Annotated in this window: 108 protein-coding genes and 9 pseudogenes (2 of these 117 only partly in view); 73 read left to right on the forward strand and 44 right to left on the reverse strand. The window is 70.5% G+C overall.

The window, feature by feature from the left end; genetic code table 11:
• Positions 1–153 carry the 5' portion of an aldo/keto reductase gene (locus tag OHB41_RS35700; RefSeq protein ID WP_266702966.1) on the reverse strand. 876 nt of this gene lie to the left of the window's left edge, so 153 of the gene's 1029 nt are visible here — the first part of the coding sequence; the start codon lies at positions 151–153; its stop codon lies beyond the left edge, outside the window.
• Positions 154–309: 156 nt separating this feature from the next.
• Between OHB41_RS35700 and OHB41_RS35705 the strand changes: the two genes are divergently transcribed.
• Together OHB41_RS35705 and OHB41_RS35710 are read left to right on the forward strand one after the other, a co-directional pair.
• A complete protein-coding gene (locus OHB41_RS35705; protein ID WP_266702968.1) occupies positions 310–1029 on the forward strand; it encodes a response regulator in 720 nt (239 codons plus the stop codon).
• Positions 1026–2198, forward strand: coding sequence for a cytochrome P450 family protein (locus OHB41_RS35710; RefSeq protein ID WP_266702970.1), 1173 nt, complete (start codon positions 1026–1028; stop codon positions 2196–2198). Before OHB41_RS35705 ends, OHB41_RS35710 begins: the two co-directional genes overlap by 4 nt.
• A gap of 88 nt (positions 2199–2286) precedes the next feature.
• Here OHB41_RS35710 and OHB41_RS35715 read toward each other — a convergent pair whose 3' ends face one another.
• Positions 2287–3297 (reverse strand): Gfo/Idh/MocA family protein, encoded by a 1011-nt coding sequence (locus OHB41_RS35715; protein ID WP_266702972.1) that lies wholly within the window; start codon positions 3295–3297, stop codon positions 2287–2289.
• 128 nt (positions 3298–3425) lie between these two features.
• Between OHB41_RS35715 and OHB41_RS35720 the strand changes: the two genes are divergently transcribed.
• From OHB41_RS35720 to OHB41_RS35760, 9 genes are all read left to right on the forward strand, one after another.
• On the forward strand, positions 3426–4163 hold the full coding sequence (locus OHB41_RS35720) for a GntR family transcriptional regulator (RefSeq protein WP_266706386.1): 738 nt from the start codon (positions 3426–3428) through the stop codon (positions 4161–4163).
• Between the two features lie 263 nt (positions 4164–4426).
• The gene (locus tag OHB41_RS35725) at positions 4427–5422 is read left to right on the forward strand and encodes a sugar ABC transporter substrate-binding protein (RefSeq protein WP_266702974.1); all 996 of its coding nucleotides are present in this window, start codon (positions 4427–4429) and stop codon (positions 5420–5422) included.
• A 140-nt stretch (positions 5423–5562) separates the two neighbouring features.
• On the forward strand, positions 5563–6567 hold the full coding sequence (locus OHB41_RS35730; protein WP_266702976.1) for a sugar ABC transporter substrate-binding protein: 1005 nt from the start codon (positions 5563–5565) through the stop codon (positions 6565–6567).
• A complete protein-coding gene (locus tag OHB41_RS35735) occupies positions 6564–7631 on the forward strand; it encodes an ABC transporter permease (protein ID WP_266702978.1) in 1068 nt (355 codons plus the stop codon). The genes OHB41_RS35730 and OHB41_RS35735 overlap by 4 nt, the downstream gene beginning before the upstream one ends.
• Entirely contained in the window at positions 7628–8446 is an 819-nt protein-coding gene (locus tag OHB41_RS35740) for an ATP-binding cassette domain-containing protein (RefSeq protein ID WP_266702980.1), read from the forward strand. Before OHB41_RS35735 ends, OHB41_RS35740 begins: the two co-directional genes overlap by 4 nt.
• Before the next feature lie 501 nt (positions 8447–8947).
• Positions 8948–10093, forward strand: a complete 1146-nt coding sequence (locus tag OHB41_RS35745) for an ROK family glucokinase (protein ID WP_266702982.1) — start codon at positions 8948–8950, stop codon at positions 10091–10093.
• Positions 10090–10671 (forward strand): sugar kinase, encoded by a 582-nt coding sequence (locus OHB41_RS35750; RefSeq protein ID WP_266702984.1) that lies wholly within the window; start codon positions 10090–10092, stop codon positions 10669–10671. The genes OHB41_RS35745 and OHB41_RS35750 overlap by 4 nt, the downstream gene beginning before the upstream one ends.
• Positions 10672–10768: 97 nt before the next feature.
• Positions 10769–13708, forward strand: coding sequence for an SCO1167/SCO6262 family helicase (locus tag OHB41_RS35755; RefSeq protein WP_266702986.1), 2940 nt, complete (start codon positions 10769–10771; stop codon positions 13706–13708).
• A 716-nt stretch (positions 13709–14424) separates the two neighbouring features.
• A complete protein-coding gene (locus OHB41_RS35760; RefSeq protein WP_526025001.1) occupies positions 14425–16377 on the forward strand; it encodes an SWIM zinc finger family protein in 1953 nt (650 codons plus the stop codon).
• Between the two features lie 83 nt (positions 16378–16460).
• Here OHB41_RS35760 and OHB41_RS35765 read toward each other — a convergent pair whose 3' ends face one another.
• Positions 16461–17348 (reverse strand): LysR family transcriptional regulator, encoded by an 888-nt coding sequence (locus OHB41_RS35765; protein WP_266702989.1) that lies wholly within the window; start codon positions 17346–17348, stop codon positions 16461–16463.
• An 83-nt stretch (positions 17349–17431) separates the two neighbouring features.
• Between OHB41_RS35765 and OHB41_RS35770 the strand changes: the two genes are divergently transcribed.
• From OHB41_RS35770 to OHB41_RS35795, 6 genes are all read left to right on the forward strand, one after another.
• On the forward strand, positions 17432–18637 hold the full coding sequence (locus OHB41_RS35770; protein ID WP_266702991.1) for a thiolase family protein: 1206 nt from the start codon (positions 17432–17434) through the stop codon (positions 18635–18637).
• The gene (locus OHB41_RS35775; RefSeq protein ID WP_266702993.1) at positions 18634–19302 is read left to right on the forward strand and encodes a 3-oxoacid CoA-transferase subunit A; all 669 of its coding nucleotides are present in this window, start codon (positions 18634–18636) and stop codon (positions 19300–19302) included. The genes OHB41_RS35770 and OHB41_RS35775 overlap by 4 nt, the downstream gene beginning before the upstream one ends.
• Complete coding sequence (locus tag OHB41_RS35780) at positions 19299–19973, forward strand: 3-oxoacid CoA-transferase subunit B (protein ID WP_266702995.1); 675 nt, start codon at positions 19299–19301, stop codon at positions 19971–19973. The genes OHB41_RS35775 and OHB41_RS35780 overlap by 4 nt, the downstream gene beginning before the upstream one ends.
• Before the next feature lie 390 nt (positions 19974–20363).
• Positions 20364–22157 carry an FAD-dependent oxidoreductase gene (locus OHB41_RS35785; protein ID WP_266702997.1) on the forward strand — a complete coding sequence of 598 codons (1794 nt, stop codon included), beginning with the start codon at positions 20364–20366 and terminating at the stop codon, positions 22155–22157.
• 6 nt (positions 22158–22163) lie between these two features.
• Positions 22164–23219 carry a maleylacetate reductase gene (locus OHB41_RS35790; protein ID WP_266702999.1) on the forward strand — a complete coding sequence of 352 codons (1056 nt, stop codon included), beginning with the start codon at positions 22164–22166 and terminating at the stop codon, positions 23217–23219.
• Positions 23216–24127 carry a hydroxyquinol 1,2-dioxygenase gene (locus tag OHB41_RS35795; protein ID WP_266703002.1) on the forward strand — a complete coding sequence of 304 codons (912 nt, stop codon included), beginning with the start codon at positions 23216–23218 and terminating at the stop codon, positions 24125–24127. The genes OHB41_RS35790 and OHB41_RS35795 overlap by 4 nt, the downstream gene beginning before the upstream one ends.
• Before the next feature lie 71 nt (positions 24128–24198).
• Here OHB41_RS35795 and OHB41_RS35800 read toward each other — a convergent pair whose 3' ends face one another.
• From OHB41_RS35800 to OHB41_RS52080, 3 genes are all read right to left on the reverse strand, one after another.
• Positions 24199–25140 carry a helix-turn-helix domain-containing protein gene (locus tag OHB41_RS35800; RefSeq protein ID WP_266703004.1) on the reverse strand — a complete coding sequence of 314 codons (942 nt, stop codon included), beginning with the start codon at positions 25138–25140 and terminating at the stop codon, positions 24199–24201.
• A gap of 213 nt (positions 25141–25353) precedes the next feature.
• A complete protein-coding gene (locus OHB41_RS35805) occupies positions 25354–26445 on the reverse strand; it encodes an alkene reductase (RefSeq protein ID WP_266703006.1) in 1092 nt (363 codons plus the stop codon).
• Between the two features lie 80 nt (positions 26446–26525).
• Positions 26526–27341, reverse strand: coding sequence for a winged helix-turn-helix transcriptional regulator (locus OHB41_RS52080; protein ID WP_323138420.1), 816 nt, complete (start codon positions 27339–27341; stop codon positions 26526–26528).
• A 317-nt stretch (positions 27342–27658) separates the two neighbouring features.
• Here OHB41_RS52080 and OHB41_RS35815 point away from each other — a divergent pair, with 317 nt between their 5' ends.
• Complete coding sequence (locus tag OHB41_RS35815; protein WP_266703008.1) at positions 27659–29056, forward strand: MFS transporter; 1398 nt, start codon at positions 27659–27661, stop codon at positions 29054–29056.
• Between the two features lie 88 nt (positions 29057–29144).
• Entirely contained in the window at positions 29145–30092 is a 948-nt protein-coding gene (locus tag OHB41_RS35820) for an ornithine cyclodeaminase family protein (RefSeq protein ID WP_266703010.1), read from the forward strand.
• Positions 30093–30227: 135 nt separating this feature from the next.
• Here the strand turns inward: OHB41_RS35820 and OHB41_RS35825 are convergent, their stop codons facing one another.
• A complete protein-coding gene (locus tag OHB41_RS35825) occupies positions 30228–30746 on the reverse strand; it encodes a MarR family winged helix-turn-helix transcriptional regulator (protein WP_266703012.1) in 519 nt (172 codons plus the stop codon).
• A gap of 28 nt (positions 30747–30774) precedes the next feature.
• Here OHB41_RS35825 and OHB41_RS35830 point away from each other — a divergent pair.
• Both OHB41_RS35830 and OHB41_RS35835 read left to right on the forward strand, forming a co-directional pair.
• Positions 30775–31293: pseudogene (locus OHB41_RS35830) on the forward strand (YceI family protein); the annotation flags it as partial.
• Positions 31294–31413: 120 nt separating this feature from the next.
• Positions 31414–31977, forward strand: a complete 564-nt coding sequence (locus tag OHB41_RS35835) for an NADPH-dependent FMN reductase (protein WP_266706390.1) — start codon at positions 31414–31416, stop codon at positions 31975–31977.
• A gap of 249 nt (positions 31978–32226) precedes the next feature.
• Here OHB41_RS35835 and OHB41_RS35840 read toward each other — a convergent pair whose 3' ends face one another.
• Both OHB41_RS35840 and OHB41_RS35845 read right to left on the reverse strand, forming a co-directional pair.
• A complete protein-coding gene (locus OHB41_RS35840; protein ID WP_266703014.1) occupies positions 32227–32871 on the reverse strand; it encodes a dihydrofolate reductase family protein in 645 nt (214 codons plus the stop codon).
• Positions 32872–33126: 255 nt separating this feature from the next.
• Entirely contained in the window at positions 33127–34461 is a 1335-nt protein-coding gene (locus OHB41_RS35845; RefSeq protein ID WP_266703016.1) for an ice-binding family protein, read from the reverse strand.
• Positions 34462–35189: 728 nt separating this feature from the next.
• Between OHB41_RS35845 and OHB41_RS35850 the strand changes: the two genes are divergently transcribed.
• On the forward strand, positions 35190–35462 hold the full coding sequence (locus tag OHB41_RS35850; RefSeq protein WP_266703018.1) for a DUF6343 family protein: 273 nt from the start codon (positions 35190–35192) through the stop codon (positions 35460–35462).
• A 191-nt stretch (positions 35463–35653) separates the two neighbouring features.
• On the opposite strand, the gene OHB41_RS35855 is transcribed toward OHB41_RS35850, so the two are convergent.
• The 6 genes from OHB41_RS35855 to OHB41_RS35880 all read right to left on the reverse strand — a co-directional run bounded on the left by OHB41_RS35855 (position 35654) and on the right by OHB41_RS35880 (position 39254).
• Complete coding sequence (locus tag OHB41_RS35855; protein ID WP_266703020.1) at positions 35654–36139, reverse strand: SPW repeat protein; 486 nt, start codon at positions 36137–36139, stop codon at positions 35654–35656.
• A 598-nt stretch (positions 36140–36737) separates the two neighbouring features.
• A complete protein-coding gene (locus OHB41_RS35860) occupies positions 36738–37343 on the reverse strand; it encodes an alkaline shock response membrane anchor protein AmaP (RefSeq protein ID WP_266703022.1) in 606 nt (201 codons plus the stop codon).
• An 18-nt stretch (positions 37344–37361) separates the two neighbouring features.
• Positions 37362–38012: a DUF6286 domain-containing protein gene (locus OHB41_RS35865; protein WP_266703024.1), complete on the reverse strand. Its 651-nt coding sequence runs from the start codon at positions 38010–38012 to the stop codon at positions 37362–37364.
• Between the two features lie 91 nt (positions 38013–38103).
• Complete coding sequence (locus tag OHB41_RS35870; RefSeq protein WP_266703026.1) at positions 38104–38517, reverse strand: Asp23/Gls24 family envelope stress response protein; 414 nt, start codon at positions 38515–38517, stop codon at positions 38104–38106.
• Positions 38514–38681 carry a hypothetical protein gene (locus tag OHB41_RS35875; protein WP_266703028.1) on the reverse strand — a complete coding sequence of 56 codons (168 nt, stop codon included), beginning with the start codon at positions 38679–38681 and terminating at the stop codon, positions 38514–38516. Before OHB41_RS35875 ends, OHB41_RS35870 begins: the two co-directional genes overlap by 4 nt.
• A gap of 87 nt (positions 38682–38768) precedes the next feature.
• A complete protein-coding gene (locus OHB41_RS35880; RefSeq protein WP_266703030.1) occupies positions 38769–39254 on the reverse strand; it encodes an Asp23/Gls24 family envelope stress response protein in 486 nt (161 codons plus the stop codon).
• A gap of 230 nt (positions 39255–39484) precedes the next feature.
• On the opposite strand from OHB41_RS35880, the gene OHB41_RS35885 reads away from it, so the two are divergent.
• The 12 genes from OHB41_RS35885 (at position 39485) to gvpK (ending at position 46309) form a co-directional block, all read left to right on the forward strand.
• Positions 39485–40027, forward strand: a complete 543-nt coding sequence (locus OHB41_RS35885; RefSeq protein ID WP_266706392.1) for an RNA polymerase sigma factor — start codon at positions 39485–39487, stop codon at positions 40025–40027.
• A 41-nt stretch (positions 40028–40068) separates the two neighbouring features.
• Positions 40069–40599: an Asp23/Gls24 family envelope stress response protein gene (locus tag OHB41_RS35890; RefSeq protein WP_266703032.1), complete on the forward strand. Its 531-nt coding sequence runs from the start codon at positions 40069–40071 to the stop codon at positions 40597–40599.
• Between the two features lie 132 nt (positions 40600–40731).
• Positions 40732–41052 carry a gas vesicle protein GvpO gene (gene gvpO, locus OHB41_RS35895; protein ID WP_266703034.1) on the forward strand — a complete coding sequence of 107 codons (321 nt, stop codon included), beginning with the start codon at positions 40732–40734 and terminating at the stop codon, positions 41050–41052.
• A gap of 32 nt (positions 41053–41084) precedes the next feature.
• Positions 41085–41549, forward strand: coding sequence for a gas vesicle protein GvpJ (gvpJ, locus tag OHB41_RS35900; RefSeq protein ID WP_266703036.1), 465 nt, complete (start codon positions 41085–41087; stop codon positions 41547–41549).
• 3 nt (positions 41550–41552) lie between these two features.
• Positions 41553–42302, forward strand: coding sequence for a GvpL/GvpF family gas vesicle protein (locus OHB41_RS35905; RefSeq protein WP_266703038.1), 750 nt, complete (start codon positions 41553–41555; stop codon positions 42300–42302).
• A gap of 1 nt (position 42303) precedes the next feature.
• Entirely contained in the window at positions 42304–42573 is a 270-nt protein-coding gene (locus OHB41_RS35910) for a gas vesicle protein GvpG (RefSeq protein ID WP_266703040.1), read from the forward strand.
• Positions 42566–43486 (forward strand): histone protein, encoded by a 921-nt coding sequence (locus tag OHB41_RS35915; RefSeq protein WP_266703042.1) that lies wholly within the window; start codon positions 42566–42568, stop codon positions 43484–43486. The genes OHB41_RS35910 and OHB41_RS35915 overlap by 8 nt, the downstream gene beginning before the upstream one ends.
• 6 nt (positions 43487–43492) lie before the next feature.
• A complete protein-coding gene (locus tag OHB41_RS35920) occupies positions 43493–44581 on the forward strand; it encodes an SRPBCC family protein (protein WP_266703044.1) in 1089 nt (362 codons plus the stop codon).
• The gene (gene gvpJ / locus OHB41_RS35925) at positions 44574–44909 is read left to right on the forward strand and encodes a gas vesicle protein (protein ID WP_266703046.1); all 336 of its coding nucleotides are present in this window, start codon (positions 44574–44576) and stop codon (positions 44907–44909) included. Before OHB41_RS35920 ends, gvpJ (OHB41_RS35925) begins: the two co-directional genes overlap by 8 nt.
• Before the next feature lie 90 nt (positions 44910–44999).
• Positions 45000–45803 (forward strand): GvpL/GvpF family gas vesicle protein, encoded by an 804-nt coding sequence (locus OHB41_RS35930; RefSeq protein WP_266703048.1) that lies wholly within the window; start codon positions 45000–45002, stop codon positions 45801–45803.
• A 3-nt stretch (positions 45804–45806) separates the two neighbouring features.
• Positions 45807–46034 carry a gas vesicle protein gene (gene gvpJ / locus OHB41_RS35935; RefSeq protein ID WP_266703050.1) on the forward strand — a complete coding sequence of 76 codons (228 nt, stop codon included), beginning with the start codon at positions 45807–45809 and terminating at the stop codon, positions 46032–46034.
• Positions 46031–46309 carry a gas vesicle protein K gene (gene gvpK / locus OHB41_RS35940; protein ID WP_266703052.1) on the forward strand — a complete coding sequence of 93 codons (279 nt, stop codon included), beginning with the start codon at positions 46031–46033 and terminating at the stop codon, positions 46307–46309. Before gvpJ (OHB41_RS35935) ends, gvpK begins: the two co-directional genes overlap by 4 nt.
• 167 nt (positions 46310–46476) lie before the next feature.
• Here the strand turns inward: gvpK and OHB41_RS35945 are convergent, their stop codons facing one another.
• Positions 46477–46650: a hypothetical protein gene (locus OHB41_RS35945; RefSeq protein ID WP_266703054.1), complete on the reverse strand. Its 174-nt coding sequence runs from the start codon at positions 46648–46650 to the stop codon at positions 46477–46479.
• A gap of 158 nt (positions 46651–46808) precedes the next feature.
• Here OHB41_RS35945 and OHB41_RS35950 point away from each other — a divergent pair.
• Positions 46809–47078: pseudogene (locus OHB41_RS35950) on the forward strand (catalase HPII); the annotation flags it as partial.
• 420 nt (positions 47079–47498) lie between these two features.
• Here the strand turns inward: OHB41_RS35950 and OHB41_RS35955 are convergent.
• A complete protein-coding gene (locus OHB41_RS35955; protein WP_266703056.1) occupies positions 47499–47933 on the reverse strand; it encodes an SRPBCC family protein in 435 nt (144 codons plus the stop codon).
• A gap of 637 nt (positions 47934–48570) precedes the next feature.
• Here OHB41_RS35955 and OHB41_RS35960 point away from each other — a divergent pair.
• Entirely contained in the window at positions 48571–50067 is a 1497-nt protein-coding gene (locus tag OHB41_RS35960; protein WP_266703058.1) for an IMP dehydrogenase, read from the forward strand.
• Between the two features lie 184 nt (positions 50068–50251).
• On the opposite strand, the gene arsB is transcribed toward OHB41_RS35960, so the two are convergent.
• Together arsB and OHB41_RS35970 are read right to left on the reverse strand one after the other, a co-directional pair.
• Entirely contained in the window at positions 50252–51361 is a 1110-nt protein-coding gene (gene arsB / locus OHB41_RS35965) for an ACR3 family arsenite efflux transporter (RefSeq protein ID WP_266703060.1), read from the reverse strand.
• Positions 51358–51666 carry an ArsR/SmtB family transcription factor gene (locus OHB41_RS35970; RefSeq protein ID WP_266703062.1) on the reverse strand — a complete coding sequence of 103 codons (309 nt, stop codon included), beginning with the start codon at positions 51664–51666 and terminating at the stop codon, positions 51358–51360. Before OHB41_RS35970 ends, arsB begins: the two co-directional genes overlap by 4 nt.
• A 126-nt stretch (positions 51667–51792) precedes the next feature.
• Between OHB41_RS35970 and OHB41_RS35975 the strand changes: the two genes are divergently transcribed.
• Positions 51793–52212 carry an arsenate reductase ArsC gene (locus OHB41_RS35975; RefSeq protein ID WP_266703064.1) on the forward strand — a complete coding sequence of 140 codons (420 nt, stop codon included), beginning with the start codon at positions 51793–51795 and terminating at the stop codon, positions 52210–52212.
• 67 nt (positions 52213–52279) lie between these two features.
• Here OHB41_RS35975 and ku read toward each other — a convergent pair whose 3' ends face one another.
• The 4 genes and pseudogenes from ku to OHB41_RS35995 form a co-directional block, all read right to left on the reverse strand.
• Positions 52280–53206 carry a non-homologous end joining protein Ku gene (ku, locus tag OHB41_RS35980; protein WP_266703066.1) on the reverse strand — a complete coding sequence of 309 codons (927 nt, stop codon included), beginning with the start codon at positions 53204–53206 and terminating at the stop codon, positions 52280–52282.
• A 51-nt stretch (positions 53207–53257) separates the two neighbouring features.
• Positions 53258–53452, reverse strand: a complete 195-nt coding sequence (locus tag OHB41_RS35985) for a hypothetical protein (RefSeq protein WP_266703068.1) — start codon at positions 53450–53452, stop codon at positions 53258–53260.
• A gap of 133 nt (positions 53453–53585) precedes the next feature.
• A pseudogene (locus OHB41_RS35990) lies at positions 53586–54262 on the reverse strand (alcohol dehydrogenase catalytic domain-containing protein).
• Between the two features lie 52 nt (positions 54263–54314).
• Positions 54315–55292: an aldo/keto reductase gene (locus tag OHB41_RS35995; protein ID WP_266703070.1), complete on the reverse strand. Its 978-nt coding sequence runs from the start codon at positions 55290–55292 to the stop codon at positions 54315–54317.
• 210 nt (positions 55293–55502) lie between these two features.
• Here OHB41_RS35995 and OHB41_RS36000 point away from each other — a divergent pair, with 210 nt between their 5' ends.
• Positions 55503–56420, forward strand: a complete 918-nt coding sequence (locus tag OHB41_RS36000; protein ID WP_266703072.1) for a helix-turn-helix transcriptional regulator — start codon at positions 55503–55505, stop codon at positions 56418–56420.
• Between the two features lie 756 nt (positions 56421–57176).
• Positions 57177–58142, forward strand: coding sequence for a YihY/virulence factor BrkB family protein (locus tag OHB41_RS36005; RefSeq protein WP_266703074.1), 966 nt, complete (start codon positions 57177–57179; stop codon positions 58140–58142).
• Positions 58143–58252: 110 nt separating this feature from the next.
• Here OHB41_RS36005 and OHB41_RS36010 read toward each other — a convergent pair whose 3' ends face one another.
• A complete protein-coding gene (locus OHB41_RS36010; protein WP_266703076.1) occupies positions 58253–58420 on the reverse strand; it encodes a hypothetical protein in 168 nt (55 codons plus the stop codon).
• Positions 58421–58900: 480 nt separating this feature from the next.
• Here OHB41_RS36010 and OHB41_RS36015 point away from each other — a divergent pair, with 480 nt between their 5' ends.
• Together OHB41_RS36015 and OHB41_RS36020 are read left to right on the forward strand one after the other, a co-directional pair.
• The gene (locus OHB41_RS36015; RefSeq protein ID WP_266706394.1) at positions 58901–59362 is read left to right on the forward strand and encodes a GNAT family N-acetyltransferase; all 462 of its coding nucleotides are present in this window, start codon (positions 58901–58903) and stop codon (positions 59360–59362) included.
• Between the two features lie 229 nt (positions 59363–59591).
• Positions 59592–59750, forward strand: coding sequence for a CsbD family protein (locus tag OHB41_RS36020; RefSeq protein ID WP_248002250.1), 159 nt, complete (start codon positions 59592–59594; stop codon positions 59748–59750).
• A gap of 199 nt (positions 59751–59949) precedes the next feature.
• Here the strand turns inward: OHB41_RS36020 and OHB41_RS36025 are convergent, their stop codons facing one another.
• The 4 genes and pseudogenes from OHB41_RS36025 to OHB41_RS36045 form a co-directional block, all read right to left on the reverse strand.
• Positions 59950–60303: a PRC-barrel domain-containing protein gene (locus OHB41_RS36025; protein WP_266703080.1), complete on the reverse strand. Its 354-nt coding sequence runs from the start codon at positions 60301–60303 to the stop codon at positions 59950–59952.
• Between the two features lie 411 nt (positions 60304–60714).
• Positions 60715–61309, reverse strand: a pseudogene (locus OHB41_RS52685) (transposase); the annotation flags it as partial.
• Between the two features lie 90 nt (positions 61310–61399).
• Positions 61400–62092, reverse strand: a complete 693-nt coding sequence (locus OHB41_RS36040; protein ID WP_266703082.1) for an SDR family NAD(P)-dependent oxidoreductase — start codon at positions 62090–62092, stop codon at positions 61400–61402.
• A gap of 152 nt (positions 62093–62244) precedes the next feature.
• Complete coding sequence (locus tag OHB41_RS36045; RefSeq protein ID WP_266703084.1) at positions 62245–63078, reverse strand: helix-turn-helix domain-containing protein; 834 nt, start codon at positions 63076–63078, stop codon at positions 62245–62247.
• Positions 63079–63490: 412 nt separating this feature from the next.
• Between OHB41_RS36045 and OHB41_RS36050 the strand changes: the two are divergent.
• Positions 63491–63751 (forward strand): annotated as a pseudogene (locus OHB41_RS36050) (IS1380 family transposase); the annotation flags it as partial.
• A gap of 37 nt (positions 63752–63788) precedes the next feature.
• On the opposite strand, the pseudogene OHB41_RS36055 reads toward OHB41_RS36050, so the two are convergent.
• Positions 63789–64310 (reverse strand): annotated as a pseudogene (locus OHB41_RS36055) (alpha/beta fold hydrolase); the annotation flags it as partial.
• 156 nt (positions 64311–64466) lie between these two features.
• Here OHB41_RS36055 and OHB41_RS36060 point away from each other — a divergent pair.
• Positions 64467–64877, forward strand: a complete 411-nt coding sequence (locus OHB41_RS36060) for a winged helix-turn-helix transcriptional regulator (RefSeq protein ID WP_266703086.1) — start codon at positions 64467–64469, stop codon at positions 64875–64877.
• Between the two features lie 21 nt (positions 64878–64898).
• On the opposite strand, the pseudogene OHB41_RS36065 reads toward OHB41_RS36060, so the two are convergent.
• Positions 64899–65218: pseudogene (locus tag OHB41_RS36065) on the reverse strand (P-loop NTPase family protein); the annotation flags it as partial.
• Positions 65219–65446: 228 nt separating this feature from the next.
• Here OHB41_RS36065 and OHB41_RS36070 point away from each other — a divergent pair.
• The 13 genes from OHB41_RS36070 to OHB41_RS36130 all read left to right on the forward strand — a co-directional run bounded on the left by OHB41_RS36070 (position 65447) and on the right by OHB41_RS36130 (position 76479).
• On the forward strand, positions 65447–66640 hold the full coding sequence (locus OHB41_RS36070; RefSeq protein WP_266703088.1) for an alcohol dehydrogenase catalytic domain-containing protein: 1194 nt from the start codon (positions 65447–65449) through the stop codon (positions 66638–66640).
• Between the two features lie 294 nt (positions 66641–66934).
• A complete protein-coding gene (locus tag OHB41_RS36075; protein WP_266703090.1) occupies positions 66935–67270 on the forward strand; it encodes a helix-turn-helix transcriptional regulator in 336 nt (111 codons plus the stop codon).
• Between the two features lie 110 nt (positions 67271–67380).
• Complete coding sequence (locus OHB41_RS36080; RefSeq protein ID WP_266703092.1) at positions 67381–67557, forward strand: CsbD family protein; 177 nt, start codon at positions 67381–67383, stop codon at positions 67555–67557.
• Between the two features lie 288 nt (positions 67558–67845).
• Entirely contained in the window at positions 67846–68091 is a 246-nt protein-coding gene (locus OHB41_RS36085) for a DUF5133 domain-containing protein (protein WP_266703094.1), read from the forward strand.
• Positions 68092–68891: 800 nt separating this feature from the next.
• Positions 68892–69080 carry a DUF6381 family protein gene (locus OHB41_RS36090; protein WP_266703096.1) on the forward strand — a complete coding sequence of 63 codons (189 nt, stop codon included), beginning with the start codon at positions 68892–68894 and terminating at the stop codon, positions 69078–69080.
• Between the two features lie 605 nt (positions 69081–69685).
• Positions 69686–70984 (forward strand): bifunctional 3-oxoadipate enol-lactonase/4-carboxymuconolactone decarboxylase PcaDC, encoded by a 1299-nt coding sequence (pcaDC, locus tag OHB41_RS36095; RefSeq protein WP_266703098.1) that lies wholly within the window; start codon positions 69686–69688, stop codon positions 70982–70984.
• A gap of 67 nt (positions 70985–71051) precedes the next feature.
• Entirely contained in the window at positions 71052–71687 is a 636-nt protein-coding gene (locus OHB41_RS36100) for an MBL fold metallo-hydrolase (RefSeq protein WP_266703100.1), read from the forward strand.
• Positions 71688–71757: 70 nt separating this feature from the next.
• Positions 71758–72537 carry an exodeoxyribonuclease III gene (locus OHB41_RS36105; RefSeq protein ID WP_266703102.1) on the forward strand — a complete coding sequence of 260 codons (780 nt, stop codon included), beginning with the start codon at positions 71758–71760 and terminating at the stop codon, positions 72535–72537.
• A 74-nt stretch (positions 72538–72611) separates the two neighbouring features.
• Positions 72612–73052: a DUF6278 family protein gene (locus tag OHB41_RS36110; RefSeq protein ID WP_266703104.1), complete on the forward strand. Its 441-nt coding sequence runs from the start codon at positions 72612–72614 to the stop codon at positions 73050–73052.
• A gap of 158 nt (positions 73053–73210) precedes the next feature.
• On the forward strand, positions 73211–73954 hold the full coding sequence (locus OHB41_RS36115) for an amino acid ABC transporter ATP-binding protein (RefSeq protein ID WP_266703106.1): 744 nt from the start codon (positions 73211–73213) through the stop codon (positions 73952–73954).
• 16 nt (positions 73955–73970) lie between these two features.
• On the forward strand, positions 73971–74888 hold the full coding sequence (locus OHB41_RS36120; RefSeq protein ID WP_266703108.1) for a glutamate ABC transporter substrate-binding protein: 918 nt from the start codon (positions 73971–73973) through the stop codon (positions 74886–74888).
• Between the two features lie 11 nt (positions 74889–74899).
• The gene (locus OHB41_RS36125) at positions 74900–75544 is read left to right on the forward strand and encodes an amino acid ABC transporter permease (protein ID WP_266703110.1); all 645 of its coding nucleotides are present in this window, start codon (positions 74900–74902) and stop codon (positions 75542–75544) included.
• 113 nt (positions 75545–75657) lie between these two features.
• Positions 75658–76479, forward strand: a complete 822-nt coding sequence (locus tag OHB41_RS36130) for an amino acid ABC transporter permease (RefSeq protein ID WP_266706396.1) — start codon at positions 75658–75660, stop codon at positions 76477–76479.
• Positions 76480–76527: 48 nt separating this feature from the next.
• Here OHB41_RS36130 and OHB41_RS36135 read toward each other — a convergent pair whose 3' ends face one another.
• Both OHB41_RS36135 and OHB41_RS36140 read right to left on the reverse strand, forming a co-directional pair.
• Positions 76528–78096, reverse strand: a complete 1569-nt coding sequence (locus tag OHB41_RS36135; RefSeq protein ID WP_266703112.1) for a CocE/NonD family hydrolase — start codon at positions 78094–78096, stop codon at positions 76528–76530.
• A 116-nt stretch (positions 78097–78212) separates the two neighbouring features.
• On the reverse strand, positions 78213–78989 hold the full coding sequence (locus tag OHB41_RS36140; protein ID WP_266703115.1) for a hypothetical protein: 777 nt from the start codon (positions 78987–78989) through the stop codon (positions 78213–78215).
• A 104-nt stretch (positions 78990–79093) separates the two neighbouring features.
• On the opposite strand from OHB41_RS36140, the gene ggt reads away from it, so the two are divergent.
• Positions 79094–80914, forward strand: a complete 1821-nt coding sequence (gene ggt, locus OHB41_RS36145; protein ID WP_266703117.1) for a gamma-glutamyltransferase — start codon at positions 79094–79096, stop codon at positions 80912–80914.
• Between the two features lie 269 nt (positions 80915–81183).
• On the opposite strand, the gene map is transcribed toward ggt, so the two are convergent.
• A complete protein-coding gene (map, locus tag OHB41_RS36150) occupies positions 81184–81951 on the reverse strand; it encodes a type I methionyl aminopeptidase (protein WP_266703119.1) in 768 nt (255 codons plus the stop codon).
• Between the two features lie 32 nt (positions 81952–81983).
• On the opposite strand from map, the gene OHB41_RS36155 reads away from it, so the two are divergent.
• The 9 genes from OHB41_RS36155 to OHB41_RS36195 all read left to right on the forward strand — a co-directional run bounded on the left by OHB41_RS36155 (position 81984) and on the right by OHB41_RS36195 (position 93448).
• A complete protein-coding gene (locus tag OHB41_RS36155; RefSeq protein WP_266703121.1) occupies positions 81984–82256 on the forward strand; it encodes a helix-turn-helix domain-containing protein in 273 nt (90 codons plus the stop codon).
• Between the two features lie 56 nt (positions 82257–82312).
• Positions 82313–84268: a hypothetical protein gene (locus OHB41_RS36160; protein ID WP_266703123.1), complete on the forward strand. Its 1956-nt coding sequence runs from the start codon at positions 82313–82315 to the stop codon at positions 84266–84268.
• A gap of 180 nt (positions 84269–84448) precedes the next feature.
• Positions 84449–85291 (forward strand): nitrilase-related carbon-nitrogen hydrolase, encoded by an 843-nt coding sequence (locus tag OHB41_RS36165; RefSeq protein ID WP_266703125.1) that lies wholly within the window; start codon positions 84449–84451, stop codon positions 85289–85291.
• A complete protein-coding gene (locus tag OHB41_RS36170) occupies positions 85288–86571 on the forward strand; it encodes an aspartate aminotransferase family protein (RefSeq protein WP_266703127.1) in 1284 nt (427 codons plus the stop codon). Before OHB41_RS36165 ends, OHB41_RS36170 begins: the two co-directional genes overlap by 4 nt.
• 26 nt (positions 86572–86597) lie before the next feature.
• On the forward strand, positions 86598–88157 hold the full coding sequence (locus tag OHB41_RS36175) for a PucR family transcriptional regulator (RefSeq protein ID WP_266703129.1): 1560 nt from the start codon (positions 86598–86600) through the stop codon (positions 88155–88157).
• 145 nt (positions 88158–88302) lie between these two features.
• Entirely contained in the window at positions 88303–89145 is an 843-nt protein-coding gene (locus OHB41_RS36180) for a nitrilase-related carbon-nitrogen hydrolase (protein WP_266703131.1), read from the forward strand.
• Positions 89146–89293: 148 nt separating this feature from the next.
• Positions 89294–90694 carry a dihydropyrimidinase gene (gene hydA / locus OHB41_RS36185; protein WP_266703133.1) on the forward strand — a complete coding sequence of 467 codons (1401 nt, stop codon included), beginning with the start codon at positions 89294–89296 and terminating at the stop codon, positions 90692–90694.
• Positions 90695–90712: 18 nt separating this feature from the next.
• Positions 90713–91735, forward strand: coding sequence for a TIGR03842 family LLM class F420-dependent oxidoreductase (locus tag OHB41_RS36190; protein ID WP_266703135.1), 1023 nt, complete (start codon positions 90713–90715; stop codon positions 91733–91735).
• Between the two features lie 186 nt (positions 91736–91921).
• Positions 91922–93448, forward strand: coding sequence for an NCS1 family nucleobase:cation symporter-1 (locus tag OHB41_RS36195; RefSeq protein WP_266703137.1), 1527 nt, complete (start codon positions 91922–91924; stop codon positions 93446–93448).
• 25 nt (positions 93449–93473) lie between these two features.
• On the opposite strand, the gene OHB41_RS36200 is transcribed toward OHB41_RS36195, so the two are convergent.
• The 3 genes from OHB41_RS36200 to OHB41_RS36210 all read right to left on the reverse strand — a co-directional run bounded on the left by OHB41_RS36200 (position 93474) and on the right by OHB41_RS36210 (position 96122).
• Positions 93474–94145: a hypothetical protein gene (locus OHB41_RS36200; RefSeq protein WP_266703139.1), complete on the reverse strand. Its 672-nt coding sequence runs from the start codon at positions 94143–94145 to the stop codon at positions 93474–93476.
• Positions 94146–94266: 121 nt separating this feature from the next.
• A complete protein-coding gene (locus OHB41_RS36205) occupies positions 94267–95100 on the reverse strand; it encodes a class I SAM-dependent methyltransferase (protein ID WP_266703141.1) in 834 nt (277 codons plus the stop codon).
• Positions 95097–96122, reverse strand: coding sequence for an alkylhydroperoxidase AhpD-related protein (locus OHB41_RS36210; protein ID WP_266703143.1), 1026 nt, complete (start codon positions 96120–96122; stop codon positions 95097–95099). Before OHB41_RS36210 ends, OHB41_RS36205 begins: the two co-directional genes overlap by 4 nt.
• 215 nt (positions 96123–96337) lie before the next feature.
• Here OHB41_RS36210 and OHB41_RS36215 point away from each other — a divergent pair, with 215 nt between their 5' ends.
• Genes OHB41_RS36215 through OHB41_RS36225 form a run of 3 tightly spaced genes read left to right on the forward strand, consistent with a single transcriptional unit; the run spans position 96338 to position 98713 of the window.
• A complete protein-coding gene (locus OHB41_RS36215) occupies positions 96338–97450 on the forward strand; it encodes a sensor histidine kinase (RefSeq protein ID WP_266703145.1) in 1113 nt (370 codons plus the stop codon).
• Positions 97447–98127: a response regulator gene (locus tag OHB41_RS36220; RefSeq protein ID WP_266703147.1), complete on the forward strand. Its 681-nt coding sequence runs from the start codon at positions 97447–97449 to the stop codon at positions 98125–98127. The genes OHB41_RS36215 and OHB41_RS36220 overlap by 4 nt, the downstream gene beginning before the upstream one ends.
• A 7-nt stretch (positions 98128–98134) precedes the next feature.
• Complete coding sequence (locus OHB41_RS36225) at positions 98135–98713, forward strand: DUF4232 domain-containing protein (protein WP_266703149.1); 579 nt, start codon at positions 98135–98137, stop codon at positions 98711–98713.
• 257 nt (positions 98714–98970) lie between these two features.
• Here OHB41_RS36225 and lplAB read toward each other — a convergent pair whose 3' ends face one another.
• The 7 genes and pseudogenes from lplAB to OHB41_RS36260 form a co-directional block, all read right to left on the reverse strand.
• Entirely contained in the window at positions 98971–100035 is a 1065-nt protein-coding gene (gene lplAB, locus OHB41_RS36230) for a lipoate-protein ligase LplAB (protein ID WP_266703151.1), read from the reverse strand.
• Positions 100036–100447: 412 nt separating this feature from the next.
• Positions 100448–100597 carry an Hsp20/alpha crystallin family protein gene (locus OHB41_RS36235; protein ID WP_266703153.1) on the reverse strand — a complete coding sequence of 50 codons (150 nt, stop codon included), beginning with the start codon at positions 100595–100597 and terminating at the stop codon, positions 100448–100450.
• A gap of 154 nt (positions 100598–100751) precedes the next feature.
• On the reverse strand, positions 100752–102566 hold the full coding sequence (locus OHB41_RS36240; RefSeq protein ID WP_266703155.1) for an FAD-dependent oxidoreductase: 1815 nt from the start codon (positions 102564–102566) through the stop codon (positions 100752–100754).
• Positions 102566–102829: a UBP-type zinc finger domain-containing protein gene (locus OHB41_RS36245; RefSeq protein ID WP_266703157.1), complete on the reverse strand. Its 264-nt coding sequence runs from the start codon at positions 102827–102829 to the stop codon at positions 102566–102568. The genes OHB41_RS36240 and OHB41_RS36245 overlap by 1 nt, the downstream gene beginning before the upstream one ends.
• Positions 102830–102834: 5 nt before the next feature.
• Complete coding sequence (gene trxA / locus OHB41_RS36250) at positions 102835–103281, reverse strand: thioredoxin (RefSeq protein ID WP_266703159.1); 447 nt, start codon at positions 103279–103281, stop codon at positions 102835–102837.
• On the reverse strand, positions 103278–105920 hold the full coding sequence (gene clpB, locus OHB41_RS36255; protein WP_266703161.1) for an ATP-dependent chaperone ClpB: 2643 nt from the start codon (positions 105918–105920) through the stop codon (positions 103278–103280). Before clpB ends, trxA begins: the two co-directional genes overlap by 4 nt.
• Positions 105911–106074: pseudogene (locus OHB41_RS36260) on the reverse strand (chaperone modulator CbpM); the annotation flags it as partial. The pseudogene OHB41_RS36260 and the gene clpB, both read right to left, overlap by 10 nt.
• Before the next feature lie 235 nt (positions 106075–106309).
• Here OHB41_RS36260 and OHB41_RS52690 point away from each other — a divergent pair.
• A pseudogene (locus tag OHB41_RS52690) lies at positions 106310–107537 on the forward strand (transcriptional regulator); the annotation flags it as partial.
• Positions 107538–107727: 190 nt separating this feature from the next.
• On the opposite strand, the gene OHB41_RS36270 reads toward OHB41_RS52690, so the two are convergent.
• The gene (locus OHB41_RS36270; RefSeq protein ID WP_266703165.1) at positions 107728–108618 is read right to left on the reverse strand and encodes a LysR family transcriptional regulator; all 891 of its coding nucleotides are present in this window, start codon (positions 108616–108618) and stop codon (positions 107728–107730) included.
• Between the two features lie 45 nt (positions 108619–108663).
• Between OHB41_RS36270 and OHB41_RS36275 the strand changes: the two genes are divergently transcribed.
• The 3 genes from OHB41_RS36275 to uvrA all read left to right on the forward strand — a co-directional run.
• Positions 108664–110082, forward strand: a complete 1419-nt coding sequence (locus OHB41_RS36275) for an MFS transporter (protein WP_266703167.1) — start codon at positions 108664–108666, stop codon at positions 110080–110082.
• 102 nt (positions 110083–110184) lie between these two features.
• Positions 110185–111030 (forward strand): aldo/keto reductase, encoded by an 846-nt coding sequence (locus OHB41_RS36280; protein WP_266703169.1) that lies wholly within the window; start codon positions 110185–110187, stop codon positions 111028–111030.
• A gap of 418 nt (positions 111031–111448) precedes the next feature.
• On the forward strand, positions 111449–112375 hold the 5' portion of the coding sequence (gene uvrA, locus OHB41_RS36285; protein WP_266703171.1) for an excinuclease ABC subunit UvrA. It continues 1542 nt past the right edge of the window; 927 of the gene's 2469 nt are visible here — the first part of the coding sequence; it begins with the start codon at positions 111449–111451; the stop codon falls past the right edge of the window.

The following is a 112375-nucleotide window of genomic DNA, read 5'->3' on the forward strand; positions in this document are numbered from 1 at the left end:
GACCACGTTGCCGCCGGCCTCCGCGTAGGCGTCGAGGATCCGCGCGCACTCCTCCTTCGGCGCGCCCACCCCGTCCTGCTCCCCGAACGTCATCGCACCGAGGAACAGTTCGGAGACACGAAGGCCGGTCCGACCCAAGAGCCGATAGCGCACTGGGAAACTCCTCCGGAGGTCTGCTGTCACAACGTCACACGGTCGGCCGGCGTGGTGCGCCGGCTCCCGGTCAACCGACCGTAGTCGCCGGACGCGGGCCGGGGGGCGGAATCGTCACGCCGGACGCGCCGCGGCGGAATCACTACGGTAGGCGGCATGAAGGCGATCCGACTGCTTCTGGTCGACGACGATCCGCTGGTGAGGGCCGGCCTGTCCTTCATGATGGGCGGCGCCGACGACATCGAGATCGTCGGTGAGGCCGCCGACGGCAGCGAGGTCGAGGCGCTCGTCGACCGCACCCGCCCGGACGTCGTCCTGATGGACATCCGGATGCCGACGGTCGACGGCCTCGCGGCCACCGAGCGGCTGCGCGGCCGTCGGGACGCCCCGCAGGTCGTGGTCCTCACCACCTTCCACGCCGACGAGCAGGTACTGCGGGCGCTGCGCGCGGGCGCCGCCGGGTTCGTCCTCAAGGACACCCCGCCCGCCGACATCGTCGACGCGGTCCGCCGGGTCGCGGCCGGCGACCCGGTGCTGTCACCCACCGTCACCCGCCGGCTGATGGAGCAGGCGGCCGGCGGCCCCGCCGACACCCGCCGCAGCACCGCCCGCGACCGGATCGCCGTCCTCAACGACCGCGAACGCGAGGTCGCCGTCGCCGTCGGCCGCGGCGCCTCCAACGCGGCGATCGCCACCGAGCTCTACATGAGCGTGGCGACCGTCAAGACCCATGTCTCCCGCATCCTCGCCAAGCTCGGACTCAACAACCGTGTCCAGATCGCCCTGCTGGCGTACGACGCCGGGCTTCTGGAGGAGGACGGGCACCGAGCGCGGACCCCGCGCGTTGTCCAGGGCAACGGGAGGGCGGAGCCATGATCGACCTGGGTGAGTACGGCACGCGGTTCATGAAGGACCCCTATCCGGTGTACGCGGAGCTGCGCGAGCGGGGCCCCGTCCACTGGGTGCGCATGCCGGCCCCCGGCGCGTACGAGTGCTGGCTCGTCGTCGGGTACGACGAGGCGCGGGCCGCCCTCGCCGACCCGAGACTGTCCAAGGACAGCACCAAGACGGGGCTGACCTCCCTCGAGGACGAGCTGATGGGCCGCCATGTGCTCGTCACCGACCCGCCCGAGCACACCCGGCTGCGCTCACTCGTCGCCGGCGCGTTCACCATGCGCCGGGTGGCGGCGCTGCGGCCCCGTGTCCAGCGGATCACCGACGACCTGCTGGACGCGATGCTCCCCGCGGGGCGCGCCGACCTCGTGGACTCCTTCGCCTATCCGCTGCCGATCACCGTCATCTGCGAGCTGTTGGGGGTGCCCGACATCGACCGGGCCGCGTTCCGCAGGATGTCGAACGAGATCGTGACCCCGACGGACGGCGTCGGCGAGTTCGCCGCCGTGAAGGAACTGGCCGGGTATCTGGACGAGTTGATCGAGGACAAACGCTGCACGGCCCCGGCCGGCGATCTGCTCGGCGACCTCATCCGCACCAGGGCCGAGGACGGCGACCGGCTCTCCCGCGGCGAGCTGCGCGGGATGGCGTTCATCCTGCTGGTCGCGGGCCATGAGACGACGGTCAACCTGATCACGAACGGGGTGCACACGCTGCTCGCCCACCCGGGCCAACTCGCCGCGCTGCGCTCCGACATGACCCTGCTGGACGGGGCGGTGGAGGAGGTGCTGCGCTTCGAGGGACCGGTCGAGACGGCGACCTACCGCTACGCGGCGGAGCCGATGGAGATCGGCGGCCGGGCCATCGCGGTGGGTGACCCGGTGATGATCGGACTCGACGCCGCCAACCGCGACGGGGCGCACTGCCCCGACCCGCACCGCTTCGACATCCGCCGCGCCCCGCGCGGCCATCTCGCCTTCGGGCACGGCGTCCACTACTGCCTGGGCGCGCCGCTGGCCCGGCTGGAGGCGCGGGTCGCGCTGCGCTCGCTGGTCGAGCGCTGCCCGGACCTCGCTCTCGACGGACCCCCGGGCGAGCCGCTGCCCGGGATGCTGATGCGCGGCGTACGCAGTCTGCCGGTGCGTTGGTGAGGGCTCCGGTCGTCCCGGTGCGGCCCGGACCGGGAGCCGCACCGCACGCGCCGGGCTCGGCGCACCCCGGATTCAGCGCACCCGGGGCTCAGTCCCGTCCGGCGGGGATCTCCGCCAGCCGCACCGGGCGGCGCTCCAGCCGCGACAGTTCGCAGGCCTCCGCGATCCGCAGCGCGTGCAGGGCCTCGCGCCCGTCGCACGGGTTGGCGCGTTCACCGCGGACGACCTCGACGAACGCGGCGAGCTCGGCCTCGTACGCGGGGCCGAAGCGTTCCAGGAAGCCGGTCCACGGCTTGTCGGCGGGCGGTGGCCCGGCCGGTTCGGTGGAGGCGATCGGCGTGCGGTCGTCCAGGCCGACGCCGATCTGGTCCAGGTCACCGGCCAGTTCCATGCGGACGTCGTAGCCCGCGCCGTTCATCCGGGTCGCGGTCGCCGTGGCGAGGGTGCCGTCGTCGAGGGTGAGGACGGCCGCGGCGGTGTCGATGTCCCGCGCCTCGCGGAACATCGCGGGACCGGCGTCGGAACCCATCGCGTACACCTCGACGACCTCGTGGCCCGTCACCCAGCGCAGCATGTCGAAGTCGTGGACCAGACAGTCCCGGTAGAGCCCGCCCGACAGCGGCAGATAGGCGGCCGGCGGCGGCGACTGGTCGGACGTCATCGCCCGGACGGTGTGCAGTCGTCCGAGCCGCCCCGACCGCACGGCCTCGCGCGCGGCCGTGTACCCCGCGTCGAAGCGGCGCTGGAAGCCCAGTTGCAGGACCGTTCCGGCCGCCTCGACCTCGGCGAGCGCGGCCAGTGTGCCCGGCAGGTCGAGGGCGATGGGCTTCTCGCAGAACACCGGGAGTCCGGAGCGCGCCGCCCGGCCGATCAGTTCCGCGTGGGCGGAGGTGGCCGCGGTGATGACCACGGCGTCCACGCCCCAGGTGAAGATCTCGTCCACGGTGGGTGCCGCGGTGGCGCCGAGACGGTCCGCGAGCTCATGGGCGCGCGCGGGGTCCGCGTCCGTGACGATGAGGGAGCCGACTTCGCGGTGGCGGTCAAGAGCGGTCGCGTGAAATGTGCCGATACGACCCGTTCCGATAAGTCCGATGCGCATGGGAACAAACTGAGGGCCCACCAGGCACTGTGTCAATGGTTTGTCCGGACAATCGAACTTCACAACTTCCCGTCAACATCTCCCGGAGCTACGCTCGGCGCGTGCCGAAACCAGATGTGGATCCGACCGTGTCGCTCCAGCTCAGCGTCGACCGCAGCAGTCCGGTCCCGCTGTACTTCCAGTTGTCCCAGCAGCTGGAGGCCGCGATCGAGCACGGAACCCTGACCCCGGGCAGCCTCCTCGGCAACGAGATCGAGCTCGCCGGACGACTCGGCCTGTCCCGGCCGACCGTCCGTCAGGCCATTCAGTCCCTTGTCGACAAGGGACTGCTGGTGCGGCGCAGAGGCGTCGGCACCCAGGTCGTGCACAGTCAGGTCAAGCGGCCGCTGGAGCTCAGCAGCCTGTACGACGACCTGGAGGCGGCCGGGCAGCGCCCCGCGACCCGGGTGCTCGTCAATACCGTCGTGCCGGCGTCCGCCGAGGTCGCGGCCGCGCTGGGCGTGGCCGAGGGCAGCGACGTCCACCGGGTGGAACGCCTCCGTCTCGCCCACGGGGAGCCGATGGCGTACCTCTGCAACTACCTGCCGCCCGCCCTGCTGGAGTTGGACAGCGCCCGGATGGAGGCCACCGGGCTGTACCGGCTGATGCGTGCCGCGGGCATCACCCTGCACAGCGCCCGTCAGTCCGTCGGTGCCCGCGCGGCCACCGAGGAGGAGGGCGAGCGGCTCGGCGAGCCCGCCGGGGCGCCGCTGCTCACCATGCAGCGCACCACCTTCGACGACACCGGGCGCGCCGTGGAGTTCGGCACCCACACATACCGTGCCTCCCGCTACTCCTTCGAGTTCCAGCTCCTCGTACGCCCGTGAATCCGCTTATACCGGTGAATCCGTGTACGGCGGTGAATTGTCGTACGGCCGTGAATCCCCGTGCCGATGTGAATGTTTGGATCTTCATGGGGCGGTGAATTCCACTCGTGATCGGAAAGTGCCTGGTGGGGGAGTGAACCGTCGGGGCGTGGCCGAATCTCAATCGTAAGAATGTTCTGACAAACCCATTGACTGGTGTGCGGACCCGGAGCTAGAACTCCCCTCAGCCGCGAAGGAGCGGCGGGAGAGAGGGTGGTCCCACCATGCGTACAGCCCGAACAGCAGCAGCGGTGATAGCTGTGATCGCGCTCGCGGCCGGGTGCAGCAGCTCCGGCGGCAAGGACTCGGAGGACAAGGCGAGCGGCAGCGGGAGCGGCGGCGGCAAGGCCGCCGGTACACCCCGTCTGAAGATCGCGATGGTGACGCACTCCGGCGAGGGCGACACCTTCTGGGACATCGTCCAGAGCGGCGCCAAGGCGGCGGCCGGCAAGGACAACGTCGACTTCCTGTACTCGAACGACAAGGAAGCCAACGGGCAGGCCCAGCTCGTCCAGGCCGCGATCGACAAGAAGGTCGACGGAATCGTCGTCACCCTGGCCAAGCCCGAGGCGATGAAGGACGTACTCGCCAAGGCCGAGGCGGCAGGCATCCCGGTCGTCACGATCAACTCCGGCGCCGAGTTCTCCAAGCAGTTCGGGGCGCTCGCGCACTTCGGCCAGGACGAGTCGGTCGCCGGTGAGGCCATTGGTGACGAACTCAACAAACGCGGTCTCAAGAAGGCCGTCTGTGTCATCCACGAGCAGGGCAACGTCTCCCTGGAGCAGCGCTGCGCCGGCGTGAAGAAGACCTTCGACGGCTCGGTCGAGAATCTCAACGTCGACGGGACCAACGCCCCCGCCAGCCAGTCCTCCATCGAGGCGAAGCTGCAGGCGACCAAGGGCATCGACGCCGTCATCACGCTGGGCGCCCCGATCGCCGCCGTCGCGGTGAAGGCCAAGGCGGACGCGGGCAGCAAGGCCGAGATCGACACCTTCGACCTGAACGCCGAAGTGGTCAAGCGGCTCAAGGCCAAGGAGGTCGGCTTCGCCGTCGACCAGCAGCCCTACCTCCAGGGCTACGAGGCCATCGACATGCTGTGGCTCTACAAGAACAACGGCGACGTGCTCGGCGGCGGCAAGACGGTCCTCACCGGCCCGGCCATCGTCACCGAGAAGGACGCGCCGCAGCTCGAGAAGTACACCGCGCGCGGGACCCGCTGATGGAGTGCATGCTCCCCGTGTTCGATACTTGGGCGTTTGGGGCCGGCGAGAGGCCGGCCCCCGGGGCCTACGGAACGGCCCGCCGGGCCGCTCCGCGGGCCCCGGCGCACCAAGGAGCACAGCAAGAAGGGCACGGCCTCGTGGCACGGACTCGGACCTGGGTAAGCATCGCGCTCGCAGGGGCGCTGGGAGCGTCCCTCGCGGGATGCAGCAGCACCGGCGGGAAGCGGGCCGAGGATGCCCGCAAGGCGGCGTCCGCCCAGGGCAGGGCCGCGGTGAACACGCCCAGGTGGACCTTCGCGATGGTCACCCATTCGGGCGATGGCGACACGTTCTGGGACATCGTGCAGAGCGGCGCCAAGCAGGCAGCCGTCAAGGACAACATCAACTTCCTGTACTCGCACAACGCCGAGGCGCAGCAGCAGGCGCAGCTCGTCGACGCCGCTGTGGACAAGGGGGTCGACGGCATCATCGTCACGCTGGCCAAGCCGGACGCGATGAAGGCGGCCGTGGCGCGCGCGGAGAAGGCCGGGATCCCCGTGATCACGGTGAACTCCGGCTCCGGGCAGTCCAAGGCGTTCGGCGCGCTCACCCACATCGGCCAGGACGAGACCATCGCCGGCGAGGCGGTCGGCGACGAGCTGAACAAGCGGGGCCGCAAGAAGGCCCTGTGCATCCTGCACGAGCAGGGCAACGTCGGTCACGAGCAGCGCTGCGCCGGCGTCAAGAAGACCTTTCACGGCACCGTGCAGAACCTCTACGTCCAGGGCACCAGCATGCCGGACGTGCAGTCCTCCATCGGTGCCAAGCTCCAGGCGGACAAGTCCATCGATTCGGTCGTCACGCTCGGTGCCCCCTACGCGGACACCGCGGTCAAGGCCAGGAAGGACGCCGGCAGCGACGCCGAGGTGGACACCTTCGACCTGAACGCGAAGGTGGCCGCGGAGCTCAAGGACGGCACGCTCGGCTTCGCCGTCGACCAGCAGCCGTACCTCCAGGGATACGAGGCCGTGGACCTGCTCTGGCTCTACAAGTACAACGCCGATGTCCTCGGCGGCGGCAAGCCGGTACTCACCGGACCGCAGATCATCACCAAGGATCAGGCCGCCGCGCTGGAGGAGTACACGAAGCGGGGGACCCGATGACCGCGACCGCACCTGCACCCGCACCCGCGCCGTCGCCCGGCACCAAGGTCGACGAGCGCCTCGTGAAGACCTCGCCGCTGCGCAAGCTCATGGGCCGGCCGGAGCTCGGCTCCGTGGTCGGCGCGATCGCGGTCTTCCTCTTCTTCGCGATCTTCGCGGACAGCTTCGTACGGGCCGCCAGCCTGAGCACGGTCCTGTACGCCTCGTCGACCATCGGCATCATGGCCGTACCGGTCGCGCTGCTGATGATCGGCGGCGAGTTCGACCTCTCCGCGGGCGTCATGGTGACCAGCTCCGCGCTGATCTCCTCGATGCTCAGCTACCAGATGACGGCGAACGTCTGGGTCGGCGTCCTCGTCTCGCTGGTCGTCACGCTCGGCATCGGCGTCTTCAACGGCGTCATGCTGACCCGCACCGACCCGCCCAGCTTCATCATCACGCTCGGCACCTTCCTGATGCTGACCGGTATGAACCTCGGCTTCACCAAGCTGATCAGCGGCACGGTCTCCACCAAGTCGATCGCCGACATGCAGGGCTTCTCCTCGGCCAAGGACGTCTTCGCCTCGACGATCACGATCGGCGGCGTCGACTTCAAGATCACCATCCTGTGGTGGCTGGCCCTGGTCGTCGTGGCCACCTGGATCCTGCTGCGCACCCGCGTCGGCAACTGGATCTACGCCGTCGGCGGCGGCGAGATGGCCGCCCGCGCGGTCGGCGTACCGGTCAACAAGACCAAGATCGGCCTCTACATGGGCGTCGCCTTCGGCGCCTGGATCTCCGGTCAGCACCTGCTGTTCTCGTTCGACGTCGTGCAGTCCGGTGAGGGCGTCGGCAACGAGCTGATCTACATCATCGCGGCGGTCATCGGCGGCTGTCTGATCACCGGCGGCTACGGCTCCGCGGTCGGCGCGGCGGTCGGCGCGCTGATCTTCGGCATGGTGAGCAAGGGCATCGTGTTCGCCGAATGGAACCCGGACTGGTTCAAGTTCTTCCTCGGAGTGATGCTGCTCCTGGCGACCCTGCTCAACCACTGGGTCCGCAAGCGCGCGGAGGTGACGAAATGACGACGGACGCGGAGAAGACGGAAGCGGCCTCCACGGAGGGCACGGCACTCGTCGAGCTCGACGACGTCAGTAAGTACTACGGCAACATCCGCGCCCTCGAAGGAGTCTCGCTGGTGGTGCACGCGGGAGAGATCTCCTGCGTGCTCGGCGACAACGGCGCGGGCAAGTCCACACTGATCAAGATCATCGCGGGGCTGCACCAGCACGACGCGGGCACGCTGCGCATCGAGGGCGAGGAGACCCGGCTGTCGTCCCCGCGCGAGGCGCTGGACCGCGGGATCGCCACGGTCTACCAGGATCTCGCCGTCGTCCCGCTCATGCCGGTGTGGCGGAACTTCTTCCTCGGCTCCGAGCCGTCGAAGGGCACGGGACCCTTCAAGCGCATGGACGTCGAGTTCATGCGCAGGACCACCCACGCGGAGCTGCTGCGCATGGGCATCGACCTGCGCGACGTGGACCAGCCCATCGGCACGCTGTCCGGTGGTGAGCGCCAGTGCGTGGCGATCGCCCGCGCCGTGTACTTCGGCGCCAAGGTCCTCGTCCTGGACGAGCCCACCGCCGCGCTCGGCGTGAAGCAGTCCGGCGTCGTCCTCAAGTACGTCGCCGCCGCCCGGGACGCCGGACTGGGCGTCGTCCTGATCACCCACAACCCGCACCACGCCTACCTGGTGGGCAACCGCTTCGTCCTCCTCAAGCGCGGCACCATGTTCGGCAGCCACACCCGCGAGGAGATCACCCTCGACGAGCTCACCCGCCAGATGGCGGGCGGCAGCGAGCTCGACGACCTCCGCCACGAACTGGAACGCACGACGTAGCCGACACGTCAGCTCCCCTCGCCCCCGGCCCGGCCCAGTGACAAGGGGCGGGGGCGAGGGGAGGCGCCCCTTCTCGGACGGGGCCGGCGGGTCCTTCCTCGGGCGGGCGTGGCAACTACGACGGGGCCGGCGGGTCCTTCCTCGGGGGCGCGGGGAACTGCGCGACAGGCCACATCGGGCCGGCGCTGGGGGACGGCCCGCGGTTTTCGTCGGGCGGGCGTGGCATCTACGACGGGGCTGGCCCGTCCCTCCTCGGGGGCGCGGGGAACTGCGCGACAAGCCACATCGGGCCGGCGCTCGGGGGACGGCCCGCGGTTGTTCGTCGAGCGCCGCCGCCCACCCCACCGCCCCGGCCGGGCCCGCGGGGAACCGCGCGACAAGCCACAACGCGCCCCCGCCTCACAGACCGCCACCGAGGGTAACCGCACGCAACAGCCACCCCCCGCTCCCCACGCCTCCCCGGCGAAGCAAAGCACGGCGGCGTGAGGCAGAATCGGCCCGATGAGCACCTACCGCGACCTCGCACACCGCGGCTCCGCGCGGGCCACCGTCCTGCGGACCGTCGGGACGCGCGAGCGCCGTTCCCACCTGACGGCGCCCCGCGTCCCCACCGTCGGTATCGACATCGGCGGTACGAAGGTGATGGCGGGCGTCGTCGACGCCGACGGCAACATCCTGGAGAAGCTCCGCGCCGAGACGCCGGACAAGTCCAAGAGCCCGAAGGTCGTCGAGGACACCATCGTGGAACTGGTCCTGGACCTCTCCGACCGGCACGACGTGCACGCGGTCGGCATCGGCGCGGCAGGCTGGGTCGACGCGGAGCGCAACCGCATCCTCTTCGCCCCCCACCTGTCCTGGCGCAACGAACCCCTGCGCGACCGCCTCGCCGGCCGCCTCGCCGTACCGGTCCTCGTCGACAACGACGCCAACACCGCCGCCTGGGCGGAATGGCGCTTCGGCGCGGGCCGCGGCGAGGACAACCTCGTCATGATCACACTCGGCACCGGCATCGGCGGCGCGCTCCTCGAGGACGGCCAGGTCAAGCGCGGCAGGTTCGGCGTCGCGGGAGAGTTCGGCCACATGCAGGTGGTCCCCGGCGGCCACCGCTGCGCGTGCGGCAACCGCGGCTGCTGGGAGCAGTACAGCTCCGGCAACGCGCTGGTCCGCGAGGCCCGCGAACTCGCCGCCGCGGACTCCCCGGTCGCGTACGGGATCATCGAGCACGTCAAGGGCAACATCGCCGACATCACCGGCCCGATGATCACCGAGCTGGCCCGTGAGGGCGACGCCATGTGCATCGAGCTGCTCCAGGACATCGGCCAGTGGCTCGGCGTCGGCATCGCCAACCTGGCGGCCGCCCTCGACCCCTCCTGCTTCGTCATCGGCGGCGGCGTCAGCGCGGCCGACGACCTCCTGATCGGCCCGGCCCGCGACGCCTTCCGCCGCCACCTGACCGGCCGCGGCTACCGCCCCGAGGCACGCATCGCCCGCGCCCAGCTCGGCCCCGAGGCCGGCATGGTCGGCGCCGCCGACCTCGCACGCCTCGTCGCCCGCCGCTTCCGCCGCGCCAAGCGCCGCCGCGTGGAGCGCTACGAGCGGTACGAGCGCTACACCGAGTCCCGTCGCACGACCCAGGGCACGCCGTGACCGCCTCGCTGCCGCGCCAGGCGTCACCGCCGGACGAGCCGCGGCGGCCGCCGGAGGACCCGCGCCGCAAGTTCCGCCGCCGGGCCCTGACCCTGCTGATCATCGTGCTGCTCATCGGTGTCCCGGCCGGGTACCTGGTGATCTCCGCCAACCAGAGCCGCGACAGCGGCAAGCAGAAGGAGGACAAGTACTCGGCGACCGGTCTCACGGCAGGCTGGCCGTCGAAGGTCCAGCGCCGTCTCTACCAGGTGGAGATCCCGCACCCGGCCGCCAAGGTCGCGTTCTACGAGACGAACAACTGGAAGACCAGCCGCCTCTACGCGCAGTTCCAGCTCACCAACGCGGGCCTGGACACCTTCCTCGCCAGCCTGGGAGCCGACCGGCAGGCGCTGACGAAGGACGACATCGCCATCAGCGCCCGCGACCAGAAGGTCACCGGCTGGAAGTTCTCGGTCCCCGGTCAGTGGTGGGGGCTCACCCGCAAGCAGAAGGACCCGGCGCCCACGCAGGACGTCGTGGTCAACCTGACCAATCCGACGTACCCCATGGTGTACGTCGTCTCGCGCACGGTCCCGTGACGAGCTGGTCCCGGCCTTCACCGGGACCCGTTGTCAGACCCCGCCCGTAGAGTCGAAGACAACTGATTCGACCGAGGGGCGGGAGGTGACCGGACGTATGGGCGAGGGAGTCCCGAGGACCGACATGACCGTGCCGGTGCGGCTCGCCGCCGTGTTCCTGCCCGCACCCCTGCCGCGTGACGGACGGATCGCTTTCTGGGACCCGGACGGCGGGTCCCTGCCCGCCCTGGACGGCGGACCGCAGGCCTCCGCGGACAGGGGACCGTCGGCTTCCCTGGACAGGGGATCGCCCGCCTCCCCGGACACGACGGGAGCCCCGGCCTCCGCGGCCGGCCCCGCGAGTGAGCCGCCGCACGACCCGACCCGGCTCACGGTGGTACGACCGCATGGTTCCGGGGTCCGCCGGAGCACCGTCCCCGCGCTCACCCTGCCGATCGCCGACGCCCTCCCGCTGCTCGCCGGAGCCCGCCGCGACCGCGCCGCCCACCCCGCCACGGCCTGCTGGGGCGCGGCGACCCTGCACGCGCTGCGCCTCGTCGCGCGGGGCCGGCTGCTGCCCGGGCTGACACCGGAGGGCCTCGACGCCTGGCGCGCGGGCCCCCTCGACCCGGACGACATCGCCCACCTCCGCGCGGTGGCCGCAGCGCTCCCGTACGAGGGGCACGCCGCCCCCCTCCCCGGCAAGGGCCCCCTGCGGCTGCCCGAACCGGAAGCGCTGATCCGCGCCTTCCTGGACGCGGTCGCCGACACCCTGCCCCGTACCCCCGCGGCCCCCCACACCTCGGGGAAGCCCTTCGCGGCCCGCGAACCGCAGCGGCTGCCCGCCGCCCACGACTGGGCCGCAGAGGTCGCCGCGGGCATGGACGCGGGCGTACGGATCTCGCTCCGCCTTGACCTGTCCGCGTACCAGCTCTTCGACGACGGCGGGGGAGCGCGCCGCGCGGGCGCCGCCGTCGTCCAGGTGCACAGCCTCGCCGACCCCACGCTCGTCGTCGACGCCGCGGCGCTGTGGGCGGGAGAGGCCGACGCGGCCTTCGGCCCCCGCGCCCGGGTGGACGCGGCACTCGCCGTACGCCGCGCGGCCCGCGTCTGGCCACCCCTGGACCGCCTCTCCGAACAGGACGTGCCCGACGTCCTCGCGCTCTTCGAGGAGGAGCTGTCCGACCTGCTCGGCGTCGCGGCGACCCGCCTCGGCGCGGCCGGCGTCGCCGTGCACTGGCCCCGGGACCTCGCCCACGACCTGAGCGCGGCCGCGGTGGTGCGCTCCGCCCCCGGGTCGGCCACGGACGGCACGGGGTTCTTCGAGAGCGAGGAACTCCTTCAGTTCCGCTGGCAGTTGGCGCTCGGCGGGGATCCGCTCACCGAGGCCGAGATGGACGCGCTCGCCGAGGCCCACCGTCCGGTCGTCCGGCTGCGCGACCAGTGGGTGCTGGTCGACCCGGCCCTCGTACGGAAGGCCCGCAAGCGCGAACTGGGCCTGCTGGACCCGGTCGACGCGCTCTCCGTGGCGCTGGCCGGCACCGCGGAGGTCGACGGCGAGACGGTCGAGGCCGTACCGGTCGGCGCGCTCGCCGTGCTGCGCGACCGCCTGACGGCCGGCATCACCCCCGTGGAGCCGCCACCGGGTCTCCGGGCGCGCCTGCGGGACTACCAGCTCAGAGGCCTGGCCTGGCTGGATCTCATGACCTCGCTCGGCCTCGGCGGCTGCCTCGCCGACGACATGGGGCTGGGCAAGACCATCACCGTCATCGCCCTGCACCTGCGCCGGGCCCACGCCGAACCGACCCTGGTCGTCTGCCCGGCCTCCCTGCTGGGCAACTGGCAGCGGGAGATCACCCGCTTCGCCCCGGGCGTCCCCGTCCGCCGCTTCCACGGACCCGACCGCACCCTCGACGGCCTCGACGGAGGCTTCGTCCTCACCACCTACGGCACGATGCGCTCGGCCGCGCCCCGGCTCGCCCAGCAGGCCTGGGGCATGGTCGTCGCGGACGAGGCGCAGCACGTCAAGAACCCCTACTCGGCGACGGCGAAGGCCCTGCGGACCATCCCGTCCCCCGCGCGGGTCGCCCTGACCGGCACCCCCGTGGAGAACAACCTCTCCGAGCTGTGGGCCCTCCTGGACTGGACGACCCCCGGCCTGCTCGGCCCCCTGAAGTCCTTCCGCGCCCGGCACGCACGCGCGGTGGAGAACGGCGAGGACGAGGAGGCGGTGGTCCGCCTGGCCCGGCTGATCCGCCCCTTCCTGCTCCGCCGCAAGAAGTCCGACCCCGGGATCGTCCCCGAGCTCCCGCCCAAGACGGAGACGGACCATCCGGTGCCGCTGACCCGTGAACAGGCCTCCCTCTACGAGGCGGTGGTCCGTGAGTCGTTGCTCGCGATCGAGACCGCCGAGGGCATCGCCCGGCGCGGCCTCGTCCTCAAGCTGCTGACCTCCCTCAAGCAGGTGTGCAATCATCCGGCGCTGTTCCTGAAGGAGGACGCGCAGACCGCCGCCCACGGGCCCGCCGCCCGCTCCGGGAAGCTGGCCCTGCTCGACGAGCTCCTGGACACCCTGCTCGCGGAGGACGGCTCGGCACTCGTCTTCACCCAGTACGTGGGGATGGCCCGTCTGATCACCGCCCACCTCGCCGCACGCGCCGTCCCGGTGGAACTCCTGCACGGCGGCACCCCGGTTGCCGAACGCGAACGCATGGTGGACCGCTTCCAGAGCGGCGAGACCCCGGTCCTGGTGCTGTCCCTCAAGGCCGCAGGCACCGGTCTGAACCTCACCCGGGCCGGTCATGTCGTCCACTTCGACCGCTGGTGGAACCCCGCGGTCGAGGAGCAGGCGACCGACCGCGCGTACCGCATCGGCCAGACCCAGCCCGTCCAGGTCCACCGCCTCATCACCGAGGGCACGGTGGAGGACCGCATCGCCGAGATGCTCGAAGCGAAGCGGGCGCTGGCCGACGCGATCCTCGGCTCCGGAGAGGCCTCCCTGACCGAGCTGACCGACCGCGAGCTGTCGGACCTGGTCTCACTCCGGAGGTCCGAGTGAGCGCTTCCACGGACGAGGGGCGACCGGAGCCGGGAGGACCGGACGATCGGCTCCGGCAGACCGGGGCCCCGGACGACACGGGCGCGGTGAGCGCACCGGCCGGCCCTGACGGACCGGCGGGATCCACCGGATCCACCGGATCCACGGGATCGGCGGGACCGGCGGAGCCTGAGACGCCGAGCGGATCGGCGGGACCGGCGGGGCCTGAGACGCCGGGCGGATCGGCGGGACAGGCGGGACCGGCGGAGCCTGAGACGCCGGGCGGACCGGCGGGACCGGCGGGACCGGCGGGACCGGCGGGGCCTGAGACGCCGGGCGGATCGGCGGGACAGGCCGAGACCGCGGGAGCGGACGGACCGGGAGAAGCCCGCGCCGGAGGATCCTCACGCCCCGCGATCGAAGGCGCGCGCCCCGCCGACGCGGCCCGCCGTGCCCTGCGGGCCGCGCGGGAGCGCGAAGGACGGGGCGCGGCGGCCGGGGACGAGCCGGGCCCGCCGACCGAGGCGACTGCGGTCACCCCGGTCACTCCGACCGGCCGACCGGGCGACGCGGCCCGTCAGGCGCTGCGCCGCGCCGCCGCCAGGGGCAGCGTCCCTGGTGCCGGTGCCGGTGCCGGTGCCGGTGCCGGTGCCGGTGAAGCGTCGGCTGCCGAGGGCACTTCCGGGCCGACCCCGGAGCCCGCGGCGGCGGAGCCCACGTCCGGTGAACAATTTGCGGTGCGTGGGTCCACCGCCACGGACGCGACCGGACCGGACGGCCGGATCGGTACGGCCCCGGGCGGCACGCGTCCCGGTGATGCCGCCCGCCAGGCCCTGCGCGCCGCACGCGGCGAAGCACGGCAGGCGCGGACGGAGGCCGAGGGCGAGGCGGCCAAGGCCCGACGCCGGTTCGCCGACCGCACACCGCCGACCGGTTCTCCGGCCCGGCGGACCCCGCCTGCCCACGACCCGGGAGCGCGGACCCGGGACGTACGGGACCTCCTCGCCGGAGCCTTCGAGCTGCCCGACACCGATCCCCGACCCCGTACGACGCGACCGCCGAGCCGCGACGCCACGCAGCTGCCCGGCGTGCCTTCCGCCGCGCGTCCGGAGACGCCCGACGCAGGGACGCGAAACCGCCGGCCCGCGCCCTCGGCAGCCCCTCGGGAGGACATCGCGGGGGTCGAGCCCGCGGGGCCTGCCGAGCCCGCCGAGGACACGGAGGCCGCCGAGAACACGGAGGCCGCCGGGTCGACCGCCCCGGCCACGGAGACCGGTGGGACGACCGCGGAGAGCACACGGCCCACCCGGGCGATCCGGGCGACTTCCCGGAATGCGCGGGCCTTCGCGACGACGGAGCCCCCCGAGGGCGATTCCGCCGTGCCGGGGGAGCGGAGCGCCCCCGGCACGGGCCGGCTGCCGCGGTCCATGGGGTCCCCTGGGCGGGACGGGGAGCTGCGCCGTACGTTCCCCACCCTCCCGGCACGTACGCCGGACGATGAGGCGTTCGCGCGGACGTGGTGGGGCAATGCCTGGGTGAGCGCCCTGGAGGATGGCGCGCTCGACGCGGCTCGGCTGGCGCGGGGGCGGGCCTACGCGGACAAGGGGCGGGTCGACGCCATCACGGTCACCCCGGGGCTGGTGCTGGCGTACGTGCACGGGAGCCGTCCGCGGCCCTACCGCGTGCAGGTGACCCTGCGGACGCTGGACGACGGGGACTGGGACCGCTTCCTCGACGCGGCCGCCGAGCGGCCCGGCCACATCGCGGCGCTGCTCGACAAGGAGATGCCCCGCTCCCTCGCCGACTGCGGGATCGACCTGCTTCCCGGCCCCGGCGACCTCGCACCGCACTGCAGCTGCCCCGACTCCGGCCACCCCTGCAAACACGCGGCGGCGCTCTGCTACGAGACGGCACGTCTGCTGGACGAGGACCCGTTCGTCCTGCTTCTGCTGCGCGGCCGGGGCGAGCGTGAGCTGCTCGACGGACTCTCCCGCCGCAACGCGGCCCGTGCGGCCCGCGCCGCCCAGGAGCAGGAGCCTGCGTCCCTCCCCGGCGTACGAGCCCGGGACGCCCTCGCCCGCCGGAGCCTGCCGCCCCTTCCGGCCCCCCTCCCCGCGCCCGCGCACCCCGAGCAGCCGCCGACCTACCCGGGTGCACCGGGCGGTCCGGACCCGTTCGCGCTGGACCAGTTGGCCACGGACGCGGCGGCCCGCGCACACGCGCTGCTGACCGCGGGCCGTGACCCGGTTGCGGAGCTGACCCTCTGGCAGGACGCGGTTCGGCTCGCCGCCGCCCGCCCCGGTTCCGGACTCACCGCGGCCACGCGCGCCCTCTACTCCTCGCTCGCCTCGGCCGCCGGCCGCACCCCGGCCGACCTGGCGCGTGCGGTCGCCGCCTGGCGCCAGGGCGGACTCGAGGGGCTGAGCGTCCTCGAGGAGCCGTGGGACCCGCCCGCGGGCCGCTTCGACCGAGCCCGCCCGCTCCTGCTCGCCGCCGACCTCCCCGCCTTCCGCCCCTGGCGCAACCACCTCACGCACCCCCGCGGCCACGCCCAACTGCGCCTGGGCCACGACGGTCTCTGGTATGCGTACGAATCGGAGCCCGGTCAGGACGACTGGTGGCCGCGCGGCACCCCCGACCTCGACCCCGTCGGCGCCCTCACGGGCCTCGGCGCACCCGGGGAGTTCTGACGCGAACCCGCGCGAGGCCGTCTCCCAGGCGGCGGCCTCGCGGGTGGAGCACTCACGCCGGAGTGGGGCGTGCTCGTCGCGACTCAGGTCCGCACGCACTGTTCGATGATCGAGGCGACGTGCTGTACCGCGGGTGGGTTGCGGTGTGCCCGGCGGGCCAGGACGAGGTCGATGGTCTCCGTCTCGGCGAGCGGCACGTAGGTCACGCCGTCGAGCCGCAGGCTCCGCACCGACTGCGGCACGAGCGCGACGCCGTGCCCCGCGGCCACGAGGACGACGAGGGTCGCGGTCTCGCCGACCTCGATGAGGGACGAGGGCTGGAAACCGGCCCGGGCGCAGGCTGACAGGACGCGGTCGTACATGGCGGACCGCGGCTGCGAGGGGTGGACGACGAAGGGCTCGTCGGCCAGCGCGCTCAGCGCGATGCGCTGGTCGGCCGCGAGCGGATGGTGGGCCGGCAGCACGGCCATCAGGGGTTCGGTGCGCAGTGGCGTGATGCGCACCCCTTCGGCCCCGGCCGCGCCCGCACGGGACACGGCGAGATCGTAGACGCCGGTGAGCAGGCCGTCCACGAGCTCCGGGGTGATCAGTTCACCGCGCAGGTCAAGGGTGAGGCGAGGCAGCTCGGACCGTACGGTGCGGGCGACACGGGGCAGGACGTCGTAGGTGGCGGTTCCGATGAACCCGACGGAGACGCGGCCGGCGTGGCCGGTGGCGAGCTCCGCCATGTGGACGCGTGCGCGTTCGGCCTCGGTGACCAGCGTGCGGGCGTACGGGGTCAGGTGACGGCCCGCCTCGGTGAGTTCCACGTGCCGGGTCGAGCGGTGGAAGAGGGCGATGCCGAGCTCGCGTTCCAGCGCCTTGATCTGCTGGGAGAGGGCCGGCTGGGCGACGTGCAGGCGGGCCGCCGCGCGCCCGAAGTGGCACTCCTCCGCGAGAGTGAGGAAATAGCGGGCCTGACGCAGTTCCATGGACCCCAGCTTATAAGGCCACCTTATTAATCGCTCGATACTGTGTCTTGGACGCGATGAAGCGGGCGACCTACCGTGAAGACGTGACCGACAGTTATGTGTACGCAGCGGCAAGGACACCCTTCGGACGGTTCTCCGGCGCCCTCGCCGGCATCCGGCCCGACGATCTCGCGGCGCTCGCCGTGAACGGCGTCCTGGCCAAGGTGCCGGGGCTCGATCCGAGCGCTATCGACGACGTGGTCTGGGGAAACGCCAACGGCGCCGGCGAGGACAACCGCAACGTCGGCCGGATGGCCGTGCTCCTGGCCGGGCTGCCCACCTCGGTGCCCGCCACGACCGTCAACCGGCTGTGCGGCTCCTCCCTGGACGCGGCGATCATCGCCTCCCGGGCCATCGAGACCGGTGACGCCGACATCGTGCTCACCGGCGGCGTGGAATCGATGACCCGGGCTCCGTGGGTGCTGCCCAAGCCCGAGCGCGGCTATCCCGTCGGCGACGTGACCGCCGTGTCCACGGCGGTCGGCTGGCGGCTGGTCAACGAGCGCATGCCGAAGGAGTGGACGGTCTCCCTGGGCGAGGCCAACGAGCAGTTGGCCGACCGTTTCCACGTCCCGCGGCAGCGGCAGGACGAGTTCGCCGTCCGCTCCCACAACCTCGCCGACGCCGCCTGGGAGGCAGGCTTCTACGACGACCTGGTGACGCCGGTCGCGACCGACGGCAAAGGCGGCACGCTCGCCCGCGACGAGGGCATCAGGCCCGGGTCCACGATCGACAAGCTGGCCGCTCTCAGGCCGGCCTTCCGCCCCGACGGGGTGATCACGGCGGGCAACTCCTCGCCGCTGAACGACGGCGCCTCCGCCGTGCTGCTCGGGTCAGGGGCCGCCGCCCCACGTATCGGTGCCGATCCGCTGGCCCGCATAGCCGGGCGCGGAGTGTTCGCACTGGATCCGCAGATGTTCGGCTTCGCGCCGGTGGAGGCGGCGAACCGGGCCCTGAAGAGCGCGGGCATCACCTGGTCCGACGTGTCCGCGGTCGAACTCAACGAGGCGTTCGCGGTGCAGGCGGTGGCCTGCGTGGACGCCTGGAAGATCGACCCCGCGATCGTCAACGCCAAGGGCGGGGCCATCGCCCTCGGCCACCCGCTGGGCGCTTCCGGCGGCAGGCTCCTGGGCACGCTCGCCCACCGGCTGAAGGAGTCCGGCGGGAGATGGGGCGTCGCGGCGATCTGCATCGGCGTGGGCCAGGCGCTCACCGTCGTCCTGGAGAACGTCACGGAGACCGGCCGATGACCATGCGGGTGTGTGACCACGCCGACGAGGCCGTCGCCGGGATCGAGGACGGCTCGACGGTGCTCGTCGGCGGCTTCGGGATGGCCGGAATGCCGGTCGATCTGATCGACGCGCTCATCCGCCAGGGCGCGAAGGACCTGACGGTCGTCTCCAACAACGCCGGCAACGGCGACACGGGGCTGGCCGCGCTGCTGGCGAAGGGACGGGTCCGTAAAGTCGTCTGTTCCTTCCCCCGACAGTCCGACTCGTACGTCTTCGACGGCCTCTACCGGGCCGGCAAGCTGGAGCTGGAAGTGGTGCCGCAGGGCAACCTCGCGGAGCGGATCAGGGCGGCCGGTGCGGGTATCGGCGCCTTCTTCTGCCCCACCGGTGCCGGGACCCTGCTGGCCGAGGGCAAGGAGACCCGCGTCATCGACGGCCGTACCTACGTCCTGGAGTACCCGATCAAGGGCGACGTCGCGTTGATCGGCGCCCACCGGGCCGATCGCATGGGCAACCTCGTCTACCGCAAGACCGCCCGCAACTTCGGGCCCGTCATGGCCACCGCCGCGACCACCGTGGTCGCACAGGTCCGCGAGATCGTCGACACCGGCATGATCGACCCCGAGACCGTGGTGACGCCGAGCATCTATGTCGACCGCGTGGTGCAGGAGGCGACCGCATGAACCCGATCCGACGCACGACGGACAGTGAGCGCGGCCCGCTGGACAAGTCCGAGATCGCCGCCCTGGTGGCCCGCGACATTCCCCACGGCTCGTTCGTCAATCTCGGCATCGGCCAGCCGACACTCGTGGCCGACCACCTGCCGGCCGACTCCGGTGTGGTGCTCCACACCGAGAACGGCATGCTCAACATGGGTCCCGCCGCCCAGGGCGAGGAGATCGACCACGACCTCACCAACGCCGGCAAGGTTCCCGTGACCGAACCGCCCGGAGCGGCCTACTTCCACCACGCGGACTCCTTCGCCATGATGCGCGGCGGACACCTGGACATCTGTGTCCTGGGCGCCTTCCAGGTCTCCGCGGCCGGAGACCTCGCCAACTGGCACACCGGCGCGCCCGACGCCATCCCCGCCGTCGGCGGAGCCATGGACCTGGCGATCGGTGCCAAGAAGGTCTTCGTCATGATGACGCTGTTCACGAAGAGCGGCGCCAGCAAGCTGGTTCCCCGGTGCACCTACCCGCTGACCGGGCTGGGCTGCGTCGACCGCGTCTACACCGACCTCGCGGTCTTCGACATCACCCCGGCGGGCGTCGCGGTGCGCGAGACCTTCGGCATCACCGTCGACGACCTCGCGGGCCGCCTCGAACTGCCGCTCCTGCCCGCCGCGGCCTGACGCCCACTCAAAATCCGTACGACGCCCGGCTTCCGGGTCGGATCCGGCTGCCCCGGCGGTCCTGGCCGGCCGGTGATCCGAGCCGGAGAACACCGTCTCCGCCGGCCCCCACCGCAAGGCCGTGTTCGGGGGCGGCGGGGCGGACAGGGACCTCTCCGACACGGACCCGACACGGACCCGACGGACTCGGCGCGGACCCGACACCGACCGGAACGGACCCGACACCGACCGGCGCGGACCCGGCGCGCCCGCGGCCCGCCGGTCCTTCCCGAATCCGCCACTCCTTGGCATTCCCGCCGACATCGCCGCACGCCATTCCGTGCCCGCCCGCCCGGTCCCACACTGACGTCTCCGGCAGTGCCGCCGGATTCACGAAAGGCCATCACGAACATGCCGGAATTCAACGACGGGACCCCAGAGACCGAACTGCCCTCCGACTCCATCGTGACCACAGAGGTCGTCGTCGTAGGCTCCGGGCCGGCGGGCGCCTCCGCCGCACTGCTGCTGTCGACACTGGGCGTCGACACCATCATGATCACCAAGTACCGGTGGACCGCGAACACGCCCCGCGCGCACATCACCAACCAGCGCGCCATGGAGGTCTTCCGCGACCTCGGCATCGAGTCCCAGGTCCTCGCGGACGCGACCGAGCACGGCCTCGTCGGGGACACCGTGTTCTGCACGAGCATCACCGGAGAGGAGATCGGCCGCATCCACACCTGGGGGACCCGCCCCGACCGTGAGGCCGACTACCGGCTCGCTTCCCCCTGCCTGACCGTGGACATCCCCCAGACCTACCTGGAACCGATCCTGGTACGGAACGCGACACAGCGCGGTGCCCACACACGGTTCTCCACCGAGTACCTCTCCCACACCCAGGACGCCGACGGCGTCACCGTCGAGGTTCTCGACCGTCTGACCGGCGCGCGGTACAGCATTCGCGCCAAGTACCTGATCGGCGCCGACGGCGCCCGCTCGAAGGTGGCCGCCGACATCGGTCTGCCGTTCGAGGGCGCGATGGACATCGCCGGATCGATGAACATCACCTTCAAGGCGGACATCTCCCGGTACGTCTCGCACCGGCCCTCCGTCCTGTACTGGGTCGTACAGCCGGGTTCCGACGTGGGCGGCATCGGCGCGGGCCTGGTTCGCATGATCCGCCCCTGGAACGAGTGGCTGATCGTGTGGGGCTACGACATCGCCGACGAGCCCCCCGTCGTCGACGAGCGGGCGGCGATCCAGATCGTACGGAATCTCCTCGGCATGCCGGACCTGGACGTCGAGATCACGGGCACCAGCCTCTGGGGCAACAACGAGATGTACGCGACCCGCCTGCACCTCGGCCGGGTGTTCTGCGCCGGCGACGCCGTGCACCGGCACCCGCCGAGCAACGGCCTGGGCTCCAACACCTCGGTCCAGGACGCCTACAACCTCGCCTGGAAGCTGGCCGCCGTGCTCAGAGGCCAGGCCGCTCCGGCGCTGCTGGACACCTACACCGACGAACGCGCCCCCGTCGCGGAACGCATCGTGAAGCGGGCCAACCGGTCCGGCCGGGAGTTCGTGGACATCTTCCGGTCCCTCGGCGTCCTCGACGCGCGGACCGAGGCGGAAATGACCGCCGCGATCGAGGAACGCAAGGACAACACCCCCGCCGGCGCCGCCAAACGGGCCGCGCTCGTACGAGCCATGGACCTGAAGAACTACGAGTTCAACGCGCACGGCGTCGAACTGGGCCAGTTCTACGCCTCCTCGGCCGTCCTGTCCGACGGGTCCGCTCGCCCCGCCCCCACCCGGGACACCGACCTCTACTACGAGATGTCCACGGTTCCCGGCTCCCATCTGCCGCACGCCTGGGTCGGCGACAGCAGCCGCCGCCTCGCGCTGATGGACCTGGCCCCCTACACCCGGTGGACACTGCTCACCGGCATCGCCGGCGAGGCGTGGTCACAGGCGGGCGAGAAGATAGCCCAGGAACTCGGCGTCCCGCTCGAGACCGTCGTCATCGGGCCGGGCCGTGAGGTCACCGACCTGTACTACGACTGGGCGAAGCTGCGCGAGGTCGAGGAGAGCGGAGTGCTGCTGGTGCGCCCGGACAAGCACATCGCGTGGCGCGCCACGACCCTGCCCGAAAACCCCGAGGACCAACTGCGACAGGTCCTGCTCTCGATCCTGGGAAGGGACTGAGCCACGATGCGTTTCCACCACGACACCCTGCCGCAGAGGGTGCACTTCGCCTCCGGCGAGGCGGCGGAGAGCCTCACGGACGAGATCGCCTCCCTCGGCGCCCGCCGCGTGATGGTGATCGCCGGCGCGGGTGAGCGCGAGATCGCCGAGCGCGTCACGGGCGGCCTGCCCGTCGTCCACCGGCACGACGACGTCGTGATGCACGTCCCCGTCGAGGTCGCCGAACGAGCCCGCGAGGCAGCCGCCGCGCACGACGCCGACGTCCTGGTCAGCATCGGCGGAGGCTCGACCACCGGTCTGGCCAAAGCGGTCGCGCTCACCACCGGGCTGCCGATCGTCGCCGTTCCCACCACCTACGCCGGTTCCGAGGCCACCCCCGTCTGGGGACTGACCGAGGGCTCCGCCAAGACCACCGGCACCGACCACAAGGTCCTGCCGCGTGCGATCGTCTACGACGCCACGCTGACGCTGACCCTGCCCGCCGGCCTGAGCGCCGCCTCCGGCCTCAACGCCGTGGCGCACTGCGTCGACTCCCTGTGGGCCCCTCGCACCGACCCCGTCAACCAGACCCTCGCCGCCGAGGGGGTCCGGGCGCTCCGCACCGGACTGCCCATGGTCGTCAAGGAACCCGACGCACTGCCCGGCCGTGAGCAGGCGCTCTACGGCGCCTACCTGTCGGCCCTGGCCTTCGCGTCCGCCGGATCAGGGCTCCACCACAAGATCTGCCACGTACTGGGAGGCATGTTCAACCTCCCGCACGCCGCCACCCACGCCGTCGTCCTCCCGTACGTCCTCGCCTTCAACGGGGCCGCGGCCCCCGAAGCCGAGACACGCCTCGCCGCGGCCTTCGGCACACCCACCGCCCGGGAGGGGCTCGCCCGGCTGCGCGACCAGCTCGACGCACCGCGCTCGCTGCGCGACCTCGGCATGCCGTCCGGCGGCATCGCCTCAGCGGCCGAGGCCGTGGTCGCCGCCGCCCCGGCCGGCAACCCGAGCCCGGTCACCCTGCCGGCGATCACCGACCTGCTCCGTACGGCCTGGGAAGGAGCCGAACCGCGATGACCCACACCCCCGACACCACCGAAGACGTACCCGACGACAAGCAGCAGGGCATCGAAGCGGAGGTCACACGCCGAGTCCTGGAGTCCTTCGCCGACTGCACCGACCCACGACTGCGTCAGGTGCTGGAGTCCCTCGTCCAGCACCTGCACGCCTTCGTCCGGGACGTCCGGCTCACCGAGAGGGAATGGGACCTGGGCATCGACTTCCTCACCCGCACCGGCCACATCACCGACGACCGGCGCCAGGAGTTCATCCTCCTGTCGGACGTCCTCGGTGTCTCGATGCAGACCGTCGCCGTCAACAACGAGGCGTACGGCGAGGCCACGGAAGCCACCGTGTTCGGGCCGTTCTTCGTCGAGGACAGCCCCGAGATCGAGCCGGGGGGCGACATGTCCTTCGGCGCGGGTGGTGAACCGTGCTGGGTCGAGGGCACCGTGACCGACACCGCGGGCGCACCGGTCCCCGGAGCACGCGTCGAGGTGTGGGAGGCCGACGAGGACGGCTTCTACGACACCCAGTACGACGACGACCGCACCGCCGCGCGAGCCCACCTGTTCACCGACTCCGACGGGCGCTACCGCTTCTGGGGCCTGACCCCCACCCCGTACGCCATCCCCCACGACGGCCCGGTGGGGCAGCTCCTGGCAGCGACCGGCCGGTCACCCATGCGTGCCTCGCACCTCCACTTCATGGTCAGTGCCCCCGCTCAGCGCACCCTCGTCACCCACATCTTCGTCCGCGGCGACGAACTCCTCGACAGCGACGCCGTCTTCGGTGTGAAGGAGTCCCTCGTCAAGGACTTCCACACGCAGGAACCGGGCAGTCCGACACCCGACGGACGTGACCTCGGGGACCGGGTCTGGTCCCGTGTGCGGTTCGACATCGTGCTCGCCCCCGACGGCACCTGACCGTCCCGGACGGCCCGGGGCGGACCGCTCCGACCGGTCGCCGGCACTCCTTGCCGGCGGCCCGGTCGCGTTCATCCCCCGACGCGTCCGCCACGCAGGACATCAGCGGCCCCCACGCCGTGTCGCTCCTTGAACCGGTGCGAGAAATAGGAGGCCGACCCGAACCCACAGGCCGCTCCCGCCTCGGCGACGCTCCCGGTCCATCCCGCGGCGAGCATCGAGCGGGCGCGGTCGAGACGGCGGCCGAGGAGGTACTGCGGAAGGCTTTCACCGCCGTGGGCGAACACACGTGACAGATGCCGCTCGCTGACCCCGATCCCCCGGGCGACGTGCGCCGCTGACAGCCCCGGCTCCGTCAGGTGTTCGTCGATGTAGGCCCGGGCGGTCGCGAGGTGAACGGCCGCCGTGGTCGGCGGGCGCCCCGACACCACGCTGCCGAGCAACTCCAGCACGATGTCCTCCTCCACGGCCTCGGACGACTTCGGCAGCACCGCCCGGTCGACCATCCGGGCCAGAACCCTGGCCTGTGCGGCGCCCTCGTCGACGTCGAAGACCATGGGCTGGGAGAGCTGCGGGCCGCCGAGATCCCGCCAGACCGACCGGGGTACCTTCACGGCCAACTCTTCCAGCCCCTGCGAGAAACCCCGTATGAAGGGCCGGTCCGCGTCGCAGACGATCAGCTGTCCCGGGTGCAGCACCCGTACCCCGTCGTCGTGGTAGAAGAAGGCGTCCCCGGTGAGCGCGAAGTAGCACGCGATCGCATCCGACGGCAGGTTCCGGACCACCGAGCGGGACCGTTCCACGACATGGGGACTGCCCGCGACACGGGCCAGGTGGACGTGGGGCAGCTGGAGGTTGATCTCCGTCGCCTCGAGCGCGTCATCACGCAACGAGCGACAGTGCACGCCTATGAGGGCTGCCGCGTTGTGCGCCTCCCACAGGGCGACTCGCTGGCCCTCCGGGAGGCCGACCGTGCTGAACAGAACAGGGCCGGTTCCCATCCCGCTTGTCATCCCACCAGGGTAACGGCGTTCCAGGCAGAAGCTCAGGGCCGCCGGAACACTGTTCCACCGCGCTGGACGACGGAGTGCCGTCCGGCTCCGGCGGCGGCCGAGCGCAAGGGCGGCGCGGGCGCCGGGGGAGGCGGGTGGGGGCCCCACGATGGCCGGTCTGCCGGTCTGCCGGTCTGCCGGTGAGCCCGGTCAGTCCGTCGGCCGGCCGGTCCGTCAGCCGGTCAGGGCGGGGTAGTCGGTGTATCCGGTGGCGTCGCCGCCGGAGATGACCTCGGGCCGCAGTTCGTTGAGCGGGGAACCGTCGGCGAGGCGGCGCGGCAGGTCGGGATTGGCGATGAAGAGGCGCCCGAAAGCGATGGCGTCGGCCCAGCCCGCGCGCAGTACGCGGGCGCTCTTGTCGGGGGTGTAGTTGCCGGCGGCGATGATGACGCCGTCGAACGCCTCGCGGAGTTTGATGCGGAAGTCGTCGTCGAGTTCCGGGCCGCCGACCCAGTCGGGCTCGCACAGGTGGAGGTAGCCCAGCTCACGCCGGCCGAGTTCACCGGCGATGTGCAGGCCCATCTCCAGGCCGTCGCTGTCGTCGAGGCCACCGACTTTGATCAGCGGAGAGATGCGCATGCCGACGTGGGCCGGATCCCAGGTCTCCACAACGGCGTCGACGACCTCCAGGGGGAAACGAGCGCGGTTGTCGACGCTGCCGCCGTACCGGTCCTCGCGGTGGTTGCTGCTGCTGGACATGAATTGCTGGAGAAGGTAACCGTTGGCGCCGTGGATCTCGACCATGTCGAAGCCCGCGGCACGGGCGTTGAGGGTCGCCCGGCGGTAGTCGTCGAGGACGCGGGGCAGTTCACCGGCGGCCAGGGCACGCGGGGTGGGTGCCTCGACGGGCACGAGGCCGCCGTCGGGGCCCTGGATCCTGGTGGCGCCCTCGAACGGCAGGGCGCTGGCCGAGACGCCCGGCTCACCGCCGTGGACGGCAGGGTGGGTGATGCGTCCGACGTGCCACAGCTGGAGGACGATCCTGCCCCCCGCCTCGTGGACGGCGTCGGTGATACGGCGCCACCCGGCGACCTGGTCGTCGGAGTAGATGCCCGGGGTGGCGTGGCAGCCCTTGCCTTCGGGGCTGATCTGGGTGCCCTCGGTGACGATCAGGCCCGCGCCGGCGCGCTGGGTGTAGTGCTCGCGCATGAGGTCGGTGGGGACGTCGCCGGGCTGGGCGGCGCGCATGCGCGTCAGGGGCGCCATGAACACGCGATTGCGGGTGGTGAAGGCGGGCAGGGCAAGGTGATGGGTCAGACGGGGCATGGTTGTCCCTCCTGCCGGCAACGACCGGCTGTGATCGGGTGTTCTCGTGGACGTGCCCGGCGCCGGGCGACGGGTCTGCTTCAGTCGATGCCGTGCGTGGCCAGCAGGACGTCGACCGCCTTGCCCACGGAGTCCGGGTAGCGCCGGGTGCGCAGGACGTGATCGGCCGCGCCGGTGTACAGCATGACGAGCTGCTCCGCGAGCGCCTCCGGCTCACGCGCCCCGGCGCGTTCGGCCTGGCGGCACACGTAGCCGTACAGCCGGTCCTTGTGGAAGCGCGCCTGCCGCGCCCCGGGGTACGTCGGGGCGCGGAACTCGCCGGCGATGTCCACCGAGAAGCCGCCCGGGGACTCGGGAGCCTCGCAGGAGAGACGCTGCGCCTCGAAGACTCCCTGCAACCGCTCACGTGGTGTGGCGTCGTCGGTCTCGTCGGGGAAGTCCTGCACGTCCCTGTCGCGGCGGTTGCGGGTTTCGACGTCCTCGGGGCTCAGGACGCGGCCGTCGTGGGCGCGCAGTTCGAGGCGGGCCACGGGCAGGCCGTCGCGCTTGTCGACGAGGCCGAGGCGTTCCTCGGCCGCGTCGAACAGGTGGTCCTCGCCCCACTGGCGCAGCGCGACGAGGGGTACGCGCAGCGTCTTCCCCTTCTCGGTCAGCCGGTATTCGGTGTAGGCGCTGCCGTCGGATGCCGGAGCCACGGCGAGGACGTCGCGTTCGACGAGCTTGGCGAGGCGGGCGCTGAGGATGTTCCTGGCACAGCCGAGGCTGCGCTGGAACTCGCTGAACCGGGTCATGCCGGACAGGGCGTCCCGGACGATGAGCAGCGACCACCAGTCGCCGATGTCACTCAGTGAACGAGCGATGGGGCAGGAGGCCCCGCTGAGATCTGTCTTGCGCACCTGCGTCCTCCCTCCCGACCATTGGTTTCATTATTAAACCACCTGGCTCGAGTGTGGCCACGTATAGGCCGTAACGCCGCACGTTACATGTATGGTACCCCTATATTGGTTGCATTATGAAACCGTGGCTGGCCTGCCCTGCGGCGGCCGACGAGTACCGACCAGGGATGTCCGGGGGCTTGCCTGGACTGGAGGCGCGAACGATGACAGAGCTCATAGGTGATGGCCTGCTGCCCAGCGGCCGTCTGTCGGGGGAGGTCCGGAGTCGACGGGACGACGAGCACCGGCCGTCCGGCTCGGCGGCTCTGCTGACTGCCATGTGTCTCGGCCTGCTGCTGTCGATGTTCAACGCGACAGTCGTCAACGTGATGCTGCCCACCATGCGCGGGGCACTTCACGTCTCCGGGACCAGTCTGCAGTGGGTCGCCGCCCTGTTCACACTCTGCAACGCCGCGCTGCTCCTGGCCGGCGGCGCGCTCGGTGAGCTGATCGGCAAGCGGATGACCTTTCTGAGCGGGGTCGCGGTGTTCACCGTCGGATCGGCAGCCTGCGCCGCAGCGCCGAGCCTCGGTGTACTGCTTGCCGCTCGTACGGTCCAGGCCATCGGCGTGGCGGTGACGACGCCCCAGACCCTTTCGATCCTGGTGACCGAATACACGGACCGGACGCGCCGGGCGCGCGCGGTCGGGATCTGGGCCGGCATGGCCAGTCTCGGGCTCGCCGCGGGTCCCGTGGTAGGTGGCGTGGTCATCGACGTGGGCAGCTGGCGCGGCGGCTTCATGGTGAGCGCCGTCCTCGGCGCGGTCACTCTCGTGCTCGGCCTCCGCGTCATCTCCCGCGCCCGCTACGGCCGGCCCGCCCACGCGCCGACACCTGACTTCGCGGGGGCGGCGTTGTCGGTGCTGGCGCTGGCGGCGCTCGTGTTCGGTCTCATCGAGTCCGCCACGCTGGGCTGGAACTCGCCGTTCATCGTCGGCGCCTTCGCCCTCGCGGCGTCGGCCACCGCCGCGTTCGTCCTCACGCAGCGCGCTGCGAGCGGCCGCGGCCGCTCGCCACTCATGCCGCTGGAACTATGGCGCAGCCGCGGCTTCGTCGCCGCGAACACCGCCGGACTGGCCTATTTCTTCGCACTGTTCGGAATCCTCTATTTCTGCAGCGTCTACTTGCAGCAGTACAGGAATTTCTCGACGCTGGAAGCGGGCCTGACGTTCCTGCCGATGACGATCGTCATGGCGCTGGTCGGCCCGGTCAGCGGTCGGCTGTCCGCCCGGTTCACCACGACATCACTCACGGTCGCCGGGCTTCTCGTGGCCTCGGCGGGAACCTTGTCGCTGGCGCTGCTGGCGGCAGGCGGGGCCGTCGGCGTGGTGTGCAGCCTCGCCCTCTTCGGACTCGGTGCCGGTCTGATGAGTTCGCCCATGAGCAACATGGCGGTCTCCAGTGCGGCTGCGCGTCACAGTGGGGCCGCGTCCGCGACCCATAACGCGTTCCGGCAGATCGGCAGCACCCTCGGCGTCGCCGCGCTGGGCACCATGGTCGTGGCCGGACACCATGCGGCAGGTGAAACGAAGGCGGCGTTCAGTACCGGACTCAGCCATGCCATGGTGGCCGTCGCCGTCGTTCTCGTCGTCTGCGCGATCGCCGTCGCCATGCTCGGAAGGCGTCGACGCGGCTTCACGCCGGAGGCTCTTCGACTGGTGCCGCGGCGTCGATGACGAGGGCCCGCGAGGCCGCGATGTGGGCGTCGAAGGCGTCCCCGCCGCAGACGGCCGTCCGGCCGCTACCTGGAAAGGTCGTGAACGAGTGACCCGTGTGCTGACCCGCAGCGACCTGCAGACCGTGCTGGAGCCGGGGCCTTGCCTCGCCGCGCTGCGCGACGGCTTCCGCGCCGCCCTCGACTCCCCGGTGGCCGGCCAACGGATACGCACCGACCTTCCGTTCCCCGGAACGGCCACGGCCCTGATCCCTGGTGTGCTGCCTGGCATCGAGGCGTACACGGTGAAGGCCAACGCCAAATTCCCGGGAGCCAGACCCGCGCTGCGCGGAGTGATCTGCCTTCACAGCGGTCACGACGGCGAGCTGCTCGCGCTGATGGATTCCGCCACCGTCACCGCATGGCGTACCGGACTGGCTGCGGCCCTGGGAACCCACCTGCTGGCCGGCCCCGCGCCTGCGGAAGGCTCGGTGCTCGGAGTGATCGGCGCGGGCGCGCAGGCCGAGCTCATGGTGCGAGGCCTGAGCACCCTGCGACGCCGTCGCGAGCTCGTGGTTCACGACCTGGATCGGGACCGCGCCGACGCCTTCGCGTCACGCCACGGTGGTCGTCTCCTGACGTCTGCCGCGGAGGTCGCCGCGGCAGCCGACATCGTCCTGCTCGCCACCTGGTCACGCTCACCGTTGCTCAGGCTGGCGGATACGCGGCCGGGGCAGCATGTCACGAGCCTGGGAGCCGACGAACCCGGCAAACAGGAACTCTCCGCCGACTTGCTGGAATCCTCACTCCTGGTCGTCGACGACCGGGAACTCGCCGCGGCCATGGGCGCTCTGGCGGCCGCCGGCCTTCCGGCCTCGGCTGCCGAGACCACACTCGGCGAGGTTCTGCACGGCGCCCATCCCGGACGTACCAGCGCGACCAGCCGCTCCGTCTACGCACCGGTCGGACTTCCCTGGCAAGACCTCGCGCTGGCCTGGATCGCCTACCGGCAGGCAGAGCGGCATGACATCGGCCAGAAGATCGACCTGCTCTCCTGACTCCTACGCGACCCACGCGCTGCGCGGGAGGGGCTGTGGACGCCGGCCGCGCGGTCAGTGAGGGCGTCGACGACGAGGGGGCGGTGCCGGTGATCGCCCACTGAGGCACCGGGCCCGTCCCCCGACATGTGGAAGCTACTGGGCGACGGCACCGCCGGGGCAGTCCTGCTGCTCCCGGCGGTCGATCCTCTCGCTGATCTTCTCGGCGGCGGTGCGCAGACTGTCCAGTAGCGCGGGGTCGAGAACGTCGAAGACGAGGTCGCGCACCCGGGCCACGTGTCCTGGGGCGGCCTCGACGAGATGGGCGTGGCCGGCTTCGGTCAGGATCGCGTGGGTGTAGCGGCCGTTGGTGGGGTCGGGCTCGCGGCGGACGAACCCCCGGCGTTCCAGCCTGCTGATCAGGTGCGAGAGCCGGGACAGCTCGGAGTTGGCGAGGACGGCAAGTTCGCTCATGCGCATGCGGTGTCCCGGCTGGTCGGACAGCCCGGCGAGAACGTAGTACTCGACGTAACGCAGGCCCGAGTCCTGCTGCAGCTGCGTCTCCAGGGCGGTGGGCAGCTTGTGCAGCATCAGGCTGAATCGCTGCCATGCCTCCAGCTCCACGGGGGTCAGCCAGCGGTGCTGATCGTTCGGGTGCGGAGGCTGCTCAGACATGTACCGAGTCTATCCGGCGTGAACGTTCATGCGTCGAGGCTCACACTTGAATCTTCATGAGTGTCGTTCTAGGGTGGGACATGAAGGTTCAAGCGAAAGGGAGTCCTGCGTGACTGCCGAAGGTTTCCCCCAGGGCGAGTACGTCATCGACCCGTCCCGTTCCAGCATCGATTTCTCCGCCAGGCACCTGTTCGGCCTGGGTGGCGTCCGCGGCAGCTTCGCGCTGCGCTCGGGGGCCGTCTCCATCGCCGAACCCGCCACCGACTCCCACGTGGGGGCCGTCGCCGACGCGACCAGCTTCAGCAGCGGTAGCGCGGCGCGTGACCGGAAGGTGCTGTCGCGGACGTTCCTGGACACCGACAGCCACCCGGACATCACCTTCACCTCGACCGGCGCCCGTCGCGACGACCACGGCACGTGGCGGCTGGACGGCCTCCTCACGGCCCGCGGCGTCCGGGCCCCGGTCGTGTTCACCGTGACGCGAGCCCAGATCCTCGACGAGGAACTCGAGCTGACGGCCACGGCGACGGTGGACCGATACGCGCACCACATCACCGCCATGAAAGGCATGGCAGGCCGGTACCTGTGGCTCAGCGCCACGATCCGCGCCCGCCGCGCACCCGCCGGCCCGGCCTCGGACCGGCCGGCCCATCAAGGAGAAGACCTCATGAGTGATCTGAAGATCGCCGTCATCCTCGGCAGCACCCGGCCCGGCCGCAACGGGAAGGCTGTCGCGGACTGGGTGGTGGACCGGTCCGGCGCCCGCACCGGCGTCGAGTACGAGCTGGTCGACCTGGCCGACTACCCGCTGCCCCACCTGGACGAGGCCATGCCGCCGGCCATGGGTCAGTACCAGGGTGAGCACACCAAGACCTGGGCGGCCAAGATCGCCGAGTTCGACGGGTACATCTTCGTGACGCCCGAGTACAACCACTCCACCTCCGGTGTGCTCAAGAACGCGATCGACTACCTGTACGGCGAGTGGAACAACAAGGCCGCCGCCTTCGTCTCCTACGGTTCTCTCGGCGGTGCGCGGGCCATCGAGCACCTGCGGGCCGTGGCCAGCGAACTGCAGCTGGCCCATGTGCGTCAGCAGCTGTCCTTCTCGCTGTTCACCGACTTCGAGAACTTCTCCGTCTTCAAGCCGGGTGAGCAGCACGACGCTTCGGCGACCGCGCTGTTCGAGCAGCTGGAGTCCTGGGCCCGCGCCCTCAAGACGGTCCGGGTCTGACACCCCGGCCCTCGCTGGACGGGTGACGGGCGACAGGCGTCGCGTCGGGCATCGGGCGTCGCGTCGGGAAGACCGCCCACCTGAGGTGAGTCCCGGAACGGGCTGCGGTCAGGTTCCGGGACCACGTGCACCCCCGGGCCGGGTGGGGTTCCTCCTGTGTGGAGAGGGACCCCACCCGGCCGAACGGCCCGCGCCGGAGCAACCCCGACACCCGCCCCCGGAGCAGCCTGAACTCGCTGGGTCCTCGCGTCACCTTCGCCAGAACAGGTGGTGCGTCACACCGCTCGGGCTGGGCACGACCTCCAGGTGGAACCGGTCGAGCAGCTCGTCGGGGGACTCCCAGAGTTTGAGCCCGGGCCCGAGCTTCACCGGCGAGACCGCCACGTGCATGGTGTCGACGAGGCCGGCATCAAGGAACTGCCGGATGGTGGTGACCCCGCCGCCGAGCCGGACGTCCTTGCCCTGTGCCACTCCACGCGCCGATTCGAGGACCGTGGCAGGGTCGTCGTCGACGAAGTGGAACGTGGTGTCGGAGAGCGTGAACGACGGACGCCCGTGGTGAGTCATGACGAACACCGGCGTGTGGAACGGGGGCTCCTCCCCCCACCAGCCGCGCCACTCATGGTCCTGCCAGGGCCCGCGCTGGGGCCCGAACTTGTTGCGGCCCATGATCTCGGCACCGATGTTGTGTGCGAAGTCCCGGGTGAAATAGTCGTCGAGGCCCCGGCTCCCCCCAGGATCCGTGCGCATGGGCCAGCTCGCCGTCGCTCCGGCCCAGGCGAACAGTCTCTCGGGATGGTCGTAGCCGAACGGTCTCTCGAGACTCTGGTGCTCACCGGCAGCGATTCCGTCGCTCGAGACGTTGAAGTTCATGACTCTGAGCAGTTGATCCATGTGTTTCCTCGTCAGGTCCTGTCGCGTCATCGTGTGGCGAGGTGCCCCACATCATGACGTCGAACGGGACGCGGCCGGATCGACAGCGGCCCCAAATTTTTCCAAGGCGCGTCGCGTCCGCGCCGAGCCGCGCTGCGGGCCGTACCGCTCACAAGGTCCCCGCCCCGTCGGCCGCCCACGGCGGCGCGCGGCGGGATCGGTGAGGATTCCGCCGCGCGCCGTCATCCGCTGAGCGGATTCACTGCGGGGTGTCGTCTAGCCCTCGTAGCCCTTGGCGTGGTCGAGGGCGGCCTCGCGGCCGTGGGGGACGTCGGCGTAGCCGTAGTTCTCCTCGGGCTGCTCGCCGTAGGAGGGCTTGCCGTGGTCCATGTCGTGCCCGTGCTGGGGCTTCTCGCCGTGGTGGGGCTTCTCGTCGTGGTGGGGCTTCTCGTCGTGGTGCGGGCGGGCGGGCTTGTTGTGGTGGTGCGGCTTTTCGGGTTTTCCGCCGTGTCCGGATCCGCCGGTGGTGTTGCCGCCGACGGTGTTTCCGGCGGTGCCGTTCCCGGCGGTGTTGCCCTGGGTGTTCCCGGAGGTGGTGTTCCCGGCGGTGTTGCCCGCGGTGTTCCCGGACGTGTTGCCGGCGATGTTGCCCGAGGTGTCACCGCTGGTGACGCTGCCGACGGATCCGCCCAGGAGGCCGCCACTGACCAGGCCACCCGTGACCAGACCACCGCTGGTGGTCGTGCCGGTGGTGGTACCGGTCGTCGTGCCCGTGGTGGTACCGGTGGTGGTGCCCGTCGTCGTGCCGGTGGTGGTACCGGTGGTGGTACCGGTCGTCGTGCCGGTGGTGGTGCCGCCGGTGGTGGTGGTCGCGCAGTTGTTGAGGAAGATCTTGTTGCTGTCCAGGGTCACGGCGCCGTTGCGGGCCAGGGCCCGGCCCTCGATGTTCGTGCCGGTGGTCACGCTGATCGAGGTGAGGGCCATCAGGGTGCCCACGAACGTGGAGGTGGTGCCGAGGGTGGCCGAACTCCCGATCTGCCAGTACACGTTGCAGGCCGATGCGCCGTTGGTCAGCAGCACGCGGCTGGACGATGCCGTCGTGAGGGCTTCGGGGATCTGGAACACCCAGACGGCGTTCGGGTTTCCTCCGGCGTCCAGGATCAGGTCGCCGGTGAGTCCGACGCCGGACGTGGCGGTGTAGACACCCGGGATCAACGTGGTGCCCGTGGTGATGGCCGCCGGCAGTGCGAAGTCCGTGGCCTGGCCGGCCGCCTGGTTGTAGGCCGTCACCAGGTCGGACTTGGCCTGGAGCGCGACAGCGTCGGCGGGGTGCACGGCGCCGAGTACCAGGCCGGGCGGGAATCCGGTGATGGCCGGGTTCGGGCTCGTGCCGAGGTCGTGGCTGAGCACCGACGGGCCGGTGTTCATGACGCCCTGACCGGAGAGGACGGAGAAACTCGCGGCGGTGGCCAACGGCACGGGTGTGGCAATGGCCATCGCCTGTGTCGGGGTCAGGGCGACCATCGTGGCGGCAACCGTCGCGGCGAGAGCCGAGGCCAGCAAGCCGGACAAATTACGGCCGCGAGCCGCTTGAGGGAACTTCAGCTTCATCTAGGGGCCATTTTCTGTGGGGGCCGTGGCGTACCGGGCCCTACCGATCGCCCGGGAAGCCATGTTGCTGATGTGGCATATTACGCAGGAAAATCAGCCCGGAAGCTATGGAGAGGGTAAGGGAAGTGCTTACCCTTCGGATGGCGCAATGAGCAGTTGAATAATTCACCTTCTCGATTCAGATCATCCGACATTCTCTCTGAGTGCATGCCCATGATTGCGCGTCATAGGGGCGTCGAACAATTCGCATCAAATTTATTCTGCTCGGACAGGGGGAGGTGGCGATATCGCCTTTGTGGGTGCCCCGCGCAATGCCGCACTCTCGTTGGAATTCCCGGCATGCGAGCGGGGCGGTGTCCCGTAATCCCCGGTGGACCGGTGCGCGGCGTCAGATGCGGTGTCTTCGCAGGCCCCTTGAGAGCAAGTGCTCCAGAAGTATCGGGGCCCTGGAGGGAGCGTTGGAGCTCCAGGGCCCCGACGGGCGGGAGCCATGCGCATCACGATATAGCTCGCGCGCTGCGACGACTCGCACCGTGGGCGGGAGTGTCATCCATGGTGCTCCGGCGAGGACCAGTGCGGAGGGGGCCGCCGAGAGGGGCATGGTGGGAGCCGCGGATCGCGGATCGCTTGGGAAGTCGTGGACGGCCCGACCGCCTCTCGCATGGCGCGAAGCGCGCATGCACCCTGGAAGAGGAGTATCAGCAAAGGGCAGGCGAAGGGAAATTCATATGTGTGCAACGCTCCCGCGGCGAAGGCGTAGCGGCACCGAGCCGAGTACCGCCCGCAGCGCCCTCAAGCTGCGATTCCTTCTCGCGCTGACCTTTACGCCGTTGTTCGCCGCGGCCACCATCGGGTTCGCCCTCTGGGCTTCTCACGCTCACTCCGGAGACACCGTCGGCCCCACCACCCTGGCCGTCCTGGCCGCGCTCTTCGGGCTGCTCACCGCGATTGCCGCAATCGACCTGTGGGTCGTCGTACGCCGACGCCGCACCAATGTCTGAGCCGCCGCTCCATATGTGAGCCGCCGCACCGACAGGTGAGCCAGGCGGACCGGAAGCAGGTGCCCGCGGATCCCGTGTGGCGCCCGTGGAGAGCGCCACGCAGGCGTTGTCGACGTCCGGGGTCAAGTCGACCTGGATGGCTCCGATCGTTCGGCTGCCGGGGGCCCGAGGCCCGGGCCGCGCAGGACGGGTCAGCGGTCGTAGCGCCCTGGGGTCATGGTGCGCCCGTCGTCGGGGCTGGCGGTGCCGTGGCCGGTGCGGTCGTGCGCTGTGAAGGCGGCGGCGACGGCGATCAGGGTCGCTACGGCGCCGGCGATCAGGTTGCTGGTGATGGAGCGGGTGTGGGCGACGTCGCCGGCGACGACCCAGGGGGCCACGCAGGTCCAGATGCCGATGACGGCGGCGGCCCAGGCCATGGAGTGGGTGCGCTCGTAGGAGTTGCCGAGGCCTCCCAGGAGCAGCATGTAGGCGATGCCGACGATGAGGTTGGTGACGGCGAGCTGGGTGGCGCCGAGGAAGCCGCATATCCAGGGGGACGCGGCGATGTACAGGCCGGCGAGGAGGGCCAGGGCCTCGATCATCTGGGCGCGTGGGGTGGTGGCGGCGCGGTCGTGCCGGGCGCGCAGGCCCATCAGGTCGGGGTGCTCTTCGATGGGTGCGCGGTGGGTTGACGCCATGATGGCCTCCGAGGAGAGATGTCTGTCCACTACCTACCTATAAAGGGTACATAAACACCCATAGGGCGTACTGATGTGCTAAACGGTGCGGCGGGGGCTCGGGTGGGGTGGCGGCTCCGGTGGGCCGGCGGATCGGGCGCGCATCCATGGTCTGTCGTGCCGTGGTGCCGCGATCCGGCGCACGGGCGGCGAGGCCGCACTCGGTCGGTCACCCGATTGCCGTATGCAGGGCTCACCCTTCGACGCCGATATTGCGGTGATGCAGGCACAACCCTCAGCGCTGGGGGGCCGCCGTTCACCTGGCGCGCGCGACTCCTCCCGCCCGGCCGTCGGACCCACCGGGACGGACACCTCATGGGGCCCGCCCATGGACGAACACCATTACCTGTTCCGCGTCGTCGAGGAACTGTGCACCCGCGGGCTGCTCGCGTCGGTACACGTATACCCGCCGACCGCTTCGTGACGGACCTCGGCCCGCGAACACCTCGCGGGTGCTTCTCCGTCGCGTTGTTCCGGGGGAGAGCGCCGGTGTGTGCGGCTCGTCGCGCCGCTCGGTGCCCTCGGTGCCGTCGGCTCAGTGCCCTCGGCGGCAGCGTTCCTATTCGGCGCGGTGCGCCTTGTGCCTGTCGATGTGCAGGTGTGCCTGGGTGGGCAGGTGGGCCAACCCCGTGGACTGGCGTGCGTGTGCCACCGGGCCTTGACACAGGGCTCGTAGGACGGGGGCGGGAAGTCCGTGATCCGTCAGCGTGAGGGCCACGTGGAGCCGGGGACCGGTCGCCCGTCCGGTGAGGCGGGCGCTGGCCTGCTTGACGTCGGGCAGAGCACGCGCTTCGGAGGTCACGGCATCGCTCAGGGCACGGCCCCGCAGTTCGACACTTTCGGGCGGGGGCGTCCCGCCCAGGTGTACCGCGCCGGGACGGTGGCGCAGCTGGGTGAGAAGCCACATGAGGGCCAGGACGGCCGCCAGCACCAGGACGGCGATGACGGCGGGCCACCACCACCAGCCCTGGTCGCTCCAGCGGAGGCGGTCGGCGTTGCTGACGAGGACGTCGTGGGGCGTGGCCACGGGCCACCCGGCGGGCGGGATCACGTCGAGCCGGCGATAGAGGTCGAAACCGGCGAAGAGGATCAGCAGGCCGCCTCCCAGCAGCACGAGGCCGCAAAGAGCCAACAGGAGACGGTTGAGAGTGGATCGACCGTTCATGGCGAGCTCCCGGGCCTGTCAGTGGGTGTGGTGTCGTAGGCGGACCGTCAGCCGCGGGGTGTGCGCCAGGGCGAGCTGACGGCACTGCTCCTGCAGGGCCCGGGTGAGGTCGCTGCGGACGGTCGCGGTGTCGCGGAAGCGGACCTCCGCGCGGGCGATCACGCGGCGACGTCCGACCCGGACCACGGCACGGCTGATGCCGGGGACCCGCATCGCGGCATCGCGCAGCACCATGGCGGCACCCTTGCGATCCAGCCAGGCCCCTGTCTCCGTGGACTCCTCGGGTGCCCGCAGCGGCAGGAGCCGGCGCAGTCCGGGCGTGAGGGCGAGGATGAGGAGCCACAAGCCGAGAACGACGGCGACGGCGCCCGTGGCCAGCAGCCAGGGGTCGTCGACCGGGCGGGCGGTCACCTCCTCGGCGATGCGGGTGCGCCATGCCTCGGCGCGGTGCCCGGCGCGCACGGCGATCACGTCGTACAGGAGCGCTCCGACGGCGCAGAACGCCACCAGCGCGACCAGGGCGGCCGGGACGCGGCGCTCCGACCACAGGCGCGGTGATCTCGCCCCCCGTTCCTCGTGCCTCGGAGGCTTGGTCGCGGGGGCGCGGCTGTCGGGCCGGTCCGTTCCTGTTGCCTGCTCGGTCGAGGCGGCCCGGTGTGAGAGTGCCATGGTGTCCGCCCTCCGTCGTCGGTCGGTGGGGTTTCGCCGGCCTCGGTCACGGCCGGTGCTGTGCTCGGTGCGGGTGGCTCGGGCTGGGGGGTCAGCGGACGCGTCCTGGCTGACCCGCGACGACCAGACGCCGTACCGTCAGCATCACCTCGCTGATGTCCAGGCCGGTCAGGCGGGCCACCTTCTCGGTGACCTCGTGTTGCAGTTGCCGGCAGGTGGCGGTGATGTCCGTGGGATAGGGGAGGTCCACGGACAGCGCCAGTCGCGCGGTCCCGTCGTGCGTGGTCGCGCGGGCGCCGGGTGCGGCCAGATCAGTGAGTTGCTGCCGCGGACCGGTGATCCGGTGCAGTGCTGTGCCGGCCGCTCGCGCGGCGATGCGGGCCACGACCCGGTCAGGTATCACCGTCGCGCCGCGTTCCGCGGGCGGTGGGGCGCCGCGTGCGTCGTTCGCACGCCCGTCGCCGGGGCGCTCGGTCGAGTCGTCGGTACGGGCGTCGGGGCTCACCGTTGCCGCCGGGTGAATATGTCGGCGTCGCCCTGCAGGATGAGACCTAGGACCAGGCCCACCGCGCCCAGGACCGCCACGAGGAGGAAGGCCCAGAAGCCGCCGAAGTATCCGGCGAATCCCAGTGCCATTCCGGCCGCCAGGCCTACTGTTGCTGTGTTCATCGCTCACTCACTTGTCCCTCGGGGTGTTCTGACACCTCGGGCGCGCGTCGTCCCCGGGGGGAGCGGAGCGCTGCCCGCGACCGGGATTCATTGGACGCGGCCCTCTGCCGGCTCCTCGTCGTCATCGTCGGGCAGGTTCACGTCGTCGACGACGAGGTTGACCTCGACGACCTCGAGCCCCGTCATGCGTTCCACGGCGGAGATGACGTTGACGCGCACCTCGGCCGCCACATCGACGATGGCGAAGCCGTACTCGACGACGACGTCGATGTCCAGAGCGGCCTGGCGTTCGCCCACCTCGACCTTCACACCGCGGCTGACGCCGCCGGTCCCACCACCCGGGACGCGCTCCCGAACGGCTCCGATGGCACGGGTCATGCCCGCGCCGAGGTTGTGGATACCGGGGACCTCGCGTGCGGCCGTCCCCGCGATCTTGGCTACGACGCCGTCGGCGATGGTGGTCTTGCCCCGCGTCTCGGGAGAGGTGCCGGCACCGGTCGGCCCCTTCAGCATGGTCGCGGGTTCAGTCGGGCCGTCCTGTCCGGAGGAGGGACGGGCGGTGGTGTCCGTCATGACAGTCACCTCGATCACTCGATGCGGGCACCGGCGCAGTGCCCGTCACAGGATTCGACACACCTGGGCGGCGAATCGTCACATAATTCCGCGAAACGACATCAGATATCTCAGGCCGGGCACCCGTATCACGGCAGGGAGGAGGTGCGGTCGTGCAACACATCGCCGGCCCTTCCCCGCCTCGGGCGGCCCGCCGCGACCCCACTCCCGGAGCCCCCGTCTGCGACGGATTGTTCACCGCACCGGACGGACTGCTGGCGACGCGCGCCGGTGAGGGCGACGAGGAGGCCTTCACCATCCTCATGCGGCGCCACAGCCGCCCCCTGCTCGCGCTGGCCCTGCACACTCTGGGCAACCTCCCGGACGCCGAGGACGCGGTCCAGGACGCCTTCATCAGCGCCTGGAGGCGCCTTCCCGAATTCCGTCACGCCTGCGCGTTCAGCACCTGGATGTACCGCATCACGGTCAACCGCTGCCTGAACTCCCTGCGCCGCCGGCCGGCACCGGTACCGTTGAACGCAGTGGCCGAACCCGCCGCCGAGGTGGACAGCTCGCCGGCACAGGCGGCTGAAGAGGACGCCCTCGCCGACGCCCTGGCCGACGCGCTCGGCGCTCTCGACCCCGGTCAGCGGGTGTGCTGGATCCTGCGGGAACTGCACGGCCTGCCTTACGAACAGATCGCCCAGGTGACCGGCACCTCCGAGCAGACGGTCCGCGGAAGGCTGTACCGGGCACGCCGATCCCTGAAGGAGATGATGGGCCCGTGGCGCTAGACGACCAACCCGCCCGGCCGCCGCCCCCCGACCGTCCGCACATGCCGTCCCACCGGCGGCCCCCGGACGGGAGCCGTCGGCCGGAAGAGGCAGGCGGCACCGGTCCGGCCGCCGGCCATCACGTCGCCTGCCCCTGCTGTCGCGACACCTTCGAAGACCCGGCACTGGACACGGCGACGGAGGCCCTGCAGAACCGCGAACCACCCAGCACGCAGTGCCTCGTGGCCCGCGTCATGACCATCGTCCACGACCAGATGTGGCCAGGGCCGACGCTGCCCTTGGACGATCCCACGCGCACCCTGCACATAGTCGAGCGCGCCGCGTCCGCCGTACTGCGGCGCGCGGCGGACGAGGTGCCCGGTGTCACCGCCGTCAGTTGCCGCCTTGCCCGATCCGACCACCTCACGGGCGTGCGAGTGAGCATGACCCTGACCGCCGGTATGAACCGTCCCCTGCCGGAGACGGCCGGACTGGTGCGCCGCTCAGTAGTGGACATCTCCGGCCATGACCTGGGCCTGGCGGTGACCGCCGTCGACATCACGGTGATCGAGGCCCACCACACGTCCGGGTAGCCGTCCCCACCGCGCCGGACCAGGCGGCGTCCCATGCCCATGCCCGCGTGGCCCCTCCGCCCTCCGCCCGATGTATACGCCGTCTGCTCTGCTCGACGTGCGCTATGGCTGAGATTGATCAGACTTGTAGGCATGGCAGAAGAACGTCGGCCGCGCGCCGGGAAATCCTCGACGACAGCCGCTCGCCGCCCACCACCCGTGCGGGGGGCAGGCCAAGCCGCGAAGGCTGCCTGCCGGAGCCTGGAGGGGCTGATCGGCCATCCCACGGAGGGCGTGTCAGCGGTGAAGCGTGTCGATGACGGCTGGTGTGTCGTCGTGGACGTCCTTGAGCTGCCCCGGATTCCGGACACGACGAGCCTTCTCGCCTCGTACGAGGTCCAGCTCGACCAGGACGGCGAACTCCTGGAGTACTGCAGGGTCCGCCGCTATCGGCGGGGGTCCGCCGATGAGTGACCCAGGTTTGCCGACGATCGGAAGGACGCCACATGCCTGCGACCACCTACTCCGATGAGGTAGTGGCGTGCCCGCCGCGCGCCGGCACGTTGTACGACGTGCTGGAACTCATCCTCGATCGGGGCATGGTGATCGACGTGTTCGTCCGGGTCTCCCTGGTCGGCATCGAGATCCTCAAGATCGACGCGCGCATCGTCATCGCGAGTGTGGACACCTACCTGCGGTTCGCCGAGGCGTGCAACCGGCTGGACCTGGAACGGGACTCCGGCAGCACCACCGTTCCCGAACTGCTCAGCGGCAGTGCTGCCAAGTCCATCGGGAAACGCAAGGTCCGCAAGGCCGCGGAGAGCGTGGGGGACACCGTACGCAAGGCAGTCGGGGGCCGCAGCGACGACTCCGACGACCACGACGAGGACGAGGACGAGCAGCAGGAACGACCGAGGAAGCGGCGTGCTCCTGCCCGAAGCCGCACGAGTCGACGACCGGTGGAGGCCTGAGTCGTGGCAACCGACGGGGTGTACGTGTACGCGATCATCCGGGCGGGGAATCCGTTGCCGACAGACACAAACGGTGTGGGCAGCCCCGCCGCCCCGCTGCGAACGGTCCGGCAGGGCCGGGTCGCCGCCGTCGTCAGCGAGGCGCCCCCGAACCTTCGCGCCAGACGACGGGACCTTCTGGCTCACCAGGAACTGTTGCTGCGCCTTTCGGACCAAGGCCCGGTCCTGCCCATGCGATTCGGGATGGTGGCACCGGACGAGGAGTTGGTGCGCGGTCAACTGGCGGCCCGCGAGGCGGAGCACCTGGCTGTGCTGGAACTCCTCGACGACGGGGTCGAGGTCAACGTCAAGGCGTTTCCGGCACAGAACGCGCTGGGAAGCCTCGTCGCGGAGGACAAGCACGTCCGGCGGCTGCGGGACGAGGCACGTCGAAGGCCCGGTTATGAAGCCAACGTCCGATTGGGCGAAGCCGTCGCGACCGCTCTGGACAGCAGGGCCGCCGAAGCGGGCCGGCGAGTACTGCGTGAACTCACACCCAGGGCGCGCGCCGTGGCCACCGGACCGGAAGTCCAGGGATGCGTGCTCAACGTGTCGTTCCTCGTCGATCGGGCCGACAGCGACGGCTTCCTAGACGCGGCGGAGAAGTTCGCCGAAGCACACCGCGACCGCGTCGAACTGCGCATGGCAGGCCCGCTGCCCTGCTACAGCTTTGTCTCCGCCGAAGGCACCTCTGTGCGGACGGCGGGAGTCTGACATGGGTCTGATCACCGGAATTCTCACACTCCCCATCGCACCGGTCCGTGGCGTCATCTGGGTGGCAGAAAAGCTCAATGACGCGGCCGATCGCGAGTTGCACGACCCAGGGGTGCTCCGCGCCCAGTTGGCTCTGCTGAACCGCGAACTCGAGGACGGGGACATCAGCTTGGAGGAGTTCGAACGAGAAGAGGAACGACTGCTCGATCGGCTGTATGCCACACAGGTCGCTCCCGCACCGAATGACCGAAGGGGACACGCTCATGGATGAGAAGGAAAAGGTCACCCTCGCAGCCGCTGTGGTGGGCGGTTATGTGCTGGGCCGAACGAAGAAGGGCCGCCTGGCTCTGTCCATCGCGACCTATCTGGCGGGCCGACGATTCGGCCTCGAGCCTCGCCAGCTCGCAGCCGAGGGTATGCGGAGACTGGGGGAGATTCCCCAGTTCGCCGAGTTGCAGGAGCAGTTGCGGGGCGAAGTCCTCCAAGCGGGACGTAAGGCAGTGGCAGCCGCTGCCGACCGGGGGATGAGCACGCTTGCCGACGCCATCAGCGACCGTACGGCCCGGCTCGGTGAGGTCGCGGGCGAGGACGAGGAGGAAGAGGAGGAGTACGCGCCGGAGGACGAAGACGCCGAGTACGAGGAAGAGGAAGAGCCGGAGGCCGAGGAGGAAGAGGAGGAGGAAGAGGGAGAGCCGGAGGCGGAGTACGAGGACGAGGAAGAAGAGGACGAGCCGGAGGCCGAGGAGGAAGAGGAGGAGCCGGAGGCCGAGGAGGAAGAAGAGGAAGAAGAGGAAGAGCCGGAAGAGCCGGAAGAGGGGCGGCCGCAGCCGCGACGCAGCCCATCCCGATCGGCACGGTCCCGCAGGGCATCCGCACCGGCGACACCCAAGAAGACAGCTCCCTCCCGCGCGGAGAAGAGGAGCCGGACGGCCAAGGCCGCGCCTCGGAAGGCCGCGCCGGCCAAGAAGGCGGCGGCGAAGAAGTCCGCCCCGGCGAAGAAGTCCGCACCGGCGAAAAAGGCCGCGCCGGCCAAGAAGGCGGCGGCAAAGAAGTCCGCCCCGGCGAAGAAGTCCGCGCCCAGGAGCGCGACGGCGAAGAAGTCCGCACCCGCCAAGAAGACCGCGGCCAAGAAGACGACGTCATCGAAGCGAGCAGGATCCAAGCGCGCCGATCGTCGGAGGTAGCCAGCCATGACCAAGACGGAGAAAGATCAACCCGCCGAGGAAACCTCGGGTATGGACCGGATCCGCGAAGAGCTGTCCAAGTTCCTCTCCGCGCAGGTGGAGAATCTCGCCGAGAAGGCGGGGGAAAAACTGACGGACGTCACCGGAAAGCTTTCCGAAGCGTCCGAGTCCGGCTCACTTCCGGCGATCGGGTCGCGCATCCTGCAGGGTGACTCCCCGCTGAAGGCCTTCGTCTCGGAAAAGGCCAAAGGCGTCAAGGACAACGTCGTAGGGAAGGTCAAGGACGCGTTCGGCGGGGGGAAGGGGAAACGCAAGTCCAGCGGCGGCAAGGTCATGAACATCATCGAGGTCCTCGATGTCGGCGTGCCGCTGCGCGATGCTTACGACTACTGGACGCAGTACGACCAGTTCAGCAGCTTCGCGAAGGGCGTTCGCGACGTCTCGAAGACCGACGAGGTCGGGAGCGACTGGAAGGTCAAAGTCGGTCCTTCTTCGCGCAGTTACAAAGCGACTGTTCAGGAACAGATTCCCGACGACCGCATTGTCTGGACCTCCGAAGGAGCAAAGGGCACCACTCGAGGCGCGGTCAGTTTCCATGAACTGGCACCTACCCTGACCCGAATCGTCCTGGTCGTGGAGTACTACCCGTCCGGGTTCTTCGAGAAGACCGGCAACCTGTGGCGGGCCCAAGGGCGCCGCCTGCGACTGGACTTCAAGAACTTCCAGCGGTACGTCAGCCTCACCAACGAAGAGCCCGAAGGCTGGCGCGGTGAAATCCGCGACGGTGAAGTCGTCGTGTCCCACGAGGACGCCATGGAGGAAGAGGAAGCCGAGCAGGAGGAGTCGGAGGGCGAGGAGCCCGAGGGCGACGACGAGGACGAGGCCGCGGAAGGCGCCGACTCCGCCTACGAGGACGAAGCCGAGGACGCCTACGAGGACGAGCCCGAGGACGAAGAGGAGGACGAGGAGGAGGAAGAGGGAGCGGAGGACGAAGAAGGCGAAGGCGCGTACGAGGACGAAGAGGAGGACGGCGAGGAGGATGAGGACGCGTCCGCCTCCAAGAAGCGGCGAGGGCAGAGGCGGCGCCGTGACTGACGTCGACTTCCGGCAGAGGTCCTATCCCGTATCCGGCCCCCAGACCACCAACCTTGCCGACATCCTCGAACGTGTTCTCGACAAAGGGATCGTGATCGCCGGGGACATCAAGGTCGACCTCCTCGACATCGAGCTGCTCACCATCCGGATCCGCCTGTTCGTGGCCTCCGTGGATACCGCGAAGAAGGCGGGAATCGACTGGTGGGAGACCGATCCGGCACTCAGCTCGCGCGCTTCCCGCAACGCCCTGCAGGACGAGAATCGCGCGTTGCGTGAGCGTCTGGAGGCGCTCGAATCCAAGACGGAGGACGACTCGCCCGAGCGGTGACCCCAGAGCGGCAATCCCGCCTCACCCACTCCATCCACCTCATCCATCGCATTCACCTCATCCAGCAAGGACCAAGGAGAACCGAGGAACATGACGGAGCGCGGCCCTGGGCATTCGGACGCCAACGCCACCTACGTGTTCGCCGTCTGCTGGAACCCGGAACCGTCGGCCCTCGTCGGTCTGCGAGGGGTCACCGACGAGGCGCCCGTGAGCACACTGCCGCTGGAGACGCTGACAGCGATCGTCCAGACCGTCCGAGCCCGCGACTTCACCGACGAGGCATGGCAGGCACGCCTGTCCGACCAGCGGGAACTCGAACGTTACGCCCGCGCCCACCACGATGTCGTCAGCGCGGCTGCCGCCTGCTGCCCCACCGTCCCGCTGCCCATGGCCACGCTGTACCACGGTGAGCAGAGGGCGCGGGACGCGCTGAGCAGCGAGGCCGACCGGTTTCATACGGCGCTCCAGCGCATTGCTCACCATGCCGAGTGGGGCGTGAAGGTGTACGCACCACCCTGCCCACCGGACGATTCGATCCGCAGTGCCACCCCGGCAGGCCGGTCCCGCCCGGCACCCGGAGCCGGCCTCGCCTACCTGGAGCGCAAGCGCGGAGTGCAGGAGCGTCGCGAGCGGAGCCAGGACGAGGCACTGCGGGTCGCCGAATCGGTGGATGCCGAAATCAGTCTCCTCGCCGCCGCGTCCCGCAGGTTGCGACCGCACGGTCAGCAGCTCTCCGGGGAACGGCGGATCCAGGTCCTCAACGCAACGTATCTGGTAGCGGAGCACCGCGCCGGCGAGCTCACCCTGCTGGCACAGTCGCTGCGCGAACGGACCGGGGTACAGATCGAGCTGTCCGGGCCGTGGGTGCCCTATTCCTTCGTCGGCGAGGTGTAGACCGTGACACGCGACGTGGTGCCTTGGGACAACCCCGGGCCGCTGCAGGGCCCCATCGGGGTGCCTCTCGTCGACCTGCTGGACCGCGTCCTGGCCACCGGGGTGGTCATCAGCGGTGACCTGGTCATCGCCATCGCCGACGTTCCGTTGGTGCGGGTGTCGCTTCATGCTCTGTTGTCGTCCGTCAACGAACGCGTTCCCGCTCCCTGGGCGGACGGAGGCCCACTGTGACGCGATCCCGGGTCGACCTCGACTCCGAGAAGATGGGGCGTGACCTCGTCGCCCTGGTGCTCACGGTGGTCGAGCTCCTCAGGCAACTGATGGAGCGGCAGGCGATTCGCCGTGTCGAGCAGGGCGATCTCAGCGATGCGCAGGTGGACGAGATCGGGACCACTCTGATGCTGCTGGACCAGCGGATGACCGAGCTCTGCGAGCAGTACGGAGTCCGGCCGGAGGATCTCAACCTCGACCTCGGGCCCCTCGGAACCCTTCTGCCGCAGAGCTGATACGGCAGGCCTGTAGCAGGGCGTCGCGCGATTCGACACAGGACCTGGTCGCTCAGGATGACGCAGGACCTGGTCGCTCAGGAGGGGTGGCTGGGCGGGCGCCGCTCGCCGGAGCGGGCCGAGAGTGGCGTGTGCGGAAGCTCCTGGGCGGCAATGTCGTGGTTGCGTCAGCGCTTGAAGGTGCCCTTGGAGCTTTCCTTCGCACCCCGCATCATGCCTCGTGCTTCGAGGGCGGCACCTTTTGCCGCGAGGGTTTCCTTGTGTGCCGCGTGGGCCGCCTTGCGAACGGTCTTCCCGATGACCTGTTCGGCCTTTGCCTTCGCTCTTTCTCCGGCAGTCATCTCGGTACCTCCACGGAGTCTCACTGATCGTGTGCCCGCGAGGCAGGGAGCAAAACCACAACCGTCACAGGGGCCCCGCAGGTCCCCCCAGAAGCATCCGCCGACGAGTCACGCCATGCCGCAGGTCGGACGGGTGCCGCGACGCGAAGAAGAACCCCGTGACGGCGGTTACCGACAAGATCCAGAAAGTCGTCCATCCCGGTAACGAGATCCCGGGCGCGCCGGGCCCGGTGCCGCCACCCGTCGACGAGCCGACCGAGCCGGTCGAGCCGCTGCCACCCAAGCCCGACCAGCACGGCCCGGACACGTACAGCCCCACAGGACAGGCGACGGGCGTCCCTCAGGACAAGGTCGTGCAGGGCGGTGAGTACCTGACCACGGCTCAAGGCACGCGACTGTACGAGACCGACCACTCGCTGAAGGCCGGTGCCTGGGCCGGGGGAATGGACGTGTTGGAAGCCACCGGCATCGTCCCCGACGCCCCCGGTGTGGTGACCGCCGACAGCGCCGACGTGACCGTGCAAGGCGTCACCGACCTGCCGGCCGGCCGCCGCGCACGGACCGCTTCACCCCGTCGGTCTGATTCCCGGCCCCGCGGATCCCGCCTGCGCTGGGCAGGAGCCGCGGGACGGCCGACGTGTCCCACCCGCCACCCCTCAGTCGCCCGGCACCAGGCCGGACGCGGGACGAAGCTGTTGGCCACCGCATCCGCTGATGCGCCGCAGGCGGCCGACCCCGAGTATCAATGGGCCGGCGCACCCGTCCTACGCTTGCCCGCCCCAAGAACGGCAGCGGAGTCACCGGTAGCAGTACTTGGCAGGTGAGAGTGGCGTTGAGTGCTCGGTAGCTCATGCGCCGGATTCGACGCCGGGGGATTCGATGTACTGCTTGAAGCTCTTGAGGTCGCCGGTGACTCGCCGCTTGACGAAGCCGAGCCGGTCGCCGAGGGTCTCGCTGAAGCCGGTGGGTTCGTAGTCCAGCCGGAGCGTGACCTTGGACTTGACGTCGTCCAGGTGATCGAAGGTGACGAGGCCGGCCCACTTCGCCTCACCGCCGACGGTCGTCCAGGCAACGCGCTCGTCGGGGATCTGCTGGGTGACCTCGGCATCGAATTCCCGTTCGACCCCGGCGACCCTCGTCTTCCAGTGGGTGAGGGTGTCGTTGACCCGAGTGACCCTCTCAACGCCTTCCATGAAGTGAGGGAACGTCTCGAACCGCGTCCACTGGGTGTAGGCGGTACGGAGGGGAACGTCGACCTCGATGGACTTCTCGACCTGCGACACGTGACGACCCTTCTCCTCGCATGGCCACACCGGCGGGAACCAGGTGCTGGGGACGGTTTCATGAATGCCCCTCGCCCCGATGCCGAGCACATCGGCGCAGTTCGTGCCCCTCGAACGGATGCCTGGACTTCGCACGGGAACGGTGCGTGACGACAACGGGCCGACGCGGGAGCACACGCTTCCGCCGGTGAATGGAACGAGATGTAGCGGTGTGTGACACTTTGGTTTCAGGCCTGGTCTGTCGCTACCCCCTTCGTGGCGGACCAGGCCTCATCGCGTACCGGCAGTCGGCGTGTTCGCCGCTGTCGCGGGTGAGGCGCCGGGTGGCCCGGTCGGTGGGGCGAAGGGCATCGGCGCGCGGTGCGATGCTGCCGAGTACCTCGCTACCCGGGCCGAGGACCTGAAGGACGTCTGGTGGCGACCGCCGATGAGGGCACGATTCGTGCTGCGGCCGGCCGATCGATAAGGTGCCGGATCACGACCGCACCCGTTGCACCCACGGGCCGGTCAGGGCTCTGCCGCAGTGTGTGGCACCTCCACGGCTGCCTTGCCGACCCCTGCCTGCCCGGACCCTGGGACACGGGGGCGATCTTCACGGCGGGGCAGCCGGGCCCCGGCCGACGGTCAGGAGGAACGAGTGGCACAGATCATCGCCGAGGTCTCACGGACGTTCAACGAGTTTCTGCTCCTGCCCAACCGGACCCGGACCGACTGCTCGCCCGCGACGGTCGAGCTGCGCACGCCCCTGGTGCGGCACATCGCGGGCGAGCCGTCGGCGATCGAACTGCACTCCCCGTTCACGTCCGCGATCATGCAGGCCGTCAGTACTCCGGAACTCGCGATCGCGCTCGCCCGCAACGGCGGTCTGAGCTTTCTGCACCACAACCAGTCGATCCAGGACCAGGTCGCCGCGGTCTGCCAGGTGAAGAACTTCAAGGCCGGATTCGTCACCAGCGATACGAACGTCCGGCCTGACGACAGCCTGGGTCTCCTGGTCGACGTCATGCGACGCACAGGTCACAGCACCGCCGCGGTCACCCACGACGGGACCGCCACCGGACGCCTGCTCGGCCTGGTGACCTCCCGCGACTTCCACCCGCAACGCCACGACCTGGCCGAACCGGTCGGCGAGCGGATGACCACCATCGCGGACCTGCCCCATGCCGGGCCTGACGCCACGCTCTCCGAGGCCAACGCCCGGCTGTGGGACGAGCGGCTGGACTGTCTCCCGGTGCTGGACGGCGCGGGCAACCTGCAGTATCTGGTGTTCCGGTCCGACTACACGGACAACAAGCGATTCCCGAACCAGGTCGTGGACGCCGCCAAGCGCCTGCGCGTGGGCGCGGGCGTCAACACCCATGACTACCAGGAGCGGATCCCGGCCCTGGTGGAGGCCGGCGCGGACGCGTTGTGCTTCGACTCGTCCGACGGCTACAGCGACTGGCAGGCACAGGCCCTGACTTGGGTGAAGAAGCACTATCCCGAGGTCCCGGTCGGCGGAGGCAACGTGGTGGACGGCGAGGCGTTCACCTTCCTCGCCGAGGCGGGGGCGGACTTCGTCAAGGTCGGTGTGGGCGGAGGGTCCATCTGCATCACTCGTGACCAGAAGGGCATCGGCCGTGGCCAGGCCAGCGCTGTGCTGGACGTCGCGAGGGCCCGCGATGCCTTCCGCGAGCGCACCGGTGAGTATGTGCCGATCTGCTCCGACGGCGGTCTGGTCCACGACTACCACGTGGCCCTGGCGCTCGCGATGGGGGCCGACTTCGTCATGATGGGGCGCTACTTCGCGCGCTTCGACCAAGCGGCCGGCGCGAAACTGCCCACCCGCGACGGCTTCGTGAAGGAGTACTGGGGTGAGGGCTCGAACCGCGCCCGAAACTGGCAGCGCTACGGGCAGGGCGGTCAGGGGCTGGTCTTCGAGGAAGGCGTGGACGGTTACGTCCCCTACGCGGGCGACCTCGACGAAGGGCTCGCCCTGACGGTCGCCAAGCTCAAGACCACGATGGTCTCCTGCGGTTCCGCCACCCTTCCGGAGTTCCAGTCCACGGCCCGGCTGACGCTCGTCTCGGACCAGAGCTTCCAGGAGAGCCACGCCAACGTCACCCCGCGGGACACCCCGACGACGGTCTCCTGACAAGCCGTCGAGGCCCAACGAGGACTACTGTCCCGGCACGTGATCGACGTACCCAGGTACCCGCCGGCGGTGCGCCCGTCGATCATTCGCCGGGCGCCCGGTGGCGGGTGGCGGGTGGCCGGCCGCCGTGGCTGCCTCGTCGCGGCGACCTGTGCGCCGCGGCCGGTGCGGTCCGAGTGATGCGTCAGCCTGCCTGCGGTGCCGGTGTCAGCTGCTGGGCGGCGCTGAACTTCCGCCGCCAGGCCAGGGAGACGTGGACGAGCGCGACCAGGACCGGGACCTCGATGAGCGGGCCGACGACGCCGGCGAGTGCCTGGCCGCTGGTGACTCCGAAGGTGGCGACGGCGACCGCGATGGCCAGCTCGAAGTTGTTGCCCGCGGCGGTGAAGGCGAGGGTGGCGGTGCGTTCGTAGGCGAGGCCGATGACCTTGCCGAGGGCGAAGGTGCCGAACCACATGACCGCGAAGTACACCAGCAGCGGCAGGGCGACGCGGGCCACGTCCAGCGGCTGCGAGGTGATCGTCCTCCCTTGCAGGGCGAAGAGGATGACGATCGTGAAGAGCAGGCCGTAGAGGGCCCACGGGCCGATCTTCGGAAGGAAGCCCGTCTCGTACTTCCGGCGGCCGAGCCTGCGTTCGCCGAAGCGGCGGGTGAGGAAGCCGGCCAGCAGCGGGACGCCGAGGAAGATGACGACGTTCAGGGCGATCTTCCACAGGGGGATGTCCAGGTGCCGGCCGTCGCCCAGGCCGAGCCAGTTGGGCAGCAGGTCGAGGTAGAACCAGCCGAGCAGGCCGAACGCCAGTACCTGGAACACCGAGTTCAGGGCGACGAGGACGGCGGCGGCCTCGCGGTCGCCGCAGGCCAGGTCGTTCCAGATGATGACCATGGCGATGCACCGGGCCAGGCCGACGATGATCAGGCCGGTACGGTACTCCGGCAGGTCCGGCAGGAAGATCCAGGCCAGCGCGAACATGACCGCCGGGCCGACGAGCCAGTTGATGACCAGCGACGAGACCATGAGCCTGCGGTCGCCGGTGACGGCGTCGAGTCTGTCGTAGCGGACCTTGGCCAGGACCGGGTACATCATGATCAGCAGGCCGACGGCGATCGGCAGGGAGATACCGCCGATCTCGACCTTCGCCAGGGTGTCGCCCAGACCGGGGATGAGCCTACCGAGCCCCAGGCCGACGGCCATCGCGACGAGGATCCAGACGGCGAGGTATCGGTCGAGCGTCGACAGCCTCGCGACGACGGAGGACTCCTCGGCGGTCGCGGGTGACGGGGTGGGGGTCACGGGCAGGCCCTCTTGTTCTCGGCGGTGTTGCGAGCGGACTCGGCCAGGTCGGCGAACTGCCCGGCGAGGCGGGCGATGACATCGGCACGCAGCTTGTAGTACGTGAAGCGGCCGCACGGCTCCGTTTCCACGACCCCGGCCTCGCGCAGCACTCTCATGTGGTTGGAGAGGTTGGTCTGCTTCGCCCCCGTCTCCTCGATGAGGTGCGTGGTGCAGAGGGTCTCCTCGGCCAGCAGGGAGACGATCCGGAGGCGGAGCGGGTCGGCCAGAACCCGCATCAGATCAGCGTCGACTGACATCAGCATGGGCTGATATTGTCACATCAGTCCGAGCTGATGCCAGTCCGGCTGATCCCTGGACCGCCGGTCACGGACCCCGAGGGCGTGCCGCCGACCGCTCCACCTGCTCGTCCACTCGCAAAGGAAGAACCGATGGCTTCGAGCCCTCTCGCCTCCGTACTGTTCGTCTGTGTCCACAACGCCGGGCGCTCGCAGATGGCCGCCGGATTCCTCGACCACCTCGCGGGCGACCGGATCGAGGTCCGCTCCGCGGGCTCCGTCCCCGGCGAGCGGGTCAACCCCTCCGCCGTCGAGGCGATGAAGGAAGTCGGCGTCGACATCGCCGACCAGAAGCCGAAGATCCTCACCACCGAGGCGGTTCAGGCGTCCGACTACGTCATCACCATGGGCTGCGGCGACGCCTGCCCCGTCTTCCCCGGCAAGAAGTACCTCGACTGGGACCTGGAGGACCCGGCCGGCAAGGGCGTCGGGGCCGTCCGCCCCATCCGCGACGAGATCCGGACCCGCATCGAGGCCCTGATCGCCGAGATCGACGCCCAGCAAGGGGCGTGACCTCCGGGACGGACAACCGGTACGCGCGAGGCGGTGTCCGGTGCGGAGCGCGTGCCCCCGCGCCGTCCTACGCGCCTCGCCGGTGCCGGACTGCCTTCTTCGCCGTCGCGGTCTTCTTCGCCGCCTTCTTGGCAGGCGCCTTCTTCGTCGTCTTCCTGGCCGTCTTCTTCGGGATCTCGTGGACCGTGGCATCCTTCGCGTCGTCCTCGCCGCGTGCGGACCGTGCTTTGCGGACACTCTCCTGCAGGGCGGCCATCAGCTCGACGACCTGCCCGCTCGGCTCGTCGTCGCCGGTACTCGGCTTCGCCGGCTGCCGCCCCCCGGATTTCGCCTCGATCACCGCTTCCAGGGCCTCCCGGTAGGTGTCCCGGTAGCCGGAGATGTCGTCCGTCGTCATCGACTCGACCAGGTGCACGGCCGCGTCGATCTCGGAGTCCGTGACCTCGATGTCCTTCGGGGCGAGCTCGGCGGGGTCACGGATCTCGTCGTCCCACTTGAGCACGTGCGCGATCAGCGCCCCGTCCCGCACCCGCAGCAGCACCAGGCGCTCTCGCCCGTGCCAGGCCAGCTTCGCGACGGCCACCTTCGTGTTGCGGGCCAACGCCTTCGCGATCAGGGCGTACGGTTTCGCCGCGACCTGGCCGTCGTACTGCAGGAAGTAGCTGTCACCGCTCAGCCGCACCGGATCGATCGAGGCGGCCGGCACGAACGCGACGATCTCGATCGCTTTCGCGGTCGGCAGCGGCATCTCCTCCAGCTCCGCGTCCGTGACCGCGACCAGCGTGTCCTTGGAGACCTCGAAGCCCTTGCCGATCTCGCCCGCGGACACCTCGCGGTCCTCCGCCTCGCAGTACTTGCGCACCCGCACCCGGCTCAGGTCCTCGGTATGGATCTGGTGGAAGTGGACCGAACGGTCCTCGGTAGCGCTCACCAGCTTCACGGGAATGGTCACCAGACCGAAGCTGATGGCACCGCTCCACAAGGGTCGGGGCATGACGGACCTCCATGAAGGCCCCGAGCCCCACCAGCTGCGGGACCTCAGGGATCACTTCACATTCTCAGCGGCAACTGCGTGGCCGCACCACTTGTGGAATGACACGGGGCTGCCCAGCAGGTACATGTCGCGGTCGATGAGGTCGCGGATCTTGCGGGCCATGACCTCGGCGTCGCCGACCTTCAGGGTGGTGGGATCGCCGTGGTAGTAGCTCTCGCCAGGCCCGGAGAAAGAGGCGAGCAGCACCCGGCTGGTTCAGAGATGAGCCCTTCGCGAGTGGTCCGGAAGGGGAAAGGGGCGAGCGACGGCCGGCGGCGCGGGCTGTCGCTCGCCCCTCAGACGGACGTGAGGAGCGGCATCTCGACGCCGTTGTTCAAGGTCACGTACTGCACAGGGGTGTTCCTCTGTTGTGCGGGTGGCGGTCAGGGGGGATGAAGGCCTTGAGGACCTGGCGGTCGACCATGGCGCGGTAGGCGTCCGACGCCTGGTCGAGGGGGAATTCCTGGTCGAAGACGCGGCCGGGGGCGATGGTGCCGTCGAGGACGTCGGGCAGGAGCTGTTCGATGTAGGCGCGGGCGGGGCTGGCGCCACCGGTCAGGGTGATGTTGCGCATGAACTCGGCGGGGCCGATGGGGCTCTGCTCGTACTGGGGAACGCCCAGGCGGCTGACCGTACCGCCGTCCAGGACCGCACTCAGGGCGGTGTCCAGGGCCGGGCGGGTGCCGACGGCCTCGATCACCTCGTCCACACCGCCGGTCAGCTCGTGGATGCAAGGCGACGCAGGTGTTGTCGCTGCAGGTGAACGGGGCGACGACCAGATCGCCCGCCTTGAGGCTGGTTACGTCCGCGCCGGTCTCCTCGACGACTCGGAGGAACTCGTGCTCCATGGGGCGGCCCGTGTCGGTTGGCGGGCATCGACCCGTAGGGCCACGGGTCGCTGCCGCACACGCAGGCGGCGAGGACGCGGACCACGGCGTCGCCGGGCTTCGCGATCTTCGGGTCGGGCCGGTCCTCGACGCGGACGTCTCCGGCTCCGTACATCGGTGCTGCACGCATCAGAGGTGCTGCTCCAAACGGCGGTGCGGGTCGGTGCCGGGGGTGCGGGAGGTCAGCGTTCGAGCATGCGTGCCTGGGCCTCGGTGTGGGTGTCGCCGGCGGCGGGCGGCAGGCTGGAGAGCTGGTCGAGCTGCGCGGCGGTCAGGGTGACGGCATCGGCGGCGGTGTTCTCCTCGACCCGGCTGACGCGCTTGGTACCGGGGATCGGCGCGATGTCGTCGCCCTGGGCGAGCAGCCAGGCCAGCGCGACCTGCGCGGGCGTGGCGCCGACCTCGGCGGCCAGGGTCCTGACCTCGTCGGCGAGGGCGAGATTGTGCTGGAAGTTCTCGCCCGTGAAGCGCGGGTTGTCGCGGCGGAAGTCGTCCTCGTCGAACTGGTCGGTGGAGCGGACCGTGCCCGTCAGGAAGCCGCGGCCGAGCGGGGAGAACGGCACCAGTCCGATGTTGAGCTCCCGCAGCACCGGCAGGACGCGCTCCTCGATGCCGCGGGTGAACAGGGAGTACTCGGACTGCACCGCGGTGACCGGCTGGACGACGTGCGCCCGGCGGATCGTGTCCGGCCCCGCCTCCGAGAGGCCGAAGGCCCGCACCTTCCCCTCCGCGATCAGCTCGGCCACCGCGCCCGCGGTCTCCTCGATGGGCGTGCTCGGATCCACCCGGTGCTGGTAGTACAGGTCGATGTGGTCGGTGCCCAGTCGCTTCAGGGAGCCTTCGACCGCGGTGCGGACGTTGGCCGGGCTGGAGTCCAGGTTCCAGGCGCCGCCGCCGCCGTGCGAGACCAGGCCGAACTTGGTGGCCAGCACCGCCTGATCCCGGCGCCCCTTCAGCGCTCGGCCCAGGAGCTCCTCGTTGGTGTACGGGCCGTAGATCTCGGCGGTGTCGATGAGCGTGACGCCCAGGTCCAGCGCACGGTGCACGGTCCTGATCGACTCCGCGTCGTCGGTGCCGGAGCCGGTGTAGCCGTGCGACATCCCCATCGCGCCCAGGCCGATCCGGGAAACCTCCAGGTCATGCAGCTTGATGTAACGCATGTCGTCCTCTCCACGTCGTGGCGCCGCCCGGCATCTTCACTCCCGCCGGCCCGGTAGGTCGTGTCCGCGGTGGCCGCCGGGGCGCCGGCGTCCTGTCTCCTTCAGCCTCGCCCGGATCACGGCGGTGTGGCAGGGCGGGCTCTTCGGGGGTAACGACAGGGCTCCCCTCGGCGCCTGCGCCCGAGGCCATGTGCGGGTGAGACTGGAGTCATGGCATCCGAGAGCGCGCACAGTGAAGGCGCCGAGCTGGGCCGCTATCTGCGTGCCCGCCGCACCCAGACCAGCCCCGCACACGTCGGCCTCACCGTCGGCGCCGGAATCCGCCGCACCCCGGGGCTGCGCCGCGAGGAACTCGCCACGCTCGCCGGCATCAGCATCGACTACTACGTGCGTCTGGAGCGCGGCAAGGAGACCCGTCCCAGCCCCGCCGTCCTCGATGCGCTCGCCCGCGCGCTGCACATGGACGACCAGGAGCACCAGCACCTGCGTGAGCTCGCCGCCCGCGCCGCCCGTTACGCCCCTGAGCCGCCGCCCGCCCCCAGCCGTACGGTGCGCCCCCACCTCAAGCTGCTGCTGGAATCGCTCCGCCCGAACCCGGCGTACGTGATCAGCCGCAGCATGGACGTGCTGGCCTGGAACCCCGGGGGTCTCGCCCTGTACGCGGGCTTGGAGGACTGGCCGGCCAAGCACCGCAACCTCGCGCGCTACCTGTTCCTGCACCCGGCCGCCCAGGACCTGTTCCCCGACTGGGACCGTCAGATCACCACATGCGTCGCCCGCCTGCGTGCCGTCGCCGGCACCGCCCCCGACGCATCAGACCTCACCCACCTGGTCGGCGAACTCCTCCTCAAAAGCCCGGACTTCGCCGGCCTCTGGGAACGCTACGAAGTGACCGGACGCAAGCCCGCTCAGAAGACGTTCCAGCACCCGCAGGTCGGCACGCTCACCCTCACCTCCCAGTCCCTGCACGTGGAAGGCACCCCGGGTCAGCGCGTCGGCGTCTACACCGCCGAGCCCGGCAGCCCCGACCACGACGCCCTGCTCCTGCTCGACATGACCGCACCGCAGCCGGCGGAACGCCCTGCGTCTGCCCCGGAGGCCACTGGTCGGCAGACCCGCCGGGACTGACTGGCCGGCCGCCCAGGAGGCAGGGATCCGCAGGCTGTCGCGGGCGGGGAGGGGGAACGTGTCCTCCGCCTTCAGTCGGCACCTGGCACCAGGGGAGCGGAGACACCGGACAGGGACATGTCGTGAGACACGTCCGAAAGGTCCCGGTCAGAGCCATGCTCCATGCCATGAGTCGCGAGATCCCACGCCAGCCCGGAGCCCCGGACGCGGTGTGCCCGCTGAAGTGTGGCCGAGCGTACGGACCGGCCCGGCGCCCCCGGAGCCCCTTTGCAGTTCGCCGGTGACCAGGACCGCGGCAGGGTTGAGAAGGACAGGGAAGGGCTACCCGCTTGGCATCGGGGTTCGGACGACAGCCCCGTAGGACTCTCCGAGGCGACGTTCGTCTCGGGGAGCCCTGGCGCCAGGAGACGTGGCGATCATGCCTCTCCTGGTGAAAGCCCGACGAAACTGCCGGGGCGGGGTCGGCTGGTCCACCTGGGTGCCGTCTGGTCGCCGGTATCCGGCCCAGCGGGTGTGATGGGGGGGTGCGGTCCTCCGTCCGTGCAGCGGACGACGCCCCAGTCTTGGGGTCGAGCGCAGCGGGGTCGCCTGCGAAGCAGAGTGCGATGAAGCGCGCCGGCCGCTGCGAAGGCGGCGCCCGCGGAAGGAGTCACTGTGACAACGCCCCCCTCCGACGGCCCCGACCGGCCATATCGCGATGTCAGCGGCGCCGACCACGGTGGCGGTCACCGGCGCCTGAACGGTGACAGTGGCAGCATGGATCGCCCGCCCCCCGACCGCGTGGGTGGCGACGGCCGCGACACCAGCCGTCCGGCCCGGAAGGGTGCCGGGGACGGTGATTCGTTCAAAGGCGTCGTGAAGCGCACGCTGCGGGAGTTCAAGGAGGACAACCTCACGGACTGGGCAGCCGCCCTGACCTACTACGGGGTCCTGGCGATCTTCCCGGCCCTGCTGGCCCTGGTGTCCATTCTGGGGCTGCTGGGCCCGTCCACCATCGACTCGCTGATCAAGAACCTCTCCAGCATGTCGCCCGGGTCGGTACGGGATCTCCTCACCACCGTGCTGGAGCAGCTCAAGGGCGGCCAGGGCAAGGCCCTGCTCGCGTTGATCATCGGTGTCGTCCTGGCGCTGTGGTCGGCCTCCGGCTACGTCGCCGCCTTCATGCGGGCGTCCAACATCGTCTACGACATCGGCGAGGGCCGGCCCGTCTGGAAGACGCTACCGGTCCGTCTCGGCATCACCGCGGCCGTGGTGATCCTCCTGGCCCTCACCGCGGTCGGCGTCGTCTTCACCGGAACGCTGGCCGAAAAGATGGGCTCCGTCCTGGGTCTGGGCGACACGGCGGTGACCGCCTGGGACATCGCCAAGTGGCCCGTCATGCTCCTCCTGGTCGTCGTGATCATCACGTTGCTCTACTGGGCCGCGCCGAACGTCAAGCGGCAGATCAGGCGGGTGATGCCGGGCGGTCTCCTGGCCGTGGTCATCTGGCTCATCGCCTCCGCGTTGTTCGCCCTCTACGTCGCCAACTTCAGCAGCTACAACAAGACCTACGGCGCCTTCGCCACCCCCATCGTCGCGCTCATCTGGCTGTGGATCACCAATATCGCGATCCTGCTCGGGCTGGAGTTCAACGCCGAACTCGAACGCGGACGTGCCATCAACAGCGGCCAGGCCCCGGGGGACGAGCCCTACGCCGAACCCCGCGACACCCGCAAGCTCTGATCACGACCGGCACTTCGGTGCGGCGCTTGAATCGCTGTCGGGACGCGAGCCGAACGCGGTGGTGGGCCGCCGGTCGAGGGCGTCATGGTGACCGGGCGGCGGCAGGTGCGTCAGTGGGCCGGACGCTGGCGGTGCAGTACCGATCTCACGGCGAGATAGAGCACATCGGCGATGAGGAGCAGTACGCCGGCGGAGAGCAGGTAGAGCATGCCTTCAGTGGTCGCGCCGACGACGACCAGCGCGATCGCGGCGAGTAGCAGGAAGTAGAAGAGGATCATGGCGTGATGCCTCGGTTCGCGTGCGGGAGGGCGCGGCTGGGTGATCGTGGCGGGATGCGGGATGCGGGATGCGGGATGCGGGATGCGGGATGCGGGATGCGGGATGCGGGATGCGGGGTGTTGCCGTGGTCGGCGGCGAGCGGCTTGCGAGGACGCGCGGCTACAAGGCGATGCCAGTGACATCCGGTACGTCCCGCGATCCGGTGGGGGATCGTGGCATTTCCAGAGTAGATCTCCTCTTCGTGTGGAGCGTGTCCATCTGGACGGCCTGGCAGTCCCTCGGCAGCCGGCAGATGAGGGTCTCCGCTCTCCTCTCCACCGGCTTCACCACGGTCCGCCGGGGCCCGTGCCGAAAGTGGGTGGTTGGGACTCTGTGGCCCGTGTTTCTATTCCGGTGTGAACATCGAGAGCTCCGGAATGTCTGATGAGAGGCCGGGTCTCTGCGTCCGGCAGAGGGCTGATGGCGATGTCGAGGAGTGCGTGCGGGTTCTCGCGGAGGTCCATCAGCTCGACGGCTATCCGGTGAACTGGCCTGATCAGCCCGGCGAGTGGCTGTCACGCGGTCCGCTGCTGGGCTCCTGGGTCGTCGAACTCGAAGGCCGCCTGGTCGGGCATGTCAGTTTGTCGCAGAGCGGCGAAGGCGATCTGGCCCCGATGCTGTGGAGCGAGCGGAACGGGGCGACGCGGGGGATGACCGCCGTGGTCGGCAGACTGTTCGTTGCCCCGCAGGCGAGGGGACATCGGATCGGCGCGCTGCTGATCGGCCAAGCAGTGGACGAAGCGCGGCGTCGCGGGCTGCACCCGGTGCTCGACGTCGTCACCTCCGACACTGCCGCGGCAGCCTTGTACGAGCGGCTGGGCTGGGAGCTGATGGCCACGGTCGAGCAGGAGTGGAGCCCGCACCAGACGGTGGCGGTTCGTTGTTACGCAGCGCCCTGCTGACGTGACCAGTCCAGTGCTCGCCGATCCGGGCCTGGGTGAGTTCGTCGACGCCACCAGGTGCCGAGCGCTTCGACCGGCCTGGGGGCGATCTCCACGCTTGCGGATCTTATGCATCTTTTAAATGGGTCAGGCGGCGGAAGTCCCGGCGGCAACCTTTGCGTTTGAAAATGGACTATGGGGTTACTCGAGGAAAACAAATCGTTTTCGAGCGAGACAGGGGTGAGTTGTCGTGGCGGGCAAGGGAGATCAGGCCAAGGGCAAGGTGAAGAAGGTCGTCGGTGGTGCGGTCGGCAACGAGTCCCTGAAGGCCAAGGGAAAGGCCGAAGAGCGCAAGGGCGACCTGCGCGCGGCCAAGGAGAAGGCCAAGGATGCGATCAAGCCCAAGTAGGGCGCACCACTTCTGATCCCGGCGGCCCGTTGGCCGACCGGGATCAGTGCTGTTCGGTACCCGCGACGCGCCCCCGCCCGCAGCTGAACCGACGCGCCGCACCGCCTTGCCGCCCTCTCGCAACGGGCGCTCACCGGCGCACGAGAAGTGGGGCCCCCGGAGAAGCTCCGGGGGCCCCACTTCTGGGATGGCGCCGAGGTCACACGCCTCGGTGGTTCTGGTAGTAGCCGCCGACCTGCTCGTGGTAGCCCGCGTCGCCGACGTGCTTGTCCTTGTCGAACTCGGGGGAGTCCTTGATCTGGTCCTTGGTGAGATCGACGTAGATCTTCCGTTCGGCCTGGTCGACCGTCCGAACGGTGCCGGCCGGCAGCAGCACGTGCTTACCGAAGATCCACACGCCGGTGTCGACGACGAGGTACGAGGAGTTGACGTCGTCCGAGTGCTTGTCGACCTTGCCGATGCTGCCGTCGGTGGCCTCGACCTTGTAGCCGATCAGGTCGGTGCCCGCGGTGTGGCCGGTGGTCGGCTGGTAGCCCCAGATATTGTCACTCATAAAGAACGGCTCCCTCATCGAGATTCAGTGCTGCCCACGGTCGAACCGTGGGGAATTTTGCGGGATCGGCGAATTCGGCGAATTCGGTGACGTTCCCTCAGAAAACCGAGTGCCCCGGTTCCTGGAGCCCACACATTCGTACGGCGAAAATGTCCGGGTGGTCGGAGGAGGGGTGCCGGACGCCCTGCCTCCTGGTGTCACGGTCACCCCGGCCATGACCTCCGAGTTCCCCGAGTCGACAGAATCACCACTTTCGTCACCGCGGTGATTCCGAGGCGCGACACGGGTGGGCCCCGACGCCTCGGCGTCGGGGCCCACCCGTGCGAATGCCCTGCTCGGGATCGTTTACCAGCGGTACCAGCGGTACCAGCGGCCACGCTTACTGCCGCTCGCCGTAGGACGGATCACAAATCCGAGGACCCACGCGAACTTGATGCTGTCGTAGCCCCGGTCGAGGTTGACGTTCACGGTGTCCGGCAGCATGCCGACCTGCTCCTGCGCGGCGTCCAGGGTCAGTCCGAGCAGTGGCGAGTCATGCCTATTGGCCCCCTCGGAGACGATCCCCAGCGGGACGCCGCGGGCGTCGCAGGCGGCGGAGCGCTTCAGCCCCTGCTTGCCCCGGTCGACCGGCGAGCGGCCGGCCTTCTCCCCGCCGGACGGGGCCTTGGTGATGCGGCCGTCCACCGAGATCTCGCCAAGGTCGAGGCCGATCATCCGGTCGTAGGCGTTCGGGGCGAGCGTGCAGCGCTTTTGAAATCCCCTGCTGGGACCACTCTTTGAGTCGTCGGCGGATGGTGCGGTCCGAGCATCCGGGCGTGGAGATCCGCTCGTGTGACGATGACGGGGTTCGGCGACTTGCGCAGCAGCGGGAGGAAGGCGTGCGTGACGCGTACGATCCCGACGACGTTCACGTCGAGCACGGCGCTCACGTCGGCTCCCGGACGGGGCGCAGCGCGGCGAACTGGTCCCACAAGCGTTCGAGCAGGCAAGCTGGCAGCGCGGGCACGGCCGTCCTTCGTGATCACTCTGCGCAGAGATTAGGAGCGTGAGGTATGCGCAGGGCGGCGGGTCGACCGACCCTGAGCTCAGGGCAGGTTCACCACGGGAGGTTCCCGGATCGGTCGATGAACTGTCCCGTCGGCCCGTCCGGGCCGATCGTCGCGAGGGCCACGATGGACTCTGCGCCGTCGGCGACGCTGTCTCCGAGGCCGCCGGTGAAGTCGGTCGCGGTCTGCCCGGGGTCTGCGGCGTTGACCTTCACGTCCTTCAGTTCCTTGGCGTACTGCGTCGTGAGCATCGTGACCGCGGCCTTCGAGGCGCTGTAGAGGGGCAGGGCATACCGCGACTCGATCCGCGCCGGGTCCTGGGTCATGCCGAAGGAGCCCATCCCGCTGGACACGTTGACGATGACGGGGTTCGGCGACTTGCGCAGCAGCGGGAGGAAGGCGTGCGTGACGCGCACGATCCCGACGACGTTCACGTCGAGCACGGCGCTCACGTCGGCCGCGGTGTACTCCTCGACGGGGCCGACCTTGCCGAGGACGCCGGCGTTGTTGACCAGGACGTCGATCGTTCCCTCATGCGCGGCGACATCCGCGGCCGCGGCCTGGACCGAGGCGTCGTCGGTCACGTCGATCTGAACGAACCGGGCGCCGAGCGACTCGGCCGCGGCCCGACCGCGCTCGCGGTGGCGGGCACCGAGGAGGACGGTGTGCCCCGCCTCGACGAGGCGACGAGCGGTTTCAAAACCGAGGGACTTGTTGGCCCCGGTGATGAATGTGGTGGTCATGCTGGCTCCTCCTGGTCCGAACGGCACGGTCGTGCGCTGTTCACGCACTCCATGCTGGGTTCCCGGGAGGGTTGGCGGGAGCTACGGAACTTCCTGGTACCGCGCGTACCACCCAGCAGCCTGGTCCACCGGACGAGGCGGAACGAGGGCCTTCATTTCTGAGGAGACATCCTCTGGACCCCAATGGCCGCAAGGAATTCGAGTTTGCTGCGGGCGTCGGTACCTGGCTGCGGCGTGTACACCACGAGTCGGAGGTTCGTGTCCTGGGTGTTGAGGATGTCGGAGTTCATGGCGATGTCTCCGACATCCGGGTGCTGGACGAGTTTGTGCGCACTCTGGTGACCGCCCACCGCTCGGCGGCTCCACAACTCGCAGAACCGTGGGCTGAGGTTCAGCCTCGATACCAACGCCGCGAGGTCGGGATCGTCGGGGTACCGGCTCGTCGTCGCGCGCAGGTCGGCGACGAGGGACTCCTCGAACGCCGCCCGCTCGGCCGCTGCCTGCCGGACCCGGGGCAGCTCACCCAGGAACTGCCAGACCAGGACGTTGCGATCTCCCACACCGCGGACCGTGGGATCGCCGAACGTGGCCGCGAACAGCGGATTCCAGTGCAGCAACTGCCAGGTGGCGTCGTAGATCGCCAGCGGGTTGCCGGCGAGCTGGTCCACGATCCGGTACAGGCTCCCCGGGATCATTCGCGGAACCCGGGTCGGATCCGCTGCATGACCGGCCATGCGCAAAAGGTGAGCATGCTCGTCGTCGGACAGGTGCAGGGCGCGGGCCAGGGCCGAGCAGACCTGCGCCGAGGGCGTCGCCACCCGTCCCTGCTCCAGCCGGACCACGTACTCGACCGAGATGCCGGCCAGCGTTGCCAGCTCCGTGCGTCGCAGACCGGGGACCCGACGGGGTGAGCGGTGTGCGAAGCCCACCGTCACGGGGTCCAGCCGGTCCCGCCACGCACGCAGCGCGGCGCCGAGTTGATCCATGCACACCATCCTCCCGCACACCCTGCCCCGCTGGGTGGTGCGCGCTGTACCACGAAGCCCCGTAGCTCCCGCCGACGCTCCCCGGGGCTCAGTGTCGAGTCGTGAACGGCGCACAACGATGCTGTTCGGAGTCAGGAGGAGCAAGCATGACCACCACGTCGAACCACTACGTCACCGTTGCCTGCTCTGCATCCTCCCCCACACCCGATGCCTATTGCCGGTCGTTCTTAGCCTGGGGTTTTCGCGAGGTGGGCTGTCCCGTAATCCCCGGCGGGCGCACGACGACAGTTACGGCACCTCGCCGCGTTGCCGGATCGCCCGGATACGCCCAGTACGAGGACGACCCTCCGCCTTGCGGTGCACCGCATCCGACGCCGCGCGCTGATCCACCGGGGATTACGGACAGCCCTCAGCGGTCGCGCTGGGCGGGGACTGCCTGCCTGATGTCGGGATGCTGCGGGCCGAGCCCGGCGTGTTCGGCCCGGTGGCCTCCGACCCGACCGTCTCCCGCCTCATCGACACCCTGGCCGCGGCCGGCCCGAAGGCCCTGACCACGATCCGATCAGCACGAGCCGAAGGGCGCAAACGCGTCTGGAAGTTGGCCGGGGGATCGTCGCCGGACACCAGCGGACAGGTGACCGTGGACCTGGACGGGGTGCTGGTGTTGGCCCACTACGAGTCCAGGTTCGATAGGAAGCCGTCTGCGAATGTCAGGGACTGACGGCAGCCTTGAGAAGCAACTCGCAGAGCTCGCCGGGCATGGTGACCATACAGTCGTGGCCGGTCGGCAGTTCCCACACCCGCGCCGGAGAACCGTTGGGCTGGACCGCGGGGACGGGCGGCAGAGTGAAGCCTTCCGCGTTCCCGCCGTCACAGCGGATGTGGGTGTGCGGGATCGCGTTCGCAGCCGGGTTGTCCAGCCGGACCGGTTGCTGGACGCAGCGCACCGGGTGATCCGAGACCACCGTGCGCAGCCACGCGACATCGGCCGGGTCCGTCACTCCGAACAGGCCGAGCGGGGGCGGCTGTTCCGGGGGCGGCGGAATGAGCCGCGGGCTATCGGATTCCGCGGCCAGGTCGATCAGGCCCTGCAGTTCGGGCAGGGTGTCGACCGGGGTCTCGCCGTCCTGCGGAACCATCGAGTCGACCTACACCAGGTGCGCGATCCGGTCCGGCACCTGGTTGGCCGCGGACGTGATGACCGCCCCCGCGTAGCTGTGCCCCACGAGCACGCTTTCTCAGGGCGTCGAGGCATCGAGATATACGGAGTAAAACAGCGGTTACCATTCGCATCCCGGTTCCCTTTGGGAACCGCAATCATCATGGTGTGCCCGAAACGGGCCGGGCAATAGGGCACTTTTCGGTGCCATGGTTCCCTGGAGGTAACGATGACCGTGACGGACAGTGAGTCAATTCCGGAGCAGCAGGACGCGAGTCGGCTCCGCGTCGTCCTCGCCATGGTCGGGGACAAGTGGTCGCTTCTGGTCGTGTGCAACCTGAAAGAAGGGCCGCGGCGCTTCTCCGAACTCAAGCGCACCATCGACGGGATCAGTCAGCGCATGCTCACCGTCACCGTGCGCAATCTGGAACGGGACGGCATCCTGACCCGCACCGTCCACAACGTCATGCCGCCCCATGTCAGCTACGCGCTCACCCCGATGGGCAGCACGCTTTGCGAAGCCGCCTTGCCCCTCCTGGAGTGGACTGCCGAGCACCTGGCGCTCATCGACGACGCCCGCGCGGAATACGACACTCGCGCCGACACCCCGCCCGCCGGGTCTGTCGGGAATCACACCTGATTCCACGACGAGCGGGCGCTGCGCCCTCCGCTGCTGCTGCAGGGCGACGGCCGGAGGCATCCCGGTGATCGAGTCGGCATCGGGGGCGCCGGCCTGGTCGATCAGACGCCTGGCATACGGAGCCACCGAGTCCAAGGAGCGCCGCTGCGAATCCGCGTAGAGGGTGGTGCCGAAGGCGAGGGAAGACTTGCCCGACCCCGAGACGCCGGTGAAGACAGCGTTGCGTCGCGCGGGACCGTCAGGTCCACGTCCTTGAGATTGTGCTCGTGAGCGCACATCACCCGGACGTCGGCCTGGACGGGCGAGGGCTTCTGGGGAGCGGGCGCTGCTGCGTCGGTCATCCCTCAAAGCCAACAACGCGCGGACCTGCCCAGATGGAGATAACGTGCTTGGCCGGGGGCGTGGCGCGCAGCGTTAGTGCGATGGCACGCGGGCATAGAGGGTCCGAATTCCGGCATGCATACGTTGGGCGGCAGCCCTACGTTGGGAAAGCCGAGATCGCAAAGCCACCGAAATGACCGCCGGCATTTGCACGGCCGAGTCGCCCTGGATCAGCAGAGGAGATTGTCATGGCAAGCAGCAACCGCGCCGTCGTCTTCCAGAACCCGAGAGACATGCGCGTCGAGTCCCTCGACTTCCCGAAGCTTCAGATGCCGAACGGGAAAAAGGCCCCGCATGGCGCCATTCTCAGAATGGTCGCCACCAACATCTGCGGTAGCGACCTGCACATCTACCGCGGGTCCTTCCCGGTGCCCCAGGGCATGGTGATGGGGCACGAGATGACCGGGGAGGTCATCGAGGTCGGCCCCGACGTCGAGTTCCTCAGTGAGGGCGACCTCGTCTCCGTCCCGTTCAACGTCGCCTGCGGCCGATGTCGCAACTGCAGGGCGCGCCGGACCGACGTCTGCGAGACCACGAACCCTAAGGTGGCCTGCGGAGCGTACGGCTTCAACCTGGGCGACTGGGCCGGCGGCCAGGCCGAGTACCTGTTCGTCCCGTACGCCGACTTCCAGCTCCTGCGCTTCCCTGACAGGGACCAGGCCATGGCGAAGATCCGTGACCTGGCGGTGCTCTCGGACATCCTGCCCACCGCGTTCCACGGTCTCATGGAGGCCGGTGCCAAGCCGGGCTCGACCGTGTACATCGCCGGCGCCGGCCCGGTCGGCCGCTGCGCCGCGGCAGCGGCGCGCCTCCTCGGGGCGTCCTGCATCATCGTCGGCGACTACAACAAGGACCGCCTGGAGCTGGTGAAGAAGAACGGCTGCGAGACGATCGACCTGAGCCAGGACGCAGCGCTCACCGACCAGATCGAGGCCATCCTGGGCGAACCCATGGTCGACTGCGCAGTCGACTACGTCGGCACCGAGGCACACGGCATCGGCCGCGAGGCCGAGGACATGGACCCGGCCTACGCCATCAACCAGGTGATCGACGCCACCCGCGCGGGCGGAGCCACCGGAGTCATCGGCGTCTACGGCCCCGACCCGCTCGCGAAGTCGAAGGCCGAGCAAGAGGGAACGTACCCGATCGACTTCGGCAAGGCCTGGATCAAGTCGCCGCGGATCGCCGCCGGGCAGGCACCGATCATGCACTACAACCGCGAGCTGATGATGGCGATCCTGTGGGACCGCATGCCCTACTTGAGCGCCATGCTCAACACGAAGGTGATCAGCCTCGACGACGCCCCCGACGCCTACGCGACCTTCGACACGGGCGTGCCCCTCAAGTTCATCATCGACCCCCACGGCCTCATTCCCGCCTGAGGCCCGCCCTCCCCGGCCCGCAGTCCCCGTTCGGGGAGGCTGCGGGCCGGACCCCTGCCTTGCCGACGCATCGGTCGGCGAAAGGCCCGGGAAGATCCCTGCGGCGTACGCCGGGACAGGACGCCGTGAGCCTCGGGCAGATTCGTGAACCTCGCGCAGCGCGAGGACGGGGACCGCCTCGGCGCGCACCGCCTCGAGTCCAGGCATCCGCGCTGGGAGCATCGCTCATCGGCCTCCTCGCCCGGTCAGTGTGGGATGTCCGAGTCGCTGCGTCGCGGCGAGGCGCCGGCCTGCATGCGCGCGCATCTGGCGGACCCCGACCTGGACCCCGAGGGCATCGCCGCGGGCCTGCACGTCTCCCGCCGCACCCTGTTCCGCCTCTTCGAGCGCACGAGCGAGTCCGCCATGGCGCGCCTGCGCTCCCTGCGGCTCGAGCGCGCCCGGCTGATGCTGCGGACGCATCCGGGCAAGCAGATCTCCACGATCGCGCTGGAGACGGGTTTCTCCAGCGCGATGCAGCTCTACCGCGCCTTCCGCGCTGTGACTGGCATGACCCCCAGCGAGTACCGGGAGGCTGGCGTCGCGGCGGTTCCTCAAACTGACCATGTAGACACGGTCTTAGACGGGTGAGGGCCACGTAAGTCCCGTGAGTCCGTGGGGCAGCCCGCCGGTTTGAGGGTGGAATCCGGGGTGACACGGAGGAGCGAACCTATTTCGAGTGAGACAGGGTGTGAGTGGTTGTGGCTGCGGACGAGAAGGCTCAGGCCAAGGGCGAGCAGGCCGAGGGCAAGGTCAAGAAGGTCGTCGGTGGTGCGGTCGGCAACGAGTCCCTGAAGGCTGAGGGGCACACCGAGGAGTCCAAGGGTGACCTGCGCGCGGCCAAGGAAAAGGCCAAGGACGCCATCAAGCCCAAGTAGGCGCACGACTCCTGATCCCGGCAGCCGTCACGGCTGCCGGGATTCGTGCTGCTCCGCACGCGACGCGGCGTTGGGCACAAGGTCTCGCGCTCGGCTCTCTCGGGCCGCCCAGGGAAATGGCCGGCTGGGGCGGGGCCCGGTGGCATAGGCCTGTCGACTGGGGGCACATGAAGTCCTGCCTGACGCCGGCTCGGTGCTGAGTGCGGTGCCAGATGGCATACATGCGACCTGTTTCTCGCGGTGTCGGTCAGCTGTCACGCGAGCTGTGTTCTGGGGAGAGGAACCATCATGATCCTTCCGGCGGAGAGGGAACTGCGCGCGGTACTGGCCCGGTTCGCGCAGACGCGCATCGATCACGATGTCCGCCCCACCGGCCGTACCAGCCGGGCACTGGACGACGTGACGTACACGCTGTGCGTGATGACCGGGGCCCGGACGGCGGAGCAGGCTCTGCTGGCAGCGGACGCCCTGCTGGAGCGGTACGGCACCGACCGTGAGGGCGGCACGCAGGCGGACGAGACGCTGGCCGCGTAGCAGCGGTAGCTGTTGGCAGGGCAAGCGGTTGGGCGCGCTCCTGCGAAGCCATCACCAACTCCGCCGCCCCGGAACCGAACCGGGCGCCGGAACCGTGAAGGCCTCCGCCGCCATGGGGGAGCCCGCAGGCCGTGAGAACCAGCGCCATCGCCGTCATCGCAGCGGGTGCTCAATTCTGAACAGGCGGTCGGACAGGCTCTTTTGACCACCGTGTGGGTCTTCGGCGCGGTCGCGGCGGCCGCGATGTCGGCCGTCGCGTCGGGCCGCAGCTGACGGCTCCGCGTGATGGCGTACTTCGCTCCAAGTCGGTGCGCGGGACGAATCGCGCGGCGAGATCGTCCGGGCCGGGGGAGCCTGGGGCGGGGGAGCCTGGGGCGCGGCTCTGCCGGAACGCGGCATCCTGCCCCTTCTCCGTGAGGCACACGCCCATCCTGGCGCGGCCTCGTACGACCACCCCGTCAGCCGTATTCCGCTGCCCGGCCAAAGCCGTCCGGGCTTCAGCGGTCCGGACGGTGGCCCGGCCGCAGGACCCGGGTTCACGGGACCGGATTTCACCAGCCCCGACTTCGGGAGACGGACGTGCCCACCGCGCTCTCCCGGGTGCAGGAGGCACCACCCCGCAGCCGGACCGACCACCCTTTCGACGCGAGGGGGAGCCCGTGCGGAGAAGGAGACCAGGGCCACCCCCACACCCACGTGAACACCAGCGGTGATCACGATCAGTGATCTCCCGGGATGCGCGGACCTGAAGTGGCTGCTTCGCTGATGAGGCCCGCTCTCCCGTTCACAAAGGAGTGACCATGAGCGCAACAGACCCGTCCCGCGACTCTGCCCAGCAGATGCGTCAGAAGGCCCAGAAGATGGAAGAGGCCGCCCAGAGCGCCTCCGACCCCCAGGAGCGCGAGAAGCTGCAGGCCAAGGCCCGCAAGCTGCGCGAGCAGAGCCAGCAGCAGGGCGGTGCGTCCGAGGGTCTTGACCCCATGATCTGACACCACCCCCGCACGAAACCGGCCGGCAGGACGTCGCGTATCCCCCGCGACGGACTGCCGGCCGGCCCGCGTAACGGCCGTGCGCCGTGTCCGTCTCCGCCGACTCCGTCCCCACGACGCTCGTTCGTCATGCCACAGGTACCTGGCCGACAGCCGCGTGCCGGGTCACGTCCTCGCCCGGTGGGCAGGACACACGAATGTGAAGACCACCGGGGAGTGGTGCGTGAAGGCGGTGGTGAACGTGAAGGCGGGCGTGGAGGATCGTCACTGAGCCGCCCCACGGAATGGCCCGCACGGCGTTGCGACGGGGGGCAGGCGTGAGCCACGCGGTCCGGCTACGGCCGAGTCTTCTACCGGGGGAGGACGGATCTTTCACCGTGTGGTGTTCAAGCCGCTGGTGGGGGAGATTCCGGAAGGTTTCCAGGTGGGTCGTGTCGAGCCGCGTCGGTGCCCTCACAATCGATGCTGGAACCCGAACCATCCGGAACCCGAACCATCCGGAAGCCGTGACCGAGGAGGAATCCCTTGCCCGTAGGAACTGGGAAAAGACCCGGCAGGTTCGCCCCGGCGACGTGAGACTTCGTGAACATGAGAGGGTCTGACGGGTGAGCGAGACACCACCGAACACCCTGCAATACCGCTTTGACGGGCCGGAAGACGCCCCGGTCCTGATCCTGGGCCCCTCACTGGGTACCACCTGGCACATGTGGGACCGGCAGATCCCCGAGCTGGCGAAGAACTGGCGGATCTTCCGCTTCGACCTGCCGGGCCACGGCGGGGCCCCCGCCTATCCCGCGGGTTCGTTCGCCGAACTCGCGGGGCGGCTGCTCGCCACACTCGACGGGCTCGGGGTGCAGCGCTTCGGCTACGCGGGCTGCGCGTTCGGCGGGGCCCTCGGGATCCAACTGGCCCTGCGCCACCCGGAGCGGATCGCCTCCCTCGCGGTGATCGCCGCCTCGCCCCGCTTCGGATCGGCCGACGAGTTCCGCCAGCGCGGCGTGATCGTGCGGACCAACGGACTCGACCCCATCGCCCGCACCTCGCCCGAGCGCTGGTTCACGGGCGGGTTCGCCGCGGCCCAGCCGGCCATCACCGAGTGGGCCGTGCAGATGGTGCGCACCACCGACCCCGGGTGCTACATCGCCGCCTGCGAGGCGCTCGCCGCGTTCGACATACGGGCCGAACTGGGCCGGATCGGTGTCCCCACCCTCGTGCTCGTGGGCTCCGACGACCAGGTCACCGGGCCCGCCGAGGCCCGCACACTGGTCGCCGGGATCCCGGACGCCCGGCTCGCGGTCGTGCCCGGTGCCTCGCACCTGGTCCCGGTGGAGCAGCCCGCCGCGGTCACCGACCTGCTGGTACGGCACTTCTCCACCGCCTGGCAACCCGCCTACGACTCGTCGACCGGCCAGGTGGCGATCCCGGCGGCCCCGGTGAAGCCGGCGCTCACCACGCCCCCGCCCCTCGCGCCCGTCGCCGAGATCGCCCCGCCCGTCCTCGCCCAGCCCGGGATCCTGGGCAGGCCCGACCCGTACGACGCGGGGATCAAGGTCCGCCGCGAGGTGCTCGGCGACGCGCACGTCGACCGGGCGCTGGCCTCGGCGGACGCCTTCTCCACGGACTTCCAGGAGTTCGTCACCCGATACGCCTGGGGCGAGATCTGGGACCGGCCGGGCCTCGACCGGCGCTCGCGCAGCTGTGTCACGCTCACCGCGCTGGTCGCGGGCGGCCACCTCGACGAACTCGCCTTTCACACCCGTGCCGCCCTCCGCAACGGCCTCACCCCGGTCGAGATCAAGGAAGTGCTCCTCCAGGCGGCGGTGTACTGCGGTGTCCCGGCCGCGAACAGCGCTTTCAGGGTGGCGCAGGCGGTGATCCGGGAGGAGACCACGCCCCAGGAGTGATCATCCTGGCAGTGGAAGCACCAGGCTGAGCAGGCCACGGGCCGCCCGGCGGGGGCAGGATGGGTCCATGAAGCTCACGAAGAAGTCGCATGCCTGCATCCGTCTGGAGAAGGACGGGCGCGCGCTCGTCATCGACCCGGGCGTCTTCAGCGAGGAGGACGCGGCCGTCGGCGCGGACGCGATCCTGATCACGCACGAGCACCCCGACCACTTCGACGAGGAGCGGCTGCGGGCCGGCCTGGAGGCGGCCCCCGCGGCCGAGGTCTGGACCCTGAAGTCGGTCGCGGACCGGCTCTCCGCCGCCTTCCCGGGCCGGGTGCACACCGTCGGCCACGGCGACACGTTCACCGCCGCGGGCTTCGATGTCCAGGTGCACGGCGAACTGCACGCCGTGATCCACCCGGACATCCCGCGCATCACGAACGTCGGCTATCTCGTCGACGGCGGCCGCGTCTTCCACCCGGGCGACGCCCTCACCGTCCCCGACCTGCCGGTCGAGACGCTGATGCTCCCGGTGATGGCCCCGTGGAACAAGATCGCCGAGGTCATCGAGTACGTCCGCGAGGTCAAGCCCCAGCGCGCGTACGACATCCACGACGCCCTGCTCACGGATCTCGCCCGCCCGATCTACGACCACCAGATCGGCGCCCTGGGCGGCGCCGAGCACCTGCGGCTCGCGCCGGGGACGTCGGCGGAGGTCTGAGCGCGGGGCGGGTCCGGCCGGAGCGGGCCGCGGGGACCCGTTGTCGTACCCGCCCGGTAGGTTGTCGGGTATGCGCATCGCGACCTGGAACGTGAACTCGATCACCGCCCGCCTCCCCAGGCTGCTGGCCTGGCTGGAGAGCAGCGGCACGGACGTGCTGTGCCTCCAGGAGGCCAAGGTCGCCGCCGAGCAGTTCCCCGTCGACGAGCTGCGCGAGCTGGGCTACGAGGCGGCCGTGCACGCGACCGGCCGGTGGAACGGCGTGGCGGTGCTCTCGCGCGTAGGCCTGGAGGACGTCGTCAGGGGACTGCCGGGCGGCCCCGGCTATGAGGGCGTCGAAGAACCCCGGGCCGTCTCCGCGACCTGCGGCCCGGTCCGCGTCTGGTCGGTGTACGTGCCGAACGGCCGCGAGGTGGGCCACCCCCACTACGCGTACAAACTCCAGTGGTTCGAGGCCCTCAAGGCGGCGGTCGCGGGCGACGCGGCGGGCAGCAGGCCGTTCGCCGTCCTCGGGGACTACAACGTGGCGCCGACGGACGACGACGTCTGGGACATCTCCCTGTTCGACGGTGCCACGCACGTCACCCCGGCCGAGCGCGCCGCCCTGACCTCGCTGCGCGAGACGGGCCTGTCGGACGTGGTCCCTCGCCCCCTCAAGTACGACCACCCGTTCACCTACTGGGACTACCGCCAGCTCGGCTTCCCCAAGAACCGGGGCATGCGCATCGACCTGGTGTACGGCAACGAGGCGTTCTCCAAAGCCGTCGGCGACGCGTACGTCGACCGTGAGGAGCGCAAGGGCAAGGGGGCCTCGGACCACGCGCCCGTCGTGGTGGACCTCGACGTGTGACCCGCGCGGACGGGCGGGTGCGTTCCGGGGCGCGCCTGTGGTGTGTCGGACGGAGGGAATGACACGCTGGGCGTATGAACATCCCTTTTTTGGGCACCTGGCGCAAGAAGCACGGTCTCGCCTTCGGGGTGGCCGTGTTCACCGAAGGCGACCACGATCCGGCGGGTATCGCCGAACTCCTCGCCGAGTGCGAGCTGCTGCGCTCGCAGGCGCATCAGGCGGGTGTCGAACTCGACGACTCCGCCACCTCCTTGGAGGCGCTGGACCAGCTGCTGCCGCGCTGGCGCGACGACGAGGAGAGCCTGCCCTGGCTCGGCAACGACGCGGGCCTCTACCTCGGTTCGGTCATCGTGCGCACGGTCTCCGGCGCTGCCTGGGAGATCTGGCCCAACGGCCAGCCGGTCGTACGACTGACCTCCGGCCGCGAGATCGACGTCGTCGCCTCCGGTCACACCTGGGCCTCCAGCGGTGCTCCCGAGCTGTCCCAGCTGTACGCGGAGGTGTCGGAGGGGTGACCCGGCGGCTGCCGTTCCCCTCCCGAACCGGCGCGCTGTAAACCTGAAACTTGATAAATACGGCTAATGCCCGAAAAGTGCGTGTCGCGCATTGAGCGTCATCTTGCCCGGATAGTTTGCGGCAACTGCGACACAGCTGAGAGTGGGTAGGGCCGGGCATGGCTGTCGATCCTCTGATCGAACTGCAGGGCGTGAACAAGTACTTCGGCGAGCTGCATGTCCTGCAGGACATCGACCTCACCGTCGCCAAGGGGGAGGTGGTCGTCGTCATCGGCCCGTCGGGGTCGGGCAAGTCGACGCTGTGCCGAACGATCAACCGGCTGGAGACCGTCCAGTCGGGGGTCATCAGGCTGGACGGCCGGCCGCTGCCGGACGAGGGCAGGGCGCTCGCCGGGCTCCGTGCCGAGGTCGGGATGGTCTTCCAGTCCTTCAACCTCTTCGCGCACAAGACGGTCCTGCAGAACGTCTCGCTCGCCCAGATCAAGGTCCGCGGCCGCAAGAAGGAGGAGGCGGACCGGCGCTCCCGTGAACTCCTGGACCGCGTGGGCCTCGCCGCGCAGGCCCCCAAGTATCCGGCACAGCTCTCCGGCGGCCAGCAACAGCGCGTCGCCATCGCCCGCGCCCTCGCCATGGACCCCAAGGCACTGCTGTTCGACGAACCGACGTCGGCCCTCGACCCGGAGATGATCAACGAGGTGCTGGAGGTCATGCAGCAGCTCGCGCGCGACGGCATGACCATGGTCGTCGTCACCCACGAGATGGGCTTCGCGCGCTCCGCCGCCAACCGTGTCGTCTTCATGTCCGACGGCCGCATCGTCGAGGACCGCGCCCCCGAGGAGTTCTTCACCAACCCGCGCAGCGACCGCGCCAAGGACTTCCTCTCCAAGATCCTCAAGCACTGAGCGGGGAGTGCACCGCATGTTCCGTACCACACGTGTGCGCCTCGCCCTGGTGGCGATCACCGCGCTGCTCGCCACCGTCTCCGGCTGCGGCAAGGAGGGCAGCCCGCCCACCAAGGGACCGGCCGCCGAGAAGCTGCCCACCTACGAGGTCGCGAAGGGCTTCGAGCTCCCCGACTCGCCCACCTGGGAACGGGCGCGGAAGCGCGGCTACTTGAACGTCGGCGTCAAGGAGGACCAGCCGTACCTGGGCGAGAGGGACCCGGCGACCGGCACGTACGCCGGCTTCGACATCGAGATCGCCAGGATGATGGCGGCCTCACTCGGCTTCGACCCGAAGACCGTCAACTTCAGGACGGTCGCCTCGGCCAACCGCGAAACCGCCCTGCAGAACGGCCAGATCGACTACTACGTCGGCACCTACACCATCAACGACCTGCGCAAGAGGCTCGTCGGCTTCGCGGGCCCGTACTACATGGCCGGCCAGTCCCTGCTGGTCCGCAGGGACGAGAACGACATCCACGGACCCCAGGACCTGGCCGGCAAACGCGTCTGCTCGGCGGCCGGTTCGACGCCGTACCAGCGCATCAGAACGGACTACCCGAGGGCCACACTCGTCGCCTACGACACCTACTCGGTCTGCGTCGACAACCTGCTCACCTACCAGGTCGACGCCGTCACCACCGACGACGCGATCCTGATCGGCTACGCGGCGAAGGTCCCCGACGAACTCAAGGTCGTCGGCAAGCCGTTCTCCAAGGAGCCCTACGGCATCGGTGTCCCGCGCGGGGACAACGCGTTGCGCTACGCACTCGACGACGCGCTGGAGGCCCGGGAGAAGAACGGCGACTGGAAGAGGGCGTACGAGGCGACGCTCGGGCTCTCCGGAGTACCCGCGCCCGCCCCGCCCGCCATCGACCGCTACCCGGCGAGCTGAACGAGGCCGACGTGAACGTACTGACAGACAACTTCTCCACCTTCGCCGAGGGCTTCCTCGGCACGGTCGAACTCACCGTCTACGCATCGGTGCTGGCGCTTCTGCTGGGCTTCCTGATGGCCTCGTTCAGGGTCGCGCCGGTCGCCTCCCTGCGGGTCCTCGGCACGGCCTGGGTGGCCGTGCTGCGCAACACCCCGCTCACTCTGCTGTTCTTCGCGGTCCTGCTCGGCCTGCCGCGCTTCGGACTCGTGCTGCCCTTCCAGGTGTTCGCGGTCCTGGCACTCGGCTGCTACACCTCGGCGTTCATCTGCGAGGCGCTGCGGGCCGGCATCAACACCGTGCCCAGGGAACAGGGCGAGGCGGCCCGCAGCCTCGGCATGACGTTCCGGCAGACGCTCTCGCTCGTGGTCCTGCCGCAGGCCTTCCGCTCCGTGATCCCGCCGATCGGCTCCACCCTCATCGCGCTCGCCAAGAACTCCGCCATCGCCGGGGCGTTCAGCGTCACCGAACTGCTCGGCACCTACAAGACCCTCAGCGAGCTCGGCTACAACATCGTCTGGACCTTCGTCTGGATCGCCGTCGGGTACCTGATCATCACCCTCGCCATCAGCGCGATCTTCAATGTCCTCGAAAAGCGCTGGGGAGTCGCCCGATGACCGCCACCGCCCCTCGGTCACCCGCCCACCGGCCCAGGGCCCGCCGGTCCACCGGTCAGCGGTCCACCGCCCTCTACGACGTCCCCGGGCCGAGGACCCGGCAACGGCACCGCATGTACGGGGTCGTGTCCACCGTCCTGATCCTCGCCCTGATCGGCTGGGTCCTCTATCTCCTGTTCGACACCGGCCAGTTCACGCACACCAAGTGGATGCCCTTCGAGTACAAGGGCATCCAGGAACTTCTGCTGCGGGGACTGGGCAACACGCTCAAGGCCTTCGCGCTGGCCGCCGTGTTCTCGCTGGCGCTGGGCGCGGTGCTCGCCACGGGACGCCTCTCCGACCATGGCCCGGTGCGCTGGATCTCGACACTGGTCGTCGAGTTCTTCCGCGCCATGCCCGTGCTGGTGATGATCTTCTTCATCTTCGTGGCGCTGAAGGTGCAGCCGCTGCCCGCGCTGGTGGCGGGACTGACGCTCTACAACGGCTCGGTGCTCGCCGAGGTCTTCCGCTCCGGCGTCAACTCCGTCGACCGCGGGCAGCGGGAGGCCGCGTTCGCGCTCGGCATGCGCAAGACCCAGGTCATGTCCCATGTCCTCGTACCGCAGGCCGTACGGGCCATGCTGCCCGCCATCATCAGCCAGCTGGTGGTGGCGTTGAAGGACACCTCGCTCGGTTTTCTCATCACCTATGAGGAGTTCCTCCACGCCGGGAAACTGATCGCGTCCAACCTCGACTACGATTTGCCGTTCATCCCCGTGGTGATGGTGATCTCGCCGATCTACATCGGGATGTGCATGCTGCTCTCCTGGTTCGCCCAGCGGGTGTCCCGGTGGGAGCGGCGCAGTCCCAAGACCGAGGCCGTGAAGGTGGCACCGGCCGAACCAGGGACGCTGCTGCCGGGTGGGGGGCTTCCCCCCACCGCCCCGAGACCGTAGGGGGAGCAGCAGCTCACAGGGCCAGACCCGGCCGGCGGCAGCCGGAGATCACTGCTCGCGCAGGGGAATCGACACGTAGGACGGGTCGTTCGCCGGTGAGGAGAAGGTCAGCTGCGCGCCGGACGGGTTGTGCTCGATGTAGAGCGGGTCGACCGTGTCGACGACCAGGGCGAGCCGGTGCCCTGCCGGGACGTCGTAGGCCGTGGAGTACAGGTCCAGGTCGACGCCGAACGGCTTGCCGGGCGTCTGCCCGTGGAAGGTGTACGGCGCGTTGCTGACCAGCTTGCCGAGGCCGAGCGGCCCCACGTCGTAGAGATAGGCGACGAGGGTGCCGCTCTCCTTGGTCGGGGTGAGGGTGGTGTGCAGCCGGGCGGTGCCGCGCACCTGCTGGGCGCTCGCGTACCGCTCCGACTGCCAGACGGCCGCCCAGCGGCGCGGCAGCAGCGGGATGGCGGCCGTCGGGGGGACCCGCGCCAGCTGGTCCAGGACGCTGGAGAGGAAGATGATCCCGCCGTCCGCGCCCGAGTCGACGTTCGTGTGGATCGTGGTGGTGCCCGCCAGCGCGATCTTCCTCGTGGTGGCGCCGACCGACTTCCAGTCCGGGTAGCCCTCGTAGCCGCCGGTGGAGCGGGACTTGAGCTGGACCGGCTGCTCGCGGTCGATTCCGTTGTCCTCGCCCCTGAGGTAGTGGTCGAACCAGCGGCCGGTGTCCGTCCACACGTCGTTGGGGACACCGAACAGACCGGGCAGCTCGGCGGTGGCGTGGTCGCCGGGGCGGAACTCCAGACGCTTGGGTCCGGTCAGCTCCTCGTAGAAGCGGGCGTACTGGTTGGGCGGGAAGATCGTGTCGCCCCAGGCGTTGGCCATGAAGACGGCCGGCCTGTTCTTGTCGAGCTGGTCGACGTAGGTCTCGGGGGAACGTTTCCTCCCCCAGGCGATCATCTCCTGTTCCTTCGAGAGGTCCGAGGAGAAGAAGCCCTCCAGGGTCTGACGGAGTTCGGCGCTGGGGCGGCCGGTGAGGGCGCCGACGCCGCCGAGCAGCGCGGTGGCCTGGCTGTGCTGGGTGCGGCCCGAGTAGATCGAGTCGATGAGATCGGCCCAGCCGCTGAGCGCGGCGACCGCCTTGATCCGCTTGTCGTGCTCGGCGGCCAGCAGGCTGATCCCGGCGCCGTACGAGACACCGGCCACACCGATCCGCCGCGCGTCGGCGGGGGTGTTGGCGAGCGCCCAGTCGATCACTTTGGAGGTGTCGGCCACGTCGGGCGGCCCCGCCACTTCTATCTCGCCGCCGGACTGCCAGAAGCCGCGGACGTTGTAACCGACCACCACGTAGCCGGAGTCGGCGAGTCTCCGGGCCTGCGCGAGGTACTCGACCTGGGGCAGACCCCAGCTCGTGGGCAGCACGATGAGCGGGTAGGTGCGGGTGCCGTCGGCGTCCGAGGGGGTGACGACGTTGCCCTTGAGAACCGTGCCACCGTCCCCGGTGATGTCGACGAAGCGGACGCCGCCCGTGGCCGCCCGGGCGGTGGGGGCGAGCCCGAGGGTGCCGCCGGTGATCAGGGCCGCCGAGACGGCACCCACGGCGGTCGTGCGCAGGGCATGGCGATGGAGTCCCACGGGCCACTCCTCACTCGTGTCGGTGGAAAGTGACCCGACGGTAACCTCGCGCGCTTACCGGAAGTAACCCGTCGGTAAGTTACGCGCGGGTAAAGGTTCCGGGAAGGTGCCGGAACCTACGAGGCGCGGTGCGAGCTGCGTGCCGGTGCCGGTGCCGGTGCCGGCGTGGGCGCGGGCGGCGGGGTCCTGGCGGCGCGGGTCACGTCCGCGACGACTTCGACCACATCGGGGCCGTAGGCCTGCGAGTTCACCACCTTCAGGAGCAGGACGAAGGAGTTCCCACCGTGTTTGCGCGCCAGGCGCTCGTGGTTGCGGGCGAGGTAGCGGGTCGCCGCCTGGTTGGTGATCGCGCGCTGGCCGCAGAAGAGGAACACCGGACGCGTCCCGCGCTCCTGGCCCGCGACCAGCCGGGCGAGGATCACGTACTCGCCCTTGCCCGACTCCAGGAGGTAGCGCTCGCTGCCGATCTGGAACGCGCCGCGGTTCGGGCCCGGTTCCGAGTCGACGTTCACGTCGACGCCCGGCAGCAGCGAGTGCAGATGCGCCGCCATCCGCCGGTTGGACGAGGGGCCTCCCACGCAGAACTCCGTTCGCTCCCCGAAACCCTGCTGCGTCGCGTCGTGCGCGATAACCTGGGCATGCGCGCCGCAGTCCTTGATCAGGGCGGACAGTTCGAGCAACGCGAACACGTCGTGCCGCATCACGGTGAGCTCCGGGCCGCCCGCCTCCCGGTTGACCACCAGCAGCGACTCGGAGTTGTCGGGCAGTCCGAAGAACGCCTGCTTGCGCCGGAGTCTGCGCTTCCACAGGTACGTACGGGCGAGCCAGCCGAGGGTGGCACTGACGCCTGCCGCCAGCACGCCGAGGACGATGTTGCGCACGTCGTCATTCATGGGCGCGCATGCTAGCCGGAATGCGCAACGGTGTTCGAGGGGGTCCTGACGGAAGGGTGGAGGTGCGGTTACGCTGCGCGGACGGCTGTTGACTGGAGGTACGGATGCGTCGCCCTGTTGCGCGGAATCTGGCGGTCTTGGCGGTTTCGGCCGCGGTGGTCTCGGTCGGTGCGGCCGCGCCTCCCGGCGCCGGGAAGGCGACCGTGTCCGCCGTCGGCGGCGCGTCGCCGAAGGTGCCGGTCGCCGTCGGGTACGGCGGCGCCGTGGCGAGCGTCGACGCCGACGCCTCCGCCGCGGGTATAGAGGTCCTCAGGAAGGGCGGCAACGCGGTGGACGCGGCGGTCGCCACGGCCGCGGCCCTCGGTGTCACCGAGCCCTACTCCTCCGGCGTGGGCGGAGGCGGCTACTTCGTCTACTACGACGCCAAGTCCCGTACGGTGCACACGATCGACGGCCGTGAGACGGCGCCGCTGAGCGCCGACTCGGGGCTGTTCCTGGAGAACGGCAAGCCGCTCGCCTTCGCGGACGCCGTCACCAGCGGACTGAGCGTCGGTACGCCGGGCACGCCCGCGACCTGGCAGACGGCGCTGGACAGCTGGGGCAGCAGGCGGCTGAGCAGCGTCCTCAAGCCCGCGGAACGGATCGCGCGCGACGGCTTCACGGTCGACGCGACCTTCCGCTCCCAGACGGAGTCCAACGAGGCCCGCTTCAGGAACTTCCCGGACACCGCCAAGCTGTTCCTGCCCGGCGGCTCGCTCCCGGCGGTCGGCTCGACCTTCACCAACCCCGACCTCGCCCGCACCTACGAGGAGTTGGGTCGCAAGGGCGTCGGCGCGATCTACCACGGCGACCTCGGCGAGGACATCGTCGCCACCGTGAACAAGCCGCCGGTGGAGACCGGTTCCGGCTACAACGCCCGGCCCGGAAAGCTGTCGCTCAGGGACCTGGCCGCCTACCGGGCGAAGAAGCAGGCGCCGACGGAGACGGCGTACCGCGGCCGGAAGGTCTACACGATCGCGCCCTCCTCGTCCGGTGGCACGACGGTCGGCGAGGCCCTCAACATCCTGGAGCGGACCGACCTCTCCAAGGCGAGCGACGTGCAGTACCTGCACCACTACATCGAGGCCAGCCGGATCGCATTCGCCGACCGGGGGCGCTGGGTCGGCGACCCGGCCTTCGAGCACGTACCCACGAAGGAACTGCTGTCGCAGAAGTACGCCGACTCCCGCGCGTGCCTCGTCAAGGACGACGCGGTGCTGACCAGTCCGCTCGCGCCGGGCGACCCGCGCCACCCGGCGGCCTGCTCCACCGCGGGGACCGCCGCCCCGACGACGTACGAGGGTGAGAACACCACGCACCTCACGGTCGCCGACAAGTGGGGTGACGTCGTCTCGTACACGCTGACCATCGAGCAGACCGGCGGCAGCGGCATCACCGTCCCGGGCCGCGGCTTCCTCCTCAACAACGAGTTGACGGACTTCTCCTTCACCCCGGCCAGTCCGGCCGTGCACGACCCGAACCTGCCCGGCCCCGGCAAGCGGCCGCGCTCGTCGATCTCGCCGACGATCGTGCTGGACCGGCACGACCAGCCGGTGGTGGCGCTCGGTTCGCCGGGCGGCGCCACCATCATCACCACCGTGCTGCAGACGCTCACCGGATTCCTGGACCGCGGGCTGCCGCTCGTCGACGCGATCGCCGCGCCGCGGGCCAGCCAGCGCAACGCGGCACAGACGGAACTCGAACCGGGCCTGTACGACAGCGCGCTCAGGACCCGGCTGGAGGCGCTCGGACACTCCTTCAAGCCCAACCCCGAGATCGGCGCGGCGACGGGCGTCCAGCGCCTTCCGAACGGCAAGTGGCTGGCCGCGGCGGAGACGGTACGGCGCGGGGGCGGATCGGCGATGGTGGTGCGTCCCGCGTCCTAAGGGCTGTCCCGTGATCCCCGGCGGGCGCACGACGACAGCCACGGCACCTCGCCGCGTTGTCGGATCGCCCGAATACGCCCAGCATGAGGACGACCCTCCGCCTTGCGATGCACCGCATCCGACGCCGCGCGCTGATCCACCGGGGATTACGGGACAGCCCTTAAGCGCCGCGGCAGGCCGACGGACGGATCGCGCGGCCCGGCCGGGCGTGAGCGGGTGAACGGCGCGGGACGCCGCGCCGTTCACGGCACGCTGGCGCGGGCCCGGTGTCAGCGCGCCGTCAGGACGCGGGGCCCCGAGTCCGTGATGGCCACCGTGTGCTCGGCGTGGGCCGCGCGGGAGCCGTCGTCCGTACGCAGGGTCCAGCCGTCGGGCGCCGCGTGGAAGCCGTCGGTGCCGCCGCCGATGAGCATGGGCTCGATGGCGAGGACCATGCCGTGGCGCAGCGGCAGGCCGCGGCCGGGACGCCCCTCGTTGGGAACGGGCGGGTCCTCGTGCATACGGCGGCCCACGCCGTGGCCGCCGAAGCCGTCCGGGATGCCGTACCCCGCCGCGCGGCAGACCGTGCCGACGGCGTGCGCGATGTCCCCGATGCGGTTGCCGACGACGGCCGCCGCGATGCCCGCCGCGAGGGCGCGGTCGGCGGTCTCGACCAGGCGGACGTCGGCGGCGCGCGGCCGGCCGACGACGAAGCTGATCGCCGAGTCGCCGACCCAGCCGCCCAGTTCGGCACCGAAGTCGATGGAGACCAGGTCTCCGTCGCGCAGCCGGTAGCCGGTGGGGATGCCGTGCACGATCGCGTCGTTCACGGAGGCGCAGATGACCGCGGGGAACGGGGTGGGTGCGAATGAGGGGCGGTAGCCGAGGAAGGGGGAGCCGGCGCCCGCGTCACGCAGTACCTGGTGGGCGACCTCGTCCAGCTCCAGCAGGGAGACGCCCACGGCGGCCGCTTCCCGCACGGCCGTGAGCGCCCTGCCCACGACCTGTCCCGCCTCGTGCATCGCGTCGATCGATGTGTCCGTCTTGAGTTCCACCATGCCAATTACTATACCGGTATTAGAATGGGCTCATGGTGCGTACCCCGCTGACCCCCGAAGAGCGCGAACGCGGCGAGCGTCTCGGGCAGTTGCTGCGTGAGGCCCGCGGCGTCCGGAGCATGGTGGAGGTCGCGGCGACCGCCGGGATCTCGGCCGAGACCCTGCGCAAGATCGAGACCGGCCGGGCTCCCACTCCCGCCTTCTTCACCGTGGCGGCGCTGGCGAGGGCGCTCGGGCTGTCCATGGACGACCTCGATCACCGGACTCCGCTCCCGGCCCGAAAACTCCCCGTAGCCGTTCCGTAACACGGAGGGTGTTTTCTACCGGACCGGAGTACTCCAGTCGGGTGGGGGGTTGCGTGATGGCTGTGGATCAACTCCCCGGCGAGGTGCGGGAGTTCGCGTGCTATCTGGACGGGCTGATGCGGCGGCTCGACCAGGGCGGCGGCTGGTGCGGGGTGTTCTGGCAGCGTGACCCCGACGGAATGCGGGCCTGCCTGGACGGCTGGGAGGTGCCTCCCTGGGACGTGGTCGAGGCGCTCCTGCAGGACCTCGGCGCGGAGTACGGCGGCGGGGCCGCGGCGCAGGAGGCCCCGCGGGCCCGCTCGCTGCACGGCGCCTCGCTCGCCGCGTTCGACGCCCGGCCCGGCGGGCGCGACGCGCTCGGCGACCGTCTCGACGTGATGCTCCGCGAACAGCGCTACGCGGCGGAACGCCGGACCGAGCTGAACCGGCTGCTGGGGGAGGCCGCCACCCCGCAGGACGCCGACTCGGTCCGGCTGGACCTGGCCTGGGCCCGGGACGACCACGAGCGGGCCACGGCCCGCTGTGTCGAACTCCGCCACCGCATGGAAGACCTCGACCGGCGCGCCCTGCGTACCCACGCATCGGGCGCGCTCGGCTTTTCGGGGGCCGCCGGGGGCGTACCCCGGGCGTCGGACGGCGGTGAGCGCGGGAACCGCGCGGGCGAGACGTGGGCCGAGGGCGGATGGGCCGAGGCCACGGGGACCGCGCCCACGGGGACCGCGCCCACGGGGACCGCGCCCACGGGGACCGCGCCCACGGGGACGGCGCCCACGGGGACGGCGGCCGGCCACCGTGCGGCCGTTCCCGGGCGGACGGGACGACGCTCGCCGTTCGCGGACCCCTCGGCGCCGGCTCGGCCCGAGACCGCCGATCCGGGCCCGTACGACCCGTCGGCTCCGGTGCCGGGCCCCGAATCCTTCACCCGCACCGGTCCCGGCGTGCCAGGCGCCTCGTCCGCTCCGAGCCGTCCTGCCGCTGCCGCGCCCGCCGGACCCGGTGGGCACGGCGACGCCTTCGGTCCTGGGGGTCACGGCGCCCGGGACGACGCGCGCGACGCCGGCCGGCCCGGGTCCGGTGAGGCCCTCGCGGAGGCCGGCGCCGCTGTGCGCGGGGACGGCCCCGGGCCCGGCGCTCCCGCTTCCGGCCCCGGGCACGACGGGTACGACCCCGGCTCCCGGCCGGAGGCCGCCTCCGGCGCCGTACGGCCCCACGACGGGCCCCCGACGCCGGGCTCGGGGTCCGCGGCCCCCGAGCCCGCCCCGGCCCCCAGACAGCGCTTCAGGCGCCGTCCCCGGGGAAGCGCGCGGTTCGCCGGGATGATGGAGGCCGACGCGGCCCCCGTGCCCGCCCCCGGGACGCCCGCGCCGCTGCCCGCCGGCCCGGCCGCGCCGAACCGCCGTACGTCCCGCGGCGCGCGTTTCGCCGGGGCCGCAGAGGAGCGGGCGGAGCCACGGACGGAGCCCCGGGCGGAGCCCCTGGACGGGGACGCCCGGCGAGCCACCGTGGAAACCGTCCGGACACTGGTCCGACTGCGTGCCGAGGGCCGCAGTGGCGAGGCGCACGCCGCACTCGTCGAGGCCGCGTACTGGCCCGCCGCCCGCTTCCCCCTGCTCGCCGCCGAGTTGCACGACGCGGGCCTCGACGCGGACTGGGCCACCCTGCTGTGGGAGGCCGCCTCGCTCCCCGCGGACCGGCTGGTCGCCGCGTCCGACGCGCTCGTCGCGGCCGGCCGCACCACCGACGGACAGCAGATGCTGCGCCAGGGCGTCGGCCGCCCCGCACCGGAGATCGGGGCCGCCGTGCTCGGCCTCGCCGACGAGGGCCGCAGCCGCGAGATCCGCGCACTGCTCGACGCCTATGTACGGGTCCGTGCCCCGGAGGAGGCCGCCCGCAGCGCGGAGAGCGATCCGGCGCGGCTCGTGCCGCTCCTGCTGGACGCCGCCCGGGGAATCTCGGAGGAACGCCACTGGGACCTGGTGCACGCCCTTCGGGTGGCGGGCTTCGCCGCCTGAGTCACCCGGGCGGCCCACAGCCCGGTCAGCCTCTCACCCGCAGGGGTGTGAAACGTGATCGACTCAGCGGGTTAACCCCGATGGTCTTGGCAAGGCTGTCCAGGGGGCTTACTTTCGAGCCTCTACCGCCTTTGTCTACGGGCGTAGAGGCTCTCTGACGTCCCGTCGAAGGAGCAGCTCATGGCCAACGTCGTACGCGCCGCTCTGGTCCAGGCGACCTGGACCGGCGACACCGCATCCATGGTCGCCAAGCACGAGGAGCACGCCCGCGAGGCGGCCCGGCAGGGCGCGAAGGTGATCGGCTTCCAGGAAGTCTTCAACGCCCCCTACTTCTGCCAGGTCCAGGAGCCCGAGCACTACCGCTGGGCGGAGCCCGTGCCCGACGGGCCCACGGTGACCCGCATGCGGGAACTCGCCCGCGAGACCGGCATGGTCATCGTCGTGCCCGTCTTCGAGGTCGAGCAGTCCGGCTTCTACTTCAACACCGCGGCCGTGATCGACGCCGACGGCACCTTCCTCGGCAAGTACCGCAAGCACCACATCCCCCAGGTCAAGGGCTTCTGGGAGAAGTACTACTTCAAACCGGGCAACCTCGGCTGGCCCGTCTTCGACACCGCGGTCGGCCGGATCGGGGTCTACATCTGCTACGACCGCCACTTCCCCGAGGGCTGGCGCCAACTCGGCCTCAACGGCGCCCAGCTCGTCTACAACCCCTCCGCCACCTCCCGCGGTCTCTCCGCCTACCTCTGGCAGCTGGAGCAGCCCGCCGCGGCCGTCGCCAACGAGTACTTCATCGCCGCGATCAACCGGGTCGGGCAGGAGGAGTACGGGGACAACGACTTCTACGGCACCTCGTACTTCGTCGACCCGCGGGGGCAGTTCGTGGGGGAGACCGCCGGCGACAAGGCCGAGGAACTCGTGGTCCGGGACCTCGACTTCGACCTGATCGAGGAGGTGCGTCAGCAGTGGGCGTTCTACCGCGACCGCCGGCCCGACGCGTACGAGGGGCTGGTGCAGCCGTGAGCGACCTGTACGCACGGCACAAGGCGGTCCTGCCCGACTGGCTCGCCCTCTACTACCAGGACCCGCTGGAGATCACCCACGGCGAGGGCCGCCACGTCTGGGACGCCGACGGCAACAAGTACCTGGACTTCTTCGGCGGCATCCTGACGACGATGACCGCGCACGCGCTGCCCGAGGTGACCAAGGCCGTCAGTGAGCAGGCCGGGCGGATCATCCACTCCTCCACGCTCTACCTCAACCGGCCGATGGTCGAACTCGCCGAGCGCATCGTCCAGTTGTCCGGCATCCCGGACGCCCGCGTCTTCTTCACCACCTCCGGCACCGAGGCCAACGACACGGCGCTGCTGCTCGCCACCGCCCACCGGCGCAGCAACCAGATCCTGGCGATGCGCAACAGCTACCACGGCCGCTCGTTCAGCGCGGTCGGCATCACCGGCAACAAGGGCTGGTCGCCGACCTCGCTCTCCCCGCTGCAGACGCTGTACGTCCACGGCGGTGTCCGCACCCGCGGTCCCTACGCCGGCCTGTCCGACACCGAGTTCATCTCGGCCTGCGTCGAGGACCTCAGGGACCTGCTCGGCCATGTCCGGCCGCCCGCGGCCCTGATCGCCGAACCCGTCCAGGGCGTCGGCGGCTTCACGATCCCGCCCGACGGCCTCTACGCGGCCTTCCGCGAGGTCCTCGACGAGCACGGCATCCTCTGGATCGCCGACGAGGTGCAGACCGGCTGGGGGCGCACCGGCGAGCACTTCTGGGGCTGGCAGGCCCACGACGCCGCGGGCCCGCCGGACATGCTGACCTTCGCCAAGGGCATCGGCAACGGCATGTCCATCGGCGGCGTCGTCGCCCGAGCCGAGATCATGAACTGCCTGGACTCGAACTCCATCTCGACCTTCGGCGGCTCACCGGTCACGATGGCGGCGGGGCTGGCGAACCTCACCTACCTCCTCGAACACGACCTCCAGGGCAACGCCCGGCGCGTCGGCGGTCTGCTCATCGAGCGGCTGCGGGCGATCGCCGCACAGGTCGACGGCGTACGCGAGGTCCGCGGTCGCGGGCTGATGATCGGCGTCGAACTGGTGAAGCCCGGCACCGACGAGGCGCATCCCGAGGGCGCCGCCGCCGTGCTCGAAGCGGCCCGCGAGGAAGGCCTGCTGATCGGCAAGGGCGGCGGTCACGACACCAGCGTGCTGCGCATCGCGCCGCCACTGTCCCTCACCGTCGCGGAGGCGGAGGAGGGTGCGGCGATCCTCGATCGCGCGCTGAGGTGCACCCGGTAAGAGAACCTGAGCAAGGGAACGTCGCCATGACCACCGCCTTGGACACCGCCCTGTCGGTACGCCAGGTCCTCACCCTGGAACGGGTGCTCGCCGGAGAGCCCGAGGTGGTGGCGGGCGCGGGCCACCTCGACCGGCCCGTGCGCTGGGTGCACGTGGCGGAGGCCGCCGACGTGGGCGTGATGCTCAGAGGCGGTGAAATGGTGCTGACCACCGGTGTGTTGCTGGCCGGCGACCCGGACGCGCAGGCCGAGTACATCCGTTCGCTGCACCGCGCGGAGGCCGCGGCCGTCGTCCTCGGGCTCGGCCGGGCCTTCCCCGCACCGCCGGACGTGATGCGCCGGGCCGCCGAGCGGTGCGGGCTGCCCATGGTCGTGCTGCACCGCCCGTTCCCCTTCGCCGAGTTGACGGAAGAGGTGCAGTCCCGGCTGGTCTCCAGCAAGTTCGCGGCCGTGAGCCTCTCCGAGTCGGTACGCACCGCGCTCACCGGCCTCATCACCTCGGGCGCCCCCATGCAGCGGATCCTCGACGAGATCGCGGGCCACGCGGCCTGCCCCGTCGTCGTCACCAACCTCGCCCACCGGGTCCTCGCCACGGCGGGGGAGCGGTCCGCGGTGGACGATGTGCTGCGCGACTGGGAGCGCATCGCCCGGCAGGCGGGCGGCAGCGAGGGCGACGGGTGGATCCGGGCCGAGCTGGGCGGCCGGGGCGAGCGCTGGGGCCGCATCGTGCTGTGCGGTCACCGCGGCGCCCCGGTGACCGGGCGGCTGCTCGCCGACCGGGCCGCCGAGGCCCTGGTCCTGCACCGGATGCTCGCCGGCTCCGCGCACACCTGGGAGGAGGAGTCCGCGCAGAGCCTGCTCACCGACCTCGTGAGCGGGGTCGTACCGGCGCGGCAGCTCCTCCCGCGAGCGCGCGCCGCCGGGCTGCCCGTGAACCGGCGGTCCTTCGTGCCGCTGGCCGTCCGGAACGGCGACCCGGCCCAACTGGACCGGGTGCTCAGGCTGCTCGGCCTGTCCGGACTCGTCGCCGAACTCGCCGACGGGGCCACCGCCGTACTGCTGAGCCTCGCCCGGGACCAGGACGCCGAGGCGCTGGCCGCGCACTTCGCCACCCGGCTGCGCCACGAGACCGGCGCCCCCGCGACCGTGGCGGCCGCCTCCGCACGCCACGCCTGGGACGACGTCCCCGGCGGCCTGCGGGAGGCCCTGCACGTCGCCGAGGCCGCCGCCGACACTCCCGTCGGCCAGGAGGACCACCCGGTGCTCGTACGGCTGCGTGACGTCCATCTGCGCGGTCTGGTCCGGCTGCTCAGGGACGACCCGCACGTCCAGTCCTTCGCCGAACGGGAGCTGGACGGGCTGCTGTGCGGGGCCGACGCGGAGTCGGAGCTGCTGCCCGTGCTGCGTACGTATCTCGCGACGGGCCGCAACAAGTCCCGCACCGCGCGGCTCCACCACGTCAGCAGGCCCGCGCTCTACCGCCGGCTGGAGGCGATAGAGGCACGCCTCGCCGTGAACCTCGACGACTTCGAACAGGCGGCCTCCGTGCACATCGCGCTGCTCGCGCACGACGCCCAACAACGGTGAAACACCGGATGACTCAGGTGAAACATGCGACGACGCGGGGGTGACACCGTGGAACGGCAACGCACCTCAGACGTGACACGGTGCACCTCAAAGCCGCCTGCCGGGCTTTCTAGGCTCCTCGCACACCGAGCGACCGGAGGTCCCGATGAGCAGAGTGATCCGCGCCGCCGTCTTCCAGACCGCCTGGACCGGCGACAAGGAGTCGATGATCCAGGTCCACGAGCAGGCGGCCCGAGACGCCGCCGCGCAGGGCGCACAGGTCCTGTGTTTCCAGGAGCTCTTCTACGGGCCCTACTTCTGCCAGGTCCAGGACAAGGCGTTCTACGAGTACGCCGAACAGATCCCCGAGGGCCCGATCGTCCGGCGCTTCCAGGCACTCGCCGAGGAACTGGGCATCGTCCTCGTCCTGCCGATGTACGAGGAGGAGCAGCCCGGAGTCCTGTACAACACCGCGGCGGTGATCGACGCCGACGGCTCCTACCTGGGCAAGTACCGCAAGACCCACATCCCGCAGGTCGAGGGGTTCTGGGAGAAGTTCTACTTCCGGCCGGGCAACTCGGGCTGGCCGGTCTTCGACACCGCCGTCGGCAGGATCGGTGTCTACATCTGCTACGACCGGCACTTCCCGGAGGGCTGGCGCGCGCTGGGCCTCGCGGGTGCCGAGATCGTCTTCAACCCCTCGGCCACCTCGCGCGGCCTCTCCGGCTACCTGTGGCAGCTGGAACAGCCGGCCGCGGCCGTCGCCAACGAGTACTTCGTGGGCGCGATCAACCGGGTGGGCGTCGAGGAGTACGGCGACAACGACTTCTACGGGACGAGCTACTTCGTCGACCCGGAGGCCCAGTTCGTCGGCGAGGTGGCGAGCGACAAGGAGACCGAACTCGTCGTCCGCGACCTGGACATGGCCAAGCTCCGCGAGGTGCGCGACCGGTGGCAGTTCTACCGGGACCGCGCCCCGGGGGCGTACGGGCCGCTGACGGCTCCCTGACGGACGGCCCCTGGTGGGCCCGGCCGGCGGGGGCCGGGCCCACGGGCCCTCCTTCCCCACAGGCCTCCCCGGAGGAAACAGCGTTGACCCCAGTCCCTGACAGCTTCGGAATTCCCCCAGTGCACGCACGACCGGAAGGAGAGGGAGCATGAGCCGTACCGTCATCCGCGGTGGCCTCGTCATCACCGCGTCCGACGAGATGCACGCCGACGTCCTGATCGAGGACGGCCGGGTCGTCGCGCTCGCCGCGTCCGGCACCCCGACGGCCGAGTCGTGGACGGCCGAGCGGACCATCGACGCCGCGGGGAAGTACGTCATCCCGGGCGGCGTCGACGCCCACACCCACATGGAGCTGCCGTTCGGCGGCACCTTCGCCTCCGACACCTTCGAGACGGGCACCAGGGCGGCGGCCTGGGGCGGCACCACCACCATCGTCGACTTCGCGGTGCAGAGCGTCGGCCACTCGCTGCGCGAGGGCCTCGACGCCTGGAACGCCAAGGCCGACGGCCAGTGCGCCATCGACTACGCCTTCCACATGATCGTCTCGGACGTCAACCAGGACACGCTGAAGGAGATGGACCTGCTGGTCCAGGAGGGCGTCACCTCCTTCAAGCAGTTCATGGCCTACCCCGGCGTCTTCTACAGCGACGACGGCCAGATCCTGCGCGCCATGCAGCGCTCCGCCGAGAACGGCGGCCTGATCATGATGCACGCCGAGAACGGCATCGCGATCGACGTGCTCGTCGAGCAGGCGCTGGCCCGGGGCGAGACCGACCCGCGCTTCCACGGCGAGGTCCGCAAGGCGCTTCTGGAGGCCGAGGCCACCCACCGCGCCATCAAGCTCGCGCAGGTCGCGGGGGCACCGCTGTACGTCGTGCACGTCTCGGCGCAGGAGGCGGTCGCCGAGCTGGCGCGGGCGCGCGACGAGGGCCTGAACGTGTTCGGCGAGACCTGCCCGCAGTACCTGTTCCTGTCCACGGACAACCTGGCCGAGCCCGACTTCGAGGGCTCGAAGTACGTGTGCAGCACCCCGCTGCGACCCGAGGAGCACCAGGCCGCGCTCTGGCGGGGCCTGCGCACCAACGATCTCCAGGTGGTGTCGACGGACCACTGCCCCTTCTGCTTCGTGGGCCAGAAGGAGCTCGGCCGCGGCGACTTCTCGAAGATCCCCAACGGCCTGCCCGGCGTCGAGAACCGCATGGACCTGCTGCACCAGGCCGTCGTTGACGGACACCTCTCCCGCCGCCGCTGGATCGAGATCGCCTGCGCGACCCCGGCCCGGATGTTCGGCCTGTACCCGAAGAAGGGCACCATCGCGCCGGGCGCCGACGCCGACATCGTCATCTACGACCCGCACGCCGAGCAGGTCATGTCCGTCGAGACGCACCACATGAACGTCGACTACTCGGCGTACGAGGGCAAGCGTGTCACCGGCCGCGTCGAGTCCGTGCTCTCGCGCGGCGAACCGGTCATCACCGAGCGGGAGTTCACCGGACGCGCCGGGCACGGCGTCTACACCCCCCGCTCCACCTGTCAGTACCTTCTCTGAGTGCCTAGGAGTGGCGCCATGGACTTCGGACTCGTCCTGCAGACCGACCCCCCGGCCTCCCGCGTCATCGAGCTGATGAAGCGGGCCGAGGGCAACGGCTTCACGTACGGCTGGACCTTCGACTCCGCCGTGCTGTGGCAGGAACCCTTCGTGATCTACAGTCAGATCCTCGCGAACACCGAGAAGTTGACGGTCGGACCGATGGTCACCAACCCGGGAACCCGTACCTGGGAGGTCACCGCCTCCACCTTCGCGACACTCAACGACATGTACGGCAACCGCACGGTGTGCGGCATCGGACGGGGCGACTCGGCGATGCGCGTCGCCGGACGCAAGCCGAACACGCTCGCCCGGATCAGCGGCGCGATGAAGGTCATCCGGGCGCTCGGCCGAGGCGAGGAGGCCGACCTCGGCGGCACGGTCGTCAAGTTCCCCTGGGTCAGGCCCGGTGCCGAACTCCCGGTGTGGATGGCCGCGTACGGCCCCAAGGCACTGAAGATGACCGGTGAGGAGGCCGACGGCTTCATCCTCCAGCTCGCCGACCTCTATCTGACGGAGTACATGGTCAAGGCGGTGAAGACCGCGGCGGCCGAGGCGGGCCGGGACCCGTCCGAGGTCACGATCTGTGTGGCCGCGCCCGCCTACGTCACCGAGGACGACTCACCGGAGGCGATCGCCCACGCCCGCGAGCAATGCCGCTGGTTCGGCGGCATGGTCGGCAATCACGTCGCCGACCTCGTCTCCAAGTACGGCGAGCACTCCGCCGCGGTGCCCGAGGAACTCACCGACTACATCAAGGCCCGCGAGGGGTACGACTACTCCCACCACGGACGCAGCGACAACCCCGACACCAGGTTCGTGCCCGACGAGATCGTCGACCGGTTCTGTCTGATCGGCACGGCCGAGCAGCACGTCGAGAAGCTGAACGCGCTGCGCGAGCTGGGCGTCGACCAGTTCGCCCTGTACGACATGCACGACGCGCAGGAGGCCACCATCGACGCGTACGGGTCGAAGGTCATCCCGGCCGTCAACGGCCGATGACCAGCTGAAGGACGGTCGGACAAGGGGTCGTCGAGGCACCGCGCCGCTCGCCCGCCGACCCCGCCGCTCCCAGTACCTCCCCTTCCCGCCGTCCCGGGAAGGGGACCAGGGCGCTCTCCCCGCGCACCCCCCCATGACGCCACCCGCACGGCCTTTCCCGACACTCCTCACCTGATTGGCCTGCCCATGATCGAGCCCGTCCCCACCGACAGCCCACCGGCCGCCCAGGTCACGCTCCCCGACGGCCGGGTGGAGATCGCCCCCGACGCTACGGCTCCCACCGGTCCCTACGCCAACGAGGACCTGCTGCCGGTCCCGGTCGCCAGACGGACCTGGACCACGTACAACTTCTCGGCGCTCTGGGTCGGCATGGCCCACAACACCGCCTCCTGGACCCTGGCATCCGGTCTGATAGCCGTGGGCATGGACTGGAAACAGGCCGTGTTCACCATCGCGCTGGCCAACCTGATCGTGCTGGTCCCGATGCTGCTCACCGGGCACGCGGGACCCAAGTACGGCATCCCCTTCCCGGTCTTCGCCCGCGCCTCCTTCGGGGTCCGCGGCGCCAACCTCCCTGCCGTGGTGCGGGCGTTGGTGGCCTGTGGGTGGTTCGGCATCCAGACCTGGATCGGCGGCGAGGCGATCTACTTCCTCGCCGGGAAGCTCTTCGGCGACAGCTGGGCGAACGCCTCGCACCTCGGCGGCTACGCCTGGACGATGTGGGTGTCCTTCGCGATCTTCTGGGTGCTCCAGGTCGCGATCATCTACCGGGGCATGGAGACGATCCGCCGCTTCGAGAACTGGGCGGCGCCCTTCGTGCTCGTCGGCGCCGGGGTCATGCTGTGGTGGATGAGCAGCAAGGCGGGCGGCTTCGGCCCGTTGCTCGACCAGCCCTCCAAGCTCGGCTGGGGCGGCGCCTTCTGGAAACTGTTCTGGCCGTCGCTCATGGGCATGATCGGCTTCTGGTCCACCCTGTCGCTGAACATCCCCGACTTCACCCGCTACGGCAGGAGCCAGAAGGCGCAGACCTGGGGCCAGGCGCTCGGCCTGCCCACCACGATGACGCTCTTCGCCTTCCTGTCCGTCATGGTCACCTCGGGATCGCAGGCCGTGTACGGCGAGGCGATCTGGGACCCGGTCAAGCTGGCGGCCAAGACGGACAACGTCGCCGGCATCGTCTTCGCGCTGGTCACCGTGCTGGTCGCGACCCTGTCCGTGAACATCGCGGCCAACCTGGTCTCCCCGGCCTTCGACTTCTCCAACATCGCGCCCAGGAGGATCAGTTTCCGGGCCGGCGCCATGACCACCTGCGTCCTCGGTGTGCTGATCTTCCCCTGGAAGCTGTACTCCGACCCGCAGGGCTACATCTTCACCTGGCTCGGCCTGGTCGGCGGTCTGCTCGGCACGGTCGCCGGCATCCTGATCGCCGACTACTGGATCCTGCGCCGCACCCGGCTCGACCTCACCGACCTGTACCGCACCGGCGGACGCTACTGGTACGCCGGCGGCTGGAACTGGCGGGCCGTCGTCGCCTTCGTCACCGGCGGTGTCCTGGCCGTCGGCGGCGCCGACCTCCACCCGCTGATCGACGGGCGCCCGATCCCGGCGCTGTCGTCGCTCGCCGACTACGGCTGGGCGGTGGGTCTGGGGACGTCGCTGGTGCTCTACACCGGTCTGATGCTGCTGCGGGGCCGGCCGGAGGCCGCCGCCTGAACCACGGCCGCGCGAGGGAGGACGGTCAGCTCTTCCGGCCGTTCTCCAGCGTGGCCACCACTTCCTTCGCGGCCTTGATGGCGCCCTTGTTGATCTCGTCGGTGCTGGGCGCCTTCTTCGTCTCGAAGTCGCTTCCGTTGTAGGTGACGGCCACCAGCGCGTTGGACACGCGGGCGATCACCACACCCTCGCGGGTCTGCTGCTTGTCCTCGGTGGTGAGGTTCACGACGGAGTAGCCCCCGTCGCCGAGGCCGGGCACCGTGCCCCCGCCGCTCTTCTTCGTCACACGCTCCTGGTAGGACTTCTGCGCCGCCGCGTCCGAGCTCATGATCTCGTAGGACACGTCGAGCCAGCGGTAGTCGAACCCCTTGAGCGCGTTCCAGGAGCAGGTGCGGCGTACGGACCTGTCGGTCGAGGCGATCTCCTGGCCGGCCGTCTTGGTGCCCGGGACCAGAGACGTGATCGTCTTGGTCGTGACGCTGGTGCACGGCGCGGGCGCGGCCGTGTACGTCTTCGCGACCGCCGTCGTCGACGGCTGGGTGGGGCTCTGGGTGTCCTGGGCCGACTTGTGCTCGGCCCCGGTCGGAGTCGTGGGCGACGAGGACGAACCGGACGACATGACCCAGCCCGTGCAGGCGAGCACGGCGACCGGCAGCAGGCGCGCGGTGAGGGCGAGCGGCAGAGGAAGAGAACGCACGGCGCACTTCTCGTGGGGGACGGTGCGGAGGAGTCCGCACTGCGGACGGGACGACAGTGTCACATGACTCTCTGTGGGGCGGAAGGGCGAACTCGTTCCGTGCCTGTGCGGTGACTGTGGTTCACGGCCGGACGCCAGGGCTCCACTTCGCCGTCACCCGCCACACCGCCGCCCGCAGTCGCACGCCACGATCCGTCTCATAAGGGCGCAAAGTGTCCTCCAGGATCTTGCGAGTGGCCATGTCGACCACCCGTCCGGGCGTACGCGAGAGGACGAAGCCGACGGCGTCGGCCGCGTCCCGCCCCCACACCGTCTCCGTGCCGACCGGCGTCACACTCACCTCATCCCATCCGTCCAGCACCTCGCGGATGTGCGCCGGGTCGGACAGGGAGGCCATCGCGGTCTGCGCCGCTACGGTGTGGCTGTCCGGCGCGTCGAGGAACTTCGCGAAGAGACTCAGGGCGCGCGACTCCTCCAGATGCGGGCCGGCCGGCTGCGGGCAGACGAACGCGAGGCGCCCTCCCGGTCGCAACGCCCGTGCCAGGTTCCGGAACGCGGCCGCGTGGTCGGCGAAGAACATCACCCCGCCCCGGCTGATCACCACGTCGTATCCGGCGGCCGGGAAGCGGTGGGTCTGGGCGTCGCCGAGTTCGTACGCGACGTTGGTGACGCCCTCCGCGGCGGTGGCCGCCCGCGCCCGGTCCAGCAGCGGCGCCGAGATGTCGACGCCGACGGCATGCCCGTGCGCGGCCAGCCGGCCCGCGGTCCTGGTCGTCGCCCCGGCCCCGCAGCCGACGTCCAGGACACGGTCGCCCGCGGCGATCGCGGCACCCTCGAAGAGCGCGTCGTCGAGACCCGACACCAGGGCGTCGTAGCGGGCGTGGTGGGTGGCCCAGTGGCTGCCGAGAGGCCCGTTCCACACCTGCGCCTGCACGGAGTTGGCGATCCGCGTCATGAGGCCTCCCTCGCCGTGCGCACGGGCAGCGCGCTCTCGATCCGGTCCACGGCGGCGAACGCGCCGTACGCGACAAGTCGCACCAGACAGGCGTCGGTCCGGTCGGGGGTGCGCCACGCCGCCACGTCCTCCTCCGTGATCCGGTACGGCGCGAGCGCGGCCAGCAGCGCCAGGCGAGCCCCGGGGCGGCCACGGCCGGGAATCCCGTCCCACGCGAGCGGCGGATGGGCGCCGTCCCAGGCGCCGAGCGTCTCCCGTACGAGGGTCCGGTCGGCGGCGTCGAGAAGTCCCCCGCCCTCGCCGGCCGCGGCGCGCAGCGCGGCGTAGGCGGGGCCGACGGTGGTCGCGCCCGCCCAGTCCGGGCCGGGACCCGCGTGGTCGAGGAGGGGCAGACCGGCACCGTCGAGGAGGGTCAGACCCGCGCCCGGGGCGGGGTGGCGGCGCACCGTCCGGGACAGGGACCGGCCGCCCAGGCTCCGTACGGCCCGGAACCGCTGGACGTTGCCCGGCAGCAACTGCTCGGTCAGCAGCGCCGACACCACACGGTTGATGAAGTGGAAGGCGAGGGCGGTGCCGATGTACGCGGGGGCGTGCGCGGCGGGGAAGGGGTACGGAGTCAGCTCCGGTGCCCCGGGGATCCGGGTCGCCCTGCCCCACGCCAGCACCTGCGCCTGCTGCTCGTCGGCGGGCGTCTCACCACGGGCCACCCTCTCCGCGAGCGCGTGGTCGCCGGTCGCGTGCAGCAGCATCCGGTGCGCGTCCACGCAGAACGGGCACCGATTGGCCTCCGACACCCCGAGCGCCGCGAGTTCCTTCCCGGTCCTGCCGCCGTCGCCCGCGATCAGCGACTCACGCATCAGCGCCCAGGCGGAGGCCATGATCCCGGGCGTGGAGGACAGCACGACGAAGGTGGACGCCCGCGTGATGCCGAAGTCCCTGGCGAGCTGGGAGTAGACGGCGCGGACGGGCCCGACGGCGGTCGCGGGCTCGGGTGGAGTGGTGTGGCGGTAGGGACTGGACACGGGGTTCGCCTCCCGGTGGGTGAGGTGCGGTGCGCCGACGGCCACCGACAGGGCAACCCTGGTCCACAGGGGGGTGCGCGGGCGTCGTACGGCCGAAGGCACTCCGGGCTACCCCAGTCGGTCCGGGCGCGGCCCGGCCTACTCCGCCAGGAGTAGTCCGCGCGCCCTCCACAGGTCTGACGCGACCGGCCGAACAGCCGTCTATCGTGCGGGACATGACGCTGGACCGGGCCACGCGCCGACAGCTCGCCGACACCGCCCTCGCGCTCGTCGTCGGCGCCCTCGTCATGACCGCGGCCGCCTTCGACGACGGCACCGCCCCCGCCGACTACGCCCTCATGGCCCTCGCCTCCCTGGCCCTCGCGGCCTACCGCCGGGCACCGCGCGAGGTCCTCGCGATCAGTACGGTCACCACGACGGCGTACGTACTGCACGCACACCCCGGGCCCCTCGCCGCCCTGCCCGTCCTGGGCGCCGTCCACACGGCCGCGCGCGCCGGCCACCGAGGCGTGGCCGCGCTCGCGAGTGCCGTGTTCCTGGCCGGCTTCGTCGCGACGGGCCCCACCCGGCAGGAGATCGTCGAACGAACCCTCCTGCTGGCGGGCTGGTTCCTGTGCGCCCTGGTGACGGGCCTCGCCGACCGCAACTGGCAGGCGTATCTGCGCCAGACCGAACAGCGCGCGCTGGAGGCGGAACGCACCCGCGAGGAGGCCGCCCTGCGCCGGGCGGGCGAGGAACGGCTGCGGATCGCACGTGAGTTGCACGACTCGCTCACCCACAGCATCTCGATCGTCAAACTCCAGGCCGGAGTCGCCGTCCACCTCGCCCGAAAACGCGGCGAGGAGGTACCGCCCGCGCTGCTCGCCATCCAGGCGGCGGGCGGCGAGGCGATGCGCGAACTGCGCGCCACGCTCGAGGTGTTGCGCACCGACGAGCCGACCGGCACCCCCGCGCTGCTCGTGGAGCGGGCCCGCGCCGCGGGGCTCGCCGTCGAGCTGTCGGTCAGCGGCGACGAACGACCGCTGACGGCGACGGTGGACCGCACCGCCTACCGCATCGTCCAGGAGGCGCTGACCAACGCCGCGCGCCACGCGGGCCCGGCCGAGGTGACCGTCCGGCTCGACTACTCGGCGGCCGAGCTGGCGATCTCCGTGGACGACGACGGCGGCGCCGACCCGTCCCGCCCGCCCGAGCCCGGTATCGGTCTCACCGGCATGCGGGAACGCGTCACGGCGCTCGGCGGCACCCTGCGTGCCGCCCCACGCGTCGGGGGCGGCTTCTCCGTCCACGCCCAACTGCCCCTGGGAACACCGGAGGACGTGTCGTGATCAGGGTCGCGCTCGTCGACGACCAGGCCCTGATGCGCGCCGGATTCCGCGCCCTGCTGGACGCCGAGGACGACATCGAGGTGGTGGGCGAGGCCGCCGACGGGCAGCAGGGGCTCGCGCTGGTGCGCGCCCGGCGGCCGGACGTCGCCCTCGTCGACGTGCAGATGCCGGTGATGTCGGGCATCGAGGCGACCCGGCGGATCGCCGCCGACCCGCAACTGTCCGCCGTACGCGTCCTCATCCTCACCAACTACGGCCTGGACGAGTACGTCTTCGAGGCACTGCGGGCCGGGGCGAGCGGTTTCCTGCTCAAGGACACCGAGCCCGCCGACCTCCTCCAGGCCATCGAGGTCGTCGCACACGGAGAGGCGCTGCTGTCCCCGTCCGTGACCCGCACGCTGATCGGCGAGTTCGTGTCCCGTCCCCCGGACCGGGCCACCGCGCCGGGCCTGGAGTGCCTCACCCGCCGCGAACGCGAGGTCACCGCGCTCGCCGCGCGCGGCCTCAGCAACGAGGAGATCGCCGCGCACATGGTCATCAGCCCGTTCACGGCCAAGACGCACATCAGCCGCGCCATGACCAAGCTGGGCGCCCGCGACCGGGCCCAACTGGTCGTGTTCGCCTACGAGTCGGGGCTGGTGACGGCCAGAGGCGGCACCCAGTGGGGCGTGCGATGATCGGCGGATGACCGTGCCGTGCCCGGGACCGCCGTGCCCGAGACCTCTTCGTAGCGCCGTCCTCGCCGGTGCGCTGGCGCTCGCCGTGAGCGGCTGCGGCTTCTTCACCGAGCCGGACCACAGACCCGCGCCCGCCCCCTCGCCCGCCGTCGCGGTCCCGCCGGCCGTCGACTGCCCGCCCGCCGGAGTACGCGTCGACGCCGGCCGTGTCGACGGGGCCATGGGACTGCGGGCGATGACCCTCACCCTCACCAACTGTTCCGAGCGGCCGTACCGGGTGGACGGCTACCCCTCCGTCCGTGTCCTCGACGAGAAGGGCACCCCGCTCACCGGCGTGCGCACCGTCCGGGGCACCGACAAGGTCCCCATGGCCCCGGAGGACCCCGGGGCCGAGCCGTTCACCCTGGACCCGGGCGAGAGCGCGCAGGCGGCCCTGTACTGGCGGATGGCGGCCGAGAACGGTACGTACCTCCGGGTCGTCCCGCAGAAGGGACGCGCCGCGGTGAACGTACGGCCACCGGAGACCCTGGACATCGGACCCGAGAACACGCTCGGCACCACGGCGTGGGCGGCGTCGCCGTCCTGACAGCTTCCCGTCCGGCAGTTCCAGTTCCTGACAGCTCCTGGTCCGGCCGACTTCCGGTCCGCCGGCTCCCGGTCCGGCCACGGGACCCTGTTCCCAAGGGCTGTCCCGTGATCCCCGGCGGGCGCACGACGACAGCTACGGCACCTCGCCGCGTTGTCGGATCGCCCGAATACGCCCAGTATGAGGACGACCCTCCGCCTTGCGATGCACCGCATCTGACGCCGCGCGCTGATCCACCGGGGATCACGGGACAGCCCTTAGGGCACCCGGGCCGTCCACTCGGCCGACCCGAACTTCGAGCGCGCCAGCTCCTCGGCGCGGGCCAGTTCCGCGGGTGTCACCCCGCCGTCCGTGAGCCCGTAGCGGCCGCGGAAGGAGTCGATCATCCGCCCGATGACCTGCTCGCGGGCGAGCCCCGTCTGCCGGCGCAGCGGATCCACCCGCTTCTTCGCGCTCCTGGTGCCCTTGTCGGAGAGCTTCTCCCGGCCGATACGCAGCACTTCGAGCATCTTGTCGGCGTCGATGTCGTACGACATGGTCACGTGGTGGAGCACGGCACCGGCGCCGCCGCCCGGACCGACCACCCGCTTCTGGGCGGCTCCCGCGATCTTCCCCTGCTCCGTCGCGATGTCGTTCAAGGGCTGGTACCAGGCCCTGATCCCCATGTCCCCGAGCGCGCCGAGCACCCAGTCGTCGAGATAGGCGTAGCTGTCCTGGAACGACAGGCCCTGGACGAGCGCCTCCGGCACCGAGAGTGAGTAGGTGATGGTGTTGCCCGGCTCCACGAACATCGCCCCGCCACCGGAGATCCGGCGCACCACCTCGATGCCGTGGCGCGCGGCACCCTCGGGGTCGACCTCGTTGCGCAGCGACTGGAAGCTGCCGATGATCACGGAGGGGGCACCCCACTCCCACACGCGCAGCGTCGGCGGGCGGCGGCCCGCGGCGACCTCCGCGGTCAGCACCTCGTCCAGGGCCATGTGCAGCGCGGGGGACTGCGGCCCCTCGTGGATCAGCTGCCAGTCGTAGTCCGTCCAGTCGGTGGCGTGCGCGAGCGCCCTGCGCACCGCGATCCCGATGCCTTCCGAGGTCAGGCCGTACATGACCGTGCCCACGGGCAGCGCGGCGTCGACACGGGCCGCCAGGCCCGCCGCGTCGGTGTCGGCGGGAGCGCCGTCCAGCGCGTGGTTCACGGCGTCCAGCGCCTCGTCCGGTTCGAGGAAGAAATCGCCCGCCACGCGCGCGTGGCGCAGCTCCCCGTCCTCGACGTCCAGGTCCACCACGACGAGCTTGCCGCCGGGGATCTTGTACTCACCGTGCACCGATCCGCCTCCGTTCGTTCCACCGGCACCAACGCCGACCTGCGGTGATTGATTCCGGTCGGTCAAGGGGGCGGTGCGTGGCGCGTTGTCGGGACGGGGCGCCCTGCCCTCCGGGGGATCGCGAGTGCCCTGGTCGGGCCCGAGGCTGATCGTTCCGCACAGCGAGGCGACACGGCATGTTCACGACCCGACCGACTCTCCAGGGCACCGTCGGCACGGAGGGGCCTCGGCGGACGGCTCGCTCGACTGCGGCTGCGGCTTCGGGGTGGCGAGGAGTGGCTCCAGGAAGAAGCCCGTGGGGCGACGGCAGAACCTGGCCACGGCGCTTGCCGGTAGGCCATCGCCCGGCCGCGGTGCCGGATGGCTGCCCGGGACCGCGGTGTTCGCGTCTCAGCCGCTGCTCTCGGTGCTTTCACTCGTCTCGCTGATCAATGTCCTTGCTCTTCACACCGGGGAGTTCGATCTCTGTGTGGAACGCGTCCTCGGACTCCGGCACGTCCGCGAGAGGCGTCCACGCGCCCGCCGGTGTCGCGCCCACCGCCGACTCCAGCAGGCCGCTCATCTGGTCGAGCGGTTCGTCGAACTCGACCAGGGGACCGAGGGGGCGGGTGCCCGGACGGGCCTTTCCCGCAGACCGCCACCGCGGTGGCACCGGACGGGCCGGCCACCGCCCTCGCCTCGTTCTTCCCCCTCGTGGTCTCATCGCCCGCCATTCGTCATGCGAGCCATGCGGACTCCTTGTGACGTAGGCGTGGGGAGACGTCCGAGCCGCCCGCGGCAGCGGACGTGCCCGTGGTGCCGGGTGCGGCCGAGTGCCCCAGGTGCCGGTGCACGAAGTGGATGGCCATCGCCCCCTCACCGGCCGCCGAGGCCACCCGCTTCACCGAGCCGCTACGGACGTCCCCTACCGCGAAGACCCCGGGCAGGTTGGTCTCCAGGGGCATGCACGAGCGCCCGCGGCCGTGCCACACCTCGGGGTAGGCGCAGGCCTCCTGGGCCTCCGGGCCGGTGAGGACGAAGCCGCGGGAGTCGAGGGCGGTGATGCCGGCGAGCCACTCGGTGTGGGGGTCGGCGCCGGTGAAGACGAACAGGCTCCGTACCGCGAGTCGGTGGTGTACGCCCGTGCGGTTGTCGACCACGTCGAGCTCCTCCAGCACCTCCTGGCCGATGACCTCGGTGACCTCGCTGTGCAGCATGACCTCCACCCGCGGATGGCGCTCGACCTGGTCGATCAGGTAGCGGGACATGCTGGCCTCAAGGCTGGGTCCTCGGACCAGCAGGTGCACCTTCGGCGCGTACCCGGCGAGGAACAGCACCGCCTGGCCCGCAGAGTTGCCTCCGCCGACGACGGCCACCGGGTCGGTGCGGCACTGCTTGGCCTCGTAGAAGGTCGCCGAGTAGTGGACGCTCGTTCCCTCCAGACGTTCGATACCGGGCACCTGGAGCCGGCGGTAGCGGGCACCCGTGGCCAGGACGACGGCGCGGGCGGCGATCTCGCTGCCGTCGGCGAACGCCACCACGTAGTGGTCCTCGTCCTTGGGGTGGAGACCGGTCGCCTCCACCGGAATGCTGATCCTGGCGCCGAACTTGTCGGCCTGGAGCACGGCGCGTTCGGTCAGTTCGGCGCCGGAGATGCCGGCAGGGAAGCCGAGCAGATTCTCGATGCGGGACGACGTGCCGGCCTGGCCGCCGGTGGCCATCGCCTCCACCACGGTGGTGCTCAGGCCCTCGGAGGCGGCGTACACCGCGGCAGCGAGGCCGGCGGGTCCGGAGCCGACGATGAGGACGTCGCCGTGACGGTTTCCGGCGGGCAGTGACGGCAGGCCGATGAGCCGGGCCAGTTCCGCGTTGCCGGGGTTGCGCAACAGGGTGGTGTCCCGCCAGATGACTAGCGGTGTCTCCTCCGGGCCGACGCCGAAGCGGCGCAGCAACTCCTCTGCCTCCTCGTCGGTCTCCAGGTCGATCCAGCGGTGCGGCAGCCGGTTGCGGACGGCGAACTCGCGCAGCCGCCGGGTGTCGGGCGAGTAGCGCGAGCCGATGATGCGGAAGCCGGCGCCCTGTCCGACGAGCAGCGCGCGACGGCCCAGACAGGCGCGCAGCACGACGTCCCCGATGGTGGAGTCCTGGGACACCAGGTGGCGCAACTGGTCCAGGGAGACGACGAGGACCTCGCCCGGCTCCCTGGCGACAGCGGTGTAGAAGGCCACCTGTCCGTGCAGCAGCCCGAGTTCGCCGATGAAGCGGCCGGGGCCGTGCACGCGCAGCAGGCGCTCCTCGGGAGTGCCGTAGTCCTCGACGACGGCGACGGTACCGCTGAGGACGACGAAGAACGTCTCGCAGCGCTCCCCCTCCCGGAGCAGCACGTCGTTCGGAGCCATGCTCCGGCGTTGCCCGTGCTCCGCCAGACGTGCTATCTGGTCCTCCGTAAGGCGCGGATACGCGCCGCAGGCGTCCGGGGTCTCCCAGAAGACCGCCTCGCCCGCTTCCTCCGGCACCGGTTCGCCGCCCGGCAACGACTGGTCGCCGGACATCAGACGAACGCCTCGTGAACGTAGCACCAGCGCCAATCCTCGCCGGGCTGGAACGACTGCACGATCGGATGGGCGTCGGCAGCCGCGTGCCTACGCGCGTGCTTGTTCGGCGAGGAGTCGCAGCAGCCGACGTGCCCGCAGGTCAGGCAGAGCCTCAGGTGGACCCACGGGGAGCCGAGCAGCAGACACTCCTGACACCCTTCTGGGGTCAGCGGCTGGACCAGCCGGACAAGGGCGAGGTGGGGGTCTGCGTGCAGGGTCATCCGGATCACCCTTCCCGGGCCGTGATCGACTGTTCCACCCACTGGCGCAGAGCGGGGGCGGGCGCCGCCCCCGCCTGCCGGGCGACCGTCTCGCCCTGGTCGAGGACGATCAGTGTCGGTACCGCCTGGACCTTGAAACGCTGCGACAGCCGCGGGTTCTTGTCGACGTCGACCTTGACGAGTTTGATTCGGCCGGCGAGATCGGTTGCGACCTTCTCCAGCGCGGGGCTGACCATGCGGCAGGGGCCGCACCAGGTGGCCCACAGGTCGACCACGACGGGGACGTCGGCCCGCTCGGCGACCTCGGTGAAGTCGTCGTCGCCCGCGTCCACCATCCACGGTAGGGGCTGCTCGCAGTGGCCGCACTTGGGGCGGCCCTCCGCGGCCACGGGCACTCGGTTGGTGCGCCCGCAGTTCGGACAAGTGACGGTCGTCGCCTGCATCGTGCTCATGCCGCCCGCGCTCCCTTCACGTCCTCGGGCTGGTCGTAGGTGACCACCAGCTCTCCGTGTTCGGCGTCGACGCGGACCGTCGCGCCGTCCTGGACGTCGCCGCGCAGCAGGGCGCGTCCGACCAGTGTCTCGACCTCGTGGGAGATGTAGCGGCGCAGTGGCCGGGCCCCGTACACCGGGTCGTAGCCCTGATGGACGATCACTTCCCGGCCGGCGTCGGTGAGTTCGACCGTGATGCGGCGTTCGGCGAGCCGCTGCCGCAGTTCGTCGAACTGCAGGTCCACGATCCGCTCGATCTGCCGCTCGCCGAGCGGCTTGAACAGGACGATGTCGTCGACGCGGTTGAGGAACTCCGGGCGGAAGTGCCCGCGTAGCTCGCCCATCACGAGGGCGCGGGCGTTGGGCTTGATCTCACCTTCGGCGGTGGCGCCGTCGAGGAGGTGCTCGGAGCCGATGTTGGACGTCATGATGATCACGGTGTTGCGGAAGTTGACGGTGCGGCCCTGCGCATCGGTGATGCGGCCGTCATCGAGGATCTGCAGCAGGGTGTTGAAGACATCGGGGTGCGCCTTCTCGATCTCGTCGAACAGCACGACCGAGTACGGCTTGCGGCGTACGGCCTCGGTGAGCTGGCCGCCTTCCTCGTAGCCCACGTATCCGGGCGGTGCGCCCATGAGCCGGCTGACGGTGTGCCGCTCCTGGTACTCACTCATGTCGAGGCGGACCATGTTCTCCTCGGAGTCGAACAGAGCCCGGGCGAGCGTCTTGGCCAACTCGGTTTTCCCGACGCCGGTGGGCCCGAGGAAGATGAACGAGCCGATGGGCCGGCGTGGGTCGCGGATGCCGGAGCGGGCGCGGATGATGGCGTCGGCGACGAGTTTGACGGCTTCGTCCTGGCCGATGACGCGCTCGCGCAGGATCTCGTCGAGGCGCAGCAGTTTCTCGCGTTCGCCCTCCTGGAGGCGGGCGACGGGGATGCCGGTCCAGGCGGCGACGATCTCGGCGATCTCCTCCTCGGTGACGACCTCGCGCAGCAGCCGGTTCTGCCCTTGTTTGGCGGCCAGTTTCTCCTCTTCTGCGGCGAGTCGGCGCTCCAGGTCCTGGAGGCGGCCGTAGCGGAGTTCGGCGGCGCGGTTGAGGTCGTAGGCGCGTTCGGCCTCCTCCGCCTCGTGGCGGACCTGCTCCAGTTCCTGGCGCAGTTCCTGCACGCGGCGGATCGCCTGCCGTTCGGCTTCCCACTGGGCGTGTTTGGCGTCGGCCTCGCCGCGCAGGTCGGCCAGTTCCCTGCGCAGCTCCTCCAGGCGTGTTTTGCTGGCGGTGTCGGTCTCCTTGGACAGGGCCGCTTCCTCGATCTCCAGGCGGGTGACGCGGCGGGTGATCTCGTCGAGTTCGGCGGGCATCGAGTCGATCTCGGTCCGCAGCCGTGCGCACGCCTCGTCGACGAGGTCGATGGCCTTGTCGGGCAGGAACCGGTCGGTGATGTAGCGGTGGCTGAGGGTGGCCGCGGAGACCAGCGCGGTGTCCTGGATCTTCACGCCGTGGAACACCTCAAGGCGTTCGCGCAGTCCGCGCAGGATGGAGATGGTGTCCTCCACGCTCGGCTCGTCGACCAGGACCTGCTGGAAGCGGCGTTCGAGGGCGGCGTCCTTCTCGATGTGCTTGCGGTACTCATCGAGGGTGGTGGCGCCGATCATGTGGAGTTCACCGCGGGCGAGCATCGGCTTGAGCATGTTGCCCGCGTCCATGGCGCCCTCGGCACCACCGCCCGCTCCTACGACGGTGTGGAGTTCGTCGACGAAGAGCAGGATGCGCCCCTGGGCGGCCTTCACCTCGGACAGCACGGCCTTGAGGCGTTCCTCGAATTCGCCGCGGTACTTGGCACCGGCGACCAGGGAGCCCATGTCGAGGGCGAACACCGTCTTGTCGCGCAGGCCCTCGGGGATGTCGCCGCGCACGATGCGCTGGGCCAGGCCCTCGACGATGGCGGTCTTGCCGACGCCGGGGTCGCCGATGAGGACGGGGTTGTTCTTGGTCTTGCGGCTGAGGATCTGGGTGACGCGGCGGATCTCCGCGTCACGGCCGATGACCGGGTCCAGCCGCCCGGACCGAGCCTCGAGGACCAGGTCGCGGCCGTACTTCTCCAGAGCCTCGTAGGCCACTTCGGGGTTTGCGGAGGTGACGCGCTGGTTGCCGCGGACCTGGGTGAGCACGCTCAGGAACGAGTCCCTGGTGATGCCGGCCTGTGTGAGCAGTCGCCCGGCGGCGGTCGAAGATCCCTCCTCGGCCAGGGCGAGCAGGAGGTGCTCCACGGACACATACTCGTCCTTGAGGTGTTTGGCCTCCCGCTCGGCGGCGTCGAGCAGGCGGCCGAGGCGCTGGGTGACGAAGACCTGGCCGGGTGCCGCGCCTGGGCCGGTGACCTTCGGGCGGCGGGAGAGTTCCTCACGCACGGCCGCGCGCAGTTCCTTCGGCTCGGTGCCGGCCTGCTGCAGCAACCGCGGGATCAGACCGTCCTCCTGATCGAGAAGTGCGAGCAGCAGGTGTTCCCCGTCGACCTCGGTGTGCCCCATGCGGACGGCCGCTGTCTGGGCCTCCTGGAGGGCTTCCTGGGACTTCTGGGTGAGACGGTTCATGTCCATGGGGGTGTTTCACTCCTCGTGCCGCGGCCGCGCGGGGCGGCTTCGAGCAGGCTGTCGGGTCGAGCAGGTCGAGCACCACGCCGATGGACGCGTAGGTGAGGCGGAGTCCGGTGCGCAGCCGCTGGATGCGGGCGACAACCGCGACGCCGCGGGGCACCTGGTGTTCGACCCCACGGCCCCGGCGGCTGGAGGCTCTCGAGCACTTCCACTCCCCAGGGTGGCGAACCGGGTGGCTCCACGCCTGCGCCTGGCGAGTCAGGAATGCACGAGTCCGGTCGCCCCACGAGTACGAGAGAAAAAATCCAGACATCTCGGATAAGTCGGGCACGGAGCGGGTACACGAATCACCGCTCGCCTCCCTGAAGGCTCAGGGAGAACGGAGTGATCGCATGGCCGGCGGTCGGACGCACAGCCCGTACCACCGCTGCCCTGACCGGGCGGGCAGCCCTTCGCGGGGCAGCGCCCGGTGGCACACCAAGGCCGCGCGCGGACAGCCACGCCCACCCGCTCGCGCCCCAGCCGACCATGACCCCCGCGACCTGATGGTGCTTCCCGCACCCTGTTCGACACCCCGGACGAAGACGAGATCCTGCGACTGGCCATGGACCACATCGCCGCCGCGGGCCATACCGGGCCGAGGCCGGATATCTCAAGGTGGGCGGCGACCTGGTCCCCAGCCCGGGGAACGGACAGAAGCATGCCTCGGCCGTGGGCCGGAGGGTGCGGCAGCCGGCTGGGCAGGACGGCCCTGCGACCGTACCCGGCAGGCCCTGGGGCCGGGCCCTGGGGCTGCGCGGACTTGAGGGACTCCACGGCTACCTCGTGGTGACGTCCCGCTCCCGGCGGCCGAGCGATCCCTGCTCGCCACACTCGTCCGGCACACCGCTGCCGCACTGTCAGTCGCCTTCGCACACCGCCGCCGACGCGAGGACGCGCCGGAGCTGCAGCGACTGAGAGGCGAACGCACAGCCCTCCAGCGGCAGCTGATCCGTGTCGGGGCCGAGCTGGGGTACCAGCGAGCCGTTCACGCGCTCATGGCCGACGTCGCTGCCTCGAGCGGCACCGAGGAAGCCATCACCCGCGCACTGCACAGGCTCACTGGACTTCCCGCGCTGGTCGAGGACCGCTTCGGTCGGTTGAGGTCCTGGACCGGCCCCAGCCGCCCCGACCCCTATCCCGAACCGGACCCCGTGCGCCACGCCGAAATGCTGCACGCCGTCGCCTGTCAAGCCGGGCCGGTGCGGATAAAGGACCGGCTGATCACCCTGGTCCGCCCGCACGGCGAGATCCTGGGCGTGCCGGCCCTGGTCGATGTCCGGGGCGAGGCCGACGAGCACACCGTGCTCGCGCTGGAACACGCCGCCGCGTCGCTCGCGCCGGAGCTGACGCACCTGCGCGATCTGGCCGAGGTGGAGCTGAGGCTGCACCGCGAGCTCGTCGACGACCTCGTGGCAGGGACGGACGAGGCGAGCGCCTACGCCCGGTCCGAGGCAGTGGGACACGACCTGCACCGCAGCCACTACATCGTCGTGGTGCAGTGGGCCGAACAGGACTGCGGACGATTCCTTCGCGCAGACCGTGGGACGGGCGGCCTTTCGTGCGATCGGTGTCCGCAGCAGGTGGGCGGGCTGCCCTGTTACCTGCAGGGGGTGGGTGGCCCAGCCTCGAAGGGGCAGAGAAGGTGTCCGACGCCGCCTACGGACGACGGCAGCCTGAGCGTCAGCGATGCTGCGGCAGATGTCGCGGCCGGAGCGAGCGCAGGGGGCCGGACACCACCGATGGGAGACGCCCGGGCCGCGGCCCGGCGTCACAGGGCGATGACGTGGAGGTCGACCAGGTCGAGCAGCGCCCGCAGGGCCGAACTGGGCCGCCGGGTCGACGACGTGCCGAGATGCATGCTCCAGCGGAGCATGGTGCCGTCGACGTCCAGGACGTGCAGGCCGGGGGTGCGGGCAACGGCGAACGCGGGCAGGAAGGCGATGCCCAGACCGTGCCGGACCAGTGCCGCCCCCATGTCGATGTCGGGCACTTCCAGTGCCACCCGGCGTCCGACGCCCGCCACCGCGAACGCCCGGTCGACCACCTCGCGGTTGCCGTAGCCCGGCGGGAAGTCCACGAAGGGCTCACCCGCGAGGTCCGCAAGTGCCACCTCCCCCCGCTGCGCGAGCGGATGAGCGGCGCTCACCACCAGGACGAGCGGCACCGTGGCCAGCTCCCGTGCGTCGATCCCGGCGGGTTTGTGCTCGGGCAGCGACAGGAAGGCCACGTCCAGGTCCCCGCTGAGCAGTGCGTGCGCCAGTCCCGCCGATCCGGTCGTCGCCAGCCGCAGTCGGACGTCGATCGCCGGATGCCGCGCGTGCAGCTGTCCGAGGAGCGCGGGCAGGTCCACCACCTCGACCGAGGCCATGGCGCCCACATTCACCGTGCCGTGCAACGTGTCCTGTGCGTCGCGCACGGCGTCCTGGGCCACCTGGGCGGCGTGCAGGGTGGCCCGAGCCTCCGGCAGCAGCGCCGCGCCCGCCCCGGTGAGCCGGACCTGCTGCGACGTGCGCTCGAACAGCGCGCAACCGAGCTCGCGCTCCAGGGAGCGGATCGCGGCGGACACCCCGGACTGCACCACGTGCAGCCGCCGGGCGGCACGCGTGAAACTGAGCTCCTCGGCGACCGCGATGAAGTGCTCCAGCTGACGTAGCTCCACACGAGAAGTATCACTCACATTGCTCGAGCCCAGCAAAAACATTCGTTGGCACTGATCCCGGCTGGTGAGGAAGATGGAAAACGCCATCCACTTCCGCCCGAGGAGGGGTTACCCCTGCCTGCCGTTCCGACGCCGCTGAGCCGTCCCACCCCCGACGCTCCCGACGACCCGACCCTTCCGATCCATCCGATCCCAGCACCCGCTCCCGCCGGCCTGCCGCCTCGCGCCCCCGCCCTGCGCCGTGCCTCGCACACGACCGGCTTCTGGTTCGTGGCGGTGGCCTTCACCGTGCTGATGGCCTTCGGTACCGCGCCCACCCCGCTGTGGCCGCTGTACGAGGCCCGGGACCACTTCGGCGCGACCACGGTCACGGTGGCGTACGCGTCGATGGTCGTGGGAGCAGCGGCCGCCTTCCTCGGACTGGGACACCTGTCGGACCGGCTCGGCCGCCGGCGCGTCATCGTCCCGGCGCTGCTGGTCGGCATCGTCGCGTCGGTCGTACTGATCCTGTGGCGGGACCTGCCGGGGCTGATCGCGGGCAGGATACTGAACGGTGTCGGACTGGGGCTGATGGCCTCGACCGCGACGACGTACCTGCACGACCTCCACCACGAGGCCCGTCCGGAACGGACGGGTTCGGTGCTGCCCGGCATCGTGGCCACCGCCGCCAACCTCGGCGGCCTGGCCTCGGGGCCCCTGGTCGCCGGAGCCGCCGCGCAGTGGCTTCCCGCGCCCCTGATCACCACCCAGGCGATCTTCACGCTCGCCATGGCAGTGTGCCTGGTGCTGGTGCTGTCCACCCCGGAGACCGTGGACCTGGAGCTGCCCGTGTCCGCACCGTCCAGCAGGTTCGTCCTGCGCCCCGGCGGCGGGCGGACGTTCGGCGCGGCCGGAGCGCTGGGCGCCTTCGCCTTCGCGATCCTCGGGCTGATCTCCTCCCTCGGGGCGAGCGTGCTCCATGGCACTCTGCACACCGACTCGCACCTCGTGGTCGGCCTGGCGGCCTTCCTCATGTTCGGTTCCGCTGCGGCCGCCCAGCTGGTGCTGGGGCGCCTCCCACTGCCCCGGGTCCTGACCGTGGGGGCAGTGGTCTTCCCGGTCGGCCTGGTCCTGTGCGCCGTCGCCCTCTACCACCCGGCGCTCTGGCTCTACCTGGTCGCCGTGTCCCTGTCGGGAGCCGGCTCCGGGCTGCTGTTCAAGGGAGGCGTCGAACGTGCCGTTTCCGTGGCCGAGCCCGCCTCGCGCGCGGGGGTCCTCGCCGTGTTCTTCGTCGTCGCGTACCTGGGAATGGGCCTGCCCTCGGTCCTGTTCAGCATCGCCCTGCGGCATTTCGCCGTGCAGACCGCGATGATCGGCTTCGCGGCGGTCCTCTCCTGTGGCGCCGTCGTGTCGGTCGCCGTCGCGTTGCGCGACCGCGCACCCGGTCCCGGCACGCTCTCCGCGCGGTCCGCTCGCCCCTCCTGACCTCCCCGCGGCGCATGCGACACCGGTTGTCTGGGAGGCGTGGACCCGGGGTACTCGTCCCGGGCGCGCGTGACACGGATCCGCGGCAGACGGGAGGCCGAGATGTCTGTGGAATCGGCCAGAACGATCGCGCTCCCCTCCGGAGAGGAGATCGCGGCGCTCGGACAGGGCACCTGGTACCTGGGCGAGGAACCGGCCCGGCGTGAACAGGAGATCGCCGCGCTGCGGCTGGGCGTGGACCTGGGCATGACCGTCGTGGACACGGCGGAGATGTACGGCGACGGCGCAGCCGAGGAGCTCGTCGGGGAGGCGCTGCGGGGACGCCGGGAGGAGGTCTTCCTCGTCAGCAAGGTGCTGCCCGGCCACGCCGACCGGAAGGGCACCGTCGCCGCCTGCGAGGGCAGCCTGCGGCGGCTCCGTGCGGAACGGCTGGACCTCTACCTGCTGCACTGGCGGGGACGGTGGCCCCTCGAGGAGACCCTTGCGGGATTCACCGACCTGATGGAGGCGGAGAAGATCCGTTACTGGGGCGTGAGCAATCTGGACGTCGCCGACATGGCCGAGCTGACCGCCCTTCCCGGCGGCGACGCGGTGGCCGTCGACCAGGTGCTGTACAACCTCTCCCGGCGCGGCGTCGAGTGGGATCTGCTCCCCTGGTGCCGTGAGGCCGGGGTGACGGTCATGGCCTACTCCCCGATCGAGCAGGGGCGGCTGCTGAAGTTCGAGGCTCTGGGTGCCGTGGCCCGGGCCCTCGGAGCCACGCCGGTCCAGGTGGCACTGGCCTGGGTGCTGGCACAGGGGGCGGCCGCGATCCCGCGTTCCGGATCGCCCGACCACGTTCGGGAGATCCGCGGCGCGGTGGACCTCCACCTTCCCGCCGAGGCGCTCGAGGCCCTCGACGAGGCGTTCCCGCCGCCCAGCGGGCCCACGCCCCTGGAGATGCTCTGAAGGAGCTGAAAGGATGGCGCGCCCCCACCCGCTCACGTCGGCTCACGTCCGCAGGGCCCCGCTCCGCGCCACCCCGGGCACGGCGACGAGATCGATCGGCCGCAGCCCCGCTTCTGCTCGACCTCGTCACCGTGATCACTGTGTTCATGGGCATCACTGCCTCTGCGCCGCGCTGTTCCTGCGCGTCCGTGTGACTGCGGCGTTCCTACACCGCCGGCGGCGAAGGCCCCGGGAAGGGTGGTCTCCGGCAGCAACGCCACCAGCAACGCCACCCTGTCGGCATCCGCAACAGCGGCGTGTGCGCCGCTTCAAGGCGTGTGTCGAAAATGGATCCGGGCCACTCAGGACGCTCGTGTGAGCGAGGCCCGGTGACGGCGCCTGTCGCGCGGTTCCCGGCGAGATCAGGTAATCAGGAACGGTGAACAAGGACGCGACCGACCCCTTCGTGCATGTCCGGGGCGCCAGTGAGAACAACCTGCGGAACATCGATGTCGACGTTCCGCGCGACGCGATGGTCGCCTTCACCGGCGTCTCCGGTTCGGGCAAGTCCTCGCTCGCCTTCGGCACGCTCTACGCGGAGGCCCAGCGGCGCTACTTCGAGTCCGTGGCACCGTACGCCCGAAGGCTGTTGCAACAGGTCGGCGCACCACACGTGCAGGAAATCACCGGACTGCCACCGGCCGTGGCCCTGCAGCAGCGGCGCGGGTCGCCCAGCTCGCGCTCGACGGTCGGCACCATCACCACGCTGTCCAATCTGCTGCGCATGCTGTACTCCCGCGCCGGCACCTATCCGCCCGGGGCCACACGGCTGGAGGCCGAGTCGTTCTCACCCAACACCGCGGCCGGCGCCTGCCCGGAGTGCCACGGACTGGGCGTCGTGCACGACGTCGCCGAGGACCTGCTCGTCCCGGACCCCTCGCTGAGCATCCGCGAGGGGGCGATCGCCGCCTGGCCGGGCGCCTGGCAGGGCGCCAACCTGCGCAGTGTCGTGAACGGCCTGGGGATCGACATCGACCGACCGTGGCGCAGGCTCAGGAAGAAGGACCGGGACTGGCTGCTGTACACGGACGAGCAGCCCTCCGTGTACATCGAGCCGGAGGAGGACCGCGTCGACTACGGCTACCAGGGCAAGTTCTGGAGCGCCCGCAAGCACGTCATGCACGTCCTCGCCGACTCCAAGAGCGAGAAGATGCGCGAACGGGCGCTCCGGTTCGTCAGGAGTGTGCCCTGCCCCGAGTGTCACGGCAGCGGACTGCGGCCCGAGGCGCTCGCCGTGACCTTCGCCGGACGTTCCATCGCCGAGATCAACGCGATGCCGCTCACCGAGGTCGTGGCGCTCCTGCGG

The sequence above is a fragment of the Streptomyces sp. NBC_01571 genome (assembly GCF_026339875.1).
In the GTDB taxonomy this organism is placed as follows: Bacteria; Actinomycetota; Actinomycetes; order Streptomycetales; family Streptomycetaceae; genus Streptomyces.

What these genes read in the sequence shown, in the direction of transcription:
- OHB41_RS36160 (WP_266703123.1), top strand. Translation starts at nt 82,313, where the DNA reads ATGGCTGTGGATCAACTCCCCGGCGAGGTGCGGGAGTTCGCGTGCTAT.
- OHB41_RS36000 (WP_266703072.1), top strand. Translation starts at nt 55,503, where the DNA reads ATGGCATCCGAGAGCGCGCACAGTGAAGGCGCCGAGCTGGGCCGCTAT.
- OHB41_RS35815 (WP_266703008.1), top strand. Translation starts at nt 27,659, where the DNA reads ATGTGTCTCGGCCTGCTGCTGTCGATGTTCAACGCGACAGTCGTCAAC.
- OHB41_RS36100 (WP_266703100.1), top strand. Translation starts at nt 71,052, where the DNA reads ATGAAGCTCACGAAGAAGTCGCATGCCTGCATCCGTCTGGAGAAGGAC.
- OHB41_RS35825 (WP_266703012.1), bottom strand. Translation starts at nt 30,746, where the DNA reads ATGTCTGAGCAGCCTCCGCACCCGAACGATCAGCACCGCTGGCTGACC.
- OHB41_RS35765 (WP_266702989.1), bottom strand. Translation starts at nt 17,348, where the DNA reads ATGGAACTGCGTCAGGCCCGCTATTTCCTCACTCTCGCGGAGGAGTGC.
- OHB41_RS36105 (WP_266703102.1), top strand. Translation starts at nt 71,758, where the DNA reads ATGCGCATCGCGACCTGGAACGTGAACTCGATCACCGCCCGCCTCCCC.
- OHB41_RS36235 (WP_266703153.1), bottom strand. Translation starts at nt 100,597, where the DNA reads ATGAGCGGCCTGCTGGAGTCGGCGGTGGGCGCGACACCGGCGGGCGCG.
- OHB41_RS35735 (WP_266702978.1), top strand. Translation starts at nt 6,564, where the DNA reads ATGACCGCGACCGCACCTGCACCCGCACCCGCGCCGTCGCCCGGCACC.
- OHB41_RS35920 (WP_266703044.1), top strand. Translation starts at nt 43,493, where the DNA reads ATGACCAAGACGGAGAAAGATCAACCCGCCGAGGAAACCTCGGGTATG.
- OHB41_RS35705 (WP_266702968.1), top strand. Translation starts at nt 310, where the DNA reads ATGAAGGCGATCCGACTGCTTCTGGTCGACGACGATCCGCTGGTGAGG.
- OHB41_RS36225 (WP_266703149.1), top strand. Translation starts at nt 98,135, where the DNA reads ATGACCGTGCCGTGCCCGGGACCGCCGTGCCCGAGACCTCTTCGTAGC.
- trxA (WP_266703159.1), bottom strand. Translation starts at nt 103,281, where the DNA reads ATGAGCACGATGCAGGCGACGACCGTCACTTGTCCGAACTGCGGGCGC.
- OHB41_RS35740 (WP_266702980.1), top strand. Translation starts at nt 7,628, where the DNA reads ATGACGACGGACGCGGAGAAGACGGAAGCGGCCTCCACGGAGGGCACG.
- OHB41_RS35725 (WP_266702974.1), top strand. Translation starts at nt 4,427, where the DNA reads ATGCGTACAGCCCGAACAGCAGCAGCGGTGATAGCTGTGATCGCGCTC.
- OHB41_RS35970 (WP_266703062.1), bottom strand. Translation starts at nt 51,666, where the DNA reads ATGCTGATGTCAGTCGACGCTGATCTGATGCGGGTTCTGGCCGACCCG.
- OHB41_RS35785 (WP_266702997.1), top strand. Translation starts at nt 20,364, where the DNA reads ATGCCGGAATTCAACGACGGGACCCCAGAGACCGAACTGCCCTCCGAC.
- gvpO (WP_266703034.1), top strand. Translation starts at nt 40,732, where the DNA reads ATGGCAGAAGAACGTCGGCCGCGCGCCGGGAAATCCTCGACGACAGCC.
- OHB41_RS35775 (WP_266702993.1), top strand. Translation starts at nt 18,634, where the DNA reads ATGACCATGCGGGTGTGTGACCACGCCGACGAGGCCGTCGCCGGGATC.
- OHB41_RS36130 (WP_266706396.1), top strand. Translation starts at nt 75,658, where the DNA reads ATGTACGGGGTCGTGTCCACCGTCCTGATCCTCGCCCTGATCGGCTGG.
- OHB41_RS36070 (WP_266703088.1), top strand. Translation starts at nt 65,447, where the DNA reads ATGGCAAGCAGCAACCGCGCCGTCGTCTTCCAGAACCCGAGAGACATG.
- OHB41_RS35745 (WP_266702982.1), top strand. Translation starts at nt 8,948, where the DNA reads ATGAGCACCTACCGCGACCTCGCACACCGCGGCTCCGCGCGGGCCACC.
- OHB41_RS35890 (WP_266703032.1), top strand. Translation starts at nt 40,069, where the DNA reads ATGCCGTCCCACCGGCGGCCCCCGGACGGGAGCCGTCGGCCGGAAGAG.
- OHB41_RS35910 (WP_266703040.1), top strand. Translation starts at nt 42,304, where the DNA reads ATGGGTCTGATCACCGGAATTCTCACACTCCCCATCGCACCGGTCCGT.
- OHB41_RS35860 (WP_266703022.1), bottom strand. Translation starts at nt 37,343, where the DNA reads ATGAACGGTCGATCCACTCTCAACCGTCTCCTGTTGGCTCTTTGCGGC.
- OHB41_RS35800 (WP_266703004.1), bottom strand. Translation starts at nt 25,140, where the DNA reads ATGACAAGCGGGATGGGAACCGGCCCTGTTCTGTTCAGCACGGTCGGC.
- OHB41_RS36060 (WP_266703086.1), top strand. Translation starts at nt 64,467, where the DNA reads ATGACCGTGACGGACAGTGAGTCAATTCCGGAGCAGCAGGACGCGAGT.
- OHB41_RS36115 (WP_266703106.1), top strand. Translation starts at nt 73,211, where the DNA reads ATGGCTGTCGATCCTCTGATCGAACTGCAGGGCGTGAACAAGTACTTC.
- OHB41_RS35840 (WP_266703014.1), bottom strand. Translation starts at nt 32,871, where the DNA reads ATGGATCAACTGCTCAGAGTCATGAACTTCAACGTCTCGAGCGACGGA.
- OHB41_RS35780 (WP_266702995.1), top strand. Translation starts at nt 19,299, where the DNA reads ATGAACCCGATCCGACGCACGACGGACAGTGAGCGCGGCCCGCTGGAC.
- OHB41_RS36245 (WP_266703157.1), bottom strand. Translation starts at nt 102,829, where the DNA reads ATGACCCTGCACGCAGACCCCCACCTCGCCCTTGTCCGGCTGGTCCAG.
- gvpJ (WP_266703036.1), top strand. Translation starts at nt 41,085, where the DNA reads ATGCCTGCGACCACCTACTCCGATGAGGTAGTGGCGTGCCCGCCGCGC.
- OHB41_RS36240 (WP_266703155.1), bottom strand. Translation starts at nt 102,566, where the DNA reads ATGTCCGGCGACCAGTCGTTGCCGGGCGGCGAACCGGTGCCGGAGGAA.
- hydA (WP_266703133.1), top strand. Translation starts at nt 89,294, where the DNA reads ATGAGCCGTACCGTCATCCGCGGTGGCCTCGTCATCACCGCGTCCGAC.
- ggt (WP_266703117.1), top strand. Translation starts at nt 79,094, where the DNA reads ATGCGTCGCCCTGTTGCGCGGAATCTGGCGGTCTTGGCGGTTTCGGCC.
- OHB41_RS36025 (WP_266703080.1), bottom strand. Translation starts at nt 60,303, where the DNA reads ATGAGTGACAATATCTGGGGCTACCAGCCGACCACCGGCCACACCGCG.
- OHB41_RS35790 (WP_266702999.1), top strand. Translation starts at nt 22,164, where the DNA reads ATGCGTTTCCACCACGACACCCTGCCGCAGAGGGTGCACTTCGCCTCC.
- OHB41_RS35710 (WP_266702970.1), top strand. Translation starts at nt 1,026, where the DNA reads ATGATCGACCTGGGTGAGTACGGCACGCGGTTCATGAAGGACCCCTAT.
- OHB41_RS36180 (WP_266703131.1), top strand. Translation starts at nt 88,303, where the DNA reads ATGAGCAGAGTGATCCGCGCCGCCGTCTTCCAGACCGCCTGGACCGGC.
- clpB (WP_266703161.1), bottom strand. Translation starts at nt 105,920, where the DNA reads ATGGACATGAACCGTCTCACCCAGAAGTCCCAGGAAGCCCTCCAGGAG.
- OHB41_RS35915 (WP_266703042.1), top strand. Translation starts at nt 42,566, where the DNA reads ATGGATGAGAAGGAAAAGGTCACCCTCGCAGCCGCTGTGGTGGGCGGT.
- OHB41_RS36005 (WP_266703074.1), top strand. Translation starts at nt 57,177, where the DNA reads ATGGATCGCCCGCCCCCCGACCGCGTGGGTGGCGACGGCCGCGACACC.
- OHB41_RS35850 (WP_266703018.1), top strand. Translation starts at nt 35,190, where the DNA reads ATGTGTGCAACGCTCCCGCGGCGAAGGCGTAGCGGCACCGAGCCGAGT.
- OHB41_RS35805 (WP_266703006.1), bottom strand. Translation starts at nt 26,445, where the DNA reads ATGCCCCGTCTGACCCATCACCTTGCCCTGCCCGCCTTCACCACCCGC.
- OHB41_RS35855 (WP_266703020.1), bottom strand. Translation starts at nt 36,139, where the DNA reads ATGGCGTCAACCCACCGCGCACCCATCGAAGAGCACCCCGACCTGATG.
- OHB41_RS35995 (WP_266703070.1), bottom strand. Translation starts at nt 55,292, where the DNA reads ATGCGTTACATCAAGCTGCATGACCTGGAGGTTTCCCGGATCGGCCTG.
- OHB41_RS36040 (WP_266703082.1), bottom strand. Translation starts at nt 62,092, where the DNA reads ATGACCACCACATTCATCACCGGGGCCAACAAGTCCCTCGGTTTTGAA.
- OHB41_RS36140 (WP_266703115.1), bottom strand. Translation starts at nt 78,989, where the DNA reads ATGAATGACGACGTGCGCAACATCGTCCTCGGCGTGCTGGCGGCAGGC.
- OHB41_RS35835 (WP_266706390.1), top strand. Translation starts at nt 31,414, where the DNA reads ATGAGTGATCTGAAGATCGCCGTCATCCTCGGCAGCACCCGGCCCGGC.
- OHB41_RS36110 (WP_266703104.1), top strand. Translation starts at nt 72,612, where the DNA reads ATGAACATCCCTTTTTTGGGCACCTGGCGCAAGAAGCACGGTCTCGCC.
- OHB41_RS36045 (WP_266703084.1), bottom strand. Translation starts at nt 63,078, where the DNA reads ATGGATCAACTCGGCGCCGCGCTGCGTGCGTGGCGGGACCGGCTGGAC.
- OHB41_RS36190 (WP_266703135.1), top strand. Translation starts at nt 90,713, where the DNA reads ATGGACTTCGGACTCGTCCTGCAGACCGACCCCCCGGCCTCCCGCGTC.
- OHB41_RS36195 (WP_266703137.1), top strand. Translation starts at nt 91,922, where the DNA reads ATGATCGAGCCCGTCCCCACCGACAGCCCACCGGCCGCCCAGGTCACG.
- OHB41_RS35845 (WP_266703016.1), bottom strand. Translation starts at nt 34,461, where the DNA reads ATGAAGCTGAAGTTCCCTCAAGCGGCTCGCGGCCGTAATTTGTCCGGC.
- OHB41_RS36085 (WP_266703094.1), top strand. Translation starts at nt 67,846, where the DNA reads ATGATCCTTCCGGCGGAGAGGGAACTGCGCGCGGTACTGGCCCGGTTC.
- OHB41_RS35715 (WP_266702972.1), bottom strand. Translation starts at nt 3,297, where the DNA reads ATGCGCATCGGACTTATCGGAACGGGTCGTATCGGCACATTTCACGCG.
- map (WP_266703119.1), bottom strand. Translation starts at nt 81,951, where the DNA reads ATGGTGGAACTCAAGACGGACACATCGATCGACGCGATGCACGAGGCG.
- OHB41_RS36165 (WP_266703125.1), top strand. Translation starts at nt 84,449, where the DNA reads ATGGCCAACGTCGTACGCGCCGCTCTGGTCCAGGCGACCTGGACCGGC.
- OHB41_RS36155 (WP_266703121.1), top strand. Translation starts at nt 81,984, where the DNA reads ATGGTGCGTACCCCGCTGACCCCCGAAGAGCGCGAACGCGGCGAGCGT.
- OHB41_RS35795 (WP_266703002.1), top strand. Translation starts at nt 23,216, where the DNA reads ATGACCCACACCCCCGACACCACCGAAGACGTACCCGACGACAAGCAG.
- ku (WP_266703066.1), bottom strand. Translation starts at nt 53,206, where the DNA reads ATGCCCCGACCCTTGTGGAGCGGTGCCATCAGCTTCGGTCTGGTGACC.
- OHB41_RS35875 (WP_266703028.1), bottom strand. Translation starts at nt 38,681, where the DNA reads ATGAACACAGCAACAGTAGGCCTGGCGGCCGGAATGGCACTGGGATTC.
- OHB41_RS35755 (WP_266702986.1), top strand. Translation starts at nt 10,769, where the DNA reads ATGGGCGAGGGAGTCCCGAGGACCGACATGACCGTGCCGGTGCGGCTC.
- OHB41_RS36175 (WP_266703129.1), top strand. Translation starts at nt 86,598, where the DNA reads ATGACCACCGCCTTGGACACCGCCCTGTCGGTACGCCAGGTCCTCACC.
- OHB41_RS36010 (WP_266703076.1), bottom strand. Translation starts at nt 58,420, where the DNA reads ATGATCCTCTTCTACTTCCTGCTACTCGCCGCGATCGCGCTGGTCGTC.
- OHB41_RS36205 (WP_266703141.1), bottom strand. Translation starts at nt 95,100, where the DNA reads ATGACGCGGATCGCCAACTCCGTGCAGGCGCAGGTGTGGAACGGGCCT.
- OHB41_RS36215 (WP_266703145.1), top strand. Translation starts at nt 96,338, where the DNA reads ATGACGCTGGACCGGGCCACGCGCCGACAGCTCGCCGACACCGCCCTC.
- OHB41_RS35975 (WP_266703064.1), top strand. Translation starts at nt 51,793, where the DNA reads ATGGCTTCGAGCCCTCTCGCCTCCGTACTGTTCGTCTGTGTCCACAAC.
- OHB41_RS35865 (WP_266703024.1), bottom strand. Translation starts at nt 38,012, where the DNA reads ATGGCACTCTCACACCGGGCCGCCTCGACCGAGCAGGCAACAGGAACG.
- OHB41_RS36075 (WP_266703090.1), top strand. Translation starts at nt 66,935, where the DNA reads ATGCGCGCGCATCTGGCGGACCCCGACCTGGACCCCGAGGGCATCGCC.
- OHB41_RS35880 (WP_266703030.1), bottom strand. Translation starts at nt 39,254, where the DNA reads ATGACGGACACCACCGCCCGTCCCTCCTCCGGACAGGACGGCCCGACT.
- OHB41_RS36090 (WP_266703096.1), top strand. Translation starts at nt 68,892, where the DNA reads ATGAGCGCAACAGACCCGTCCCGCGACTCTGCCCAGCAGATGCGTCAG.
- OHB41_RS36120 (WP_266703108.1), top strand. Translation starts at nt 73,971, where the DNA reads ATGTTCCGTACCACACGTGTGCGCCTCGCCCTGGTGGCGATCACCGCG.
- OHB41_RS36280 (WP_266703169.1), top strand. Translation starts at nt 110,185, where the DNA reads ATGTCTGTGGAATCGGCCAGAACGATCGCGCTCCCCTCCGGAGAGGAG.
- OHB41_RS35930 (WP_266703048.1), top strand. Translation starts at nt 45,000, where the DNA reads ATGACGGAGCGCGGCCCTGGGCATTCGGACGCCAACGCCACCTACGTG.
- OHB41_RS35945 (WP_266703054.1), bottom strand. Translation starts at nt 46,650, where the DNA reads ATGACTGCCGGAGAAAGAGCGAAGGCAAAGGCCGAACAGGTCATCGGG.